The sequence below is a fragment of the Rhodococcus sp. IC4_135 genome (genome assembly GCF_011602025.1).
Classification (GTDB): Bacteria; Actinomycetota; Actinomycetes; order Mycobacteriales; family Mycobacteriaceae; genus Rhodococcus_F; species Rhodococcus_F baikonurensis.
On record NZ_JAAOLG010000004.1, the window covers coordinates 57672 to 173014 of the forward strand.

At 64.0% G+C, this 115343-nt stretch carries 93 protein-coding genes, 2 tRNA genes and 1 riboswitch (2 of these 96 cut by a window edge); of the genes, 50 read left to right on the forward strand and 45 right to left on the reverse strand.

The features are described 5' to 3' along the window. Positions 1 to 2640 carry the 3' portion of an aminomethyl-transferring glycine dehydrogenase gene (gcvP, locus tag G8767_RS10530; protein WP_166810132.1) on the forward strand. 219 nt of this gene lie to the left of the window's left edge, so 2640 of the gene's 2859 nt are visible here — the last part of the coding sequence; the start codon falls outside the window, past its left edge; it ends in the stop codon at positions 2638 to 2640. Between the two features lie 22 nt (positions 2641 to 2662). Here the strand turns inward: gcvP and G8767_RS10535 are convergent, their stop codons facing one another. The 8 genes from G8767_RS10535 to G8767_RS10570 form a co-directional block, all read right to left on the reverse strand. Beyond that, complete coding sequence (locus G8767_RS10535) at positions 2663 to 3811, reverse strand: metallophosphoesterase (RefSeq protein ID WP_166810133.1); 1149 nt, start codon at positions 3809 to 3811, stop codon at positions 2663 to 2665. Beyond that, positions 3811 to 5505, reverse strand: coding sequence for a VWA domain-containing protein (locus G8767_RS36530; RefSeq protein ID WP_166810134.1), 1695 nt, complete (start codon positions 5503 to 5505; stop codon positions 3811 to 3813). Before G8767_RS36530 ends, G8767_RS10535 begins: the two co-directional genes overlap by 1 nt. A 159-nt stretch (positions 5506 to 5664) precedes the next feature. Then, positions 5665 to 7848, reverse strand: coding sequence for a malate synthase G (locus G8767_RS10545; RefSeq protein WP_166810135.1), 2184 nt, complete (start codon positions 7846 to 7848; stop codon positions 5665 to 5667). A gap of 152 nt (positions 7849 to 8000) precedes the next feature. Then, positions 8001 to 9251 carry a saccharopine dehydrogenase NADP-binding domain-containing protein gene (locus G8767_RS10550; protein WP_166810136.1) on the reverse strand — a complete coding sequence of 417 codons (1251 nt, stop codon included), beginning with the start codon at positions 9249 to 9251 and terminating at the stop codon, positions 8001 to 8003. Between the two features lie 44 nt (positions 9252 to 9295). Beyond that, positions 9296 to 9727 (reverse strand): universal stress protein, encoded by a 432-nt coding sequence (locus G8767_RS10555; RefSeq protein ID WP_166810137.1) that lies wholly within the window; start codon positions 9725 to 9727, stop codon positions 9296 to 9298. A gap of 157 nt (positions 9728 to 9884) precedes the next feature. Next, entirely contained in the window at positions 9885 to 11426 is a 1542-nt protein-coding gene (locus G8767_RS10560) for an SDR family NAD(P)-dependent oxidoreductase (RefSeq protein WP_166810138.1), read from the reverse strand. Positions 11427 to 11534: 108 nt separating this feature from the next. Continuing rightward, positions 11535 to 11620 (reverse strand) — tRNA-Leu (locus G8767_RS10565). A 162-nt stretch (positions 11621 to 11782) separates the two neighbouring features. Continuing rightward, a tRNA-Leu gene (locus G8767_RS10570) sits at positions 11783 to 11868 on the reverse strand. A gap of 118 nt (positions 11869 to 11986) precedes the next feature. On the opposite strand from G8767_RS10570, the gene G8767_RS10575 reads away from it, so the two are divergent. Both G8767_RS10575 and G8767_RS10580 read left to right on the forward strand, forming a co-directional pair. Continuing rightward, positions 11987 to 13339, forward strand: coding sequence for a M20/M25/M40 family metallo-hydrolase (locus tag G8767_RS10575; RefSeq protein ID WP_166810139.1), 1353 nt, complete (start codon positions 11987 to 11989; stop codon positions 13337 to 13339). Positions 13340 to 13404: 65 nt separating this feature from the next. Then, positions 13405 to 13941 carry a YbhB/YbcL family Raf kinase inhibitor-like protein gene (locus G8767_RS10580; RefSeq protein ID WP_007733394.1) on the forward strand — a complete coding sequence of 179 codons (537 nt, stop codon included), beginning with the start codon at positions 13405 to 13407 and terminating at the stop codon, positions 13939 to 13941. A gap of 57 nt (positions 13942 to 13998) precedes the next feature. On the opposite strand, the gene G8767_RS10585 is transcribed toward G8767_RS10580, so the two are convergent. From G8767_RS10585 to G8767_RS10595, 3 genes are all read right to left on the reverse strand, one after another. Further along, positions 13999 to 15069, reverse strand: a complete 1071-nt coding sequence (locus G8767_RS10585; RefSeq protein WP_166810140.1) for a quinone-dependent dihydroorotate dehydrogenase — start codon at positions 15067 to 15069, stop codon at positions 13999 to 14001. 76 nt (positions 15070 to 15145) lie between these two features. Next, positions 15146 to 15394 carry a DUF5703 family protein gene (locus G8767_RS10590; protein WP_003946171.1) on the reverse strand — a complete coding sequence of 83 codons (249 nt, stop codon included), beginning with the start codon at positions 15392 to 15394 and terminating at the stop codon, positions 15146 to 15148. Then, positions 15394 to 16419 carry a hypothetical protein gene (locus G8767_RS10595; RefSeq protein ID WP_166810141.1) on the reverse strand — a complete coding sequence of 342 codons (1026 nt, stop codon included), beginning with the start codon at positions 16417 to 16419 and terminating at the stop codon, positions 15394 to 15396. Before G8767_RS10595 ends, G8767_RS10590 begins: the two co-directional genes overlap by 1 nt. A 183-nt stretch (positions 16420 to 16602) precedes the next feature. On the opposite strand from G8767_RS10595, the gene G8767_RS10600 reads away from it, so the two are divergent. After that, positions 16603 to 17025, forward strand: coding sequence for a hypothetical protein (locus G8767_RS10600; RefSeq protein ID WP_166810142.1), 423 nt, complete (start codon positions 16603 to 16605; stop codon positions 17023 to 17025). Here the strand turns inward: G8767_RS10600 and G8767_RS10605 are convergent. From G8767_RS10605 to G8767_RS10625, 5 genes are all read right to left on the reverse strand, one after another. Beyond that, on the reverse strand, positions 17006 to 17869 hold the full coding sequence (locus tag G8767_RS10605; protein ID WP_166810143.1) for a heme ABC transporter ATP-binding protein: 864 nt from the start codon (positions 17867 to 17869) through the stop codon (positions 17006 to 17008). The two genes, G8767_RS10600 and G8767_RS10605, sit on opposite strands and share 20 nt — an antisense overlap. Further along, the gene (locus G8767_RS10610; RefSeq protein ID WP_166810247.1) at positions 17866 to 18888 is read right to left on the reverse strand and encodes an iron ABC transporter permease; all 1023 of its coding nucleotides are present in this window, start codon (positions 18886 to 18888) and stop codon (positions 17866 to 17868) included. Before G8767_RS10610 ends, G8767_RS10605 begins: the two co-directional genes overlap by 4 nt. Before the next feature lie 138 nt (positions 18889 to 19026). Then, on the reverse strand, positions 19027 to 20034 hold the full coding sequence (locus G8767_RS10615; RefSeq protein WP_166810144.1) for an ABC transporter substrate-binding protein: 1008 nt from the start codon (positions 20032 to 20034) through the stop codon (positions 19027 to 19029). Next, the gene (locus tag G8767_RS10620) at positions 20031 to 20717 is read right to left on the reverse strand and encodes a biliverdin-producing heme oxygenase (RefSeq protein WP_003946162.1); all 687 of its coding nucleotides are present in this window, start codon (positions 20715 to 20717) and stop codon (positions 20031 to 20033) included. The genes G8767_RS10615 and G8767_RS10620 overlap by 4 nt, the downstream gene beginning before the upstream one ends. A gap of 92 nt (positions 20718 to 20809) precedes the next feature. Beyond that, positions 20810 to 21745 carry an aldo/keto reductase gene (locus G8767_RS10625; RefSeq protein WP_003946175.1) on the reverse strand — a complete coding sequence of 312 codons (936 nt, stop codon included), beginning with the start codon at positions 21743 to 21745 and terminating at the stop codon, positions 20810 to 20812. 228 nt (positions 21746 to 21973) lie between these two features. On the opposite strand from G8767_RS10625, the gene G8767_RS10630 reads away from it, so the two are divergent. Genes G8767_RS10630 through G8767_RS10645 form a run of 4 tightly spaced genes read left to right on the forward strand, consistent with a single transcriptional unit; the run spans position 21974 to position 25039 of the window. Then, positions 21974 to 22819, forward strand: a complete 846-nt coding sequence (locus G8767_RS10630; RefSeq protein WP_030537531.1) for an undecaprenyl-diphosphate phosphatase — start codon at positions 21974 to 21976, stop codon at positions 22817 to 22819. 58 nt (positions 22820 to 22877) lie between these two features. Then, positions 22878 to 23573 (forward strand): histidine phosphatase family protein, encoded by a 696-nt coding sequence (locus G8767_RS10635; RefSeq protein WP_003946173.1) that lies wholly within the window; start codon positions 22878 to 22880, stop codon positions 23571 to 23573. Positions 23574 to 23628: 55 nt separating this feature from the next. Then, positions 23629 to 24228, forward strand: a complete 600-nt coding sequence (locus tag G8767_RS10640) for a DUF3090 domain-containing protein (RefSeq protein WP_003946200.1) — start codon at positions 23629 to 23631, stop codon at positions 24226 to 24228. 4 nt (positions 24229 to 24232) lie between these two features. Beyond that, positions 24233 to 25039: an SCO1664 family protein gene (locus G8767_RS10645; RefSeq protein WP_095970069.1), complete on the forward strand. Its 807-nt coding sequence runs from the start codon at positions 24233 to 24235 to the stop codon at positions 25037 to 25039. A gap of 9 nt (positions 25040 to 25048) precedes the next feature. Here G8767_RS10645 and G8767_RS10650 read toward each other — a convergent pair whose 3' ends face one another. Then, a complete protein-coding gene (locus tag G8767_RS10650) occupies positions 25049 to 25510 on the reverse strand; it encodes a MarR family transcriptional regulator (protein ID WP_095970070.1) in 462 nt (153 codons plus the stop codon). 30 nt (positions 25511 to 25540) lie between these two features. On the opposite strand from G8767_RS10650, the gene G8767_RS10655 reads away from it, so the two are divergent. Continuing rightward, a complete protein-coding gene (locus tag G8767_RS10655) occupies positions 25541 to 27730 on the forward strand; it encodes an MMPL family transporter (protein WP_206029199.1) in 2190 nt (729 codons plus the stop codon). A 10-nt stretch (positions 27731 to 27740) separates the two neighbouring features. Further along, a complete protein-coding gene (gene mshC / locus G8767_RS10660; protein ID WP_166810145.1) occupies positions 27741 to 28982 on the forward strand; it encodes a cysteine--1-D-myo-inosityl 2-amino-2-deoxy-alpha-D-glucopyranoside ligase in 1242 nt (413 codons plus the stop codon). 57 nt (positions 28983 to 29039) lie between these two features. Here the strand turns inward: mshC and G8767_RS10665 are convergent, their stop codons facing one another. The 6 genes from G8767_RS10665 to G8767_RS10690 form a co-directional block, all read right to left on the reverse strand. Next, positions 29040 to 33215 (reverse strand): TIGR02680 family protein, encoded by a 4176-nt coding sequence (locus G8767_RS10665; protein WP_166810146.1) that lies wholly within the window; start codon positions 33213 to 33215, stop codon positions 29040 to 29042. After that, on the reverse strand, positions 33212 to 34654 hold the full coding sequence (locus G8767_RS10670; RefSeq protein WP_095970074.1) for a TIGR02678 family protein: 1443 nt from the start codon (positions 34652 to 34654) through the stop codon (positions 33212 to 33214). The genes G8767_RS10665 and G8767_RS10670 overlap by 4 nt, the downstream gene beginning before the upstream one ends. Next, on the reverse strand, positions 34651 to 36156 hold the full coding sequence (locus tag G8767_RS10675) for a TIGR02677 family protein (protein WP_166810147.1): 1506 nt from the start codon (positions 36154 to 36156) through the stop codon (positions 34651 to 34653). The genes G8767_RS10670 and G8767_RS10675 overlap by 4 nt, the downstream gene beginning before the upstream one ends. Before the next feature lie 33 nt (positions 36157 to 36189). Beyond that, entirely contained in the window at positions 36190 to 37275 is a 1086-nt protein-coding gene (locus tag G8767_RS10680; RefSeq protein ID WP_095970076.1) for a hypothetical protein, read from the reverse strand. Positions 37276 to 37422: 147 nt separating this feature from the next. Then, positions 37423 to 38538: an MFS transporter gene (locus G8767_RS10685; protein WP_166810249.1), complete on the reverse strand. Its 1116-nt coding sequence runs from the start codon at positions 38536 to 38538 to the stop codon at positions 37423 to 37425. 44 nt (positions 38539 to 38582) lie between these two features. Continuing rightward, a complete protein-coding gene (locus G8767_RS10690; protein ID WP_223257810.1) occupies positions 38583 to 39437 on the reverse strand; it encodes a PAC2 family protein in 855 nt (284 codons plus the stop codon). 168 nt (positions 39438 to 39605) lie between these two features. Between G8767_RS10690 and metH the strand changes: the two genes are divergently transcribed. The 6 genes from metH (at position 39606) to hisG (ending at position 46929) form a co-directional block, all read left to right on the forward strand. Next, complete coding sequence (gene metH, locus G8767_RS10695; RefSeq protein WP_124568544.1) at positions 39606 to 43175, forward strand: methionine synthase; 3570 nt, start codon at positions 39606 to 39608, stop codon at positions 43173 to 43175. Continuing rightward, positions 43168 to 43866, forward strand: a complete 699-nt coding sequence (locus G8767_RS10700) for an HAD family phosphatase (RefSeq protein ID WP_095970080.1) — start codon at positions 43168 to 43170, stop codon at positions 43864 to 43866. The genes metH and G8767_RS10700 overlap by 8 nt, the downstream gene beginning before the upstream one ends. Positions 43867 to 43878: 12 nt before the next feature. Further along, positions 43879 to 44739, forward strand: coding sequence for a rhodanese-related sulfurtransferase (locus G8767_RS10705; protein ID WP_124568545.1), 861 nt, complete (start codon positions 43879 to 43881; stop codon positions 44737 to 44739). Positions 44740 to 44742: 3 nt separating this feature from the next. After that, complete coding sequence (locus G8767_RS10710) at positions 44743 to 45657, forward strand: pseudouridine synthase (RefSeq protein ID WP_166810148.1); 915 nt, start codon at positions 44743 to 44745, stop codon at positions 45655 to 45657. A gap of 41 nt (positions 45658 to 45698) precedes the next feature. Further along, positions 45699 to 45980: a phosphoribosyl-ATP diphosphatase gene (locus tag G8767_RS10715; RefSeq protein ID WP_172436544.1), complete on the forward strand. Its 282-nt coding sequence runs from the start codon at positions 45699 to 45701 to the stop codon at positions 45978 to 45980. 97 nt (positions 45981 to 46077) lie between these two features. Beyond that, a complete protein-coding gene (gene hisG / locus G8767_RS10720; RefSeq protein ID WP_095970083.1) occupies positions 46078 to 46929 on the forward strand; it encodes an ATP phosphoribosyltransferase in 852 nt (283 codons plus the stop codon). Positions 46930 to 46975: 46 nt separating this feature from the next. On the opposite strand, the gene G8767_RS10725 is transcribed toward hisG, so the two are convergent. Both G8767_RS10725 and G8767_RS10730 read right to left on the reverse strand, forming a co-directional pair. Continuing rightward, on the reverse strand, positions 46976 to 47785 hold the full coding sequence (locus tag G8767_RS10725) for a thioesterase family protein (RefSeq protein ID WP_095970084.1): 810 nt from the start codon (positions 47783 to 47785) through the stop codon (positions 46976 to 46978). 1 nt (position 47786) lies between these two features. After that, the gene (locus tag G8767_RS10730; protein ID WP_166810149.1) at positions 47787 to 48677 is read right to left on the reverse strand and encodes a RecB family exonuclease; all 891 of its coding nucleotides are present in this window, start codon (positions 48675 to 48677) and stop codon (positions 47787 to 47789) included. Between the two features lie 189 nt (positions 48678 to 48866). Between G8767_RS10730 and G8767_RS10735 the strand changes: the two genes are divergently transcribed. Beyond that, positions 48867 to 49739: a tRNA (adenine-N1)-methyltransferase gene (locus G8767_RS10735; RefSeq protein ID WP_172436545.1), complete on the forward strand. Its 873-nt coding sequence runs from the start codon at positions 48867 to 48869 to the stop codon at positions 49737 to 49739. Positions 49740 to 49803: 64 nt separating this feature from the next. On the opposite strand, the gene G8767_RS10740 is transcribed toward G8767_RS10735, so the two are convergent. After that, positions 49804 to 50328, reverse strand: coding sequence for a hypothetical protein (locus G8767_RS10740; RefSeq protein ID WP_003944789.1), 525 nt, complete (start codon positions 50326 to 50328; stop codon positions 49804 to 49806). Between the two features lie 195 nt (positions 50329 to 50523). Here G8767_RS10740 and arc point away from each other — a divergent pair, with 195 nt between their 5' ends. After that, positions 50524 to 52299, forward strand: coding sequence for a proteasome ATPase (gene arc / locus G8767_RS10745; protein ID WP_003944870.1), 1776 nt, complete (start codon positions 50524 to 50526; stop codon positions 52297 to 52299). 118 nt (positions 52300 to 52417) lie between these two features. Continuing rightward, a complete protein-coding gene (locus tag G8767_RS10750; protein WP_003944961.1) occupies positions 52418 to 53095 on the forward strand; it encodes a TIGR00266 family protein in 678 nt (225 codons plus the stop codon). Positions 53096 to 53164: 69 nt separating this feature from the next. On the opposite strand, the gene G8767_RS10755 is transcribed toward G8767_RS10750, so the two are convergent. Next, positions 53165 to 53722, reverse strand: coding sequence for an NUDIX domain-containing protein (locus G8767_RS10755; RefSeq protein ID WP_166810150.1), 558 nt, complete (start codon positions 53720 to 53722; stop codon positions 53165 to 53167). A 58-nt stretch (positions 53723 to 53780) separates the two neighbouring features. Here G8767_RS10755 and dop point away from each other — a divergent pair, with 58 nt between their 5' ends. The 4 genes from dop (at position 53781) to prcA (ending at position 57262) form a co-directional block, all read left to right on the forward strand. Then, the gene (dop, locus tag G8767_RS10760) at positions 53781 to 55280 is read left to right on the forward strand and encodes a depupylase/deamidase Dop (protein WP_095970087.1); all 1500 of its coding nucleotides are present in this window, start codon (positions 53781 to 53783) and stop codon (positions 55278 to 55280) included. 148 nt (positions 55281 to 55428) lie between these two features. Then, positions 55429 to 55623, forward strand: a complete 195-nt coding sequence (locus G8767_RS10765) for a ubiquitin-like protein Pup (RefSeq protein WP_003944925.1) — start codon at positions 55429 to 55431, stop codon at positions 55621 to 55623. Then, positions 55620 to 56498 carry a proteasome subunit beta gene (gene prcB / locus G8767_RS10770; RefSeq protein ID WP_095970088.1) on the forward strand — a complete coding sequence of 293 codons (879 nt, stop codon included), beginning with the start codon at positions 55620 to 55622 and terminating at the stop codon, positions 56496 to 56498. The genes G8767_RS10765 and prcB overlap by 4 nt, the downstream gene beginning before the upstream one ends. Next, positions 56495 to 57262, forward strand: a complete 768-nt coding sequence (gene prcA / locus G8767_RS10775) for a proteasome subunit alpha (RefSeq protein WP_095970089.1) — start codon at positions 56495 to 56497, stop codon at positions 57260 to 57262. The genes prcB and prcA overlap by 4 nt, the downstream gene beginning before the upstream one ends. A gap of 20 nt (positions 57263 to 57282) precedes the next feature. On the opposite strand, the gene G8767_RS10780 is transcribed toward prcA, so the two are convergent. Continuing rightward, entirely contained in the window at positions 57283 to 58701 is a 1419-nt protein-coding gene (locus G8767_RS10780) for a phosphatase PAP2 family protein (protein ID WP_172436546.1), read from the reverse strand. A gap of 144 nt (positions 58702 to 58845) precedes the next feature. On the opposite strand from G8767_RS10780, the gene pafA reads away from it, so the two are divergent. From pafA to G8767_RS10815, 7 genes are all read left to right on the forward strand, one after another. After that, complete coding sequence (gene pafA, locus G8767_RS10785; protein WP_185564761.1) at positions 58846 to 60204, forward strand: Pup--protein ligase; 1359 nt, start codon at positions 58846 to 58848, stop codon at positions 60202 to 60204. Between the two features lie 110 nt (positions 60205 to 60314). After that, complete coding sequence (locus G8767_RS10790) at positions 60315 to 61325, forward strand: YafY family protein (RefSeq protein ID WP_166810151.1); 1011 nt, start codon at positions 60315 to 60317, stop codon at positions 61323 to 61325. Further along, positions 61325 to 62302 (forward strand): YafY family protein, encoded by a 978-nt coding sequence (locus tag G8767_RS10795; protein ID WP_166810152.1) that lies wholly within the window; start codon positions 61325 to 61327, stop codon positions 62300 to 62302. Before G8767_RS10790 ends, G8767_RS10795 begins: the two co-directional genes overlap by 1 nt. A gap of 134 nt (positions 62303 to 62436) precedes the next feature. Then, complete coding sequence (tatA, locus tag G8767_RS10800; RefSeq protein ID WP_003944836.1) at positions 62437 to 62712, forward strand: Sec-independent protein translocase subunit TatA; 276 nt, start codon at positions 62437 to 62439, stop codon at positions 62710 to 62712. Between the two features lie 73 nt (positions 62713 to 62785). Next, positions 62786 to 63814 carry a twin-arginine translocase subunit TatC gene (gene tatC, locus G8767_RS10805; protein WP_124568552.1) on the forward strand — a complete coding sequence of 343 codons (1029 nt, stop codon included), beginning with the start codon at positions 62786 to 62788 and terminating at the stop codon, positions 63812 to 63814. 48 nt (positions 63815 to 63862) lie between these two features. Then, the gene (locus G8767_RS10810; protein ID WP_166810153.1) at positions 63863 to 66574 is read left to right on the forward strand and encodes an RNA helicase; all 2712 of its coding nucleotides are present in this window, start codon (positions 63863 to 63865) and stop codon (positions 66572 to 66574) included. Between the two features lie 52 nt (positions 66575 to 66626). Beyond that, on the forward strand, positions 66627 to 67448 hold the full coding sequence (locus G8767_RS10815) for a DUF4333 domain-containing protein (RefSeq protein ID WP_166810154.1): 822 nt from the start codon (positions 66627 to 66629) through the stop codon (positions 67446 to 67448). Between the two features lie 4 nt (positions 67449 to 67452). Here the strand turns inward: G8767_RS10815 and G8767_RS10820 are convergent, their stop codons facing one another. Continuing rightward, positions 67453 to 68418: a 5'-3' exonuclease gene (locus G8767_RS10820; RefSeq protein ID WP_166810155.1), complete on the reverse strand. Its 966-nt coding sequence runs from the start codon at positions 68416 to 68418 to the stop codon at positions 67453 to 67455. A 37-nt stretch (positions 68419 to 68455) separates the two neighbouring features. Between G8767_RS10820 and G8767_RS10825 the strand changes: the two genes are divergently transcribed. Next, on the forward strand, positions 68456 to 69592 hold the full coding sequence (locus G8767_RS10825; RefSeq protein WP_166810156.1) for a Xaa-Pro peptidase family protein: 1137 nt from the start codon (positions 68456 to 68458) through the stop codon (positions 69590 to 69592). Here G8767_RS10825 and G8767_RS10830 read toward each other — a convergent pair whose 3' ends face one another. Next, positions 69593 to 70018, reverse strand: coding sequence for a PPOX class F420-dependent oxidoreductase (locus G8767_RS10830; RefSeq protein ID WP_166810157.1), 426 nt, complete (start codon positions 70016 to 70018; stop codon positions 69593 to 69595). Positions 70019 to 70048: 30 nt separating this feature from the next. On the opposite strand from G8767_RS10830, the gene G8767_RS10835 reads away from it, so the two are divergent. The 9 genes from G8767_RS10835 (at position 70049) to G8767_RS10875 (ending at position 77341) form a co-directional block, all read left to right on the forward strand. Continuing rightward, positions 70049 to 70810: an SDR family NAD(P)-dependent oxidoreductase gene (locus G8767_RS10835; protein ID WP_166810158.1), complete on the forward strand. Its 762-nt coding sequence runs from the start codon at positions 70049 to 70051 to the stop codon at positions 70808 to 70810. Next, the gene (gene cbiE / locus G8767_RS10840; protein WP_166810159.1) at positions 70807 to 72090 is read left to right on the forward strand and encodes a precorrin-6y C5,15-methyltransferase (decarboxylating) subunit CbiE; all 1284 of its coding nucleotides are present in this window, start codon (positions 70807 to 70809) and stop codon (positions 72088 to 72090) included. The genes G8767_RS10835 and cbiE overlap by 4 nt, the downstream gene beginning before the upstream one ends. Then, entirely contained in the window at positions 72087 to 72836 is a 750-nt protein-coding gene (cobM, locus tag G8767_RS10845; RefSeq protein WP_095970100.1) for a precorrin-4 C(11)-methyltransferase, read from the forward strand. Before cbiE ends, cobM begins: the two co-directional genes overlap by 4 nt. Next, complete coding sequence (locus G8767_RS10850; protein WP_166810250.1) at positions 72833 to 73606, forward strand: cobalt-precorrin-6A reductase; 774 nt, start codon at positions 72833 to 72835, stop codon at positions 73604 to 73606. Before cobM ends, G8767_RS10850 begins: the two co-directional genes overlap by 4 nt. 166 nt (positions 73607 to 73772) lie before the next feature. Next, positions 73773 to 74672 (forward strand): HAMP domain-containing protein, encoded by a 900-nt coding sequence (locus G8767_RS10855; protein WP_234036699.1) that lies wholly within the window; start codon positions 73773 to 73775, stop codon positions 74670 to 74672. A 159-nt stretch (positions 74673 to 74831) separates the two neighbouring features. Further along, on the forward strand, positions 74832 to 75473 hold the full coding sequence (locus G8767_RS10860) for a ScbR family autoregulator-binding transcription factor (RefSeq protein ID WP_095970103.1): 642 nt from the start codon (positions 74832 to 74834) through the stop codon (positions 75471 to 75473). A 10-nt stretch (positions 75474 to 75483) separates the two neighbouring features. Beyond that, positions 75484 to 75843, forward strand: coding sequence for a VOC family protein (locus G8767_RS10865; RefSeq protein WP_095970104.1), 360 nt, complete (start codon positions 75484 to 75486; stop codon positions 75841 to 75843). Next, positions 75843 to 76358 carry a DUF1990 domain-containing protein gene (locus tag G8767_RS10870; RefSeq protein WP_095970105.1) on the forward strand — a complete coding sequence of 172 codons (516 nt, stop codon included), beginning with the start codon at positions 75843 to 75845 and terminating at the stop codon, positions 76356 to 76358. The genes G8767_RS10865 and G8767_RS10870 overlap by 1 nt, the downstream gene beginning before the upstream one ends. A 200-nt stretch (positions 76359 to 76558) precedes the next feature. Further along, entirely contained in the window at positions 76559 to 77341 is a 783-nt protein-coding gene (locus G8767_RS10875) for an alpha/beta hydrolase (protein WP_166810160.1), read from the forward strand. A gap of 213 nt (positions 77342 to 77554) precedes the next feature. Here G8767_RS10875 and G8767_RS10880 read toward each other — a convergent pair whose 3' ends face one another. The 8 genes from G8767_RS10880 to cobG form a co-directional block, all read right to left on the reverse strand. Further along, on the reverse strand, positions 77555 to 78313 hold the full coding sequence (locus G8767_RS10880; protein WP_346842977.1) for a nucleotidyl transferase AbiEii/AbiGii toxin family protein: 759 nt from the start codon (positions 78311 to 78313) through the stop codon (positions 77555 to 77557). After that, positions 78303 to 79334 (reverse strand): helix-turn-helix domain-containing protein, encoded by a 1032-nt coding sequence (locus G8767_RS10885; RefSeq protein ID WP_166810161.1) that lies wholly within the window; start codon positions 79332 to 79334, stop codon positions 78303 to 78305. The genes G8767_RS10880 and G8767_RS10885 overlap by 11 nt, the downstream gene beginning before the upstream one ends. 81 nt (positions 79335 to 79415) lie before the next feature. After that, positions 79416 to 79985, reverse strand: a complete 570-nt coding sequence (locus tag G8767_RS10890; RefSeq protein ID WP_166810162.1) for a dihydrofolate reductase family protein — start codon at positions 79983 to 79985, stop codon at positions 79416 to 79418. A 77-nt stretch (positions 79986 to 80062) separates the two neighbouring features. Further along, positions 80063 to 80302 carry a PLDc N-terminal domain-containing protein gene (locus tag G8767_RS10895; protein WP_095970109.1) on the reverse strand — a complete coding sequence of 80 codons (240 nt, stop codon included), beginning with the start codon at positions 80300 to 80302 and terminating at the stop codon, positions 80063 to 80065. A gap of 289 nt (positions 80303 to 80591) precedes the next feature. Next, the gene (locus tag G8767_RS10905; RefSeq protein ID WP_078377497.1) at positions 80592 to 80951 is read right to left on the reverse strand and encodes an HNH endonuclease signature motif containing protein; all 360 of its coding nucleotides are present in this window, start codon (positions 80949 to 80951) and stop codon (positions 80592 to 80594) included. 26 nt (positions 80952 to 80977) lie between these two features. Continuing rightward, positions 80978 to 82465, reverse strand: coding sequence for a precorrin-3B C(17)-methyltransferase (gene cobJ / locus G8767_RS10910; protein WP_166810164.1), 1488 nt, complete (start codon positions 82463 to 82465; stop codon positions 80978 to 80980). After that, entirely contained in the window at positions 82462 to 83088 is a 627-nt protein-coding gene (locus G8767_RS10915; protein ID WP_007729839.1) for a precorrin-8X methylmutase, read from the reverse strand. Before G8767_RS10915 ends, cobJ begins: the two co-directional genes overlap by 4 nt. 19 nt (positions 83089 to 83107) lie before the next feature. Next, positions 83108 to 84250 carry a precorrin-3B synthase gene (gene cobG, locus G8767_RS10920; protein ID WP_166810165.1) on the reverse strand — a complete coding sequence of 381 codons (1143 nt, stop codon included), beginning with the start codon at positions 84248 to 84250 and terminating at the stop codon, positions 83108 to 83110. Positions 84251 to 84324: 74 nt separating this feature from the next. After that, positions 84325 to 84410: riboswitch (cobalamin riboswitch) on the forward strand. A 63-nt stretch (positions 84411 to 84473) separates the two neighbouring features. On the opposite strand from cobG, the gene cobN reads away from it, so the two are divergent. Continuing rightward, a complete protein-coding gene (gene cobN / locus G8767_RS10925) occupies positions 84474 to 88094 on the forward strand; it encodes a cobaltochelatase subunit CobN (protein WP_166810166.1) in 3621 nt (1206 codons plus the stop codon). A gap of 39 nt (positions 88095 to 88133) precedes the next feature. Here cobN and G8767_RS10930 read toward each other — a convergent pair whose 3' ends face one another. Further along, positions 88134 to 89774: a GMC oxidoreductase gene (locus G8767_RS10930; RefSeq protein ID WP_166810167.1), complete on the reverse strand. Its 1641-nt coding sequence runs from the start codon at positions 89772 to 89774 to the stop codon at positions 88134 to 88136. Between the two features lie 203 nt (positions 89775 to 89977). On the opposite strand from G8767_RS10930, the gene G8767_RS10935 reads away from it, so the two are divergent. Then, positions 89978 to 90358, forward strand: a complete 381-nt coding sequence (locus tag G8767_RS10935) for a PPOX class F420-dependent oxidoreductase (RefSeq protein ID WP_166810168.1) — start codon at positions 89978 to 89980, stop codon at positions 90356 to 90358. Positions 90359 to 90365: 7 nt separating this feature from the next. Here the strand turns inward: G8767_RS10935 and G8767_RS10940 are convergent, their stop codons facing one another. Genes G8767_RS10940 through G8767_RS10955 form a run of 4 tightly spaced genes read right to left on the reverse strand, consistent with a single transcriptional unit; the run spans position 90366 to position 94947 of the window. Further along, on the reverse strand, positions 90366 to 91271 hold the full coding sequence (locus tag G8767_RS10940; protein WP_166810169.1) for a TIGR01777 family oxidoreductase: 906 nt from the start codon (positions 91269 to 91271) through the stop codon (positions 90366 to 90368). After that, positions 91271 to 92632, reverse strand: a complete 1362-nt coding sequence (locus G8767_RS10945; protein ID WP_166810170.1) for a metallopeptidase TldD-related protein — start codon at positions 92630 to 92632, stop codon at positions 91271 to 91273. Before G8767_RS10945 ends, G8767_RS10940 begins: the two co-directional genes overlap by 1 nt. Then, positions 92629 to 94149, reverse strand: coding sequence for a TldD/PmbA family protein (locus tag G8767_RS10950; protein ID WP_166810171.1), 1521 nt, complete (start codon positions 94147 to 94149; stop codon positions 92629 to 92631). Before G8767_RS10950 ends, G8767_RS10945 begins: the two co-directional genes overlap by 4 nt. Before the next feature lie 30 nt (positions 94150 to 94179). Next, the gene (locus G8767_RS10955; RefSeq protein ID WP_095970119.1) at positions 94180 to 94947 is read right to left on the reverse strand and encodes a TSUP family transporter; all 768 of its coding nucleotides are present in this window, start codon (positions 94945 to 94947) and stop codon (positions 94180 to 94182) included. Between the two features lie 38 nt (positions 94948 to 94985). Between G8767_RS10955 and G8767_RS10960 the strand changes: the two genes are divergently transcribed. Then, on the forward strand, positions 94986 to 96149 hold the full coding sequence (locus G8767_RS10960; protein WP_166810172.1) for a sensor histidine kinase: 1164 nt from the start codon (positions 94986 to 94988) through the stop codon (positions 96147 to 96149). Positions 96150 to 96206: 57 nt separating this feature from the next. Beyond that, the gene (locus G8767_RS10965; protein WP_003945024.1) at positions 96207 to 96866 is read left to right on the forward strand and encodes a response regulator transcription factor; all 660 of its coding nucleotides are present in this window, start codon (positions 96207 to 96209) and stop codon (positions 96864 to 96866) included. 37 nt (positions 96867 to 96903) lie between these two features. Here G8767_RS10965 and G8767_RS10970 read toward each other — a convergent pair whose 3' ends face one another. Beyond that, positions 96904 to 97563, reverse strand: a complete 660-nt coding sequence (locus tag G8767_RS10970; protein ID WP_095970261.1) for a hypothetical protein — start codon at positions 97561 to 97563, stop codon at positions 96904 to 96906. A gap of 251 nt (positions 97564 to 97814) precedes the next feature. Here G8767_RS10970 and G8767_RS10975 point away from each other — a divergent pair, with 251 nt between their 5' ends. From G8767_RS10975 to G8767_RS10990, 4 genes are all read left to right on the forward strand, one after another. Then, positions 97815 to 98375, forward strand: a complete 561-nt coding sequence (locus G8767_RS10975) for an FxsA family protein (protein WP_095970121.1) — start codon at positions 97815 to 97817, stop codon at positions 98373 to 98375. A gap of 12 nt (positions 98376 to 98387) precedes the next feature. Continuing rightward, positions 98388 to 100022 (forward strand): amidohydrolase, encoded by a 1635-nt coding sequence (locus tag G8767_RS10980; RefSeq protein ID WP_166810173.1) that lies wholly within the window; start codon positions 98388 to 98390, stop codon positions 100020 to 100022. Between the two features lie 37 nt (positions 100023 to 100059). Continuing rightward, on the forward strand, positions 100060 to 101628 hold the full coding sequence (lnt, locus tag G8767_RS10985; protein WP_166810252.1) for an apolipoprotein N-acyltransferase: 1569 nt from the start codon (positions 100060 to 100062) through the stop codon (positions 101626 to 101628). A gap of 92 nt (positions 101629 to 101720) precedes the next feature. Then, positions 101721 to 102566: a hypothetical protein gene (locus tag G8767_RS10990; protein ID WP_166810174.1), complete on the forward strand. Its 846-nt coding sequence runs from the start codon at positions 101721 to 101723 to the stop codon at positions 102564 to 102566. Positions 102567 to 102897: 331 nt separating this feature from the next. Here the strand turns inward: G8767_RS10990 and G8767_RS10995 are convergent, their stop codons facing one another. Then, positions 102898 to 103236 (reverse strand): RNA polymerase-binding protein RbpA, encoded by a 339-nt coding sequence (locus G8767_RS10995; protein ID WP_003944971.1) that lies wholly within the window; start codon positions 103234 to 103236, stop codon positions 102898 to 102900. Between the two features lie 189 nt (positions 103237 to 103425). Between G8767_RS10995 and G8767_RS11000 the strand changes: the two genes are divergently transcribed. Both G8767_RS11000 and G8767_RS11005 read left to right on the forward strand, forming a co-directional pair. Continuing rightward, positions 103426 to 103782, forward strand: coding sequence for a hypothetical protein (locus G8767_RS11000; RefSeq protein WP_166810175.1), 357 nt, complete (start codon positions 103426 to 103428; stop codon positions 103780 to 103782). A 279-nt stretch (positions 103783 to 104061) separates the two neighbouring features. Beyond that, positions 104062 to 115343, forward strand: partial view of a non-ribosomal peptide synthase/polyketide synthase gene (locus G8767_RS11005; protein WP_166810176.1) — the 5' portion only. 15295 nt of this gene lie beyond the right edge of the window; only the first 11282 of its 26577 coding nucleotides appear in the window; its start codon is at positions 104062 to 104064; its stop codon lies off the right edge, out of view.

Below are 115343 nucleotides of genomic sequence, written 5' to 3' on the forward strand. Positions count from 1 at the left end.
ACTGCGCTCGCAGCCCAGAACACCGTCGCGACGTCGATGATCGGCCTCGGCTACTTCGACACGTTGACGCCGCCGGTCTTGTTGCGCAACATCATCGAAAACCCGGCCTGGTACACCGCGTACACCCCGTACCAGCCCGAGATCAGCCAGGGCCGCCTCGAAGCCCTCCTCAACTTCCAGACCATGGTCGCCGATCTCTCCGGCATGGAACTGGCCAACTCGTCGATGCTCGACGAGGCCACCGCCGCTGCCGAAGCCATGACACTTCTGCGTCGCGCGAACCGCAGCAAGTCTCCGCGATTTGTCGTCGACGCGGATCTGTACCCGCAGACACTCGCCGTCATCGAGACACGCGCCGAGCCGCTCGGCATCGAGATCGTCTCCGCAGACCTCACTGCCGGTCTTCCGGAAGGCGACTTCTTCGGCGTCATCGCCCAGATCCCCGGAGCCTCGGGACGAGTCGTCGACTACACCGCGATCATCGCGGAAGCTCACGAGCGCGGCGCACTGGTTGCCGTCGGCGCCGACCTTCTTGCGATGACGCTCATCACCTCACCGGGCGAACTCGGCGCGGACGCGTGCTTCGGCACCACCCAGCGTTTCGGTGTTCCCATGGGTTACGGCGGGCCGCACGCCGGTTACCTGGCGGTGCACTCGAAGCACGCGCGTCAGCTGCCCGGCCGCTTGGTCGGCGTCTCCATCGACGCCGACGGAGACAAGGCATACCGCCTGGCGCTGCAGACACGAGAGCAGCACATTCGCCGTGAAAAGGCGACGTCCAACATCTGTACCGCGCAGGTACTCCTCGCCATCCTCGCAGCGATGTACGCGAGCTACCACGGCGCCGGGGGACTCAAGGCAATTGCGTTGCGCGTCGCTGCCCGCGCACACGCATTGGCAAACGGACTGCGCGAGGGTGGCGTGACCGTAGTCCACGATTCGTTCTTCGACACCGTGCTGGCTCAGGTTCCGGGCAAGGCGGCCGACGTCGTCGCTGCGGCGAAGGAATCCGGGATCAACCTGCGCCTGGTCGACGCGGATCATGTCGGCATCTCGTGCGACGAGGCCACCACAGCCGATCACGTCCTCGCCGTGCTCGACGCGTTCGGCATCGAAGACGCTGTTGTCGCTATCGAAGCAGAGGGCAACTCGGTTCCCGCTGCTCAGGAGCGCACCTCCGACTACCTGCAGCACGAAGCCTTCACCCGTTACCGTACGGAAACAGCAATGCTCCGCTACCTGCGCGCGCTCTCCGACAAGGACATCGCGCTCGATCGCAGCATGATTCCGCTGGGTTCGTGCACCATGAAGCTCAACGCCACCGCCGAGATGGAATCCATCACCTGGCCTGCGTTCAACGCGATCCATCCGTTCGCGCCGACGTCGGATGCGCCCGGTCTGCTGAAGATCATCAAGGATCTCGAAGACTGGTTGGTTGCGGTCACCGGCTACGACAACGTGAGCCTCCAGCCCAACGCCGGCAGCCAGGGGGAGTACGCGGGCCTGCTCGCGATTCGTAATTACCACCTCAGCCGGGGTGACGACCACCGCGACACCTGCCTCATCCCGTCGAGTGCTCACGGCACCAACGCGGCGTCCGCCGTCATGGCCGGGATGCGCGTCGAGGTTGTCGCCTGCCGCCCCAACGGTGACGTCGACGTCGACGATCTGCGTGCGAAGATCGCCGATCACGCCGAGCGTCTCGCCGCGATCATGATCACCTACCCGTCCACCCACGGTGTCTACGAGCACGAGATCTCCGACATCTGCGCGGCGGTACACGACGCCGGCGGCCAGGTGTACGTCGACGGCGCCAACCTCAACGCGCTTGTCGGCCTTGCCCGTCCGGGACGATTCGGCGGCGACGTCAGCCACCTGAACCTGCACAAGACGTTCTGCATCCCGCACGGCGGCGGCGGACCCGGCGTCGGGCCGATCGGTGTGCGCTCACACCTCGCGCCGTTCCTTCCCGGTCACCCGATGGCCCCCGAACTCGGTGGTAGAGGCACGATCTCGGCAGCGCCGTACGGCAGTGCGTCCATCCTGCCCATCACCTGGACCTACATTCGGATGATGGGTGCGCAGGGTCTTCGCCGTGCCAGCCTGACCGCTATCGCGTCGGCAAACTACATCGCGCGTCGACTCGACGAGTACTTCCCGGTTCTCTACACCGGTGAGAACGGCATGGTCGCGCACGAGTGCATCCTCGACCTCCGCGGGTTGACCAAGGACACCGGAGTTACCGTCGACGACGTCGCAAAGCGTTTGGCGGACTACGGGTTCCACGCTCCGACCATGAGCTTCCCCGTGGTCGGGACACTGATGGTCGAGCCCACCGAGAGCGAGAACCTCGAAGAGATCGACGAGTTCTGCGAGGCGATGATTGCCATTCGCGGCGAAATCGATCGCGTCGGCGCCGGCGAGTGGACGGTGGAGGACAACCCGCTTCGGGGTGCGCCCCACACCGCCGGAAGCATTGCAGCGCAGTGGGATCACCCGTACTCGCGTGAGATCGCTGTCTTCCCGCGCGGCAAGGCTCGCCCGAAGGTGTGGCCGTCCGTGCGTCGTATCGACGGTGCACACGGCGACCGCAACCTGGTCTGCTCCTGCCCGCCGATCGAAGCGTTCGCAGGCAACTAGAGCGTGTGCCCTCCGGAGATCATCACCTCTCGCGTACGAGTTCGAGAACGGTGATCTCCGGCGGGGCGCCGACGCGTACGGGCGGGCCCCACGCCCCGGCGCCACGCGTCGTGTACAGCACGGTGTTTCCGATCTTGTCCAAGCCCTGCACCGAAGGCTGCTGCAGCGGAACGAGGTAGCGCAGCGGCCACATCTGTCCGCCGTGAGTGTGCCCGGACAGTTGCAGATCGATACCCATCTCGGACGCCTCGATCGCTTGGCGCGGTTCGTGTGCGAGAAGCAAGGCGAAAGTATTCGGATCGCGGCCTGCGAGCGCAGCTGTCAGGTTCGGCTCGTACGGGGCCGGTGACGTGTAGTCGTGGATGCCCACGATGTCGATGGTGTCGCCGTCATGCTGTATCGAGGCGCGACTGTTGCGAAGTGTGGTGATCCCCAATGTTTCCCAGACGTCGAGCCATTTGCCGCCATCGTCGGCATAGAACTCGTGGTTTCCGCTGACTCCGAAGATTCCGTCGGGCGCCCGAAGATCGGCGAGCGGAGCAAGATCGGGAGCAACTTTCGCGACGGTTCCGTCCACGAGGTCGCCGCCGATCGCGATCAGATCGACATTCTGCGAGTTCACGATTTCGACCACCTTGCGGGTGAAGTCGACCCCGCGGGCCGGACCTACGTGCAGGTCGGTGATCAAGGCGATCCGGTATCCGTTGAAGCCCTCAGGTAGGCGAGCGAGCGGCACGCGGACGCGGGAAATCTTCGGGCCCGACGCCTCGTAGACGCCGTAGCCGGCGGTGCCGATCGCCGCGAGAGTGACTGCTGCTGTAGCCAACTGCAACGTACGACGCTTGGACGGGTCGACTTCGGTCGTGGTGTCCGTGTGGCGTGCACGTAGTCGACTGATCCCGGCGAACAGGCCGATCACGAGCAGTCCGGGAATCAGATACAGCCACGAAGCCAGCCAGACCCATCCGACGAATCCGATCGGTCGCGCCCACGACGTCGGAAAGACTTCGCCACTGCCGACCCCGATGAGCGTCGAGACCGCCAAGACGACAAGCACAGTATCGGCAAGACGAGCCCATCGCCTCGGGATGCCGGTGGCGCGAACGAGTCTGCGGTGCAGGAACCAGGTCAGAAGGGCGAGAAGGACTGCAAAAACCGCGACGCGCCCCATCAGGACAGCATCTTGGTCACTGCGGCCGCGAGAGCGGGGTCGGATGTCGAATCGACGCGAACCAAAGTTCCACCCGTCCGATCCGAGACGTCTTGGAGAGTGGAGACGTCGTCACCCGTACCGACGACGATCACGTCGACCTGCACCGGACGCGACGGATTGCCCGCTGCCGCGATCGCGCTGAGCAGTTCGGCTCGCGTCGTGGTGGATTCGTCAGGTGTACTCGAAGTGATCAGCAGCACCGAGTTGACTCGTCCCGCGTCGAAACCGTCCACCGCAGCTTTGTACGAGCTGGCAAGCGCCGGGTACTTGGACGTCTTTCCGCCGGCTCGGAGTCCGTTGAGGAAATCGGTGATGGTGGCACGCCGATTCGGTTCGGACAGTGAACCACCCGGAACCAGGATGCGCTCGGACGGTTTTCCGTCGGTGCCCGTGCTGAACTCGCGGAGGCCGATGTCGGAAGCGTCAGGGCTGCGACCCAATTGAGTGTTCACTGCCGCAGCAACGTTCGCCAAGCGAGTAGTGCCACCGTCGTCGGTACCCATCGACGCCGACGTGTCCATCAGGATGGTGGCACTGCGAGGAGAGACCGGATTGGCGACGATGTCACCGAGCGCAGCTGCGGTTTCGGCCGACGCGGGAATCAACGTGGACGAGACCTTGGCCGGGGACACCGCACCGAGATCGGGAAGGTCTTGGCCCTCGGCCCGGAAACCGGCGCCGACGAACAACTGTGACTGATTCGGCTCACGCATGAAATCGGCAAACTGTGCCGCTGCGCGCGAAGCGGTTTCGTCGATCCCGCTGCCCGAGATGATGACCGCCGGATAATCAGCAACTGGCGTTGCGCCGGCGGGGGAGTACGTCGTCATCGCAGCGTTCGCGCTCTGCGCTATCGACTGTTCCGTGGCCGGAACGGCTTTCACCGAATCCGGTGTTCCGGCGCTCAGTGCCCCGAGGGCTTCGGCAGTGGACGTGGGGGGAGCCGGCAAGGATTGGAACTGCAACGCCCGCGCACCGAGCGCAGCGTTGACCTGCGCGGACTTCGCCTGATCCGTCGTGACCGGACCGGCACCCGCATCGGCGACGTCGGCAGCGATTGCCTGTGCCGCCATGGAAGTTTCGGTACTTCCGACTGGCAGGGCAACCGTCAGATCCGAAGGCAACGACTTCCAACTCGATGCTGCGCCGCCTAATGCTGCCGCGGTCTCGGGGCCGACTGCCAGAACGATCGGGGAACTCGCGAGCGAGCGAGGATCACCGTTGATCACGGCCTTGCCCGCCAGCGGCGCGAGTTCGAAAGAACTCGTCGGGATCCACAGGGAGGGGCGCGGTCCCAATGCTGCGTCGTCCCACGGCGCCGCCGGACCGGCTTCGAGTGCCGTCGACACTGCCGCGGACGGTGCACCGTGCACCGCGACGGCGATGCAGTGATCACGCACCACCGGCGAGGTCTGGGTGTACCGCTTGGCCAGTTCCTCGACCTGTGGGGCGATGGACGGATCCGCGGTGACGTCGAGCGTCTTGTTGCCTTCGACGCACGTGCCTGCCGCTTGTTGCCCCTGATCATCGATGCGACTGCTGAGGGCCTTCCACCCGAAGAAGCCTGCCACGATCAAGGCGATCAGCACGACGACGAGAATCGGCCCCTTGCTGATACCTCTGGCGCCTGACCCGCCGCGATGTTCGCCCACGTACCTTGCCCTACCTCGGTCACTCGAAGAATGTCTGTTGAACGGACTGTGTCCTCGGCCAGTCTAGTGACGAATCTTCGGGGCCTACGCGAACAGCCTCGGCACCGGGAGCGGCGCCGAGGCTGTTCGGGTTCAGCTTCGAGTTCGAAGAAGGTGAAATCAGGCGTTGGCAGCCTTGTACTCGCGGCGGCGGCGATGCAGGATCGGCTCCGTGTACCCGCTGGGCTGCTTCGCGCCTTCGAGGATGAGTTCCTTGGCAGCCTGGAACGCGATGTTGGAATCGAAATCAGGTGCCATGTTGCGGTACTCGGCGTCGCCCTCGTTCTGACGGTCGACAACCGGGGCCATCCGCTCGAGCGCGCTCACGACGTCACTCTCGCTGACGATGCCGTGACGCAGCCAGTTGGCGAGCAACTGGCTCGAGATGCGGAGCGTGGCGCGGTCCTCCATGAGCGCGACATCGTGGATGTCGGGAACCTTGGAGCAGCCGACGCCTGCGTCGATCCAGCGGACGACGTAACCGAGGATGGACTGGCAGTTGTTGTCGAGCTCTTCCTTCTTCTCCGCGTCCGTCCAGTCTGTGCTGGGCGCGAGCGGGATGGTCAGGATGTCGTCGACGCTCGCGCGAGGCTTGCCCTTCAGACCATCCTGAACTGCGAACACGTCGACGCGATGGTAGTGCGTCGCGTGCAGCGTTGCGCCGGTCGGCGACGGAACCCACGCGGTGTTGGCGCCGGCCTTGGGGTGGCCGATCTTCTGCTCGAGCATGTCCGCCATCAGCTCGGTCATGGCCCACATGCCCTTGCCGATCTGCGCCTTGCCCTGCAGACCGCAGGCCAGTCCCGTGTCGACGTTCCAGTCTTCGTAGGCACCGATCCACTTCTGCTTCTTCATCTCGGCCTTGCGCACCATCGCGCCGGCCTCCATGGAGGTGTGGATTTCGTCGCCGGTGCGGTCGAGGAAGCCGGTGTTGATGAACACGACGCGGTCGACTGCTTCCTTGATGCAGGCAGCGAGGTTGACTGTCGTGCGACGCTCCTCGTCCATGATGCCGACCTTGAGCGTGTTCTCGGGAAGCCCGAGGACCTGCTCGACGCGGCCGAACAGTTCGGTGGTGAAGGCAACTTCCTCGGGGCCGTGCTGCTTGGGCTTGACGATGTAGATCGAGCCGGTGCGGCTGTTGTCGAGCGGGCCGTTCGCGTCACTGATCGAGAGGCCGTGCACAGCGCAGGCGCTGGTGATCAAGGCGTCGAGAATGCCCTCGGGGACCTCGTTGCCGTCGGCATCGAGGATCGCGGGGTTGGTCATGAGGTGACCGACGTTGCGGACGAACAGGAGCGAACGACCGTGCAGGCTGAGTTCGCTGCCGTCGACGGCGGTGTACTTACGGTCGCCGTTGAGCGTGCGGGTGAAGGACTTGGCGCCCTTCTTGATCTCCTCGGACAGATCACCGCGGTTGAGACCCAACCAGTTTCGGTAACCGACAACCTTGTCGTCGGCGTCGACAGCGGCGACCGAGTCCTCGAAGTCCATGATCGTGGTGACGGCGGATTCGAGAACGACGTCCTTGACGCCGGCGGCGTCGGTGCTCCCGATCGGGGACGAGGCGTCGATCTGGATCTCGGCATGCAGGCCGTTGTTGAGCAGCAGGATGCTCGTCGGTGCGTCCTTCTCCCCGAGGTAGCCGACGAACTTCTCCGGCTGGGCGAGCGTGGTGACCGTACCGTCTGCCAACGTGATCTTCAGTTCACTGCCGTCGACAACGTACTTGGTTGAATCGGCATGCGATCCCGACGCGAGAGGTGCTGCCGCATCGAGGAATTCACGCGCCCAGGCGATGACTTTGTCGCCGCGGACCTTGTTGTAGCCGGAACCCTTCTCGGCCCCGTTCTCCTCCGAGATGGCGTTGGTGCCGTACAGCGCGTCATACAACGAACCCCAGCGGGCGTTGGACGCGTTGAGTGCGAAGCGCGCGTTGAGGATCGGCACGACCAACTGCGGGCCGGCCGTCGCGGTGATCTCCGTGTCGACGTTCGCGGTGGTGACCGAGAATTCGGCAGGCGTCGGCAGGAGGTAGCCGATTTCCTGCAGGAATGCCTTGTACGCAGCGGCGTCGATGGGAGCGCCGGCGTGATCGCGATGCCACTGATCGATCTGAGCCTGCAGATCGTCACGCTTGGCAAGCAAGTCGCGGTTCTTCGGTGCGAGCTCGGTGATGACCTTGTCGGCGCCGGCCCAGAACGTCTCGCCATCTACACCGGTGCCGGGAAGAGCCTCCTCGACCACGAAGTCGTAGAGAACCTTGGCAACCTGAAGACTGCCGACCTGAACGCGCTCAGTCATGAATAGCCTCACTTTTCCGAAAGCGGAGCACCACATATGGATGCCATGAACCAACACCAATGTTACCTGGGAGTATTCCCACCGCTGTCCGCGCCCTGAGCTGCGATAATCGGGCGCGAAGAGCTGAAACGATCAAGTGAAATTCGTTCTGTCTAGAGTTTTCGCGCGGAAATCTCGAAACCAGCCGCGCGTAGGCGCTCGACCAGGACGTCGCCGAGCGCTGTCGCCGGGGTCAAAACGCCGGTGGCCGGGGGGAGATCCTTGGGGTCCTTCGCCAATGACAACGCAGATTCGCCGAGCATTACCGCCGTTGCGCTGTATCCAGGGTCGCCCTTCGCCTTCACTCGTGATGTGTATCGAGCGCCGGTCGTGGTCGTGGTGAACACGTCGAGCGTGAAATGACCCTTCTTCTGGGTGCTCTCGCTCGGACCTTCGCCGGGAGCCGGCAATACCTTGTCGAGAAGGAAGCGCGTCGGGGGAAGGGCGAGTCCGGCGACCAGCGCACCGAGGCCGACCGCCACGCCGCCCGCGATCACCGGTGATACCACCGAAGAACCGACACTCATCACCTCGCTGTACTTGAACTTCTTGCCGTACGCCCACTCTCGGAGCGCATTGCTGCGACGAACGACTCGTGTGTTGTACGACGCCATCACGAACGGTGCCTTCCACCCCTTCAACGAAGGATCGATCTTCTTGCCGTCGACCACGCTCACGTCGCTCTGACGTCCGAGGTCGGGCTCCCTGTCACGATCGGGGCTCAGCGAATACGGCGAGGCAGCGAGTTTCCGCAGGCGCGCATCGTCTTTCGACACGTCGATCTGGTTGCGAAGCGAATCGATGGTGCCACCGCTCACGCCGCCGCGCAGCGCCGTGACCACCAGCGTTGTGTCGGTGAGCTCACCGGCGCCGTCGGCAGTGACCTTCTCGTGGAGGACGTGAACTCCGAGATCGGAAGGGATGGAATCGAATCCGCAGGAATGGACGATCTTTGCGCCGGTCGAGACCGCCAGCTCATGGTTGGCGTCGATGCTCTCGCGGTGGAACAGCACCTCACCGGTCAGGTCGACGTAATGAGTTCCGGCGGAGGCGCATTCGTGAACAAGGGTGTGACCGTACTTGGCGTACGGGCCGACCGTGGTGGCGACGACCCGGGTTCGTTGCGCGAGCGCCTTCAACGCCGTGGCGTCGTCGGCGTCGGCGATGATCAGGGGGAGATCGGCGGCGGCGGTACCCAGATCGGCGCGAGTGGCTGCCAACTTCTCGAGGGAACGGCCACCGAGGCCGATCTTCGTACCTTCGGGAGCATGTTTGACGAGGTAGTCGGCGAGTAGCTTTCCGACGAAGCCGCTCGCTCCGTAGACGATGATGTCGAGTTCTCGGGCGGGCGAGGTTCCAGTCATGGAGCCAGCCTACAAACGAGTACCCGAAAGTGATGTGACCGAGGTCACTCGGCGGGGAGGGGCTCCTTGACGACGAGGATCGGAGCCTCCACTTCAAGCAGAAGGCGCTGCAGCGGGCGTTCGAGGAGGAACTTGCCGATGGGGGACATCCGGCGTGTTCCGACGACCAGGAGATCGACACCCGCGCCGTGGACCAGGTTGACTAGGGCGGTCACCGGATCGCCGTCGTGCTCGGTGGTGCGCAGATCCCACTTCGTCTCCGAGAATCCACCGGCATCGAGAGCTGACTGAATCTCGCCGCGAAGAGCGGCCCGATCGTCCTCGGTGTCTCCGGTGTTGACCGTGTCCCCGATGTTGACGTCGTCCAGGACGTGCAGAACCAGCAGTTCATCGCTTCGACCCACGGATTCCCGTGCGGCGGCCACGATTGCGGCGCGGCCTTCCGGGCTGTCCTTGTGTACGACGGCGATCGTCATGGTTCCTCCGAGTCGGTGAGCAGGTTCGCAGTCCATTATCGCCTGCAATGCTGTGCCCTACCTGAAATGAGCTACTCGACACGGGGGTTTGGCGGTGACGAGATCGCCACATTGGGGCGCCTAGGTGCTGCCTGTCACCACTGCGGGGTGCCGCCCATCACCACGGTGACGGTTTGTAGTCCTTGAGGAAGCAGCCATGTAGGTCGACGCCCAGCTCGCCCTGAACGATGGGGTCGTAGACGCGGGCGGCGCCGTCGACGAGGTCGAGTGGTGCGTGGAAACCTTCGTCGGCCAGGCGCATCTTCGTGAAGTGCGGGCGTTCGTCGGTGATCCAGCCGGTGTCGACGGCGGTCATGAGAATGCCGTCGTCGAGCATTTCCTTGGAGCTGGTGCGGGTCAGCATGTTCAGTGCTGCCTTGGCCATGTTGGTGTGCGGGTGGCCGGGGCCCTTGTACGCGCGGCTGAACTGACCTTCCATGGCCGAGACGTTCACGACGTACTTGCGTCGCGCAGCTGATGCGGCCATGGACGGGCGCAGGCGCGAAACGAGGATGAAGGGCGCGACCGAGTTACAGAGCTGAACTTCGAGAAGCTCGATCGGATCGACCTCTTCGACGGTCTGGACCCAACTGTTGGTGTGCGCGAGGTCGGGGAGCAGTCCGCCGGCGTCGATGGCGATGCCTTGCTCGATGCGATCGGGTGAAGCGGACTTGGCGACGAGTGCGAGTGAACTGACCGCGTCGGCGGAGAGATTTCCGGAGGTGATGCTTGCGACGTCCGACAGCGATCCGGCCAGAGCCGCGGGGTGAGCGTCACTCGTCTTGCCGAAGGTCAGCACATCGGGCAGCTCGCCTGCGGGCAGTGCTCCGGACTCGGCGTCCACCAGAGCGCCGTAGGCACCGGGGGAGCGTCGGACGGTTTGCGCGGCGTTGTTGATGAGGATGTCGAGTGGACCCTGTGCGGCAACGGAATCCGCAAGTGCAACAACCTGGGCGGGGTCGCGGAGGTCGATGCCGACGATGCGCAGACGGTGTATCCAGTCGTTGCTGTCTTCCATCGCCTTGAATCGGCGGATCGCGTCGTTGGGGAATCGTGTCGTGATGGTCAGGTGCGCGCCGTCACGCAGCAGGCGCAGCGCAATGTACATGCCGATCTTCGCGCGGCCGCCGGTCAGGAGTGCGCGTCGGCCGGTGAGATCGGTGCTCGCATCACGTTTGCTGCGGCTGGTTGCAGCGCAATCGGGGCACAGTTGGTGGTAGAAGGCGTCGACTGCGGTGTAGCGCTGCTTGCAGATGTAGCACGGCCGCGCCTTGATGAGTGTGCCGGCGGAGGCGCCGGCGGTGTTCGACTTGATCGGAATGCCTGCGGTCTCGTCGTCGATGCGATCGGGTGAACCGGTGGCAGTCGCGGCGACCACTTGGCGGTCGGCTTCGTTGACCGCTGCGCGCGAGGCGAGGCGACGCTTCTTCTTGAGCCGCTTGAACAGATGGCCGACAGCGCGCTGCATGGTGATCGAGTCGGGATGCTCGTCGTCGAGTTCAGCGGCTTCGGAAAGGACCTTCAGGCAGATTTCGAGTTCTGCGGGGTCGAGTCCGGTGAGTTCGGCTCGAGCAGATTCTGAATCGGCTGTTTCCAGCGAATCTGCCTGCAGTGCATCCGACTTCTTGGTGTCTGTATCCACTTCGAACTTCTGTTCCATCTCGATCGCCGCTCGCGCGGACTGTTCCCTGGTGCGGGAACTTCGCCAATTACGAGAAAAGCTCCGGTTCGATGAACCGGAGCTTTTCCTGTCTGTCTCAACACAGAGTGTCCGAGGGGGGACTTGAACCCCCACGTCCGTTAATAGGACACTAGCACCTCAAGCTAGCGCGTCTGCCATTCCGCCACTCGGACTCGGCCCCGATTTCTCGGTGCTGGGAAAGAGTATCCGATGGCATCGTCAGGTCCCAAATCGCCCCACTACTGTGCGCCTTTATTAACCGCCGGGGGTTAATAAAGGCGCACAGCAAAAAGACCCCAACCTGATCAGGCTGGGGTCTTTCTGCTGTATTCGAGTGTCCGAGGGGGGACTTGAACCCCCACGTCCGTTAATAGGACACTAGCACCTCAAGCTAGCGCGTCTGCCATTCCGCCACTCGGACTCGGCCCCGATTTCTCGGTGCTGGGAAAGAGTATCCGATTCGGTGAGCTGCCCCAAATCGCCAGGTTGCGGGGCATTCCGGTCGCCCGCGTCGTTTGATTCGATGGTAGGAAAGTGGAATGACCACAACCCCGAATAATCCGAATCCGAGCAGAGCCGAAGCAGAAGTAGTCGAACTGGTCAGTTCTCTCATCCGCTTCGACACCTCGAACACGGGAGAACTCGAAACCACCAAGGGTGAGCGTGCGTGCGCGGAGTGGGTTGCCGCGCAGCTTCAAGAAGTCGGCTACGAGACGGAATACGTCGAGTCCGGTGCACCCGGCCGCGGGAATGTCTTTGCCCGATTGAAGGGAGCTGAGTCGGGTCGAGGTGCGTTGATGCTTCACGGTCACCTCGACGTCGTCCCGGCCGAGCCCGCCGACTGGAGCGTTCATCCCTTTGCCGGCACCGTCCAGGACGGCTACGTGTGGGGGCGCGGCGCCGTGGACATGAAGGACATGGTCGGGATGATCCTGGCTCTTGCCAGGCAGTTCAAGGCGGAAGGCGTCGTGCCGCCGCGCGATCTGGTGTTCGCCTTCGTGGCAGACGAGGAAGCGGGCGGAAAGTACGGATGCCAATGGTTGGTCGAACATCGCCCGGATTTGTTCGAGGGAGTGACCGAGGCCGTCGGTGAGGTAGGCGGTTTCTCGCTGACGGTTCCGCGGCCCGACGGAACCGACCGCAGGCTCTACCTCGTGGAGACTGCGGAAAAGGGTCTCGGTTGGATGCGTCTGACTGCCAAGGGACGCGCCGGGCACGGCTCCTTCCTCCACGACGACAACGCGGTCGCGACACTCGCCGGCGCGGTCTCGCGGCTCGCTGCGCATCGATTCCCGATCGTGATCTCGGATTCGGTCGCCGAGTTCCTCACCGCCGTCGGCGAAGAGACCGGATTGGATTTCGATCCGGGATCACCGGACATCGACGGGACTCTCGCGAAGCTGGGGACGATCGCCAACATCATCGGGGCGACGTTCCGTGACACCGCGAACCCGACGATGCTCAAGGCCGGATACAAGGCGAACGTCATTCCGCAGACTGCCGAGGCGGTCTTCGACTGCCGTGTGCTGCCGGGACGGCAGGCCGAATTCGAGCGCACGGTGGACCAACTGATCGGTCCCGACGTGACCCGCGAGTGGATCACCAAGCTGGACTCGTACGAGACGACGTTCGACGGCCATCTCGTCGATGCCATGAACGAGGCGATCCTTGCGCACGATCCGGAAGCTCGCACCGTGCCGTACATGCTCTCCGGCGGAACCGACGCGAAGGCATTCGCGAAACTGGGCATTCGCTGCTTCGGCTTCGCGCCGTTGCAGTTGCCGCCCGAGCTTGATTTCAGTGCGCTGTTCCACGGTGTCGACGAGCGAGTTCCGGTGGACGCACTACTGTTCGGGACACGTGTTCTGGAACATTTCCTGCTCAATTCCTGACGAGCACGTGGATAGATCCGTGAGCTCGACGCACATCGAGCTCTCTTGTCACAGAAAGGATTCGCATGGCGCACGATCCGTACGAACCATTGCCGAAGTTGCCGAGTTTCGAGCTGACCAGTGACGACATCACTGCCGGCCAGCCGCTGAAGCTCGCTCAGGCCAGTGGAGCCTTCGGTGTCCCCGGTGGCGAAGACATCTCACCGCAGCTCTCGTGGTCTGGCTTTCCGGCCGAGACGAAGAGCTTCGTCGTGACGGTGTTCGATCCGGACGCACCGACGGCGTCGGGATTCTGGCACTGGGCCGTGGCGAACATCCCCGCTTCCGTCACGGAGCTTCCCGCCGGTGCCGGCGCGGCGGACAGCGATGTCCTGCCCGCCGGAACCGTCACTCTCCGCCACGACGGTGGCGGGTTCGGTTTCATCGGTGCGGGCCCGCCTCCCGGGCACGGTCCGCATCGCTACATCGTCGCGGTGCATGCCCTCGACGTGGAGACTCTCGACGGAGTCACCCCTGACTCGTCGCCGGCGTTCCTCGGCTTCAACGTGTTCCATCACGCGATTGCGCGTGCAACCCTGACCGGGACGTTCGAGGTCGAATAATCACTGTGCTGTGCGCCTTTATTAACCGCCCGCGGTTAATAAAGGCGCACAGCAGTTTTAGCGAGGGTTCTCGGCTCCAACTGCCTGGGCGATCGACGAGAAGCCGGCTGCGCGCACGCGCTTGGCTATGCCTTTGTGGATGCTGCGGGCCCAGAACGGTCCGCCGTAGATGAAGCCCGTGTATCCCTGCACCAGCGTCGCACCGGCGAGGATGCGCTCCCACGCCTGATCGGCTGTCTCGATACCGCCGACCGAGATGATGGTCATCTTGTCGCCGACCCGGGCGTACAGGCGCCGAAGTACTTCGAGGGAGCGCTCGGCAACCGGTGCACCGGACAGGCCACCCGCCCCGAGTTCAGCCACCTCGGCGTCCGGGGTCTTCAAACCGTCGCGGCGGATCGTGGTGTTTGTCGCGACGATTCCGGCAAGTCCGAGTTCGATTGCCAGATCGGCGACAGCGTCGACGTCCTCGTCCGAGAGGTCGGGCGCGATCTTCACCAGTACCGGCACGCTGACGGTGTCGAGCACGGCCTGCAGGATCGGGCGCAGTGATTCGACGGCCTGCAGATCACGGAGTCCGGGTGTGTTCGGCGAGCTGACATTCACGACCATGAAGTCGGCCAGCGGACCCAGAAGCTGCGCGCTGGCGGTGTAGTCGGCAGCGGCGTCGGCGGCTTCGACGATCTTGGTCTTGCCGATGTTGGCACCGATCGGGACCGTGACGCGGCGCTGTCGCAGGAAGTTCGCCGCGTGACCAGCGCCGTGGTTGTTGAAGCCCATCCGGTTGATCAGAGCGCGGTCGGCCGGAAGACGGAACAAACGCGGCGCGGGGTTACCGGGCTGAGCCTGGGCCGTCACTGTTCCGACCTCAGCGAAACCGAATCCCAACGGGCCCCAGGCGTCGACTCCGGTGGCGTCCTTGTCGAAGCCTGCGGCGAGGCCGAGAGGTGCCGGGAACGTCAGACCGAAAGCCTGACTTCGCAGTACCGGGTCGTCGACGACTAGGACTTTTGCGACCAGCCAGCGAAGGGGAGCGAACCTTGTCACCAGTTTCATCGCGGTGAAGGCAATGTGGTGGATGCGTTCCGGCGGGATCCGGAACATCAGGCTCAGCAGCAGTTGGTACACGATTCTCCAGCTCTTCGATGGTGTGATTTCGTCAGCGGTTTCGATAGCGGCGGGCTCTGGGTCGTCTGTTGAACGATCAGTGCTGAATGCCGTCCGGATCGGTCACGTGCAGCGGCGTCTTCTTTCGCTTGAGAAGCACACGACGACTGCCGTCGGGGTACAGACGGACCCGGGAGAGTTCCCATCCGCCGAACTCGGCGGAGATCGCCAGACGCATCGACGCGGTGACCCGCGAAACGTTCGGCGGTAGCCGGAGCGGCACATAGTCGAACTTGTCGTCCGACGTTTCCCACTGCGCGGGGATCCCGCGCGTACGCTTTTCCATCAGTTCTCCCGTGACGGGATGACCTGCAGCCCGTCACCGGTTGCCGATCCGACGATCAGATTGCCGTTGGAAGAGTCTACGGCCAACGAATTCGGCTGTCGCACCGTCTTGAACCGTCCGGTCTCCACGGGGATGCCGGACGACAGATCGAAGCCGACCACTTCGTTGGTCGCGGTCAGCGTGACCCACACCCGATCAGCGGTCTCGTCGTAGGCAACGGCGTACGGCGACTCGCCGACGGGGTAGCGCTGGTGCATCAGGAGCGGATCGGCAGTGAAGACGAGCAGTTCGTTGCCGGTGGTGTCGGTGACCAGAATGCGTCCGAAGCGATCGGTGGCCAGATGTGTTGCGCCCTCACCGGCGCGGAGAGCGACGCCGAGTTTGCCGTCTTCGAGATTGATCGCCGTCAGCGAGGTCTGACGGTGATCGAGGGCGCTCAGGTTGTCGCCGGTGACTGCGAGTTCGTCGACGGATGCGAATCCCGAAAGCGTCTGTGACTGATCGGTCTTCGGGTCGACGATGTGAACTGAACCATTGTCCGTGCCGATCGCGATACGGCCGTCGTCGAGCTCGACCGCGGAATTCGCCTGGCCGTCGACAGGGGTGGACGTCTGTTCGCCCGAAGTCAGATTCAGCTTCACTACCTGGCGATCCATCGACAGAAGAGCGCTACCGTCAGAGCCGATCGACACGTCGCGTACGTCGGAATCCAAGGCTGTCGGACGACCTGCCGAGGCGGGGTCGGCGCCGGCCAAACCGTCCGAAGGAACGACCAGCACCGACCGGGGGTCGTTGGCAACCACGACAGCGCTGCGCGTGACCGGGTCGAATGTGATGGAATCGATCGGACCTGAATACGGATGAACCACGCCGTCCGGGGTGCTGGTGGTGGCCGGTGAGACCGCTGCCGTAGCGGGATCGATCGTGATGAGGTCGTCTCCGCCATCTCCGGAAGAACATCCTGTGACCAGCAGAACCGCCGCCCCCATTGCTGCTGCAGTGGTGCGGATCCCTAGGCGAGCCATGTGTAGTTCCTCTTTTTCTTGTCATCTGTTCTTCACGCAGTGCGACTGTCATCGATCATCCCTGATCGCAGTCGGGCGCCGTTCATCGCGTCGAGGAACTACCGACCATTCCGCTCACACCCTTGACGCGATACCGTACGAACAGCGATTGCGGTTGACGCTGCAATCACCGAGGAGATCATTGTGATTCCCACAGAACCCACCGATTCCGGCGCACAGCCGCCCGAACCGGCGCGGCCGGGCTTCGAGATCGAGGACCTCACCGTCGGCGCTCATGCACACGGTTTCGGCAGGTCCGACGGTCGAACTTTCGCGTTCCGCGTACGCAAGAGCATGCTGTTCGTCGAGGTATACGGCGAATACTGCGAGCACAGTGTGCCGACCCCGTCGGACGTTGTCGCCACGGCGGAGCGATCGGTGACCGACATCGATCTGACCGACGAGCGAAGCATCGCCGGTGTGGTCCGTGACGCAGTTCTCTCGACCGAGACTGATTGGTCACATCCCGATATCGGTGACGGCGATCGGGAGGGCGACGGACGCAGCTTGCCGACGGTGAGAGCCGTCCTCAACAGACTGGGATCGATCATCGATTCTGTTCGGTGAACTCTCGGCGCGGGATGACCAGCGTCGCTCCGGTTGTCGGATGCGGGAACACCTCGACCGGATAACCGTAGACGCGGGTCAGAAGCTCTTCGTGCAACACCGATTCCGGGGGACCGTCGGCGGCGATGCGACCGTTCTCGAGTACGACGATTCGGTCGGCATACGCCGCTGCCAGCGCGAGATCGTGCAACACCACGACGACGGCATCGCCGTCGGCAGCGCGGGCGCGCGCCACGGACATCACCGCTTCCTGGTGTCCGAGATCGAGTGCTGCAGTCGGCTCGTCCAGCAGGATGGTCGACGTCTCCTGTGCCAGTACCCGGGCAAGAGCGACCCGCGCCTGCTCGCCGCCGGACAGGACGGCGAACGGCCGATTGGCGAATCCCTCGACATCGCAGGTCTTCATCGCCGCAGCGATAGCAGCGCCGTCGCGGTCTTCTCGGCCAGTTCCCGCCCAGGGCGAACGTCCCATGCGAACGACCTGGCGAGCGCTGAACGAAAATCCGATGGTGTGTTTCTGGGGGAGCACCGCGCGTCGGCGCGCCATGTCGATCGGCGACCACTGAGTGAGGTCAGTACCTTCGACGTCCACCCGCCCGGCGATGACGGGCTGATCACCGGCCAACGCCGCAAGAAGAGTCGACTTGCCGGCGCCGTTCGGACCGACGAGGACGACCACTTCTCCCGCCCGGACTTCGATGGACACGCCTTCGAGAATGTGTCGACCACCGCGTTCGACGGTGATGTCGCGCGCCTCGAGCGTGACATCACCGACGGCCGGGCTCTCCGGTTCGGGAGTGACGCGGCCGAACAGTTCGCGCCAGTTTCGTACGAGGCTGCTCATGCCCACCCGCCCTGTTGCGCGCGGGTGCGTCGGAGAAGCCAGAAGAAGAAGGGTCCGCCGACCAGCGCGGTCAACATTCCGAGCGGCAGGTCTGCGTTGTCGATCAGCGAACGCGAGCCGAGATCAGCGACCAGCAGAACCAGTGCTCCGGCCAAGGCGCTGGCGGGAATCAACGCGCGATGGCCAGGCCCGACGAGAATGCGCATCAGGTGCGGAACGACCAGCCCGACGAAAAGAATGATGCCGGTGAAGGCAACGCTCGCGGAGACGAGAAGGGCGACGATCAGTACCGCGAACTGGCGCAGTCGTTCGACGTTGACGCCCAGATGACGAGCGGCGTGTTCGCCGAGAGCCAGCAGGTCCAGACGTGGGGCGATCATCATCGTCGCGGCAATCCCGACGACGGCCATCGGAGCCACGATCAGGACGGCGTTCCAGGAAGCGCCGTTGAGTGAGCCGAGTTGCCAGAACACGATCTGATCGCGAGCAGACGGGCTGGCCACGAACGTGAAGAACGCAATGAGGCCGCCCGCGAACGCATTGATCGCAACGCCGGTCAGAACGAGCGTCACCACTTCGGTTCGGCCTTCGTGCCGAGCGAGCAGGTAGACCGCCGCGGTGGTGACGAGCCCGGCGACGAACGCAGCGGCAGCCACGGCCCAGCCGGCCACGAACGTGCCGCCGACGACGATGACAGCACTCGCGCCGACCGCCGCACCCGCGGACACTCCGATCACTCCGGGCTCGGCGAGCGGATTGGAGAACACACCTTGCAGTAGCGCTCCGGAACATCCCAGCGCCGCGCCGACACAGATGGCGAGCACGACGCGGGGGAAGCGAACCTCCCACAAGGTCACTTCACCACTGGGATGGGCGGGCATCGGACCGAGATCGAGGCCGATGCGGTGCAGGATGCTGCCCAAAACCTCGAGCGGCGACGTCGGAACCTGACCGATGCACGCCGACAGCACTGCCACGATCACCAGAGCGAGGGTCAAACTGATCAGAACCGCACTCACCCGCGACCTCGATGCGGGGCCGGATGCCGACTTGTCGGCACCCTTGACGTCGTGTGAATCCTCGGCTCCGGGCCCAGACTTACCTGTCTCTGTCTTGCCTGTTTCTGTACTCACGAATCAGCACTCACGAATCTCTGCTCACGATCCACCAGGCGCGTAGATCGCTTCGGCGAGGGCCGCCATGACACGTCCGGTGTTCGGCCCGAAGCTGAGTAGCACCCCGTCCTCCATGTCGACTACGTTCTTGTTCTTTCCAGCCGGTGTCTGAGCGATGCCGGGGACCTTTTCGAGGCCGTCGATACCGCCGATCGACGCCAACCCATCCGTCATCATGAGGAGAGCGTCCGGCGCGGCGGCGATCAGCGCCTCGCTGGTGATGGGCACGAACTGTTGGGTGATGCCCGAGGCCGTGCCTGCATCGGTGGCACCGAGCGCCTCGATCAACGAATCGGCGCCGGAACCCTCACCGCCGATCATGGTGATGGCCGATCCTCGCATGTAGAGGAACGCGATCTTCAGTGGATCACCCTCGTCGGGAACCAGGTCGCGAGCTGCAGCGATCTCCGATTCGGTTCGGTCGACAAGCGCGGCGCCCTGCGCGGGAACGCCGAGGGCGTCGGCGACGGCCTGGAGCTGACTCGGCACACCTTCGAGTGTTCGGGTGGGATCGAAGAAGACGACGGGAACACCCGCAGCGCGCAACTGATCCTGGACGCTCTTGGGCCCGATACTCGTGTCGGTGAGTACCACGGTGGGATTCAAATCGAGGATCGCTTCGGTATTGAGCGATTGGCCGCCGACCGTGACAACCGGCACGTCCGCGACTGAAGGGAACTTGGCGGCGGTGTCGCGGCCCACAAGATTGTCACCGAGTCCGAGAGCTACCGTCGTCGTTGCGAGCGTCCCGTAGCGGTCGGCCGCCACGATCCGGCTGTTGTCGGTGATGGTCACGTCGACGCCGTCGAAGCTCTTGACCGTCACGGGCAGAGTCGCGGTCGGGTTGTCGGCCACGGGAACCGGGCTGGAATCTTCGAGTACCGCGGTCCGGGCACCCTGCGAGGTCGTGGAATTGTCGCTGGAGCCGCAAGCGACCAAACCGATACCCGCTGCTGCGACCAGTGCCGCCGCGGCCAAGCGCTTCATCATTTGACGAGGTAGCTCTCGATGTCGCCTTCGAGATCGGCGAACAGGTCACCGTTGAGGCGGTACGCCAGATTCACCTCGTCGATGAAACGCTGCTGCTCTTCGGCAGGAATCTGCAGTGCATCCAGATTCGAGCGGTAGTCGTCCTTGAAAGGCTTCGGCTTGGGGATGCCTTCGAAGATGTAGAAGCGAAGTCCGTCGGTCTCGAATCCGTAGGCGCGCTCGAGCATCCGGCGGATGATCTGTCCGCCCGAGAGGTCACCCATGTATCGCAGGTAGTGATGTGCGACGAAGCCGGCAGGCCAGTCGAACGCCACCTCCTTCAGGCGGGCGATGTAACGCTCGGTTGCCGGCAAGGCCACGAGTTCGTCGCGCCAGTTCGGTCCGCCGAGGAACTCGAGATCGGCTTCGAGCGAAGCCACCCGCAACAGATCCTCGGACAGGAACGGAGCGACCAACTCGTTGTCGGCGTGTGTGCGGCCGGCCTCTTCGAGGCTCGTGTAGACGAGGTACGTCTGTCCCAGAAGAGCGGCGTAGCCAGCCGTGGTCAGCTCACCGCCGAGAAGCGCGCCTACGAATCGCGACTGCTCCGTCTCGCGGTGTGCTGCGTCCGTCTCGGTCTTGATTCGTTCGGAGAAGGCGGGGCCTGCGTCTGCGGAAAGGCTGTCTACGTCGAGCGTGGTCATTGATTCTCCTGAGGCTGTAGTCAAGCGTTGCCTACTAGGTTAGCCTGCCCTCGCCAAGACGATACCTCCGGTATTTCGATCAGCGGGACGAACTAAGCGCTCACGTCGTCGAGAGCCGCGGCAATCGCTTTCGGCAGTTCCAATTCTTCGGTTGCCAGTACTCCTGTCAACTGGGCGAGATCACGCGTACCGACGACGGCGCTGGCCACCCCGGCACGATCGCGTGCCCAGGCCAGTGCCACCGCCAGTGGAGAAGTACCCAGACCGTCGGCGGCGGTAACGACTGCGTCGACCACCCGGATCGAGGAATCGGTCAGATAGCTCTGCACGTCCTGTGAATGTGCCTCGTCGGCGCCGCGGGAATCGACGGGAATGCCGTCGCGGTACTTGCCGGTCAGAACGCCGCCCGCGAGGGGTACTGCGGCGAACACTCCGACGCCGTGATGGGCCGCCGCTGCGAACAATTCTTCCTCGACGCCGCGCGCCAGCAACGAGTACTCGGCCTGCGTCGCGGCGAGCGTTGTTGCGCCACCGGCTCCGACGGCCGTTGCGAGCTGCCAGCCGAGGTAGCCGCGCACTCCGACATACCGCACCTTGCCGCTCGAGACCGCGTAGTCGAGGGTTGCTGCAACCTCGTCGACAGGCGTGAGCGGATCCCAGGTTGCGACCTGCCACATGTCGAGGAAGTCGGTTCCGAGTTCACGAAGAGTCGCGTCGAGCTGGCGGAGCAATCCTCGCCGCGAGCAGTCGACGCGGTCGGTGCCGATCGGAGTGGGATCGATGCCGGCGCTCGAGCTGATGATGAGTTCGTCACGTGGAACGACGTCGTCGAGCAACTCGGCGAGGATCCGTTGCGCCGCACCGGCGCCGTACGCGGGCGAGGTGTCGACCAGGGTTCCGCCGGCCTCGGCGAACGCGAGTAGCTGCGCAGCGGCCTCGTCGCCGTCCGTGTCGCGTCCCCATGTCAGTGTGCCGAGCCCAAGTCGCGAGACCCGAAGTCCGCTCGTTCCGACAGATCTGTGCTTCATAACCGCCTGCATCTCGCGCCCGACTCGTGTGCGCAAGTGCGGCACCCGAGAGATCTCACCACGTGCAGACTAGTGGGCGCTCGCCTCGAGTCGGGGTATTCGGACACGGACGTGCCGGGCGCGGCGCGGCACGGTGGGCCCCGGTAGCGTGGCGCCGGTGAAACGTGAACCCGACACACGAAACCTGTGTGCAGTAACCCCATTCGAATCAGCCGGGATCGGTGAGTGATGGGCGAAGCGATGACCTGGCTCCAGGCCGTGATCCTGGGCCTCGTGCAGGGATTGACCGAGTTCCTGCCCATCTCGTCTTCCGGACATTTGCGAATCGTGTCGGAGATATTCTTCGGCAGTGACGCCGGTGCGTCGTTCACCGCGGTGACGCAGCTCGGCACCGAGTTGGCGGTCCTGATCTACTTCGCGCGCGACATCGTGAGGATCATCACTGCCTGGTTCCGGGGTGTGTTCAACGCCGAGCACCGGGGAGATCTCGATTACCGGATGGGCTGGTACGTCATCATCGGCACCATCCCGGTCGGCATCCTCGGGTTCTTCTTCAAAGACCAGATCCGTACCGGCGCACGCAATTTGTGGCTGATTGCCACGATGCTGATCGTGTTCGCACTCGTCATCGCCGCTGCCGAGTACTACGGACGCAAGACGCGTCCGATCGAATCGCTCACGGCGCGCGACGGCATCATCATGGGTTCGGCTCAGGCGCTCGCGCTCATCCCTGGTGTCTCACGTTCGGGTGGCACGATCAGTGCCGGTCTCTTCCTCGGGCTCACCCGCGAGGCTGCGGCACGCTACTCCTTCCTGCTGGCGATTCCCGCGGTTCTCGCTTCCGGTTTGTTCAGCCTCCCGGATGCCTTCGAGCCGGCCGGTGAGGGTCTGAACGCGAGCGGTCCGCAGTTGCTGGTGGCAACGGTCATCGCCTTCGCGGTCGGTTACGCAGCGATCGCCTGGCTGCTTCGATTTGTTGTCGATCACTCCATGTACTGGTTCGTCGGATACAGAATCGCTCTCGGCGTAGTCGTCCTTGCGCTGCTGGCCACAGGGGTCGTGTCCGCGACATAGAGCCCGTTTCGACGTCGACCACCCGTCCGTCAGGCCACCGCCCCATTAGGGTTGTGGAATGACAGTTGTCCTACTGCGGCACGGGCGGTCGACGTCCAACACTGCCCATACCCTGGCCGGTCGAACGCCGGGTGTGGAACTCGACGACCACGGCCGGAAACAAGCCGAAGGCGTCGTCGATCGGCTGGTCGGTCTGGACATCGCGGAGATCGTCCGCTCGCCGCTGTTGCGATGCGAGCAGACGGTCGGCCCCATTGCCGTCGACCGTGGTCTGACACCGGTCGTCGAGGATCGCCTCATCGAGGTCGATTACGGCGACTGGACGGGTCGCCCGCTCAAGGAGTTGTTGGAAGAACCGCTCTGGAAAGTGGTGCAGCGCCACGCTTCCGGTGCAGTGTTTCCCGGGGGTGAAGGGCTCGCTCAGGTACAGGCGCGAGCCGTCGCCGCGATCCGAGAGCACGACGCACGGCTGGCCGAAGAACACGGCAAGGACGTCGTCTGGATCGCGTGCACGCACGGTGACGTCATCAAATCGGTTCTCGCCGACGCGTTTGCGATGCACCTCGATTCGTTCCAGCGCATCGTCGCCGAGCCCGCCTCGGTCAGCGTGATTCGCTACACGGCCACACTGCCGTTCGTTCTGCGAGTCAACGACACCGGAGACGTGCTCGCCGCGATCGGTGCAGCGAAGGCCGCGACCAACGGTTCGGCTCCCGCACAGGAGTCAGTCCCCGGCGGAGAGGTCGGTGCGTGAGCTGTGACGGATAATGGGTATTCAGTGATGTTCTGCTCGAACTCGAGGAGGTGCAATGTCGCGCGCGATTCACGTATTTCGCACTCCTGACCGATTTGTCGCAGGAACGGTGGGCGAACCCGGTGACAGGTCTTTCTATCTCCAGGCCGTGCACGAATCACGGGTGGTGAGCGTGCTGCTCGAGAAGCAGCAGGTTCAGGTCCTCGCCGATCGCATGGGCCTTCTCCTCGAAGAGGTGCATCGACGCTTCGGTACCGAGGTTCCGCCGCAGGCCGACGACGTCTCCGATCTCAGCCCACTGGTCACTCCGCTGGACGCGGAGTTCCGGGTCGGCACGATGGGGCTCGGTTGGGACGCCGATGCCGGTGCGGTCGTCGTGGAGCTGCTTGCCGTCAGTGAGACGGAGTTCGACGAATCGGTTGTCCTCGACGACGCCGACGACGGTCCGGACGCTGTCCGTGTGTTCCTGACCCCGGAGCAAGCGCGTGAATTCTCGCTGCGGTCCGAGCGCGTCATCGCGGCGGGACGCGCTCCGTGCCCGCTGTGTGGTGAACCGTTGGCGCCCGAGGGACACGTGTGCATCCGCACCAACGGATACCGTCGCGGCGAGTCCTTCGGTTTTGCGATCGACGACGCAGACGACGACGAGGTCTGACGTCGTGTCCGAACCTGGTGTGCCGGACGTTCTGCTCGAGGGTGATCTGACGCTCATCGGTCAGATCACGACAGCGAGCAACGCCACGCTGGTGTGCGAGTCGACTCTGGGGGAGCAGTCCACCCGTGTGGTCTACAAGCCGGTGCGTGGGGAGCGTCCCCTGTGGGACTTCCCGGACGGCACTCTGGCGGGGCGTGAGGTCGCGTCGTACCGGGTGTCCGAGGCGCTGGGCTGGGGTGTGATTCCGCGAACAGTGTTGCGGGACGGGCCTTTCGGGCCGGGAATGGTGCAGCGATGGATCGACACCGTCGATCGCCGTGCGGACGGATCTGGCGGACTCGAGATGGTCGACCTGTGCAGTCCCGGCAATGTTCCGCCCGGGTGGTTCGAGGTCCTGCAGGCCTTCGACTCGGAGGGCGAACCCGTCTCGCTGATCCATGCGGACGATCCACGGCTGCAGCGAATGGCCGTTCTGGACGTCCTCATCAACAATGCCGACCGCAAAGGTGGTCACGCGCTCGAAGGCGTCGACGGCTCGGTGTACGGAGTTGATCACGGAATTTGTCTTCACTCGGAGAACAAGTTGCGGACCGTGTTGTGGGGCTGGGCCGGCCAGCCCGTACCCGGTGCCTTGATCGCCGACGTCGCCGAATTCGCGACAACCCTCGACGGGGATCTCGGGGACGAGTTGTCCGAACTGATCACCGAAGAAGAAGTCGTGGCCTTGGCCGTGCGGGCGATGCAGTTCGCCGAGTCCGCGGTGATGCCCGAACCGAACGGCCATCGAACGATTCCCTGGCCGGCTTTCTAGCCGCGCTTTCTACTCGCGCGCAGGTTCTTGCTGTTCGCGAGTTGCCGTCTTCAATCCGGGCGAGCGAACCAACCGCAGTAGTTGTTCGCGCAGCGCGGCGACGTCCCCGACACCGACGGTCAATGCGGCGTCTTCCTTCTCGAGCGTGAGCAGTCGCTCGTAGGTGAGTCGTCCGGCGTCGGTTATCGCGATCACGCGCCGACGTTCGTCGCGCGGATCGGTGTCTCGGGTGACGTAACCCGCTCGTTCGAGGCGATCGATGGTGCGGCTCATCGTTTGATCGGTTACTCGGGCATTCTTTGCGATGTCGCGTTGCGACGCGGGTCCACCGGCGATGGAGTGGAGCACGATCAGTCCGGCGTGCGTCATGTCCTGAGACCGCAGAACCTTCTCCCACGAGTGCTCTACCAGGCGCGCAGCGGTGGACAACAGTCGGCCGGTTGGCCAGTCGTCCAGGCCGTCGCTACTCATGTTCGTGCCTTCCGTTTGCAATTACTCAGCATGCTGAACAAAATAGTCGGCAAGCCCTCTCTGCTGCCGATCCCTGGAGACCCAGTGAGCACACCAGTACAAAATCGTCCTGTTCGTCGCCTTCGATGGATTGTGCCAGCTCTCCTCGTGATCGGCTGGCTGGCCATCGGAGGATTCGGCGGGCCGTTCGCCGGAAAGCTCAGCACGGTGCAGCAGAACGACAACACGTCGTTCCTGCCGGCCTCGGCCGAAGCCACCGAGGTGGCGAAGCTTCAAGAGAGCTTCACGGACACACGTTTCGTGCCGGCCATCGTCGTGGCGGAACGATCCGGAGGACTCGAGCCCACCGACTCCACCTTCCTGTCCGAGGCCGTCGATTCGTTTGTCGGTACCGAGGGATTCGGAGACGCCGCATCGCCGCCGATCCCGTCGGCCGACGGGCAGGCGCTCCAGATGTTCCTGCCCGTCGACAGCACCCTCGAGGTCAAGGACAGCGTGAAAGCGCTGCGCGCGGCGCTGGAGTCGAGCCCCGACGGACTGACAGTCAAGGTCACCGGTCCCGCCGGGCAGGTTGCGGATCTGTCGGCGGCATTCGCCGGTATCGACGGACTGCTGTTGTTAGTTGCCGGATCCGTCGTGATCCTGATCCTGATCGTCGTCTACCGGAGCCCGATCCTGCCGTTCGTGGTGATCTTCTCGGCGATCTTCGCGCTCGGATTGTCGAGCTTGCTCGTGTATCTGCTCGCCGACGCGGACGTCATCGCACTGAACGGTCAGAGCCAGGGCATCCTGTTCATCCTCGTGTTCGGTGCCGCCACCGACTACGCGCTACTTCTGGTCTCTCGCTACCGGGAGGAACTGCGGATCGAGAAGGACAAGTACGCAGCAATGCGCACTGCGTGGCGCGCGACGCTCGAACCAGTTGCAGCATCTGCCGGAACGGTCATCGCGGGCGTTCTGTGCCTGTTGCTCTCCGACCTGAACTCGAACCGCGGACTCGGTCCGGTGGCCGCCATCGGCATCGCCGCGTCCTTCCTCGCATCGATGACGTTCCTACCTGCTGTCCTCGTTCTGTTCGGGAGGACGGCGTACTGGCCGACCACACCGAAGTTCGACGCCGACCGCGAGCACCACGACGAGGCGAGCGATCACCGGTTCTGGGCCGGGCTCGCTGCTCGAATCGGTCGGCATCCGCGCCGCTTCTGGGTGGCGTCGACGCTGGTGCTTGTGATCTTCGCGCTGATGATGCCGCAGTTCAAAGCCAGCGGTGTCTCTTCGTCCGACATCTTCTTGCTCGACGTCGATTCGGTTGCAGGCCAGGAGATTCTCGGTGAGCACTTCGACGCGGGTTCCGGGTCGCCCGCGGTGGTGATCGCCAATGCCGGCCACGCCGATGCCGTCGTCGAAGCGAGTCGCGTCGAAGGTGTCAGCGATGTGAGTGTTGTCCAGAACGGGGGAGCACCTCTGGTGGTCGACGGACGAGTCTCCCTGCAGGCGACGCTGACTGACGCTGCCGATTCGCTCGCGGCCGAAGACACGATTGTTCGGCTACGTGATGCAGTTCACGCCGTCGACGGTGCCGATGCGTTGGTGGGCGGTGTGACCGCGACCGACCTCGACACCAAGACCACCTCGACGCGGGACCGGACACTGATCATTCCCGTGGTGATCATCGTGGTGTTCGTGATTCTCTCGCTCCTGCTGCGCTCGCTGCTCGCACCGCTGCTCCTCATGGGCACCGTTGTGCTCTCGTTTGCTGCGACACTGGGCATTTCGTCGCTGGTGTTCGACCATATCTTCGGCTTCCCGGGCGCGGATCCGGTGGTCCCGCTGTTTGCGTTCGTGTTCCTCGTGGCGCTGGGAATCGACTACAACATCTTCCTCATGACGAGGGTGCGTGAGGAAGCGCTGAAGATCGGCACTCGGGCGGGTGCGCTGAGGGGACTCACCGTGACCGGTGGAGTGATCACCTCTGCCGGAGTTGTTCTGGCAGCAACCTTCTCGGCGTTGGCGGTGATCCCGCTGTTGTTCCTCGCACAGATCGCGTTCATCGTGGCGTTCGGTGTCCTACTCGACGCCCTGATCGTCCGATCCTTGCTGGTCCCGGCCTTGACCTACGACATCGGTCAGAAGATCTGGTGGCCGAGCAAGCTCGCGTCGACGCCCGAACCGGAGCAGGATCAGCCAGCACCTTCCCAGCCCCAGAGCAGTCTCCACTAGGCTCGGCAGCATGCAGTCTTGGTCCGATACCGCACTCCCGTCCGTTCCCGGTCAGGGGCCGCCGTTGCGGCTGTACGACACAGCCGACCGTCAGGTTCGCCCCGTCACGCCGGGCAAGAAGGCGACGATGTACGTCTGCGGCATCACCCCGTACGACGCCACCCACCTCGGCCACGCGGCCACGTACCTCACGTTCGACCTCGTGAACCGCATGTGGCGCGACGCCGGACACGACGTTCACTACGTCCAGAACGTGACTGACGTGGACGACCCGCTGTTCGAGCGCGCCAACCGCGACGGCGAGGACTGGATCGTCCTCGGCATGCGTGAGACGGCCCTCTTCCGCGAGGACATGGAAGCGCTGCGCGTGCTTCCGCCTAAGGACTACATCGGCGCCGTCGAATCGGTGAACGAAGTAGTCGAGTTGGTGGAGAAGTTCGTGGCCTCCGGCGCCGCATACATCGTCGACGACGCCGAGTTCCCCGACGTCTACTTCCGCGCCGACGCGACCGAGCAGTTCGGTTACGAGTCGGGGTACGACCGCGCGACGATGGAGAAGTTCTTCGCCGAACGCGGCGGAGATCCCGATCGCGTCGGAAAGCGCAATCCGCTCGATGCACTCGTCTGGCGTGCCGAGCGTCCGGGCGAGCCCTCGTGGCCCTCACCCTTCGGGCCGGGACGCCCCGGTTGGCACATCGAATGCGCTGCCATTGCGCTCAATCGCATCGGCTCCGGATTCGACGTCCAGGGCGGCGGCAGCGACCTGATCTTCCCGCACCACGAGTTCTCGGCTGCACATGCGGAATCGGCAACGGGTGATCGCCGTTTCGCGCGGCACTACGTACATACCGGCATGATCGGCCTCGACGGCGAGAAGATGTCGAAGAGCCGCGGGAACCTGGTCTTCGTCTCCAAGCTGCGCGGCGAAGGGGTGGACCCCGCAGCGATCCGCCTCGGACTGCTCTCCGGTCACTACCGCCAGGATCGCGCCTGGACCGAACAGGTCCTCGAGGAGGCGCAGTCACGTCTGAAGCTGTGGCGGGAGGCGGCCGCCCTCGGTTCCGCGCCGTCCGCCACCGACACCGTCGCACGGTTGCGTCAGCACCTGGCCGACGACCTCGACACCCCGAAGGCGCTCGACGCGCTCGACGGCTGGGCACGCCGAGCAATCGAGGGCGGCGGATCCGACGCGCAGGCACCCGGCGAGTTCGCCGATGCCGTCGACGCTTTGCTGGGTATTTCGCTTCGCTGAACCCCTGCTGTGCGCCTTTGTTAACCGCCCGCGGTTAATAAAGGCGCACAGCAGTCTCTAGGCGTAGTCCAGCGCACCTTCGGCTGGTGTGGGCACCCGGCGCCGCAGCGGCGAGCCCAACGCCCTCGCCAGATCGGTTCCGTCGTGCTCGGCGAGCAGCTCACCGTTCGACCACACCAGCAGCGCCGCGCTGACTGCCTGCTCGGCCGTGGAGTGCGCGAGATCGTAGTGAGCACACCCCGGGACGTCCGCGTACGTGATCCACAGGTCGTAGCCGGTCATGAAGAGATCCAGGTCGAACTGAACGCTCAAACCGAGCAGTTCGCTGCGACCGTTGTCGTCGACACCGGCGAAAGCCTCGTCCAGTGCCAGCAGACGCGGGGCGTGCGGGTCAGCCGAGTCCAGCATGACGTGCGCCGCGGCGAAGAGCGGAAGGTGCAGTGAAACCGACTGCTCGCCACCGGACAGTGCGCTGTGTCGCGCAACGGTCAGCCGGTCCTCCTTGCCCTCACCGCTGATGAGGGTGAACGAGAACACGCGCCACTGGCGGTAGTCGAGCGCCGACGACAGGATCTCCGGGTACGAACGCTCGGGATGCGCGGCGCGGGCGGTGCGGATCTGGGTCGCGAAATGTGCTCGCAGAGTGGCCAGTTCGTCGACGCCGAGGGCCGACGCATCTCGATCCAGCAGCTTGGAGATCGCCCGCGAGCTGTCGTCGAGATTGTCGGCGAGCACCCAGTGAACGCCGATGGTGTTGCCCGAGGACATACGACGCTCACGCATCTCGGTGCCCATTTGAGCGATCAACTCGCGCGCGTCGACTGTGCGCTCGTGAATCTGCTGAGCCAAACCGGTCAGCAGAGCATCTTCGAGAATGCGACGTTCGGATTCGGTGAGCAACTGCTCCTGATCGCCGCGAGCATCGTGGATCCGCGTTGCGAATTCACCGATCGACGAATAGCCCTGATCATCCTGCACTCGTACGACGGTCAGTCCGTCCGGTGCATCCCACTGCAGACGGTAGTCCTGTCCGGCCGCTGCGAGTTGGGCGTCGAAGTCCTGCAACGCCGAGGTCAGTGCCGTGCGGGTTGCCTTGCGGGCGCCGTCGGTGACGCGTACCGCCGAGGTCGCAGCCTCGAGCGCTCGGTACAACTTGTCGACGTCTTCGGGCAGGACCGGCGGGTGGGCCGCGTCCTCACTGCGATCTTCGTTCTGGATGCGGTAGACCAACTGATCGGGGCTCATCCACGCCGCCGAACTTGCCGGCCAGCTCAGATGTTCCTTGACGCCCAACAACTCGAGTAGATCCGGACGAGCATAGGGTGCGAGTCGCTCTGCATCACTGCGGGTTTCGGTCAGGGTGTGTCGAAGCGTCTCGACAGCGGTGTTGTACGCACCCTCGGCTGTGCCGATCTGGAGCACCGCGGCGTCGTACGCCTTTCGCGCTGCACGCTGCTCGACCTTGCATTCCTCGATCTTCGCGCGGGCTTTTGCCAGGTCCAGATCGATCTGCTCGGCGCTCGCACCGAGGGTGTCGCGCAGTGTCTCGAGACGCTGCACCTGCTGGAGCAGACTCTCCTCGGCGATGGCGGCTTCCTCGGCGAATTCCTCGGCATTGGCACGTGATTCGTCGAGTCGGTCGCGGGACTCGCGTTCGAGTTCGACTTCCTTGGCATGCTCGCGTCGGCAGCGCAGTGCCAGTTCGCCCTGCTTCTCGAAATGACGGATGGCGGCGGCGAGGGAGTCGAGTTCACGGCCGACGTGCGGGGTCCGGTGCTGCGACGCCGTCGCTCGGAGTTGCTTTTCCTTCGCCGCGAGATCGGCGATCGCCGCATCGAGTTCGCGTTGTGCCGTTTCCGTGGCCTCCGAGCGAGTGCGGAGTGCTCCGGCGGATTCGGTGACGGTCTTGAGTGCGCGCAGGATCGAACCTGTCTTCGGCAATTCCTTTGCCGCAGAGTTGATCCGACTCAGCTGCTCGGTGGTCTGCGCTACCAGTGCCTTGGCCGTATCGACTGCCGCGGCAAGTACTTCCAGAGCCGCATCGATCTCGGTGATCCGAGCTTCGCGTCGACGCGCCCGCGCTGTCGTGCCGATGTACTCGGCGTCGGCCTTGACGTGCCGGCCGCGCGAGACGCCTTGCCAGAAGCTGCCGTCGACGCCGATCGCGACGCTTGCGTCCGTGTCGCCCGGTGCCTCGACGAGACTGATCGACGCGAGAATGTCCTGTACCCGAGCGTCGGGTACGTCGGCATTGCCTTCGACCTCGAGGACGTCGGCCAGCGTGCGTCCCTTCGGGCGCTGCTTGACCGGAAGAGCCGTCAGGAACTGCTCACTGACGTGCTCGGGAATCGTCTCATCCGGGCAGACCCAGCCGTCCAGCAGATTTGCCGCCTGGAGTGCGGATTCGATTCCCGTGGCCACGTCCGGTTCGACGGAGTCGGCGAAGCGCACCAGCTGCCACAGCGGTGCACCACCCAGGTCACTGCGGTTGTCGGTACGTGCGTGGAAGGCAGGCGGAGCGTCGTCGTGTTCCGCCGAGACGGCCTTGCGCTCGGATTTCAGAGCCGCGATCGAGGCGTGTGATGCAGATATTTCAGCTTCGGCCTCACGACGTCGCTCGCGCAGCGTCTCGGTGCCGGCCTCGGTGTGCTCGGCGAGCACTGCGGACAACGCCGGAGCGTCCTCGTCGCCGACTTCGGCGAGCGCCGCGTCGAGAGCCTCGAACAGCGACGTGTCTGCGCCGACAGCTGAGAACAACGAAGAGTGATCGGTCCACCACGCGCGCAGCCCGCTGGCGCACTGACTGCGCGCGAGTTCCACGGCAGCTTCGCCCTCGAGCACAGCGGCCTTGGACGCTTCGAGCAGCTCTTGTCCACGGCGCGAGCTGTTTTCGGCCCGGGAGCGTTCGGTCGCAGCCTTCTCGACGGTCGCCAGAGCGGCGCGGACGACGCGTACGTCCCCGTCACGCTCTTCGGCATGTCCACGGACGGCTGCCGTGATCTGGTCGCTGCGTGAGCCGTCGGGTAGGGGAGTCCAGACGATGCCGGCGTCCTCGGCGGCTGCCTGCAGTTCGTCCTCGGCGCGTGAGAGTGCTTCGGCCGCACGCTTGACCGACGATGCGGCCTTGTCGGCTTCGTCGCCGCGCTGTGCGAGTGCGGCCTGCGCTTTCCGCGACTTGTCTGCCTGCTGCTCGGTCGAGAGCTTGAGCGTCGCGACCGCCTGGGCGAGATCGTCGAGTTGCTGTTTGCCTTCGTAGGCGCTCGAGCGTTGCAACGCTTCGACATTGGCGCGCGCATTCTCGAGTGCCTGTTCGGCCTGGTTGAAGCGCTCCTCGGCTGCTGCGCGTGCCTCACGGCTGCGGGTCTGGGCGAGTGACGACTCGTCCATGGCGGCAACACCTCTGGTGACCGCTGCGAGGCGGGTGCTGACCTGTTCGATCTCTCCGCGCGACTGCTGACGCAGGTACTTGGTGTAGACCCCGATGAAACTCTGTGCTGCCTGATCGGCGGCCGCGAGTCCCTCGAGCGCGCGGCCGACCTCCTCCATGTCGCTGAACGAACGTGCAGCTTCGAGGACGAGTTGGTCGTCGAGTGGACGGAGGCCGTCGGTGAGCGCTTGCGAAAGTCCCTTCGGATCTAGGTTCTTCGCGAGCTGGGGACGGCGAAGCGTGAGAATGAGATTGATCAGCTGGTCGTAGCGCTGCACTCCGAGACCGAACATTCGCGCGTCGATCGCGGTGCGGTAGTCGAGGGGACGGTCGGTGATGGAATCGCTGCCGAGTTGTTCGGCCAACTGCTTCTTGGTGAGAGGGCGATCGTCGTTGCCGATCAGCGAGAAGTCGACTCCGACGCGGCCGTCGGCGACGAAGTACCAGCGAGTGACTTTGTCGTTGGTGCGGGTTGCACGCATGCCGATGCCCACGGTCACCGACTCGGGATCTTCGAGGGAGCCGCGGCAGAACTCCATCCACACGTACGAGTGCGCGCTGTCCTGGCCCCGGTAGAGCAGGTTGGACTTCATCGTGCGCTCTTCACCGGCGAACGGGTTGAGGCGCCGCGGTTCGATGCGACCGTCGAAGACGAACGGGAACAAGACCTCGAGGGCCTTGGTCTTACCGGATCCGTTGGGCCCTCGTAGAACCAGTCGACCGTCGGCGAACGAGAACTCTTGGTCGCGGTAGTCCCAGAGGTTGATGATTCCAGCCCGAGTAGGTCGGAAGCGGGCGTTGCTCATACGTTCTCTACCTCTGATAGTTCGCCGTTGGGGGAAGATCCGGGGCCGAACTCGTCGACCGGATCCGGTGCGGAGTTGTCCACCGCGAAATCGATGTGAGGGTCTCTTTCACGCACGGAGACCACGACGTCTCGGTACCGGGCCAGCACGGGCAACACCAGTACTCCGCCGTCGACCGCGTGCGTCAGGCGTAGGCGCTGCAACAATCCGAGGGCCTGCTTGCGCAGTCCGTTGTGATCGGCCTGCCACTGCGCCGCGAAAGTTCGTCCGAACTGATCCACCAACTCGGTGACCTTGTCGGCGAGCCAGTCGTCGTCGATTTTCGGGTACGTGACGGGTTCCGGTGGCTCGGCCGGTTCGCCGGCAGGCAGCGCGAATTCGTCGTCCTCGTCTGCGAGGTCTTCGAAGATCCCGGCCTCGGGGATGGCGGCATCGAGTTGTTCGATGAGGTGATCGTCCGACACGTGCGGTATCGGGAGTTTCGGCAGTTCGGGAGCGTCGACGTCGAGTACACGGTCGGCAATCTCGCCGGCGAGGAGTAGCGCCACCTGAGCGATCGTTCCGGTACTCGGGAAGCGGACGTCGGAGAGGCGACCGGTGGGATCGATCATCGCGATCCCCTCGGCACGGCGCTCGGCCACCAACCCCGTCAGGAGTTCGACCTCCGACGCGGTCTTGGGCTGCGCCAACGCGATCAACTCGTGCTGATCGAGTTCGCCGGCCAGTACGACCGGCCGCTCGACGAGAGCCCGGCGGACCCGGCGGCCGATCTCCTTCGCGTCCACGGGAATTCCGTCGTCCTCAGAGGCACTCGAGGTCTCGGCGGCCAACAGTCCTCGAATGGAGTGCAGGTGCTGCAGGGCACGCGGCGGACGGAAGAGGGCGACGACGACGGAACGATCGATGTCGTAAAGCGCTTCGCCCGCTTCGGGATTGGACGCCCAGCCGTTAGCGTCACCGTCGGCCAGGGCGATGGCGCCCCTGACGCCGAGCCAACCGACGGCGTCGACGAACGCGTCGCGGTCCGACGCACGATCGGTGGACAGTTCGACGCCGTCCACCTGCGCGGCGTCGGCCGCGACGTGATCGGCCAACTCCGACAACGTGATCTGGTTTCCGGCGCGGCCCAACGCGGCCAGGCACAACGCCAGGTACGCGTAGCGCGTGCGATCGAAGGTTCGCTCGGAGGCAGTCCGGGCCGGTGCCGACGGGTTGAGTCGATCCGACACCGTGAACAGGCGCGCGGTGGTCTCTGTCACCTCGAGGCGGTAGCCGAACAGTTCCAGTAGGTCGTCTCGCAGCTCGGTGGCCCAACGGCGCAAGAGCGGCAACGCAATTCGATCCGGATACGTCGAGGTGATCAGGTGGTTGGACAGAATGACGCGCGCCGCGCGTTGGTACGAATCGAGGGCAAGGGGCGTGATCTCGCGAGCTCTCATCGAACACTGACCTCGATACCGTCGAGATGCATACGCCCGCGGGCGGTCTTGATGGTGGTCGAACCGTCCGAGGGACTCAGTGTCAGCTTCACCCCGTTCTCGCTACCGGTGGAGCTCTTGACGCGTCCCACCACCGGAACACGCGCGGTCAATGCTGCATTGAGCAGACTCAGCAAAACTTCGGTCTCCTGCTCGTTGAGTTCACGCTGATAGACACCGTTCAACGCGAGAGATTGCGCGGCGGCGCTGCGGGTACGTTGCGCCGCCAACTGCTCTTCGCGCAGTCGGCGGATGCTGCCGTCGTTGCGGGCGACCTTGCTCGGCAATCCGGGTGAGGGCGGACGGCCGGTTTCGGCGAGGGTTCGTGCGATCTCCACCGGCGGCGCCTCCCACCACGAACGCGAGTGAGAAATGATGTCGGCGTCCGGATGCACCATCGAGAGATGGCGTGGACGGCCGAGGTCGAACACTGCCTGGAACAGAGCATGAGCTGCGTCTTCGGACGGCGTGGCGGCAAACCAGCCGGCGAGGTGCCGGAGCTGGCTCTCGCGGCTGACGCCGCCGCGACGGGTCTCCGTGACGCGGCGAAGGAGGGCCAGAACCGCGGCGATCGCACTCATCGTGCCCTCACGGAGGCGTTCGGACTCGCTGATCCCCGATTCCGCGGAGACGAACCAGGCGGTCAATCCTCGCCACCGCGCCGCCCAGTCGTCTTCACGTTCGGTGATCGGGACGAACACCCGCTCGTCACTGGCCGCGGCGAGGAGGATCATGCGATCGACACCGGTGGATTCGACGTGCTCGATCGCTTCCTTGAGCTTGGGGGCGTAGCGCGCCAGGTCGGAACTGAACTCGCGCATGTGAGTCAGCAGAGCGTCCTTGTGCGTGAGGAAAGCCTGCGGAGTGATCTCCGTGGTACGTACCAGGTCGCCCAGTGTCAGATAGAAGTGCGCGGCTCGATCAGCCATGTCGGAGAGCGTCGAGTCCAGGCGCTTGAGCTTGCGGAAGATCAGGTCGCCGTCGGAACTGCGGTTGGCTTCGGCAAGTTCGGACATGTCTGCGAGCAGATCCGCCAAGGCGAGACGCGAAAGCGACGCCGAGTCCAGGCGGGCGGCAAGAACGTCCTCGACCGATCGATAGACCTGATATCCGGCCTGACCGAACTGGTAGACGAAGTGGCGATTACGGTACTCGGCCAGCGTGGCCGCGCGAGTGCCGTCGTAGCTGCGCTCGAGGATCTCCCAGACGTGAAGCTGATCCAACAGGGGAGTGACCTCCGCCGCCGACAGATCGGCCGCCGGATCCGAGCCACCGATCTTCTCGAGGATTTGCGCGACGGTTCCGGCATGCAGCAGCACTGTGTAGTTGGCGCGAGCATGGTCGAAGGCGCGGAGCACCCAGAGGTACTCGGCCCGTTTTTCCGCGATCGTGAACGAAAACAGCTTCAGTCGATTGGTGTCGGCGTACGCGGCGTAATCGGGCGCACTCGTTTCTTCCACCATGACAGGGTAGGCGAGAGACGGCCCCTCTTTTTCCTACGGGCGATCCGTAGCAGGGGATGCGGCGCGTCGCCACTGCGATTCGTTCTCGATCATCCATGTGAGCAGGTGCTCGGCTGCCGCCTCGTCGGAGTCCGGACCGACCAGCAGATCGGCGAACGCCTGGCTGGGTGCGACGATGCGAATGCCGTCGCGAGTGAGCAATCGGTCGAACGCGGACGGTGAGAGGGGAGCGGTGATCCACACGTCACCGCCGGATTCCACTCGCCGCAGGCCGAGAGCGTCGGCGAACTGATCGACGTTGTCGGCATGGAAGTGAGCACGTCGGGTGGGCGCATACCGAGCAAAGGGCGCAGCGGCCACCGAAGCGGTACCGGCATAGATGTGACCGCTGAGTTGACGCAGTTGATCGAAGAGAGCCTCCAGACCGTCCGGTGCGTGAAAGCCGTGAGGCGTCGGCGCTTTGGCGCCGGCTTCAGCTGCCCATTCCCGAAGCATCTTCGGCCATCGGACGTCGCCGATCCCACCGCGGGGGAGCCTGGTCACCAGTTCACGATCCGACAGTGTCTGAACCACCCGATAGGTTGCTCCCGTCGACGCACCGGCCAGGCGCACCAAGGCAGTGATCGCCAGCGGCGCCGCGAAATCGGCAAGCGCTCGCACGACGCGAGCTGACGGATCGCCCGTCAGCTGTCCGGAAGGACGTCCGGGCCCCCGCCACGGGTCGGCGTCGGCTCCGCGTCCACGCACCCAGACTGCGGGTCGATCAGCGGTCAACGACACGTTGCCCGTGGCATCTGCGTACGAGATCGCGTGGGAATCGAGCTGCCGGCGCACGGGCTCGGACAGATATTTTGCGCACACGAAGCCCGATTGACCGGTGGGGAAGCGATCGGCGATACCGGGAACGTCGCTGCTCAGGACACCGTGCGCGGCGTAGACGCCGAATTTGGCCACCGCGCCGTCAGGGGAGCGGAGGTCGAGTCGGAGCGGGGCCTCGGACAGGTCGGGGGAGCGCTGCGTCGACAAAGACCAGGTAGGAGGCAAATTTTCTTCGATGACGGCAACCGATCGCCGAAAAATGTCGATCGGCCGTTCCGGTTCCGACTCAGATTCGCTCATGTTCCAATGGTATCAATATCTGTCGTTGACGGAAACACATGATTTTCCGAATATTGATCGGTCGCGCCATCACATACAACGGTGGTCACTTTCACCGGCGAACTTCACCGTCCGCACAACTCGAATTCCGAAAATGGCAAAGACCGATCAGCGTTGCTTCGGCATGACCAGGGGAGCGACGACGGCGAGCAGTAGTGCAGGGATCAGGAAGCTCGCGACAGGCGAGGAGTCGTAGATCGGGGTCAACGCCAGGGGAGCGAGGGCAGCGCCGCCGAAGCGCATCGCTTGCACGACCGACACGGCGCCGCCGCGGTTGGGCCCCTCGGAGCCGAGTACCGCCGCATTGACGCCGACCAGCACGAACTGGCTCGCGACGCCTGCGACAAACCATGCGATCGCGATCACAGGCACTAGGCCGGCGAGGCCGACGATGGAGACCAGGACAGCACCGCCCAGGGCGCCGATCATCACCGATGAACGTGCGCCGATGCGATCGATGAGGATTCCGATGCGCCGGGCCGAGAGGATGCCGGCCACACCGAAGACGGTGAGCAGTAGGCCGCGGACAGTGGGGGACAGTCCGAACTCGTCTTCGAAGCGGAAGGCGAGCAGGAAGCTCAGCCCACCGAGAGCGCCCCAGCCGAGCAGTGCAGCGATGCCGATGCGGAGCACTTCCGGGCGAAGTGCATCACGCAGGCGTGCGGGAGCAGTCGCTGTCGGTGTTTCCGACTTCGGGAGTCCGACGGCACCCAGGATGCCTGCGACCACTGCAATGACGAGAAAGGCAAGACGCCAGTCGAATTCAGCCGCCAGACCGCCGATCAGTGGAGCCGACGACTGCCCTGCGGCCTGGAAGGCACCGAAGGCGCCGAGGGCCCGACCCAGTCGGGCCTGCGGTGTTGCGGCCGCCAGAGAGGCAAGCAGTAGCGGTGTGGTGAATGCGTTCGCGGAGCCCTGTAGTACCCGGGCGGCCAGAAAGATTTCGAGAGTCGGGGCCAGGAAGCATGCCAACGACGCGAAAACGTAGACCCCGTATGCGATCCGTACCGTCCGGACTTTGCCCCAGCGTGTTCCGAGCGTCCCCGACACCAACATCAGAGCGGCGAAGGGGAGCAGGTACGCGGTGAGCGAAGAGGCTGCCGCCGATGGTCCGACCCCGAGATCGTCACCGATCTCGGGGAGGATGGAAGCAACCACACCGCCGCCGAACGGGCCGAGGAACCCGCCGGCGTACAGCGCGATCAGTTGCAGCCGGAGGCGCAGTGGACGCTGTGGACTCCCGCCGTCGCCTCCTGGGGTGTTCTTGCTCACAGTCCGAAGCTGCCGGGGCCTCGCCGTCTGAGGTAGCGCTCGAATTCCGCGGCGATGGCGTCGCCGTCGATCTTGGAGATCGCTTCACTGATGTCGGTCTCGGCGTCCCCCCGTTCCTCGAGAGTGCGCACGTACTCGCCGATTTCCTCGTCGTCCGCGGTCATTTCGTTGACCGCTTCCTCCCAATCCTCCGATTGAGCCGGGAGTTCCCCGAGGGGGACCTCGATGTCGAGCACATCCTCGACCCGTTGAAGGAGGGCCACGGTGGCCTTCGGGTTGGGTGGCTGCGACACGTAGTGCGGAACCGCCGCCCAGAACGAAATGGCGGGTACACCAGCACGAACACACTCGTCCTGAAGGACTCCGGTGATGCCCGTCGGCCCTTCGTAGCGGGTCTGTTCGAGGTTGAATCGTGCAGCGGATTCGCTGCTGTACGCCGTGCCCGTGACCGGTACCGGGCGGGTGTGCGGAGTGTCGGCGAGCAGGGCGCCGAGGATGACCACGGTCTTGACGTTCAGTTGGTCGATCAGCTCGAGCAGATCCTCGCAGAAACTGCGCCACCGCATGTTGGGTTCGATCCCGCGAAGCAGGACGATGTCGCTCTCACTACCCGGAGGTGAACAGACCGACAAACGTGTTGCCGGCCAGACGATTTCGCGGGTCACTCCGTCGACCTGACGGACCGTGGGACGGTTGACCTGATAGTCGTAGTAGTCCTCGGAATCGAGTTCGGCGAGCGGCTGGGCGTCCCAGATCAGCTCGAGATGTTCGACCGCACCACTGGCCGCGTCACCGGCGTCGTTCCAGCCCTCGAAAGCTGCAACGAGGATGGGATCACGAAGGACAGGGATGTCGCCTTCAAGGCGGTCGCTGCTGTCGACGGCAAAGCCGTCAGGACTCTCGAAGGCCGCGGAATCGTCGAAATCGACCGGGCCGTCGGGAGTGACGGGGAACTCACTTGGACTCACCCACCCAGCCTACGGCCAGAGCTTGTCGGTGCGCCCACTACTCTGGACGGCATGTCTGCCCCATTTAACTCTGCCCTGCTTGATGCGCTGAAACAGCGCGTTGTCATCGGCGACGGAGCGATGGGCACCATGTTGCAGGCCGCGGACCTCACCCTGGACGACTTCCTCGGCCTCGAGGGGTGCAATGAGATCCTCAACGACACCCGTCCCGACGTGCTCAAAGACATCCACCGTGCGTACTTCGCCGCTGGTGCCGATGCCGTCGAGACCAACACCTTCGGTTGCAACCTGCCCAACCTCGCCGACTACGACATCTCTCACCGGATCCGCGAGCTCGCGGAAAAAGGCACTGCTCTCGCCCGCGAAGTAGCGGACGAGATGGGACCCGGCCGCGACGGCATGGCCCGTTTCGTACTCGGCTCGATGGGACCGGGAACCAAGCTCCCCAGTCTCGGACACGCACCGTATGCAGTCCTTCGTGATGCGTACACCGAAGCTGCGCTCGGCATGATCGACGGTGGCGCCGATGCCATCCTCGTCGAAACCTGCCAGGACCTGCTTCAGGTGAAGGCCGCGATCCTCGGCAGTCAGCGTGCGATGGAGCAACTCGGACTGCGGCTGCCGATCATCACGCACGTGACGGTCGAGACAACCGGAACGATGCTCCTGGGTAGTGAGATCGGTGCAGCATTGACGGCACTCGAGCCTCTCGGGATCGACATGATCGGCCTGAATTGCGCCACGGGGCCGGCCGAGATGAGCGAACATCTCCGACATCTCTCCAAGTACTCGACGCTGCCGGTGTCGGTCATGCCCAACGCCGGTCTGCCGCAGCTCGGCCCCAAGGGGGCCGAGTACCCGCTGACCGCCGACGAATTGGCCGAAGCGCTCAGTGGTTTCGTCTCCGAGTTCGGACTCGGTCTCGTCGGTGGATGCTGTGGTACGACACCCGAGCACATCAGCGCCGTCGCCGACGCGGTTCGTCAGGTCGAGAAGGCCCAGCGCACTCCGATCCACGAGCCGAGCACCTCTTCGCTGTACTCGGCGGTGCCGTTCGAGCAGGACGCCAGCATCCTGATGATCGGTGAACGCACGAACTCCAACGGCTCCAAGGCTTTCCGCGAGGCAATGCTCTCCGCGGACTACCAGAAGTGCCTGGACATCGCCAAGGACCAGACTCGCGACGGCGCACACATGCTCGACCTCAACGTCGACTACGTGGGCCGCGACGGTGCCGCCGACATGTCGGAACTGGCCAGTCGTCTGGCGACTTCATCGACGCTGCCGATCATGCTCGACTCCACCGAGCCTGCCGTGCTGCAGGCCGGTCTCGAACACCTCGGTGGCCGCTGCGCCGTCAACTCCGTCAATTACGAAGACGGCGCCGGCCCTGAATCGCGTTTTCACAAGATCATGACGTTGGTCAAGGAGCACGGCGCGGCGGTCGTCGCCCTGACCATCGACGAAGAAGGCCAGGCACGCACGGCCGAGACCAAGGTGGCCATCGCCAAGCGTCTGATCGAGGACATCAAGGGAAACTGGGGACTCGCCGAGTCCGACATCATCGTCGACGCCTTGACCTTCCCCATCTCCACCGGTCAGGAAGAGGTGCGACGCGACGGCATCGAGACCATCGAAGCGATCCGTCAGCTCAAGGCTGCGTACCCGGAACTGCACTTCACGCTGGGTATCTCGAACATTTCGTTCGGTTTGAACCCGGCCGCTCGCCAGGTCCTCAACTCGGTGTTCCTGCACGAGTGCACCGAGGCCGGACTCGACACGGCGATCGTTCACGCGTCCAAGATTCTGCCGATGGCCCGTATTCCGGACGAGCAGCGCGAAACCGCACTCGACCTGGTCTACGACCGTCGCAGCGAGGGCTACGACCCGCTGCAGAAGCTGATGGCTCTCTTCGAGGGCGTATCGGCTGCGTCGGCACGTGAGTCCCGTGCACAGGAACTCGCCGGACTTCCGTTGTTCGAACGCCTCGAACGTCGCATCGTCGACGGTGAGCGCAACGGCCTCGACGACGACCTCACCGAGGCGATGACGATCAAGCCGCCGCTGGCCATCATCAACGAGACCTTGCTGTCGGGCATGAAGACCGTCGGTGAGCTGTTCGGCTCCGGTCAGATGCAGTTGCCGTTCGTGTTGCAGTCGGCCGAGGTCATGAAGGCTGCCGTGGCCTTCCTCGAACCGCACATGGAAGCGAGCGACGAGGACGGGAAGGGTCGCATCGTGATCGCGACCGTCAAGGGCGACGTTCACGACATCGGCAAGAACCTGGTCGACATCATCTTGAGCAACAACGGCTACGAGGTCGTCAACATCGGCATCAAGCAGCCGATCGCGACCATTCTCGACGTCGCGTTGGACAAGAAGGCCGACGTGATCGGCATGTCCGGCCTGCTCGTGAAGTCCACCGTCGTGATGAAGGAGAACCTCCAGGAACTCAACGCACGCGGAGTGGCCGAGAAGTTCCCGGTTCTGCTCGGTGGTGCGGCGCTCACGCGCTCCTACGTCGAGAACGATCTGCAGGAGGTGTACGAGGGCGACGTCAGCTATGCCCGCGACGCCTTCGAGGGTCTGAACTTGATGGACCAGATCATGACGACCAAGCGTGGCGGTGGCCCCGCGCCGGACAGCCCGGAGGCCATCGCTGCTCGCGAGAAGGCTGCCGAGCGTAAGGCCCGCCACGAGCGTTCCAAGCGCATTGCCGAAAAGCGTAAAGCTGCAGCGGTTCCCGTCGTCCTGCCGGAGCGTTCCGATGTCGCAACCGACATCGCGGTACCGACACCGCCGTTCTGGGGCTCACGCATCGTCAAGGGAATCTCGCTGTCCGAGTACTCGGGGCTGCTCGACGAGCGCGCTCTCTTCCTCGGCCAGTGGGGCCTGCGCGGTCAGCGCAAGGGCGACGGTCCGACATATGAGGAACTGGTCGAGTCGGAAGGCCGTCCGAGGCTTCGGTACTGGCTCGATCGGCTGACGTCCGAGGGCATCCTCGCGCACGCCGCCGTTGTGTACGGGTACTTCCCGGCGATCTCGGAGGGCGACGACGTCATCGTGCTCACCGAGCCCAAACCGGATGCACCCGAACGGTTCAGGTTCACCTATCCGCGTCAGCACCGCGATCGATTCCTGTGCATTGCGGACTTCGTCCGCTCGCGCAAGGACGCCGAGGCAACCGGTCAGGTCGACGTTCTTCCGTTCCAGCTGGTGACGATGGGTCAGCCGATCGCGGACTTCGCCAACGAATTGTTCGCGTCGAACTCGTACCGCGACTACCTCGAAGTTCACGGAATCGGCGTCCAGCTCACGGAATCTCTGGCCGAGTACTGGCATCGGCGCGTTCGTGAAGAGCTTGTGCTTCCCGAGGGTCACACCGTCGCGGAACAGGATCCCACCGAGGTCGCCGGTTACTTCGACCTCGAGTACCGCGGCGCTCGTTACTCGTTCGGATACGGCGCGTGCCCGGATCTCGAGGATCGTGCCAAGTTGGTTGCGCTACTCGAACCCGAGCGAATCGGCGTCGAACTGTCCGAGGAACTGCAGCTGCATCCCGAGCAGTCCACGGACGCTTTTGTCCTGCACCACCCGGAAGCAAAGTATTTCAATGTCTGAGTTGTTGACCGAAGTATCCGAATCGACCCTCGGGGGTGTGCTGTGGGACATGGACGGCACCCTGCTCGATTCGGAGAAGCTGTGGGACATCGCGCTTCGTGAGCTGTCCCTACGCCTGGGCGGACCGATGACGGAAGCGACACGCGTCGCCGTCATCGGCGCGTCGAGCCCCTTCGCTTTGGCGACGGTGTTCGACGCGCTCGGCTTGGAGAAGCATCCCGATGCCATCGCCGAGGCGAAGGACTGGATGTACACCCGCGTCGGCGATCTGTTCGAGGACGGCGTGACCTGGCGGCCGGGTGCTCGCGATGCACTGTCGACCGTGCGTGACGGTGGTCTGCGTTCCGCACTGGTCACCAACACCGAGCGAGTTCTGGTCGATCGGGCACTCGGGATGCTCGGCCGTGAGTTCTTCGACCACTCGGTGTGCGGCGACGAGGTCCCCAACGGGAAACCGGCGGCGGATCCGTACCTGCGCGGCGCGCACCTACTCGGGCTCGAGCCGGCGCAGTGCCTCGCGATCGAGGACTCGCCGACCGGCACGGCGTCGGCCGACGCTGCGGGTTGCGCGGTGCTCGTCGTTCCGTGTGAGGTCGATGTCCCGGCCGGCCCTGGACGCGTGTTTCGAGAGTCTCTGGTGGACTTGTCCATTCACGATCTTCACGACGTTCACTCGAGCGCGGCACGTTAGGCTGGATTTGCTGTGGCTATTCCGAAAATTGTTCTCTTCTACCAGTTCACGCCGTTGGCGGACCCGGAAGCGATCAAGCTGTGGCAGCACAGCCTGGCCGAGTCCAACAACCTCACCGGCCGAATCATCGTCTCGCCTCACGGGATCAATGCGACGGTCGGTGGAGACATCGAAGACGTCAAGCGATATGTCCGCGGTACGCGTGGCTACGAGCCCTTCCGTACCGCGGACATCAAGTGGTCGGACGGACTCGGGAACGACTTCCCCCGTCTCAGCGTCAAGGCCCGCTCGGAGATAGTGACGTTCGGAGCCCCCGACGAGCTGAAAGTCGACGAGAACGGTGTTGTCGGCGGCGGAGTTCACCTGGCACCCAAGGAACTACACGAACTCGTCGACAGTCGCGGTGACGACGTCGTGTTCTTCGACGGGCGCAATGCCTTCGAAGCCGAGATCGGTCGTTTCCGAGATGCGATAGTTCCGGACGTCGCCACCACTCGCGATTTCGTCGACGAACTCGACAGCGGCAAATACGACCATCTCAAGGGCAAAGCCGTAGTCACGTACTGCACCGGCGGCGTGCGCTGCGAGGTGTTGTCTTCGCTGATGCGCTCACGTGGCTTCGACGAGGTCTACCAGTTGGACGGCGGAATCGTCCGTTACGGCGAAACTTTCGGCGACCGCGGTCTCTGGGACGGTTCCCTGTACGTGTTCGACAAGCGGATGAACATCGAGTTCTCATCCGAAGCCAAGACACTCGGCGTGTGCGTCGATTGTGGTACTCCGACACCGCGGTACCGCAACCGGATCGACGGCGACGGCCGAACGCTCGAATTGCTCTGCGAGAGTTGTTCACCAGACCTCGAGCAGGACTGAGCAGTGCCCAAGGCTCCGTTGCCGATCCGAAACGGTCTCGGACCTGACCGGCTACGGATGCCGGCGGAGTCGTCGGCGCGTACCGTCCTCGAGCATCTGATCGGCGAGCACCCGGGGGAGCGGGACCTGTGGACGGGCCTCGTCGACGCCGGGGACGTCGTCGACGAGCACGGGCGGAAGATCACGAGCCGAACGCCCTATCAGCCGACCCGTTTCGTGTACTTCTACCGCGAGCCGGCGCCCGAGATTCCGGTACCGCACGAGATCGAGATCTTGTACCGCGACGACTCGATTCTCGTGATCGACAAGCCGCACTTCCTGGCGACCATTCCGCGGGGAGCGCACATCGTCGAAAGCGCCGTCGTGCGGCTGCGTCGTGACTTGGATCTTCCCGATCTGGCGCCCGTTCACCGCCTCGACCGAATGACGGCGGGTGTCATCGTCTTCACGGTGACACCGGACCTACGACGGCCGTACCAGGAACTTTTTGCCGAGCAGCGGATCGTCAAGGAATACGAGGCGATCGCAGGCTTCGATCAGGAGCTGACTTTCCCACGCACGGTGCTTAGCCGCATCAATAAAGTTCACGGCGAGATGACGGCTACCGAGATCGACGGCGAGCCGAACAGTGAGACCTCGATCGACCTGATCGAGGTGATCACCGACTCGGCCGGCCGGACTCTCGGGCGATACAGGTTGCTCCCACGGACCGGCCGGACCCATCAGCTTCGCCTGCACCTCAACTCGCTTGGCGTCCCGATCGTCGGTGACAATTACTACCCCGAGTATCTGCCTGCGGTGCCCGGCGACTTCTCCACGCCATTGCGGTTGTTGGCGAGGGCACTCGAGTACCCGGATCCGATCACCGGGCAGACCCGCAGATTCGTGAGTTCGCGCACCCTCGACGCGGGCCTGTGAACACCGCTGTTCGTGGGGGTGTGAAAACCGCTTCCGTCCTCGTGAAAGAATGTCTACCCGTGAAGACCTTCGAATCCTTGTTCGCCGAATTGACCGAGCGTGCTGCTACTCGCCCCGAGGGGTCCGGCACTGTCGCCGCCCTCGACGCCGGTGTGCATGCTCAGGGCAAAAAGGTCATCGAGGAAGCCGGTGAAGTGTGGATCGCTGCGGAATACCAGAGCGATGAGCAGCTAGCCGAGGAAATTTCCCAGCTGCTGTACTGGACGCAGGTGTTGATGGTCGGTCGCGGACTGACCCTCGAGGACGTGTACCGACATCTGTGATCGGAGCTGACCAGCGAGATGTTCGCTATCTCGCTCGTCCAGGGCTTCCGATTCACGTCGTCTCACGTCACCCACACCTTCCGAAAGGACATCCACCATGCTGCGCGTAGCAGTTCCCAACAAAGGCTCACTGTCCGAGTCCGCCGCCGAGATTCTCAGCGAGGCCGGCTACCGTCGACGCACCGATTCCCGTGATCTGACGGTCCTGGATCCTGCCAACCAGGTCGAGTTCTTTTTCTTGCGCCCCAAGGACATTGCGATCTACGTCGGCTCCGGTGAGCTCGATCTCGGCATCACCGGTCGCGACCTCGCCGGCGACTCGGGAGCTCCCGTGTCCGAGCGTCTGTCGCTGGGGTTCGGCCGTTCGTCGTTCCGCTACGCAGCACCGGCCGGCAAGGATTGGACGGTCGAGGATCTGTCCGGCCTGCGCATTGCGACGTCGTACCCGAACCTCGTCCGCAAGGACCTCACCGATCGTGGACTCGACGCCACCGTCATCCGTCTCGACGGCGCCGTGGAGATCTCGATTCAGCTCGGTGTCGCCGACGCAATCGCCGACGTGGTCGGGTCGGGTCGCACTCTCCGTCAACACAACCTCGTTGCTTTCGGTGAATCGCTCTGCGATTCCGAAGGTGTCCTGATCGAGCGCACCGGCGCTCCGCAGGACGATCCCGCACGCAACCAGCTCATCGAACGCGTACGCGGAATCGTCTTCGCTCAGCAGAATCTGATGATCGACTACGACTGCCCGCGCACCATCCTCGACGACGCCATCAAGATGACCCCGGGTATGGAGTCGCCGACCCTCTCGCCGTTGGCCGATCCCGACTGGGTCGCGGTTCGCGCAATGGTCCCGATCAAGGGGCACAACCAGGTGATGGATGCCTTGGCGGAACTCGGCGCCAAGGCCATCCTCGCGTCGAACATCCGCTCGGTACGCGCTTTCTGATCACTGCCCGAATAGATTTACGCGCATTCGCGCCCGTTCCCGGAAATCAGGAACGGGCGCGAATCTGCAGAGTCTGGGCGATGCGGCCGACGGCACCCTGCTCGTCGTAGAGCACTCCCGCACACATACCGACGCCGTCCGGACCGGTGGTGGTTTCGGCGGCGACACCGACCCACTCGCCCTCGGGCACACGGAAGACATGCACCGTGAGATCGGTGTTGAGGAACGTCCAGTGCTCCGGGTCGAGCTTGGCGCCGACGCCGTTGGAGATGTCCGCCACCGCGAACAAACGCTCGAGAGCAGACATCTTCTCGCCCTCGACCAGCTCGGGCTTGGGGCGCGCCCATACCTTCCCGGTTCCGACACACCCGATCGGAGCAATCCAGGACCAGTCGAGAGTCTTGAGATAGCCGACGCTCCAGAGGCCCTCGAGAACGCCCGGGGTGCCGCTGTCGCGGGGTTCGAGTGGAGGATCGACAACGTGGACGACGTCGCCGGTATCGACTGTCTCCATCCGCCAGGCCGTTCCGCGCGCGACGGCGCGTGCAGATCCGTCGGCAGTCGTCGCCCACAGCTCGGCAACGATCAATTCGATTCGGCGACCGGGTCGTTCGATCCAGGACCGTACTTCGAGGTCGGCAATCGGAATCGGTCCGAGAATCTCGACGACAACGCGCGTGAGACGGGTTTCGTCGCGCGCACCGCACCGCTCGAGGGCTCGAACCAACAGCGCCGACGGGGGAGCGCCGTGCTGCAGCGTCGGGCCCCAGATGCTGACAGTTGCCTGCGTGCTCGCGAACCGCTCGTGCCCTTCCTCCGTCGTTCCGAGGTAGCGGTAGTACGAACTGTCCGTCATGTTATGAATTCTCCTTTGCGGCAACAGGTTCGGTGCTCAACAGATCAGGCCATCCTGGATACGGCGGAGGTGTTCCGCCGAACGAGGGGCACAGTGACTTGTGATCGCACCAGTCGCACAGTTTGCCAGGCTTGGGTCTGAAGTCTCCGGTCGCACCTGCTGCGAGGATCGCTTTCCAAATGGCAGAGAGGGTCCGTTCGAATCTGATCAGCTCGTCGTGGTCCGGGGCGTACGTGAGAATCGAGCCGGAGGCCAGATAGATCAGCCGCAGTTGCGCGGGAACGATTCCGCGAGTGCGCAACAGTACGAGCGCGTAGAACTTCATCTGGAAGAGCGCCTTGGATTCGGTGAACTCGCGGGGCGCCTTCCCGGTCTTGTAGTCGACCACCCGCACCTCACCCGTCGGCGCTACGTCGATCCGGTCGACGAAGCCGCGGAGTCGAACGCCGTTGTCCAATTCGGTCTCGACGTACACCTCGCACGCCTCGGCATCGAATCGAGTGGGATCTTCGAGTGTGTAGTACGTCGCGACCAGCTTGGCGACTTCGCCGAGAAACGTGTCCAGTTCGTCCTCCGGAATCAGATCAGCAGCCTCGGGGCTCTCGGCACTGACACGTTCCCACGCGGGACGGACGAGCTCGGCCGCGCGGTCCGGCACCCGATGGCCGGTCGGAAGTGCAAACAGAGCTTCCAGCGCAGCGTGCACGACGGTGCCTCTGACCTGGGCCCTGGTAGGTGTTTCCGGAATTCTGTCGACCGCTCGAAACCGGTAGAGCAGGGGACACTGCTTGTAGTCACCTGCTCGGGACGGAGAGAGCGCCGGCCGACTACGCGGGCGCTCCTGTGATGTTGCACCCGTTGGAGTGGGGGCTGGCAATTCGACAGAGCTCACACCTGGCAGGCTATGCGGTTGGTCCGACAACTCCGTCGGAGCCGGTGGCGAGGACACCGGAAACAAACGAACAGGGATCATCTGCGCATGGCGAACGAGCTACAACCAGAAGAAGGCACGACCGAAGTGGATGAGGTTGTGCAGTCCGCTGTCGCCGAGATTCCCGAACAAGAGCTTCCAGAAGCTGACATCACTGCGCCGGGAAAGCGTCCTTCCGGGCCCTTCCGAGTCGGTGACCGAGTCCAGCTGACCGACGGCAAGGGACGCCACTACACGATCGTCCTCGAGGCGAACCGTGAGTACCACACCCACAAGGGCGGAATCGTTCACAACGATCTGATCGGCGCCGACGAGGGCAGCGTCGTCAAGTCCGTCAACGGCACGCCCTACCTCGCCCTGCGTCCGCTACTGGTGGACTACGTGCTCTCCATGCCGCGCGGTGCCCAGGTCATCTACCCGAAGGACGCGGCTCAGATCGTCCACGAGGGCGACGTCTTCCCCGGAGCGCGCGTGCTCGAAGCCGGAGCCGGCTCCGGCGCATTGACGTGTTCACTACTGCGTGCCGTCGGACCCGAAGGCAAGGTCATCTCCTACGAGGTCCGCGACGATCATGCCGAACATGCGGTTCGCAACGTCGAGACCTTCTTCGGTGAACGTCCGCCGAACTGGGAACTGACCATCGCCGATCTCGCGGAGTTCGATCCGGAAGCGCACGGCGGCAAGGTCGATCGCGTCGTACTCGACATGTTGGCTCCGTGGGACGTTCTACCCGCCGTTTCGAAGGCCCTCGTCCCGGGCGGCGTTCTGATCGTCTACGTCGCGACCGTTACTCAGCTCTCGAAGGTCGTCGAAGCGATGCGCGAGCAGGAATGCTGGACCGAGCCCCGCTCGTGGGAATCGATCGTTCGCGGCTGGCACGTCGTCGGTTTGGCGGTGCGCCCCGAGCATCGGATGCAAGGCCACACCGCGTTCCTCGTGAGCGCTCGTCGTCTGGCCGAAGGAACGGTCACACCGAAGCCTCAGCGGCGTGCGGGCAAGGGCTCGAACACCGCGGCCAAGTAACCAGACGAAAACAACAAGAGCGGCGATCCGGATACCGGATCGCCGCTCTTGTTGTAGCTGGAAGTTATGCGGTGCAGGAAGCGCGGCCCATTTCCAGGAGCACGCAAGCCGAGGTGTCGGACAGCTTCCAGGAGCCGTCTTCGAGCTCCCAGGTCCACGGGGTGGCCGGTGCGGCGCCGTGCGGGCTGACGACCGCGACGTCTGCGGTTGCAGTCTGACCGTCAACCTTGACGTTGTCCACGTTGAACGTGATCGCGTAGGCCGGGTTACCGCCCAGCGCAGCACTCATCGTCTCGATGTTGGCCTGACGCTTGGTTCCGTCGACCACCAGAGCGGTCTTCTCCTCGATCGGCTTGGCCGGATCGATCAGAGCGACGAGCGAAGCGTTGAGCTCCTCGGCCGTCGGAGCCGCAGCGGCAGCGGCAGCTGACGTCGTGGCGGAAGCCGAGGCCTTGGCCGTGGTGCTCGAGGCGGCGGCGGAAGTCGAGCTGGCAGCCGTCGAGTCCTTGTTGTCGTCCGAGCTGCATGCACCCATGGTCAGGACGGCAGCGACGGCACAAGCGCTGATGAGAGTCTTGCGGATGATCACAGCGTTACCTTTCGTTGTAAAGAGAGACAGGCGCTGTCTCCATCTTGTAGGCAAGGCTAACATGACCAAATTCTGGCTCGAGACCAGTCGGCACGGTCCGCGCGCAGGTGTGAATTCGCACTCGCGCACCGTGTCTGGCGACAGTTGGGCCCTTATGCCGGTAGCGTTGATGGATCGCACTGGGAGGAGACGCACATGAGCTCGACAGAGAACCCGGATTCGGTTGCGGCAGCAGAAGAACTCCACGCGCTACGAGTGGAAGCACAAGTTCTGCGCCGACAACTTGCACAATCGCCGGAGCAGGTGCGTGAGCTGGAGTCGAAGGTGGACTCGTTGTCCATCCGAAACAGCAAGCTGATGGACACCCTCAAGGAGGCCCGTCAGCAGCTCATCGCACTTCGTGAAGAAGTCGACAGACTCGGTCAACCGCCGAGCGGTTACGGAGTCCTCCTCTCGGTACACGAGGACAAGACCGTCGACGTGTTCACGTCAGGTCGCAAGATGCGATTGACGTGCTCACCGAATATCGACACGGACACCCTCGCGCTCGGGCAGACGGTTCGTCTCAACGAGGCACTCACCATCGTCGAAGCCGGGACTTACGAGCAGGTCGGCGAGATCAGTACGCTCCGTGAGGTACTCGACGACGGCCTGCGCGCACTGGTTGTCGGTCATGCCGACGAAGAGCGCATCGTCTGGCTCGCAGCGCCGTTGGCAGCCGTCTTCGCCGACCCCGAGGCCGACATCATCGCGTACGACGCCGATTCTCCGACCAGGAAACTGCGTCCGGGCGACTCGTTGCTCGTCGACACCAAGGCCGGATACGCCTTCGAGCGCATCCCGAAGGCCGAGGTCGAGGATCTGGTTCTGGAGGAAGTTCCGGACGTTCACTACGACGACATCGGTGGTCTCGGTCGTCAGATCGAGCAGATCCGTGACGCCGTCGAGCTTCCGTTCCTGCACAAGGATCTGTTCCACGAGTATTCGCTTCGACCGCCGAAGGGCGTACTGCTCTACGGCCCGCCCGGTTGCGGTAAGACGCTCATCGCCAAGGCCGTCGCCAATTCGTTGGCCAAGAAGATCGCCGAAGCCCGCGGCCAGGACAGCAAGGACGCCAAGTCCTACTTCCTGAACATCAAAGGCCCGGAACTCCTGAACAAGTTCGTCGGCGAAACCGAGCGTCACATTCGGATGATCTTCCAGCGTGCTCGTGAGAAGGCGTCCGAGGGCACGCCCGTGATCGTCTTCTTCGACGAGATGGACTCGATCTTCCGTACCCGTGGTTCGGGAGTTTCCTCCGATGTGGAGACAACGGTCGTTCCGCAGCTGCTCAGCGAGATCGACGGCGTGGAAGGGCTCGAGAACGTCATCGTGATCGGTGCTTCCAACCGTGAGGACATGATCGACCCTGCCATCCTGCGTCCGGGCCGACTGGACGTGAAGATCAAGATCGAGCGTCCCGACGCGGAATCCGCGCAGGACATCTTCTCGAAGTACCTGGTGGACGGTCTGCCGATCAACGCGGACGACCTCGCCGAGTTCGGCGGAGATCGCACTGCATGCTTGAAGGCGATGATCGTTCGCGTCGTCGATCGCATGTACGCGGAGAGCGAAGAGAATCGTTTCCTCGAGGTCACCTACGCCAACGGTGACAAGGAAGTCCTGTTCTTCAAGGACTTCAACTCGGGTGCGATGATCCAGAACATCGTCGACCGCGCCAAGAAGTACGCGATCAAGTCGGTACTCGACACCGGTGCTCCGGGCTTGCGTGTGCAGCACCTCTTCGATTCCATCGTCGACGAGTTCGCCGAGAACGAGGATCTGCCCAACACCACCAATCCTGATGACTGGGCACGTATTTCGGGCAAGAAGGGAGAGCGGATCGTCTACATCCGCACTCTCGTCACGGGCAAGAACGCCAGTGCCAGCCGCGCGATCGACACGGAGTCGAACACGGGCCAGTATCTGTAGAAATACGAACATCGATCGGGCCGGCTACTCCTCGAGAGTTGCCGGCCCGATCGATGCGTCGCTGCTGTTCCCTCCGCTGCGATTGGACCGGTCGGTCGCGCTGGTTTAGAGTCCCGCCGTGCAGATACATCTTCGACACAATCCGTCGTCCACTGTGGCTCGCTGCTACCTCGCGCCCGGCGAACCGCTGCGCGTGGAGAGCGGAGCAATGCTCGCGCATTCCGCCGGGGTGGTTCTCGAAGCGAAGGCGCAGGGCGGCGTCCTGCAGGGACTCAAGCGGTCGATGCTGAGCGGCGAATCATTTTTCGTCACGACGTATACCGCTCCGCCGCAAGGTGGTTGGGTCGACGTGACCGGTGTGCTTCCCGGTGATCTGATCCCGCTGACCATCACGTCCGATCGCCCGTTCTTCCTCAACCGTGGAACCTGGTTGGCCAACTCCTACGGTGTGACGGTCGAGTCCAAGTGGGGAGGCATGTCCAACCTCTTCGGCGGTGAGGGCGGCTTCGGCCTGCGGGCAAGTGGTGACGGTGAAGTAGTGCTGGCCGTCTACGGCGCGATCGACGTCATCGACTTGCAGCCAGGTGAGACGGTCACGATCGATACCGGTCACGTGGTCGCCTACGACCTCGGGATGAACTTCAACATGCGGCGCGCCGTTCAGGGACGCACCATTCAGTCGATGAAGTCCGGCGAAGGATTTGTCTTCGACTTCACCGGACCCGGTCGCGTGCTCGCGCAGACCCGCAACCCCAGCGCGTTCGCCGCGTGGCTCTCGGCGATCACCCCGGGCTGATCGCAGTCCCGGTGGTATTCAAGCCCCAGTGGTGTTCAAGCTCCAGTGGTGTTCAAGCTCCAGTGGTGTTCAGCTCCAGCAATAGTCGGCCAGCAGCGCGCGTGAGTCCGGAACGAACGGCCACGACGGATCCTGCAGGTGGGCGCCGAGTTCCTTCGGCGTCCACCACCAACCTTCGGCGATCTCGCTGGGTTGATGTGCCATCGGCCCGTCGTATCTGAGTTCGAACGCGAACAGGTGACAGCGCAACGGAGAGTTCTCCCACTCACCGTCCCAGGATTTTCGAGCGATTTCGGTCAGTTGGAGTGGCTGATCTGCTGTTCCGAAGATTCCGAGTTCTTCGCCGACTTCACGGATCGCAGTTTCCTGCGGCGTCTCACCTGGATCCACGACACCTCCGGCAAGACAGTCGTGATAGCCCCCGAACACCGCTTTCGTGTCGGTTCGGCGATGAACGTAGATGCGAGAGCCGTCCCCGTTGCGAACCAGGACGCCCGCGCTCGCGTGCCAGAGCCCACCCGAGTAGACGACGGAACGCGTTGCTCGGCCGATCGGATTACCCGTCCGGTCGTACACGGCGACTACCTCGTCCGCGGGATTCAGGTCTGCGGTGAGAGGTTGGTGCATTCCTCCAACTGTGCCACGCCTGTAGGCGCCGCGCCGCAATCACATAGGCTCTTGTGTCATGCAGCGGATCATCGGTGTCGAGGTCGAATACGGAATATCTTCACCCAGTGAGCCGTCGGCGAATCCGATTCTCACTTCAACGCAGGCGGTGCTTGCCTACGCCGCCGCAGCGGGCGTGCCACGGGCCAAGCGCACACGCTGGGATTACGAAGTGGAATCTCCGCTGCGAGATGCCCGAGGCTTCGATCTGGGGCGAATGAGCGGTCCCGCACCGGTGATCGACGCGGACGAGATCGGCGCCGCGAACATGATTCTCACCAACGGGGCACGGTTGTACGTCGACCACGCCCATCCGGAGTACTCGGCCCCCGAGGTCGCCGACCCGCTCGATGCCGTGATCTGGGACAAGGCCGGCGAACGAGTGATGGAAGCGGCTGCACGGCACGCCTCCAGCGTGCCGGGTGCCCCACGGTTGCAGTTGTACAAGAACAACGTCGACGGCAAGGGTGCGTCGTACGGCACGCACGAGAACTATCTCTGCTCGCGTGACACCCCGTTCGCCTCGATTGTCACCGGCTTGACGCCGTTCTTCGCGTCTCGGCAGGTGATCTGCGGTTCCGGTCGTGTGGGTCTCGGTCAGTCCGGCGACGACGCCGGATTCCAGCTTTCGCAGCGATCCGACTACATCGAGGTCGAAGTAGGCCTCGAGACCACGCTCAAGCGCGGAATCATCAACACCCGCGACGAACCGCACGCGGATGCGGACAAGTACCGCCGTCTGCACGTCATCATCGGTGATGCGAACCTCGCGGAGATGTCGACGTATCTCAAGGTGGGAACAACCGCGCTGGTACTCGACCTGATCGAGGCGGGTGTCGACCTCACCGATCTGCAACTGGCACGTCCGGTCACCGCCGTCCACCACATCAGCCACGACCCCACGCTGCGCAAGACCGTTGCACTGGCCGACGGTCGCGAACTGACTGGGCTTGCGCTGCAACGTATTTACCTCGAACGAGTCTCGAAGTTCCTCGATCGCGAGGCCGATCGTGACCCGCGAGCGGACGATATCGTCGCCAAGTGGGCGATGGTCCTCGATCTCCTCGAGCGCGATCCCATGGAGTGCGCGAACATCCTCGACTGGCCGGCCAAACTGCGTCTGCTCGAAGGCTTCCGCAATCGTGAGGGACTCGCGTGGTCGGCGCCGCGATTGCATCTGGTGGATCTGCAGTACTCAGACGTGCGACTCGACAAGGGCCTGTACAACCGCCTGGTTGCTCGCGGCTCCATGGAGCGGCTTGTAACCGAACAGCAGGTTCTCGACGCGGTCACGAACCCTCCCACCGACACTCGCGCATACTTCCGCGGCGAGTGCTTACGCCGATTCGGTGCCGATATCGCGGCCGCGAGCTGGGATTCGGTCATCTTCGATCTCGGCGGCGAATCGTTGATCCGCATCCCTACCCTCGAGCCGCTTCGAGGTACCAAAGCGCACGTCGGAGCATTGCTCGACTCCGTGGACAGCGCCGCGGAATTGGTCGATCAGCTCACTCACTGAAATCAGCCGATGCGGCTCGCCGTCGCGTCTCTCCACACCTGACGGTGCCGCTCGGTAGGGTGAAGGTCCGAGCGGGATCAGTTACCGACTCTGCTGGGCCGAACAGGATGCTCGCGAGAGCTCCCTTCACACAAGGAGGTCGACGGCGATGGCTCAAGAACAGACGCAGCGTGCCGGTGGCGGCGAAGACGACGAAACCACTGGTGGCGACGGCAGTGCCGGCCAGGAACGTCGCGAGAAGCTCGCTGCAGAAACCGACGACCTGCTCGACGAGATCGACGACGTGTTGGAAGAGAACGCCGAGGACTTCGTCCGTGCCTACGTCCAGAAGGGCGGCCAGTGACGGTGGATCGCGCGCCCCGGATCACAGACGGGGACACACGGTTGAGCTTCGGCTCGAATCTGTCGTCATTCTCGGAATACCTTCGGGTGCACGCACCGGAACATCTTCCGCAGAACCGCTTCGCCGACACAGGAGGTGTTGTCATGGGCGGGGGAGACGTAGCTCCGCACGGCACCACCATCGTCGCGATCAGCTACGCGGGTGGAGTTCTGCTCGCTGGTGATCGCCGGGCGACGATGGGCAACCTCATCGCCAGCCGTGACGTGCAGAAGGTATACGTCACCGACGACTACTCGGCTGCGGGTATCGCCGGAACGGCCGGGATCGCAATCGAACTGGTCCGACTCTTCGCGGTCGAGCTCGAACATTACGAGAAGATCGAAGGCGTCCCCCTCACGTTCGACGGCAAGGCCAATCGACTCTCGTCGATGGTTCGAGGAAATCTCGGAGCAGCGATGCAGGGTTTGGCGGTCGTGCCACTGCTCGTGGGTTACGACCTCGACGCGGTCGATCCGTCGACCGCCGGTCGCATCGTCTCCTACGACGTCGTCGGTGGACGATACGAGGAGCGCGCTGGCTATCACGCAGTCGGATCAGGTTCCCTGTTCGCGAAATCGGCGCTCAAGAAGCTGTATTCACCGGGAATCGACGAGGACACTGCGCTTCGGTTCGCTGTCGAGGCGCTGTACGACGCGGCAGACGACGATTCGGCTACCGGTGGTCCTGACCTGACACGCGGGATCTATCCGACAGCGGTCACCATCACCTCGGCCGGCGCCGTGGAGTTGTCGCCCACCAAGGCTGCCGAGATCGCCAGGGAGATCGTCGCGGCTCGCACGGCGACCGCGAGTCCGGAAGGGGAGTCTGCGCTATGACGATGCCGTATTACGCATCAGCCGAACAGATCATGCGCGATCGTTCGGAATTGGCGCGCAAGGGAATTGCCCGCGGACGCAGCGTCGTCGTTCTCACCTATCGCGACGGAGTGCTCTTTGTCGCGGAGAATCCGTCGCGTGCTCTGCACAAGGTCAGCGAACTGTACGACCGTCTCGGATTTGCGGCGGTGGGCAAGTACAACGAGTTCGAGAATCTGCGTCGTGCGGGCATCGTCCACGCGGACATGCGCGGGTACTCGTACGACCGTCGGGATGTCACGGGGCGTTCGCTCGCCAACGCGTACGCACAGACATTGGGAACGATCTTCACCGAGCAGCCCAAGCCGTACGAGGTCGAGATCTGCGTTGCCGAGATCGGCCGTTTCGGGAGTAGTACGCCGGCCCAGCTCTACCGGATCACGTACGACGGTTCCATCGCGGACGAGCAGGAATTCGTGGTCATGGGCGGCACGACCGAACCGATCGTGACGGCGATGCGCGAGTCCTATCAGCGAGACCTCGACCTCGAATCCGCGGTGCGGCTCGCGGTCGGGGCGCTCCAAAAGGGCGGCCCGGCGCCGGCCGGAACCGCCGAGGCGGAACCGCGAACTCTCGACGTGAGTGCACTCGAGGTTGCTGTCCTCGACAGCAACCGTCCACGCCGTGCGTTCAAACGGATCGCGGGGACGGCGTTGGAAGAGATGCTTCCAGCGCCGGCAGCAACCGAGGATGCGCCGCCGGCAAACGGCGACGCACCCTCGTAGTCACTGTGCAGGTCTGGGAATCACTGCGTGATTCTGTAGACGGCCACCGCGCCCGGTTCGGTGTCGAAATCGAACCGGCGCGCGTCTGCCACCACTTCACCGTCGGTGGCGATGGCTACCGGTGAATCGGCCACTCGAACCGACATCGACGAGACGAGTTCGCGAACGTAGACCCGCGAGCTGCCCAATGTGCCTGTGGCAGCCGCAAACAGCAGACGTGAGCGCGAGAATTTCTTGTCCGCGCGCAGATAGCGGACGTCGAGTAGTCCACGGTTCATCTCCGGACGCGACATCGGCACCTGATCAGCGGGGGAGTACCTCCCGTTTCCGACGAACAGCATCCAGATGGTGGTCCGCTTCCCGTCGATGGTGACCGTCATCGGCTCTGCCGCTGCGAGAACACGCATCATCGCGGCTCCCGCGGCCGGCCACTTACCGAATCGCGGTTCCCACTTTTCCCTCAGACGCACAGCGTCGGGGTATCCGCCGAGGCTTGCGGTGTTGAGAAACCGTGCAGTCACTCCGGAATCCGTGCGCACCACCGCATGGTCGACAAATGCTGCCTGCCCCGACTCGACTGCCTGTGCGGTCTCCTCGACATTCACCGCCCCGACGTCGCGGGCGAAGTGGTTAAGCGTTCCGCCGGGAAAAACCGCAAGTGGTAGCTCGTGCTTTGTCGCCGCGGTCGCGACCGTCACCACTGTTCCGTCGCCCCCGCATACTCCCAACGCCTTCGGTGAGAGTTCGGGGATCTTGGCATCGATCTGCATGTCGAAGTCGATGTCCGCGTCGAACTCGTAGACGATCGCCTCCGGAAGAAGTTCTCGAATCGATTCCACGATCCCGTCGTCCTCGGAGCCTGAACCAGGATTGGTGAAGACCAACAAGCCTTCTCCGCGCGGGAGCGCGGGGACGACGCACTCGGGTCCGAGTTCGGCGGGTTCTTCGTCGCGCACCGCCCACCAACGGCGGGTGCCGGCAGCGATTGCGCCGCCGACCGCGAGGCCCGCGAAGACGTCGGACGGCCAGTGGACTCCGTTGTGAACGCGTGAATACGCCACTGCTGCAGCGAGTGGTGCCAGCGCAGCTCCCGCAACCGGGGATTCCATGGCCACTGCGGCAGTGAATGCCGCTGCTGATGAGGAATGGCCGGAGGGGAACGAGGACGAGGTCGGGATGTCGACTCCTCGCTTGGGGCTCAGCCAGACGCGTGCCGGTGGGCGTCGGCGGGGAAAGAGGGGCTTGAGAATGCCGTTGGCCAGCGCGCTCGAACCGGCCAGTGCGAGCAGCCCGCGTGCTGCTGCCCTACGGGGCCGCCCGCCGATCATCGCGAGCAAGGCGGCGACAACCATCCACAAAACGCCGTGATCGGCGGCTCTGGAGAGAAACCGCATGGTCGGGTCGAGCACGGAAGGGCGCAGTGCTCCAGTACTTTCCATGACTTTGACGTCGCTTCGGACAACTTTTCGGCGAATAAGGCTCACACCGTCACACTATGCCGCTGCCCGACGTTGTCGAGTCGTGACTTACGACGCGATCGAAGTACACGGGTGAACCTCCCATTCTGGTTGTAGTGTCGAAGTGTGCAGAGACGAATCATGGGTATCGAGACGGAATTCGGCGTTACCTGCACCTTTCACGGGCACAGGCGACTGAGCCCCGACGAGGTTGCTCGTTACCTCTTCCGTCGTGTCGTGTCGTGGGGCCGCAGCTCCAACGTCTTCCTCCGCAACGGGGCCCGCTTGTACCTGGACGTGGGTTCGCACCCGGAGTACGCGACGGCCGAGTGCGACAGTCTCATCCAGTTGGTCAATCACGACCGCGCCGGTGAGCGTGTGCTCGAAGAACTGCTGATCGACGCCGAGGCGAGACTTGCCGAGGAGGGGATCGGTGGCGACATCTACCTCTTCAAGAACAACACCGACTCGGCCGGAAACTCGTACGGCTGCCATGAGAACTTTCTCGTCGCGCGTGCCGGTGAGTTCTCCCGCATTTCGGACGTCTTGCTGCCGTTCCTCGTCACGCGCCAGTTGATCTGCGGTGCCGGCAAGGTACTGCAGACACCGAAGGCCGCGACGTTCTGCCTCTCGCAGCGCGCGGAACACATCTGGGAGGGCGTCTCGTCGGCCACCACTCGTTCGCGTCCGATCATCAACACCCGCGACGAACCGCACGCGGACGCCGAGAAGTACCGCCGACTGCACGTGATCGTCGGCGATTCGAACATGGCCGAAACGACGACGATGCTCAAGGTCGGTTCTGCAGCACTGGTGCTCGAGATGATCGAAGCCGGGGTTTCGTTCCGCGATTTCGCCCTGGACAATCCGATTCGTGCCATCCGCGAGGTCAGTCACGACGTGACCGGCAAGAAGCCTGTCCGCCTCGCTGGTGGTCGTCAGGCCAGTGCCCTCGACATTCAACGCGAGTATCACGCCAAGGCAGTCGAACATCTGCGAAACCGCGAACCGGACGCGCAGGTGGAGCAGGTTGTCGACCTGTGGGGTCGCACCCTCGACGCCGTTGAAGCTCAGGATTTCGCGAAGGTCGATACGGAGATCGACTGGGTCATCAAGCGCAAGCTGTTCCAGCGATACCAGGACCGTCACGGTTTCGACCTGTCCGATCCCAAGATCGCGCAGCTCGACTTGGCTTACCACGACATCAAACGCGGCCGGGGCGTCTTCGACGTGCTGCAGCGCAAGGGCTTGGTCAAGCGGGTCACCGAGGACGAGACGATCGACGACGCCGTCGAGAATCCGCCGCAGACCACGCGCGCGAAATTGCGAGGCGACTTCATCACCGCAGCCCAGGCAGCAGGCCGGGACTTCACGGTCGACTGGGTTCACCTCAAGCTCAACGATCAGGCACAGAGAACGGTGCTCTGCAAGGACCCGTTCCGTTCCGTCGACGAGCGTGTCGAGCGTTTGATCGCTTCGATGTAGGTCACCCAATTTCGCGATTTACAACACGGCAGGTCTGTTTTGCGGCGACGCGCCGGGCACGAAAGTGTCCGGCGCGCGTTCGGTTATCGGATAGCCACTAGGATTTCGGCGTGGCGACATCAAAAATCGAGCGGTTGATGAACCTGGTGATCGCATTGCTGTCCACCAGACAGTTCCTCACGGCGGAGAAAATCCGTGACAGTGTGGCCGGGTACAACGAATCCGCGAACTACGAAGCGTTCAGTCGCATGTTCGAGCGCGACAAGAACGAACTTCGTGACCTGGGTGTCCCGTTGGAAACCGGTCTGGCAGGACGGTTCTCGACGGTCGAGGGGTACCGGATCAATCGCAATGCCTACGAGCTTCCGGACGTGGACCTCACCAGCGAGGAATCTGCTGCGGTCGCCGTCGCGGTGCAGTTGTGGGAATCGCCGGAACTGATTTCGGCAGCCCAGAGTGCACTACTCAAACTCCGAGCGGCCGGCGTCCAGGTCGACTCAGAAGTCAGTGCCGCGCCGGTCACCGCGATTCCGGCACGAACCCGGGGTTCGGAGCCCGCGCTCGGCAAGCTGCTTGCAGCGGTCGACGCCGGCCGAGCAGTTCATTTTCAGCACCGCGGGGCATTGAACGAACCGTTCACCGAGCGCACCGTCGAACCGTGGGGCGTCGTCACGCACAACGGCAAGTGGTATCTGGTCGGGCACGACGTCGACCGGGATGCGGTGAGGACCTTCCGGCTCTCCCGAATCGGTGACGACGTCAGGGAGTTCGGCCCGGCCGGTTCGGTTCACAAACCCGAAGGTGTCGATCTTCGCGAGGTCGTCGATCGCGTGACCGGTTCGGGCGTCGTGACCGGGACCGCCACCGTGTGGGTCGCAGACGGCCGCGCGCATGAGCTTCGCCGGCTTGCGACGTCGTCTTCCGATCGGCGGTTGACCGATCGTGACGGCAGCGTGCTGGCCATTCCCGTCCGATCCTGGGAATGGACCGCTCGGTTGATCGCCGGCCACGGGTTGGATGCGCTGGTGTTGGACCCACCGGATTTGCGTGCGGAGGTCGTCGCGAAGCTCCGCGCCGCCGCAGCGAGCCCGATCACCAGCAATGGACAGAGGGACAACTGATGAGCAATCGACTGTCGTCGCGGTTGGCGCGGCTTCTCAACCTCGTGCCGTACTTCATCGCGAATCCTGGTATTAGTCCCGCCGAGGCCGCCGAGGAACTCGGCGTCAGCACCACCCAACTGATGACCGACCTCAATCAACTATGGGTCTGCGGACTGCCCGGTTACGGCCCCGGTGATCTCATCGACCTGTCCTTCTCCGAGGAAAGTATCGAGGTCACGTTCTCGGCCGGGATCGATCGCCCGTTGCGCCTCACCTCCACGGAAGCGACGGCATTGCTGATCGCCCTTCGGTCGTTGGTGGAAATGCCGGGGATGGTCGATCCGTCTTCGGCTCAGCGCGCTATCGCGAAGATCGAGGACGCCGCCGGATCGGCCGCGGCACGAGCCATCGGTCAAGATCGAGATACGTCGCCGACGCCGGACATCGCCGAAGACCCGATCGCCGCGACGGTCAGAGCCGCGCTCGCGGACAAGACCGCCCTCAGATTGACGTATTACTCGGCCTCGCGTGACGCGGTCTCCGAGCGCATCGTCGACCCCGTTCGCATCGTGTTGGTCGACAACTACAGCTACCTCCAGGCGTGGTGCCGTCAAGCCGAGGGCGTGCGCTTGTTCCGATTCGATCGGATCGACGCTGCCGTCCAACTCGACGAGCCGGCCGACCCGCCGCCGCAGGCCCTCGAGGAGGATTCGAATCTCGAGTTGTTCAGCGGCGACGGTTCCCTTCCGGAAGCACGGTTGTCCATCACCAAAGAGTGGGTGTGGATGCTCGACTACTACCCGATGGACGTCGAGCACGTGAACGACGACGGGTCGGTCGAGGCGACGATGAGTTTCGGAACACTGGAATGGATGGCGAGGCTGGTGTTGGGATTCGGTGAGGGAGTTCGGGTCCTTCATCCACCGGAACTGGTCTCCGAAGTACATGATCGGGCCGTTGCGGCGCTCGACGCCTATGACGTAATCGGTTCGTAAAACTTCGGGAAACGTCACGTTCAGTGAGTTCGCAGGAAACAAACAGGTAAAAGGTAGCTGAAGTAAGTGCTTTGGCACCTCCGAGCGCCGGTTGTGTCCGGTAGCATCGAGGAATCTGATCATGGGAGGTCGTTATGGGTGCAATGCAGCCGATGCATTGGCTGATTGTCGCTGTTGTCGTCGTAATTCTGTTCGGGTCGAAGAAGCTTCCCGATGCAGCACGCGGTCTGGGTCGTTCCCTCCGCATCTTCAAGAGCGAAGTCAAGGAAATGCAGAACGACGATGCGGCGCCCGCAAGCGCGCCGGTCGCACAGCCTGCTCCGGCACAGTTGCCGACGGCCAACACCGCGGTGGTCGCAAACGGTGCAGCAGCACCTGTTGCGCAGCCGACCGAAGTCAAGCCGCTCTAGTACACACTGCGTTCTAGCCGGGGTGAAATATTCGTTCACCCCGGTTGTCTGCTGACCAAGACCAGGATGCACAGTGCGTATTCCGTTAGACCCGCGTAACCGCAAGCGGAAGGTCAACCCAGACGGCACCATGTCGTTGGTCGACCACCTGTACGAATTGCGGACTCGTTTGTTGTTCGCATTCCTCGGCGTGATCATCACCACGGCGTTCGGCTTCTTCTGGTACTCACACTCGATACTCGGTCTCGAAAGTCTGGGCGATCTGCTTCGTGGACCGTACTGTGAGCTTCCGTCCGAGAGTCGCGCCAACCTCAGCACCGACGACGCGTGCCGATTGCTGGCGACCGGGCCGTTCGAGCAGTTCATGCTGCGATTCAAAGTGGCGCTCACCGCCGGCATCGTTCTTGCCTGCCCGGTGTGGCTTTACCAACTGTGGGCATTCATCACCCCGGGCCTCTACGCAAAGGAACGTCGATACGCGGTCGGATTCGTCACCGCCGGTGCCGCTCTCTTCATTCTCGGCGCAATCCTGGCGTACCTCGTCGTGGCGAAGGCTTTGCACTTCCTCCTGACCATCGGCGACAACGTCCAGATCACCGCGCTCAGTGGTTCGGAGTACTTCGGCTTCATCATCAATCTGCTGCTCATCTTCGGTGTCAGCTTCGAAATTCCACTGCTCGTGGTCGTGCTGAACTTTGCGGGCATTCTGACGTACGAGCGTCTGAAGGCCTGGCGTCGAGGATTGATCTTCGGGCTCTTCGTATTCGCTGCAGTTGCCACGCCGGGTTCGGATCCGTTCTCGATGCTGGCGCTCGCTCTGGCTCTCACGCTTCTCTTCGAGGTCGCGGTCCAGATCGCTCGTCTCAACGACAAGCGCAAGGCCAAGCGAGCCGGCGAAGACTGGGGCGCACTGTCCGACGAGGAAGCTTCCTCCATCTCGGCTCCGTCCGATCTGAACGAGGCTTTCGACAATCCGACCAAACCCAAGGCCGAATCCAGTGGATTGTTCGGACGTAAGTCCAAGTCCAAGGCTTCGGTCGCGGAGAAATCCGACACTGCCGGCGACAACGCGCCCGGCCAGGATTTCACCGACACTCTCTGAGCGCCGTGCCACCACGTCGGCGGCGTGTGAAACCCTGACGAGGTGGTTATGAACAAGAGTGAACTGAGCACGTTCGCGTCCAGCCTGAAGTTCGAACTCGATCCTTTCCAGGTGAAGGCATGCGTTGCGCTCGAAGCGGGCCACGGAGTCCTTGTCTGCGCACCGACCGGCGCAGGCAAGACCGTGGTCGGCGAGTTCGCTGTCCACCTGGCTCTGGCAGCGGGACGCAAGTGTTTCTACACGACGCCGATCAAGGCGTTGAGCAATCAGAAGTACGCCGAACTCGTCGAGCGCTACGGCGCCAGCGAAGTCGGCCTGCTGACGGGTGATTCGAGTATCAACTCCGACGCACCGGTGGTCGTCATGACCACCGAAGTCCTGCGGAACATGCTTTACGCCAACTCCGAGGCGCTGCGCGGGCTTTCGCACGTCGTCATGGACGAGGTGCACTACCTGGCCGACCGATTCCGCGGGGCGGTGTGGGAGGAAGTGATCCTGCACCTGTCCGAGGATGTTCGCCTGGTGAGCTTGTCGGCCACCGTGAGCAATGCCGAGGAGTTCGGCGCCTGGATGGAGACCGTTCGGGGAGATACCACTGTGGTCGTGGACGAAACGCGGCCGATTCCGCTGTGGCAGCACATCATGGTCGGTCGACGAATTTTCGATCTCTTCGACAGCCGCAGTCACCCTGCCGCTGGGCCGAAGACCGTGCTCGTCGACCAGGATCTGGTTCGCCACGTCAAACAGCGTCAGGCTCTCGAACGCGTCGAGAGCTGGCAGCCGCGTGGCCGCGGACGCCGTGGCAGCTACCAGAGTTCCAATGATTTCCGGCCCCTGCCGCGACCTGACGTCATCGCTCAGCTCGATCAGTCCGGACTGCTACCGGCCATCACCTTCATCTTCAGCCGTGCCGGTTGTGATGCGGCTCTTGCACAGTGCCTACGATCCCGGCTGGACCTGACTTCCCCGGAGCAGGTTCGCGAGATAGACACCATCATCGAAAAGCACACCGGCGAACTCCCCGAGGAAGATCTCGAAGTTCTCGGATATCGGGACTGGTGCAAGGCGTTGCGTCGCGGACTGGCCTCTCACCATGCCGGCATGCTGCCGGCATTCCGCCAGACAGTCGAGGAACTGTTCGTCAAAGGTCTCGTGCGGGCGGTTTTCGCGACCGAGACGTTGGCCCTCGGGATCAACATGCCGGCCCGAACGGTGGTGCTCGAACGGCTGGTCAAGTACAACGGCGAATCGCATGCCGAACTGACGCCGGGGGAATACACGCAGCTGACTGGTCGAGCCGGCCGACGCGGTATCGACGTCGAAGGGCACGCTGTGGTCCTGTGGCAGCCCGGTGTCGAGCCGACGGACGTCGCCGGATTGGCGTCGACTCGGACGTTCCCGCTCCGCAGTTCGTTCCGCCCCTCGTACAACATGTCGATCAATCTGGTCGAGCGCATGGGTGCGGCCGATTCACGCAAGCTGCTCGAGCGTTCCTTCGCACAGTTCCAAGCGGATCGCTCGGTGGTCGGCCTGGTGCGTGGCATCGAGCGGAACGAAGAAGCACTGAAGGGTTTGCAGGAGAAACTCGGCGGTGCAGACGGCGAGTACTTCGAATACGCGTCGTTGCGTGAGCGGCTCAGTGCGCGCGAGCGTGCGCTCGAACGTAAGGGCCGCGAGGACCGCCGCGGAGATGCGGTGGAGTCCCTCCGCGCACTCGCCCGCGGCGACGTCATCGCAATTCCCATCGGTCGTCATTCCGGAGTGGCTGTGGTCCTCGTCCCGGACAACGATCCGAAGGACCCACGACCGCTCGTTCTGACTGCCGATCAGTGGGCCGGCCGTCTTTCGTCCGGAGATTTCCCCGAAGCCGCCGAGGTCCTGGGAAAGATGCGCCTGCCCAAGCACGTCGATCACCACACCGCCCGGATCCGGCGCGATCTGGCTTCGGCGTTGCGAAGTACCGGGATCAGTGCGCCCAGGCGGAAGAAGCGCCACAAGGCGGGCGCGTCCGAGGACGCCGAGGTCGCTACTTTGCGTCGCGCTATTCGGTCGCATCCGTGCCACAGCTGGCCCGATCGCGAACATCTGAGCCGGATCGGTGAGCGCTACAACCGCCTGGCCCGCGAAACACAGGCGATGCGGGAAAAGGCTGCGGCCACCACCAACTCGCTGGCGCGGACGTTCGACCGAATCATCGCGCTGCTCAAAGAGCGTGAGTACATGACTGCCGAAGCAGCCCCCGAAGTCACCGAATCCGGACGACGACTCAGCCGCATCTACTCGGAAAGCGACCTTCTGGTCGCCGAGTGCCTGCGAACCGGCGCGTGGACGGGTCTCAGCCCGGCCGAACTTGCGGCCGTCGTGTCCTCGGTGGTCTACGAATCGCGTCGGGACGGCGACACCGTTGACCGGGTGCCGACGGCGGCACTTCGTCACGCGCTCAACGACACTCAACGACTCTGGAGCGAACTGCGGTCGGACGAGATTCGCCACAAGCTACCGCCGACGCGGGAACCGGATCTCGGATTCGTCACTGCCGTTTATCACTGGGCAAGTGAGAACTCGCTTGTCGACGCGCTGATCGCGGCCGGAGTGCAGGGCCGTGCACTGTCTGCGGGTGATTTTGTTCGCTGGTGTCGTCAGGTGATCGACCTCCTCGATCAGGTCCGCCTGACTTCGACGGATGCCGACGTAGCGAAGACTGCGGCGCGGGCGGTAGCTGCAATTCGTCGCGGGGTAGTTGCTGTCGACGCAGCATGACCTCAACTATGTGGTTTGATTCGCAGACTGGTATTTCGAGTGGGAGGCGAACATGAGCGGGCCTTACGGACCGAACGATCCGAATCGGCAATGGGGTCCTGGTGATCAGCAGCAGCCGAACGAGCAGCAGTGGGGGCAGAATCCTCAGCAGCCGGGCGGTCAACAGCAGCCTGGTCAGCAACAGCCGTGGGGTCAGCCTGGTCAGACACCGCAGCCCGGTCAACAACCCGGCCAGCAACAGCCGTGGGGACAGCCTGCATACGGGCAGCCCGGGCAACCGGGTGGTCAGCCTGCGTACGGTCAGCCGCAGCAGCCTGGACAAGGACAACCCGGCCAGCCACAGCCGTGGGGACAGCCCCAGCAGCAGCCTCCCGGTCAGCCGTGGGGACAGCCCGGGCAACAGCAGGCACCTGACGCAACCCAGGCGTGGGGTCAGCCTCCTGCCGCCGCACCGCAGCAGGCGTGGGGCGCCGCGACTCCCGGCCAAACTCCGGGGCAGCAGAACCAGTGGAACCAGGCTCAGCCGTTCCCGAGTCCCGGTGCGCCCGGAAACCAGTCGGGTAAGTCGAAGAAGCCCCTGATCTTCGGTGCGATCGGTGTTCTCGTCGTTCTGGCGGCTGTCGTGGTAGCTCTGGTGTTCGGTGTCTTCGGCAAGAACACGCTCGATCAAAGCGCGGCTCAGGCCGGCGTCGAGAAGATCGTCACCGAGTCCTACGGGGCAAAGAACGTGAGCAACGTTCAGTGCCCCGCGGATCAGGAAGTCAAGTCAGGCAACAAGTTCACCTGCACGCTCTCGATCGCGGGCGTGAAGTCGAACGTGACCGTGACGTTTGTCGACGACAACGGCACATACGAGGTAAGCCGCCCGAGCTGACGCTCTACTGATCGGAACGGCTTGCCGCCGCAGCCTTCAGCGCGGCGGCAAGCCGGCCGGCCGAGCGTTCGATGTTCAGCGAGGCCGCCACTTCCTCGAATCGTGCGGGATCGACGGGGGTCGCCGGGAGTCGGTCGTCCTTCGAGAACTGCACGTCCGCGTCGCGAACCACCCGAACGACGGGTAACGCAGCGTCGAGGTAAGCCATTGCTTCCGGTGAAGTGAGTTTTGCGCGAATTCCCTTGGCCATGTCGGATTCCGGATCAGCCGCGGCCGCCCGAAGTCCGGCCAACGAGCCGTAGCGGAGCATCAGCGTCGACGCAGTCTTCTCACCGACACCTTTGATGCCGGGTAGACCGTCGGAGGCGTCTCCTCGCAGTACCGCGAGTTCGGCGTAGGCCTCACCCGCACGGTCTCCGGGCACTCCGTACTTCTCGGCAACCTCGACCGGTCCGAACAGTTCTGCCTTGGACAGGCCACGGCCCACGTAGAGGACACGAACGGGCACGTACTCGTCGGTGACGACCTGCAGTAGGTCGCGGTCACCACTGACGACGACGGTGAGATCTTCGCGCTCGGTGGCGGCAAGCGTGCCCAGCACGTCGTCGGCTTCGAGTCCGACAGCACCCGCCGTCGCGATTCCCGCTGCTGCGAGTACGTCCATGATCATGTCGACTTGAGGTGTCAACGTGTCCGGAACTTCTTCGGAGGAACCGTCAGATCCTTCTTCGACGCGATGCGCTTTGTACGTCGGGACGGCGTCGACGCGGAACTGCGGTCGCCAATCCAAGTCGAGGCATACGGCGAGACGACTCGGCTGGTGTTTGGTGATCAGGGACGCCACCATGTCGGTGAAACCGCGCACCGCGTTGACAGGTCTTCCGTCGGGGTCGACGAATGACTCGGGCAGCGCGTAGAACGCACGAAACCACAGGCTGGCACCGTCGAGGAGAAGCAATGGCCCACTCATGGTCACCATCCTGCCAGTCGGCACTAACCTGTAAGCCATGACGTCTCCAGCCGAACAGGATTCCCGATTCTCCAGCGCCGTGTACGGCGCACGTATCGCTCGCGCCGCCGAGTTGGCTCGATCAGCAGGACTCGACGGTCTGGTGGTGACTCCCGGTCCGGATCTGCGGTACCTGACGGGTTCTCGGGCTGATTCGTTCGAGCGCTTGACCGCGTTGGTCATCGCTGCGGAGACCGCGAAGGCCTCCGTCGTACTTCCTCGGTTGGAGTTGGCGTCGTTGAAGGAATCGGCAGTGGGCGACCTCGGGTTGACCGTCCTCGACTGGGTCGACGGTGTTGATCCGTATGCCATTGTGGCGGCTCAACTCCCGGCCGGCGCCAAGGTTGCAGTGACGGACGCGATGCCCGCGCTGCATTTGATCCCCCTTGCAGACACGTTGGGTGCGTTGCCGATCCTCGCCACCGGCGTCTTGCGCGAATTGCGGATGGTCAAGGACGACGCCGAGATCGAGGCGCTGCGACGGGCCGGTGCGGCGATCGACCGTGTTCACGCCCGCATGGCCGAGTTCTTGATCGTCGGTCGTACGGAAGCCGAAGTGGGCGAAGCGATTTCGGCGGCGATTCTCGAAGAAGGGCACACCGAGGCTGCGTTTGTGATCGTCGGATCGGGCCCACACGGAGCCGACCCGCACCACGAGGTCTCGGACCGGGTGATCGAGAGCGGCGATGTCGTGGTGATCGACATCGGCGGACCGGTCGAGCCCGGATACAACTCGGACTCCACCCGCACGTACAGCATGGGACAGCCGTCGGCGGAGGTTGCAGCACAGTTCGCGGTACTCGAGGCGGCGCAACAGGCTGCTGTCGATTCGGTGCGGCCAGGTGTATCCGCAGAATCGGTGGACGTTGCCGCCCGTGAAGTTCTTGCCGCACAGGGGCTTGCGGAGGTGTTCGTTCACCGCACCGGCCACGGTATCGGGCTGTCCGTGCACGAGGAGCCGTACATCGTCGAGGGCAACACCATCGAACTCGTCGAAGGTATGGCCTTCAGTATCGAACCGGGAATCTACTTCCGCGGAAATTGGGGCGCCCGTATCGAGGACATCGTCGTCGTGACCGCGGACGGTTGCGAGTCGTTCAACAACCGACCGCACGGCCTGACTGTCCTCGACTGATCAGCTTTCCTTGAACGCCGCGGACCCAAGTATGCGTGTGACGTCGATTTCGATGACCACGCGCGCGGGGTTGACCCGTGGCTGGCGGTACCGCTCGGCATAGCGCCGGACGGCGTCGGCCACGGAGTCCGCGTCGGCGAGCACGCGTGCCGGCCCCTCGAGCGTGAGCCAGCGGCCGCCGTCGACCGAACTGACTGCGGCGTATCCACCGCGCGCTGCGTTGATCGCCTTCTGCGAACCACCGCTGGTGATCACGCGCGCCTTTCCGGCTTCCTGGTCCCAGGTGAATCCGACGGCCACGACGTGTGGGGTGCCGTTCGGACGCAACGTCGTGAGTGTCGCGAGGTGGTACTCACCGACGAACTTCAGCCCGTCTTCGGTGAGAGTCTGCTGTGACGATGGTGTGGTGGAGGGGGTGAGCGTCATGCCACGACGGTAATCCAGGACACTGGAGCGGTGACTGCGGGTGCGAACGTGAATGACGTCGAGACGGTACTGCTCCTCGGCGGACGAAGTGAGATCGGCCTCGAGATCGCGGTCAGGCTCGCGCCGGGCCGCAACATCGTTCTGGCTGCCAGGCGCAGCGGCGAGCTGTCGGAGCAGGAGCAGATGCTCAGGAACGCCGGAGCGGTCGGCGTCTCCACCGTCGAGTTCGATGCCGACGCCGTGGACACGCACGGAGACCTCCTCGACGCCGTGGTCGCCAAGCACGGTCGGATTTCGGTTGCAGTGCTGGCCTTCGGAATTCTCGGCGATCAGGCGCGTGCCGAAACCGACGCGGCGCATGCGGTCGCGGTGGTGCACACCGACTACGTGGCTCAGATCAGTATCCTCACGCACCTCACGGAGATCATGCGCCGACAGGGAACCGGCAAGATCGTGGTGTTCTCGTCAGTCGCCGGCGTTCGGGTTCGCCGCGCCAACTACGTCTACGGAAGCGCAAAGGCCGGCTTGGACGGATTTGCCAGCGGTCTGGGCGACGCACTGCATGGTTCGGGCGTCCAATTGATGCTGGTACGGCCGGGATTCGTCGTCGGCACGATGACGGAAGGGATGTCGCCCGCCCCGATGTCGAGCACCCCGTCGCAGGTCGCCGACGCCGTCGTACGGGGACTGAACTCCGGGGCGACGCGTGTGTGGGTACCGCGAATCCTGCAGCCGGTGTTCTTCGTCATGCGGCTTCTGCCTCAGACGATCTGGCGCCGGATGCCGCGATGACCGCACACCCGGTGGTGATCGTCGGCATCGGTGCCGACGGCTGGGACGGGCTGTCCGAAAGTGCAAAGGGCGCAATCCTCGGCGCGGAGGTCCTGATGGGGTCGTCGCGACAGTTGGACTTGGTCCCGGCGACACACCTCGGGGCGCGACGTGCGCCCACCCGGCTGACCTGGCCGTCTCCGATGATCCCGGCATTGCCGTCGATGTTCGCCGAGAGCGCCGATCGGCGAGTATGTGTACTCGCGAGCGGTGACCCGATGTTCCACGGCCTCGGCGTCACGTTGGTTCGGCTGCTCGGCGTGGACAACGTGCGAGTGATCTCCCACCCGTCGTCGGTGGCATTGGCGAGCGCGCGAATGGGATGGGCGTCGGCCGACATCGAAGTCGTGAGCCTGGTGAACCGAGACTCGGCGACCGTGTTGGCGGCAGTGGCCGACGGTGCGCGCCTGCTGGTTTTGAGCAACGGCCGCGCGACACCGGGGGAGGTGGCTCGTCTCTTGTCCGGCGCGGGATTCGGTCGATCGATCCTGACTGTGCTGGCCCAGCTGGGTGGGGCCGAGGAATCGCGGACCGTCACGGTTGCGGACGAGTGGGATCACGCGGACGAGGACGTGGACGCGTTGAACGTTCTGGCCGTCGAGTGCATCGCGGCCGATGATCCGTTGAGGCTGACTCGAATCCCGGGACTACCCGATGCAGCGTTTGTCGGAGACGGTCAGATGACCAAACAGGAGATTCGTGCGCTGACGTTGTGCGCACTCGCGCCGGCGCCGGGAGAACACCTCTGGGACGTCGGCGGCGGGTCGGGAACTGTGGCCATCGAGTGGATGAGAACCCACCCGCGTTGCACCGCAACAGCATTCGAAAAGGTTGCGAGCCGTGTTTCACAGATCGGCACCAACGCGCGCAATCTCGGCGTGCCTGCGTTGGCGGTGAAAGGAACCGCACCCGAGGCGTTCGCGAACGAGGCTCGTCGTCCTGACGCGGTGTTCGTCGGCGGCGGCGTCACGCAACCGGGAATGCTCGATGCGTGCTGGGAGCAGCTGAGCGTGGGTGGACGTCTTGTCGCCAACGCCGTGACCGCCGAATCCGAATCGTTGCTGCTCGGCTGGATGGGCCGCCATGGTGGGACGCTGCGACGCTTCCAGGTTCAGCGCGCCGAGCCACTGGGCACGTTCAATGTTTGGCGCCCGCAACTTCCGGTGGTCCAATGGTCCGTCACAAAAAGTCAGCCGTCTGCAGACGCGGGCACCGATACGCCGGAGGAATCCTCACAATGACCGTTCATTTCATCGGTGCGGGTCCCGGTGCGGCCGATCTGATCACTGTCCGCGCGCAGCGCATCATCGCCGCGAGCCCCGTGTGCCTGTACGCCGGCAGCCTTGTTCCGGCGGAATTGCTCGAGTGGTGCCCGGTCGGCGCACAGGTCGTGGATACCGCTCGCCTGAGCCTGGACGAGATCACCGCGATCCTTGTCGAAGCGCACTCGGCCGGGCTGGACGTCGCGCGCCTGCATTCCGGTGATCCGTCGATCTTCAGCGCTGTGGCCGAGCAGGCCCGCCGTCTGGACGCCGCGGGCGTCGATTTCGACATGGTTCCCGGAGTTCCTGCATTTACCGCGGCAGCAGCCGCGCTGGGGCGCGAGCTGACCGTTCCAGGTGTCTCCCAGACCATTGTTCTCACCCGTGTCTCCACCTTGTCGACGGCAATGCCGGAGGGTGAGGATCTGCGGTCCCTGGGCCGCAGCGGCGCCACGATGGTGGTTCACCTCGGCGCTCATCGCATCGAACAGATCGCATCAGAGTTGGCCGAAAATTACGGCGAAGACTGCCCCGTGGCGGTGGTCGCCTTTGCCTCCCGACCCGAGGAGATCGTTGTTCGAGGCACTTTGAACACGATCGTCGAACTTGTCCATGCAGCCGGCATCACGAAGACGGCCGTTGTGATCGTCGGCCGAGTGTTGACTGCGGAAGGATTTCCGGACAGCTACCTCTACTCGGCAGCGCGTGAGAGAAGCACACACTGACCTCGTCAGGTGTCCGTCGTCGCGTACTCCTACTCGGAGGCACGGGCGAAGGCCGAGTGATCGCGTCTCGGTTGGCAGGTTCAGCAGACCTCGAAGTTGCCACCTCACTGGCCGGCCGGGTTCGCGATCCTCGGTGGCCCGAGGGGGAAGTGCGCATCGGCGGGTTCGGGGGAGCGGAAGGGCTCTCGGAGTGGTTGTCGGACAACGACATTCGTGCAGTGCTCGACGCCACGCATCCGTTCGCCGCTCGCATCACCAAGAATGCATTCGAGGCGTGCGTCGCGAATTCCGTGCCGTATGCCATGTACCGACGCCCGCCGTGGCGTGAGCAACCCGGCGACACCTGGCTTCCGGTACGCGATCTCGATCACGCCGCAGACTTGGTGCCGAGGGTCGGCTCCCACGCATTCTTGACGATCGGGAGGCAAGGAGTTGCGACGTTCGACCGTGTGAAGGACGTCTCGTTTCTCGTGCGCTCGATCGATCCGCCGTCCGGGACGTTGCCGCCTCACTCGCAATTGCTACTCGCACGTGGCCCATTCGACGTCGAAGCAGAAGTCGATCTGATGCGGGCTCACGGCATCGACGTCGTGATCACCAAGAACAGTGGCGGCGAACAGACGTACGCAAAGATCGCTGCGGCCAGGCAGCTGTCGATCCCGGCGATCGTCGTCGAGCGACCACCGGCCCCCGAGGCGGTCGAGGCATTCGACACCGAAGCCGGGGCCGTGGACTGGCTCACGGCTTTCGGTCGTGGAACGGCGCCGTGAGGCCGACAGGGCGTTCGCTTCAGGTTCGTCTAAGGTTCCGTGACCATACTGGAGGGATGTTGGGATCTTTCGACGCCGCACTGCGGGACCGCGCATGAGAGTGTCGGTTCCCGGAATGAGCCGTCGAAAACCAACGGGAATTCACGTTCGGACGCTCCATGCACGCGTGAAGTTGCTGACCGCAGGCCTGGTGGCTATCGCAGTGATCGTGTCGGCGTCGGCGGTGTACATCGTGTTCAACGCCTATTTGCAAGGCAACGTCGATCGGCAACTCGAGCGCACGAGTGACGCGATCACCGACACCGTCAATTTCGGCGGTGTCACACCGGTTCTGGGATTGACGGCCGGCGCGGATACCGCGGTCATCCAGGCGGTGGGGCTTCTCACTGCCGACGGCGCCTTGGTGACGGCGACCCCCGGTCTGCCGCCGTTCAGCACCAGTGCAGACGCCATCAGGTCGATCGCAGACGGCAATTCGTCGCAGACGATCGCAACCGTCGATGCGTATCGAATTCTTGTCGAACCCTCGGTTGCGGGCCAAACTTTGGTTGTCGCCCAGTCCCTGGGGCCGACGCGTTCGGTCCTCAAGCGACTCGCAGTGGTGTTGGCGGCTCTCGGGGCGGCCGGTATCGCCCTTGCCTACGCGGCCGGAGATGCTGTGGCACGCACAGGATTACGGCCGATTTCGCGACTCACTGCGGCGACGCGGCGAGTTGCCGAAACGGATGATCTCGCGCCGATCCCTGTGACCGGTGACGACGAGTTGGCGTCGTTGACAGTCAGTTTCAATCGGATGCTCGGGACGTTGTCGGAATCGCGAGCGCGCCAGCGAAGTCTCATCACCGAAGCGGGCCAGGACCTTCTGGCTCCGCTCACTGCACTGCGCACCAATATCGAGTTGTTGATGTCCTTCGATACCAAGTCCGGGGCGATTTCCGAGGCAGATGCCGCGCAGTTGCGTGAGGAAATCACGGACCAGATGATGGAATTGACGCTCCTCGTCGGAGAGTTGGTAGATCGTGCGCGGGTTGACGAAAGCACGTTGGGGAGAGGAGATTCCCTCTAAATCGGACGTCTGACCAGCGACTTTGTTGCGTTCGTAATTGAAGCAATGGAAGGAGCGCTGGTAATGTGGGGCAATTGTGAAGTTTTTGGGTATAGCTGGAGTGTGGCGCGAACCGTGGGGTTTGCAGGGCGGGGGCCTTGGGAGGACGAGAGGGATTCAGTGGTCAAGCAAGCACGCGCCGAGCTGACTCGGCAGCAAATCGTTGCCGGCGCGGCCGCGCAGTTCGAGAAGACTGGTTACGGCAGCACCAGCATGGCCGACATAGTCTCGGGGGCCGGTACTACCAAGGGCGCGTTGTACTTCCACTTCGCGTCGAAGGACGAGCTCGCCCAATTCATCATTGCCGAACAGCATCGGCTCTCGATCGAATCGGTGCAGGCGATTTCCGCGACCGGTAAGGACCCGTTGGAACAGATGATCATGCTCACGCACGAAATGGCACGCCAGATTGTCGACGAGCCGATCGTTCGCGCGGGCATTCGCCTCACGTTGGAATTGAGCACGTACGAGGGGCCGGTGGAACCGTACGCCGAATGGATCTCGGCAATCACCGATCTCACCGCCAGAGCTCAGGCGAAAGGTGAAATCCGAAAATCGGTCAGCGCAGAATCGTTCGGCAGGTTCATGCCCTCGGCATTCACCGGGGTACAGCTGGTTTCGAACGTTCTCACCCGACGCTCGGATCTTCCGGATCGTGTCGACGAGATGTGGCAGATCCTGCTTCCAGGAATCGTCAGCGACGAACTTTCCGGTGACATCGAACGGCTCGTCAAGTCGCGGTGGACTCCGGCGGCGGCGTAACCTGCGGGACATGGCCGTCACGCGGATAGTTTCGGATCTGTCGAGTAGTTCGCTCGAGGCCGCGCAGCGCTTCTACACCGAAGTGCTGGGCCTCGAAGTTGTCATGGATCACGGGTGGATCGTGACGTTGGCTTCGCCGACGGATCCGGCCTTGCAGATCAGCGTCATGACGCACGACGCTCATGCGCCCGTGGTTCCTGACGTCTCCGTCGAGGTGGACGATCTCGACGCAGCGTACGAGGCCGCGGTGCAGCGCGGCGACACCATCGTTTATCCCGTCACGGAGGAGCCGTGGGGTGTGCGCAGGTTCTTCGCTGCCGACCCCGACGGTCACGTGATCAACATCCTCAGCCACCGACGCGAGCCGTGATGGCGTCCGGCCCGGGCGGGCTGACGTACCTCGAGGTGGGCGCAACGTCCGGCGTTCTCCCCGCCGGCTATCACCACGTTCACGAGAGCGCGACTGTCGGATCCGGACGTGAGGATTTCGAGGTTGCCGCTCGTACCGTCCTGAATTGGGGAATGCACCGCGGAGCCGGTCTGACCGTCCGTACGGCGGCCCCGACCGCGGTGGCGGGCCACGATGCGACCTTCGGACTCGGTCCGGTGACTATCCCAGTTCGGATCGTCTACGTCGTCGACGAACCGAATCGCCAGGGCTTCGCATACGGAACCCGCGCCGGCCACCCCGAATGTGGGGAGGAGCTGTTTGTCGTCCAGTTCGACGAGACCAGCAAAGCAGTTCGCATCGAGATCATCGCGTTCTCCCAGCCGGGAACGTGGTGGGTGCGTCTCGGCGCTCCGATCGGACGTCGAGTGCAAGCGTTTGTCACGCGCCGCTACATCCGCGCCGTCCGCGAGAGCGTCGACCGATCGCGGGTATGACCACCATCGGGCGCGCTGGAAAATGATTGGACGTGCTTGGGTTCGGGTTGATAGCTTGTGCGAGACCGTGACAACACGCCAGGAGGTGAGACCCATGAACGCAGTAACCATGTGGGTGCTCCCACTCGTGTTCACGGATCGGCGATTGACGTAGGTGTCGCCGGGAGCGCCTCGACTAGGCATTCCCGAAAGGTAACACCATGCAATCTCATTCTCAGACCATCGAATTCACTTCCGAGACAACGTCGAACGGTGTCGTCGAACGGCATTTCGTTGTAGACGACATCACCGGTGTCCTCTGGTCACCCGCATCCGGATCCGTCGGATCACCACTTCTGCTGTCCGGGCACTCCGGCGGCATGCACAAGAAGGCACCAGGTCTTGTTGCCAGTGCGCTCCACAGCGTGAGCTCCCACGGGTTCACGGTCGCCGCAATCGATGCGCCCGGACATGGCGACCGGCCGCGGAACGCCCAGGACGAACAGTGGGTCGAGGCGATCTATCAGGCCCGGGCGGCCCGCGAGCCGATCGCCCCGATCGTCGTCGAGTACAACCGGTCGCTGGCGGAGCGTGCAGTGCCGGAGTGGCAGGCGACCCTCGACGCCCTGCAAGCGCTGCCGGAGGTCGACGCCGACGCTCCGATCGGCTTCGGCGGCGTGTCGCTAGGAGTCGTGACCGGGCTGATGTTGGCCCCGGTCGAGTCCAGGATCGCTGCCGTGAGCTTCGGGGGAGTCTTTGTGGACGACTCCCTCGTCGAGGCGGCACGAAAGCTCGCCGTCCCGGTCGAGTACCGGATCCCTTGGGACGACAAGGATTACGACCGCACGGCAGGAGTGGCGTTGTTCGATGCCTTCGGCTCGAAGGAGAAGACGCTGCACGCTTATTCAGGCAGGCACTATCCAGTGCCCGACTACGAGCGCGACAGTTCGGCTCGGTTCTTCGCTCGCCACCTCGGCGGGAGCGGTGGCGCTCCTGTGAGCTGACGTGAAACACGTATCGGCGTCCGGCGCCGCCGGGCGCCGATACGAAGTCGACCAATATGGCGTGCCCGCCCGGACTCCGCGACGCGCTCACAACGGGGAGGACACAGGCCCAGGCGGTGAGCAGATCGTCGAACACGTCGACACCCTACTTACGGGAGTTTTTCGCTAATGTCACCCGGGCCGGTTCCCGCGTCCAACATAGCCCGTTTGTGGTCAGCGTTGATGATCTGTTGCGTCAGTGAGTAATTCGGCGACCAGATCGAAGTCGTCGGCGGCGATATCTCGGTCGCCCGCTGCTCGGATCCGCTGGAGAGACTGCTCTCGTCTCTCCTTGAACCACAGATTGACGTGAAGGGCGATGTCGCGGGCAACGGCAACATCGACGGAGCTGATTTGCGCCATCGCCACGGGGCGGGTGGCTGCGTCGAGCGCGAGGTGCACGATGTCGAGAAGGTCAGTGCCTTGTTTGTCTCCGGAACGATTCATCACCGCCTGAAGTTTCATCGCGATAAGTGGGCCCGGCTCGGCAACTGGGGTTGTGGCCTCGACAAGATTGCCGTGGGCCCGGATCACCGTGATGGTCATGTCGCTGGCGGTGTCGTTGGCCCACGCGTGCGCTGAAGCGTGGAGACGATCGCCAGGATCGTCGCTGGGGTGGTCGATCTCGATCTGACGGACTTCGAGCACGTCGACCTTCACTGATCCGTACGGCGTGGGGAGTAAGACGGCTGCCGGCTCGACAGGCTCAGCGCCGTTGGCAGAACGCAGGACTTCGAGTTGGGGGATATCGCCGAGAAGTCGATCCACAAGATCGAGGTCGACCGTGGCTCGGTGGGGATTCGACAACCGCGACAATACGGCGAGTCCGCCTACGATGACAGGCGGCCCCCCGAGCAGTGACCGGACCTCGATAACACCCTGAACTACGGCGGCCATCGCATCACCGGCAAAGGTGACTCGGCTACCAGACACGGGTCCACCGGACGTCGGGTGTCCATGCGTCCAAGATCTCCCGGCCGCGTCCGGCGTCTTGGGCGAGATCGAGTGCGACGAACAACGGATGTGTGAGTGGCCATTCGAGCGCGTTGGAGTCGAAATTGACGCGGTGATTCACGGCTGCGGGTACAGGCGCGACCCGCAACGTGGCCTTCGCCTGCATCGCAGAGGCTGAAGTTCCCAGCAGGGTAGTAGCGCGCCGGAGGGTCGACGGGTCGGGGACAAAGAAGTCGAGGGTTTGGTCTGAGCGGAATGCCAAGGGCGCACCGTACATAGCGGCCGCCGCAGAGTCGGTCAAAGCCCAACCCGGTTCCTTCTCGATTGTGTCGAGATTGAGCCGCAGTGGTCGCATCAAAGTTGCATCGCCCCGAGACGGGAGCGCAGCTAAGTGAACGCGGGGTTTCGGCCAGCGCTCGGCGACCTGCCAGAACAGGTCGGTGCTCGTCGGCATATTCCTCGCATCGACGAAACCGTCGCGGCGGAGGGCAGCCAGTATCTCCGAGACCGTGCTGGGGGAACGACCCAACTCCCTCGCGAGCTCACGCACCGCGAAAGTTCGCTCGGGATGCATGAGCACTGAAACTGCGACCTCGAGGCCGGCCTTGCCGCCGAGTGCTTCCGACCGTTCAAGGCGTTTCTGGAGCGTCTTTACTTCGGCGTCTATGACCATGCTGCCTGTACGTATGGCAAGTCGTCCGCGGAGATCGAGGTAGCCGCAGCGTCGCTGGACGAGGATCGCGCGCGCGGTTTCGGTGAGGCGGTCCGAGACGACAAACAATGTCGTGTCCGTGGACTGGTTTTCGGTGAGTAGTCGTTCGGCAACCTGGTCGGTGACCAGAGAGCGGTACTTCATCTGGATTGGGACGGCAAGACCGTCTGGGTCCAGCACAAGGTCGATGCCGGTGCCGGGTTCGCGGATTGGTGGTTGGGCGTCGATGCCCAATTCTGCGAAGGCGTCGATCACGAAATCCTCAATGGCGGAAGCCTGGTTGTTCACGTGTGTATCGTTTCAGCATGTTCGGCGTTCGGTCAATACCGAACACCGAACATGGTTGATGCAGCTCTTCGCGCATTCACATCATGTCGGTACCCGAGCGGGCCGATATCGCACGGCGACTGCGCCCGACTGGAACTCGTGGCGATCGACGAGCTCGAGTTGGATGCGCTCGCGCAGGCCGGCGAGCAACGTCGGTCCGTGGCCGGCGAGGACCGGTTGCACAAGGAACTCGTACTCGTCGATCAGTCCCAGGTCTGCCAATGCCAGGGGGAGTGTCACGCCGCCAACCCACAGGCCTTCGCCGGGCTGCTCCTTGAGTCGCTGAACTGCTGGCCCCAAGTCGCCCGGCACCAGCTCGGCATTCCAATCGACCCCGCTCAGCGTGCTCGACACGACGTACTTCTTGGCCTCGTCGATGGTCTCGGCGAACGGGATCTCCCACTCGTCCATCCAGTCAGGCCACGCGCCGGTTGCGGGACGCCGCCACGCCGACTCCATCATCTCGTAGGTCACCCGGCCGAACAGCAAAGCATCGGCTCGTTCCATCTGAGCGGTCCAGTAGCGCATCGAATCCTCGTCGGGTGGTAGCCCCGCCTCGTGATGACAGCAGCCGTCGAGGGTGACGTTGATCGAGTATCGAAGTAGTCTCATCTCGTTGTTCTCCCCTGATACGAGCAGAGTGACAGCACCGGACCGTACTCAGACTACTGCCGGGCCGTCGGTGTAGATCAGGTTCGGGACCTGGAGTCACGCGGGGGTCGTCCGAACAACAACCAGACGAGCGCACCGAGTACAGGCACCGCGATCACCAGTGCCGACCACCAGAACTTGCCGCCCGAGCGATCGAAGTCGGTGCGCATGATCGCCACGAGCGCGCTAATCGTGATGAAGATCCAGGCAAGAACGAAGACGGTGAAAGTGATGTCCATCCAAAGCGGAATGGTGGGGTTGTGGGTCGATTCGTTCACGCCTCGAGACCACTTTCCACGACTGTTCCTTGATGAAACAGCACACTCCATCGATTCTCCGTGAACCGCCAGAGAGATGATCGCTCGGTAACCCGATGCGCCTGGGCCAGCCGATACGTCACCAAGTAAGAGTCAGGCGCGATCCTGTTCAGCGTGGGTCCGATTTCGCGGAACCCCGGGTCGACGACCGCATCGAACTCGTCTCGCGACAGCGCTACTCGAGTTCGGTGAAACAGAGGTTCGAACTCCATCAACTCGTCGAGTATCGGGCGTAACTCGTCCGAGGTCGTCACGACTGCTCCGAGAACTGAGCCCTCATCTCGATGCCGATCTCCGCGTGGCGCAGGAGGAAGGCCTTCTCGTCATACCCCTTGCGCCGCAACCAGAGAGTGACCTCGCTGTTGCATTTGCTTGCATTGCACGAGCGGCACGCCGGTGCGATGTTGTCGAGCGTGTAGCGCCCACCGCGGGAGATCGCCAGCACACAGTCACGTTGCGGCGACTCGTCCGGCTCGCCGCAGTACGCGCAGCCACCCCAGGCCGCTTTGAGCGCGGACCATTGCTCGACGGACAGGTCGTGCTCCACCAGATCCATTCGGCGTTTGCGTTTGCGCGCGTATCTGGCTTTCCGGGTCCGGTTGACGGGCATGACGCCATGCTATCGCCGAGTGGTGGTCACTCCGGGTAGCGCCGCGGGGTGAACACCTGACGGCCCGAACCGGTTTCGACGACGGTTGTCATCGAGGAGCCGACGATCAGCAGAGTCCGCATGTCGATCTCGGAAGGCTCGAGCTCACCGAGGGTCACGACGCGAACGGATTCCTCGGCGCCGGCAACATCGCGCCCGATGACAACAGGAGTCTCGGGGGAGCGGTGCTCGAGCACGAGGTCCTTCATGGCCTGGACCTGCCACGTCCGGGACTTGGACGCCGGGTTGTAGACCGCAAACGCCATGTCCGCGGCTGCAACTGCCGAGATACGGCGAGCGACGACATCCCACGGCTTGAGGCGATCGGAGAGGGAGAGCACCGCATAGTCGTGCCCGAGGGGAGCGCCGACGCGACTGGCGACAGCGTTTGCCGCCGTCATACCGGGAAGGATGCGGACCGGGACGCCGCGCCACTGGTCTTCGGCGGCAACTTCGAGAACTGCTGCAGCCATGGCGAATACGCCGGGATCTCCCGACGAGACGACAGCTACACGGGCGCCGTTCTTCGCCAGGTCCAACGCCATCGCGGCGCGTTCGGCTTCGACGCGGTTGTCGCTGGAATGGCGCCGCTGGCCCGGACGCGTCGGCACGCGATCGACGTACGGGCCGTAGCCGACGAGGTCGGTGGCCAACGAAAGCTCATACGCCACTTCGGGTGTGGTCCAGGCGGTGTCGCCCGGCCCGAGTCCGACCACGACCACCTCGCCGCGCGACTCGGCTGCGGGTCGAGGGTTGTTCGACGGGCTCGGAACGATGGCGATCGAGAAGTACGGAACTCCGTCCGGGTCGACCTCGGCAGCGGATTCGACGCGTTGACGTGTGGTGCTCGCGCGTTCGACGTAGTGCGCTTCGCCCAGGCGGCCGGAATCCTCGAGCGATTGCAGGACAGGCGGGAACGTACGTCCGAGCTTGAGAATGGCTGCGGCGTCGGTTTCCTTGAGCCGCCTGGTCAGCTCGGCCTGCGGCAATGTTCCGGGCAGGATCGTGAGGATTTCTTCACCCTCGACCAGCGGTTTTCCGAGGGCAGCAGAGGCCGCGCTGACGGAGGTGACGCCGGGAATCACTTCGGCGTCGAAGCGATCGGCCAGCCTCTTGTGCATGTGCATGTAGGAGCTGTAGAAGAGCGGATCGCCGGCGGCGAGCAACGCGACGGTTCGACCGGCCGCGAGGTGAACTGCCAGCCGTTCGGCAGCTGCTTCGTAGAATTCGTCCATCGCGCCCTGGTATCCGCCGGGATGATCGACGGTCTCGGTGGTGACGGGGTAGACGAGGTGTTCTTCGATCTGGCCGTCGCGCATGTACGGCGCTGCAACTGCTCGGGAGATGCTCTTGCCGTGCCGCGCGGAGTGGAATGCGATCACATCGGCCTCGCCGATGACGCGGGCGGCCTTGACGGTCACCAATTCGGGATCGCCGGGGCCGATACCGACACCCCAGAGCTTGCCTGCGCTCATTCGACTTCGCTCGCAATCGCGTTGACGACGGCCGCAGTGATCGCGCTGCCACCGCGTCGGCCGCGGAGCACGAGATGATCGATCCCGCTGGCGTGTTCGATGAGGGCTTCCTTCGACTCGGCAGCGCCGATGAAGCCGACCGGGCCTCCGACGATGGCGGCCGGACGGGGCGCGCCGGCTTCGATGAGGTTCAGGAGATGGAACAGTGCGGTGGGTGCGTTTCCGATTGCGACAACAGCGCCCTCGAGCTTGGCTCCCCACAGTTCGAGAGCAGCCGCCGAGCGAGTGTTGTCGATGGTCGACGCCAGCACGGGAACCCGCGGATCGCCGAGGGTGCAGATGACGTCGTTACCGGCGGGCAGACGCTTGCGCGTGATCCCGGCAGCCACCATCTGGGCGTCGCAGAAAATCGGCGCGCCGTCGCGCAGAGCGGCACGCGCAGCCGAGACGACACCGGGAGTGAAGGCGACGTCGTCGACGAGATCGACCTGGCCACTTGCATGAATCATGCGCACTACAGCTTGCGAGACATCCGCCGGGAAACGGCTCAGGTCGGCTTCGGCCCGAATGGTGGCAAAGGACTGGCGATAGATTTCCGCGCCGTCACGGATGTACTCGATCATGTGCCACACGATAGAGGCATCACCGATCGGCCGGATTCACCCGGTAACCGTCACCCGTCGCAATCACATCCGCTACGTCCCCGCGGGGACGTCCGCAGCTGCGGTCGCACCCGGCCCAGTGCTGGCGCCCGACGACGGGCAGTTCTGCCTGCTCTACGGCGGTGATCGCGTCGGTGCGCACGTCGGCGAGCGACTTCTCGCATCCCGGGCTTCCGGTGCAGGCGGTGACGTCGAGCCACGGTGAGTTCTCGTCGAAGATCAACCCCATCGGCGCCAACACCCGGACTACCTGCTCGGCAGCCCATTCGTCGAGGTCGAAGATATGCACCGATCGCCACGGCGTCACGACAACGGGCTTGTCGACGGCGGCGAGGAACTCGGCCAGCCGAGCGTCGAGCAGCCCGAATCGCAGGCCGCCGCCCAGGGCGACCGTTCCGTCTCGCTGCTCGAGCCAACCGATGGTGGGCCGTGCATCCGCCGTGAGATCTGCCGCACCGGTGGACTCGGCGCTCAGACCCAACTGCTCGAGGGTGCGCTCGATTCCGTCCGGAACTTCAGCCAGGCGCCAATGCTTGTCGCGGACGTCGAGGAACGATCGAGCCGCCTCGAGGAGCAATTCGACGGCGTCGTCCGCCTGTACGAGGTGAGTGGTGTGGTGACCCGCGAGCACCAGTGAATGTTCGGTGGCACTGCGCGCGTGGAGTCCGAAATCGCCCCGTAGCCCGGTGATGTCTCCGCGCCCGTCGTCAAGGGTGAACAGGGTTCGCCCGGGCAGGCCCGCCAATGCCTGATCCGCTTGGATGGCGGAATCGAGCCGGTGGACCAGTTCACGAATATCGGCGACGCCCCCGATACGGCCGGACAGTGGGGACGCGAGAATGTTGCGCACTCGCTCGTGCGTCGCGGACGGCAGCAGACCGGCCGACGCGATTCGCGCTGCGAAGGCCTCGGGGTCCGAGACCGAGCGCAGTTGGACGTTGCCCCTCGAGGTGAGTTCCATCTGGCCGTTGCCCAGATCGCGCGCTGCGTCGGCGAGCGTCTGCAATTGGGCGGGGGTGAGGAGTCCGCCGGGTAGGCGCACGCGTGCCAGTGCGCCGTCGGCGGCGTGGTGAACTTGCAGTGCACCCGGGCACGCGTCTGGCTGTGAACGGTCCGTGGGCATGGCTCCAGGGTACGACCTGTCATGAGTGCCTTCTGCGGACCGGTAGCATCACCACCACCAGTGACGGCAGTTGAGGAAACCGGTGAAAGTCCGGTGCGGTCGCGCCACTGTGAGTGTTGCTCGAGCGGGACGCGTTTCCGCTCGGAAACACGAGTCAGACCCTCAACCGCCGTCGATGACAGATCTGTGCCACGGGGCGCGAAACCCCAGGAAGGCTTCACCCGTGATTCTTCTGCTCTCCACATCCGACACCGATCTGCTGAGCGCCCGCGCCAGCCAGGAAGCCGGCGACGGAGTTTCCTACCGCTGGGCCAACCCCTCACGCTTGCTGGTCTCGGAAGACTTGCCGCCTTTGCTTGACGGCGTCGACCTCGTGATCGTTCGTATCCTCGGCAGCCGTCGCAGCTGGGAAGACGGCTTGAACATGGTCCTCGCCTCCGGACTCCCCGTAGTCGTTCTCGGCGGCGAGCACGCGCCGGACGCCGACCTCATGGAGTGCTCGACGGTCTCCGCCGGCGTCGCTGCCGAAGCCCACAATTACCTGGCCGAGGGTGGCGCGCAGAATCTGGCACAGCTGCACCACTTCCTCTCCGACACCGTTCTGCTCACCGGCCACGGTTTCGAGCCGCCGGCTCACCTGCCTTCCTGGGGAATCGCTGATTTCGCGCCCGACCTCGACTCGGCGACCGGTCCCGTCATCGCAGTTCTGTACTACCGCGCCCAGCATCTGGCCGGAAACACCCGGTACATCCAGGCGTTGTGTGACGCCGTCGCCGAGGCCGGAGGCACCGCGCTCCCGATCTACTGCGCATCTCTGCGAACCGCAGAAGCCGAACTTCTGAGCACACTCCGCCGCGCTGACGCCATGGTCGTCACAGTTCTTGCTGCCGGCGGCACCAAGCCCGCGACCGCCTCCGCCGGTGGCGACGACGAAGCCTGGGACGTCGCTGCACTCGCTGCACTCGACGTCCCGATCCTGCAGGGCCTGTGCCTGACCAGTAGCCGCTCCACCTGGGACGAGAACGACGACGGACTGTCGCCTCTCGACGTCGCGACGCAGGTCGCGGTGCCGGAGTTCGACGGTCGCATCATCACCGTCCCGTTCTCCTTCAAGGAAATCGACTCCGACGGGCTGTCCACGTACGTCCCCGACGTCGAGCGCGCTGCCCGTGTCGCCGGTATCGCGGTCCGCCATGGCAAGCTGCGCCACATTCCCACCACCGAGCGTCGCGTTGCACTCATGCTCTCGGCCTACCCGACCAAGCACGCTCGTATCGGCAACGCCGTCGGCCTCGATACTCCGGCGAGCGCAATCGACCTTCTCACTGAAATGCGTTCTGCCGGTTACGACCTCGGTCCCGTCGACGGTCCTGACGCAGTACCCGGCCTGGCGGCGAAGGACGGCGACGCGCTGATCCACGCCCTGATCGCGGCCGGTGGCCAGGATCCCGACTGGCTCACCGCCGAGCAGCTCGAGGGCAATCCGATCCGAATCTCGGCCGCAAAATATCGCGAATGGTTCGCCACGTTGCCCGAGGAACTGCGCAGTGGGGTCGAGGAACACTGGGGCGCAGCGCCCGGCGAGCTGTACGTCGACCGATCGCAGGATCCGGACGGCGAAATCGTCATCGCGGCACTGCGATTCAACAACATCGTCCTCATGGTCCAGCCGCCCCGCGGATTCGGTGAGAAGCCCGTCGCGATCTACCACGACCCGGATCTGCCGCCGAGCCATCATTACCTCGCGGCTTACCGCTGGATCGCCGCGACACCGGACAACGGCGGATTCGGCGCCGACGCCGTCGTTCACCTCGGTAAGCACGGCAACCTCGAGTGGTTGCCGGGCAAGACGCTCGGCATGTCCAGCAACTGCGGCACCGACGCAGCGCTCGGCGACCTGCCGCTGATCTACCCGTTCCTGGTCAACGACCCGGGCGAGGGAACACAGGCCAAGCGTCGTGCTCACGCGACGCTCGTCGATCACCTGATCCCGCCGATGGCCCGTGCCGAAAGCTACGGCGACATCTCCCGCCTCGAGCAACTGCTCGACGAGCACTCCAACATTTCCGCACTCGATCCGTCCAAGCTCCCGGCTATTCGCCAGCAGATCTGGACACTGATGCGTGCCGCCAAGATGGACCACGACCTCGGCCTCGCCGAGCGGCCCGAAGAAGACGTGTTCGACGACATGCTCTTGCACGTCGACGGTTGGCTGTGCGAGATCAAGGACGTTCAGATCCGCGACGGTCTGCACATTCTCGGCCGTGCCCCCCAGGGCGACGCCGAAATCGAACTGGTCCTCGCCATGCTGCGTGCCCGTCAGATGTGGGGCGGCGAACAGAGCGTCCCTGGTCTGCGTGAGGCTCTCGGGCTCAGCGAAGACGGCGACGAGTCCCGCAGCCGTGTCGACGACGTCGAGGAAAAGGCGCACGCTCTGGTTCGCGGCATGTACGAGGCCGACTGGAACCCCGCTGCCGCCGAAGACCTCAGCGACGACGAGACCGTCGTGAAGATCCTGCAGTTCGCCGCCACCGAAGTGGTTCCGCGTCTGCGGCAGACGGACAACGAGATCAAGCAGGTCCTGCACGCGCTCGACGGCGGATTCATCGCCGCCGGCCCGAGCGGGTCACCGCTGCGCGGCCTGATCAACGTTCTTCCCACCGGTCGTAACTTCTACTCCGTCGACCCCAAGGCAGTTCCTTCACGCCTGGCGTGGGAGACCGGTCAGGCGATGGCCGAGTCGCTCGCCGCTCGCTATCTCGCCGATCACGGCGAGTACCCGCGCTCGGTGGGTCTGTCGGTGTGGGGAACCGCCGCCATGCGTACCTCCGGCGACGACATCGCCGAAGTGTTCGCGCTCCTCGGTGTTCGCCCCGTCTGGGACGAGGCAAGCCGACGCGTCGTCAACCTCGAAGTCATCGCTCTCGAAGAACTCGGCCGCCCGCGCATCGACGTCACCGTCCGCATCTCCGGATTCTTCCGTGACGCATTCCCGCATGTGCTCGCACTGCTCGACGACGCCGTTCAGCTGGTCGCGGCACTGGACGAGACGGACGAGCAGAACTACGTGCGCGCCCACGCACAGGCCGACCTGGCCGAGCACGGCGACGCCAGGCGTGCGACCACCCGTATCTTCGGTTCGAAACCTGGAACCTACGGCGCCGGACTGCTGCAACTCATCGACTCCAAGACCTGGCGCGGTGACGACGACCTCGCCGAGGTCTACACCAACTGGGGCGGCTTCGCGTACGGCCGTGGGCTCGACGGAATCCCGGCAGCCGACGACATGCGCAGTGCATACCGTCGAATCAACGTGGCGGCCAAGAACACCGACACGCGTGAGCACGACATCGCCGATTCGGACGACTACTTCCAGTACCACGGCGGCATGGTTGCCACCGTGCGCGCGCTGACCGGAAAGTCGCCCGAGGCATATATCGGCGACAGCACTCGGCCGGAATCGGTTCGCACACGCACACTTTCGGAAGAGACCGCGCGTGTTTTCCGCGCGCGCGTGGTCAATCCCCGCTGGCTCGACGCCATGCGCCGTCACGGGTACAAGGGTGCCTTCGAGATGGCGGCCACCGTCGACTACCTCTTCGGGTACGACGCCACCACCAACGTGGTCGCGGACTGGATGTACGAAAAGCTCGCCGAGACCTACGTTCTGGACGAGCAGAACCAGAAGTTCATGACGCAATCCAACCCGTGGGCCTTGCACGGAATCGCCGAGCGTCTCCTCGAAGCCGCCGAGCGCAACATGTGGGAGCACCCCGAGCAGAAGACACTCGACGGCTTGCGTCAGGTGTACCTCGAAACCGAAGGCGAACTCGAGGGGGAGTAGACCTCGAGCATTACCGGCAGGCCCGGGCGCTGACGTGTTTCAGCGTCCGGACTTGATAATCTGAGCGATGTTCCGCTCCGCCAGAGCAGTGATGGTCAGTGACGGATTGACGGTGCCGGTGCTGCCCGGAATGGCGGCGCCGTCCATCACGTACAGGCCGTCGTAGCCCTTGACTCGCCCGTAGCCGTCAGTGGCCTTGCCCAGAACCGCACCGCCGAGGGGATGTGCGGTGAACGAGGAATTGACGTCCTTCGCGAACGGCAACGCCGACGGCAGCGTGGTTCCGGCGAACGCCATCTTGTTCTGGACGGCGCGCAGGGCCTCGACGGTGGCGTCGTTGCCGTTCTTCGGCCAGTTCAGCACAACCCGATCGGAGCCGCCGTCATAGGCGAAGTCGGCGCGTTGCGAGTCGAGAGTCATACCCAGGGTTCCGAGCATGCCGATGTTGACGGGTAGCCCGGGGACGTACCAGTTTTCCAGGGAGAGTGGCATTCCCGACTCGTCGACGATGCGTGATGCCGACGGTGCGGCTTGCGCAGTGCCGTCACTGAAGCCGAACGAGCGCACCATCCCGGCGTCGCCGTTCGTTCCCCAGCCCTTACCGACGTGTTCGTTGAGGTTCGGCAGCGCGCCGGTCGCCTGGGCACGTACCAGCAGCTCGGACGTGCCGATCGAGCCTGCGCCGAGGAACAGACGGTCACAGGTGAGTGTCTTCCGGGCCAGAACGGCACCCGTCGGATCCGTCGATTCGACGTCGACGACGTAGCGTCCATCACGTTCGCGACTGATCGCGAGCACCTGATGCCCGTAACAGACGGTGGCTCGTCCGGTGGCTTCGGCGGCCGGAATGTAGTTCTGCGTGAGGTCGAACTTCGCGCCGTTGGAGTTACCCATGTTGCTGTCCCCGACGGTGGCCGAGGCTCGGGTTCGGCCGTCGAGTTCTGAGCGCACCACGTCCCAGTTCCAGATCCCGTCGATGCGTTGCGGATCGAAGCCGGCACGACGAGCGTCCTGATCCCAACGACGGGAGTGGCCGAAGTTCGGGGTTTGGTAGATGTCTTCGGGCAACGGGCTCAGACGCAACATCTGGCGCACCTTGGGGTACCAGGTGGACGCCATCTCGTCGTAGTCGAGGGAATTGCCGAAGACTGCATCGAAGAATCGGCGCTCGGGCGCAATCATCACGCCGGTGAAGATGATGGAACCACCGCCGACGGCAGCGCCGCGCCAGACCGAGATGTGTTCGTAGTCGGTGGCATCGAGGACGCCGCTGAAGTAGTCGCACACCACGGGAAGCCCAGTGAGGTTGGTGAACGATGTTCGCCGGAACACTCCGCGGCCGTCGGCCAGCATGTCGGAGGTGTGAATCTCCCGCTGCGGATCGTGCGGCCAGCGAAGCCCGCGCTCGAGGATCGTGACCTGCGTGCTGCTCTGCGCCAACCGGAGAGCGGTGGCGCTGGCGCCGAAACCTGAACCGACGACTATGGCCTCGGAATGCTCCGGGGGAGTAGGCGAGGGTGCGAACAACTCGGGGACGAGTGCGCGGTAGTGATCGGCACCCATCGGTAGCTCACGCAGAGGTGCGGGGGCGGCGTGGCTGATCGAGGTCGACATGAGCGGTGTCGCGGCTGCAACGGCTGCGCCCATCCCGGCCGCTTTGAAAAAGTCACGACGCTGCATGTGTTTGTTCGACTCCCCAGTTCGACGATTTGCCTCAGAATAACTCGAGGTGGAGTTTGTGGACGAAACGGCGTCTTCAATGCCTCAGGAAACCGGATAAATCGTGCATAAGTGGCATGTTTCATCCGAGGTTGAGCGGTCGCCAGATAGTCGCGGAAGTTGGTCTGTGTTCAGCGGGAGGCACTCACACCTATCCTCGAGGAGTGAACCCCGACTTCAAGCGTGTCTCCGAGGCCAAATACGTCCTACTCACGACCTTCCGCAAGGACGGAACGCCGGTGGCGACTCCGCTCTGGGCCGCACCGGACGGCGACAAGCTCCTGATGTGGACCGTCACAGATTCCTACAAGGTCAAGCGCATCAGGCGAAACCCGTCAGTCACCGTGGCTGCGTGTGACGCTCGGGGAAATCCGAAGGGTGAACCGGTTGCCGCCGTCGCCGAGATCCTCGACGGACCGGGCACCGATCATGCTCGCGACGCGATCGCGCGTCGCTACGGAATCCTGGGCTGGATCACCGTGAAAGGCAGTCTCCTGCGCCGCGGCAAGACCGGAACGATCGGACTTGCCATCACTGCAGCCTGACCGCGCATCAGTTGCCGAGCAGATCGTCCAACGCTGAATCGAACCGCGGATAGGTGAACGAGAAGCCGTTGTCCGCCAACACTTTCGACACGGCATGACGACCCGTCAGGCCCAGGGCAGCGTCACTGCGCAAAAGGAACGCGCCGATTCTGACCATGAATGCGGGCGTCGGCGGCGCAGGTGGGCGATGAAGGTGCTTGCGCAGCCCGGCCATCAGTTCTGAGTTCCGGACGGGATCCGGAGCAGTCGCGATGACCACGCCCGAGGCAGCTGAATCGGGTTCCAGGGCCCACCGCACGATCGACAGCCAGTCGTCGATGTGAATCCAACTGGTCCATTGACTACCCGAGGCAACGCGTCCACCCAGCCCGAGACGCACGAGCAACAGGAGTCGTTCGAGTGCCGGCGTGCCTTTTTCCAGGACGACGCTGGTCCGCAGGATCACTACTCGTGACGTGTTGGCGCCCTCGACCGATGCCTCCCAGTCCTTTGCGACGTCGGTCATCTGAGGCGGCCCGTCAGCGAGAGGAGAATCCTCGTCCAATCGGCTCTCACCCGCATCGCCGTAGATCGCGAGCGTGCTCGCCTGGATCCACACCGGAACAGGGCTCGCCAGTAGTTTCGACGCTTCGACCAGCGCGCGGGTCGGATCGACTCGGGAACTGGTGAGCAATGCGATGTTTGCCGGGGTGGGTCGGCGATCGACCAACTCGCCGGCAAGGTTGATCACCGCGGCGCCGTCGAGTTCTCCTGCCCAGTCGCCGACCGTGACACCGTCCCACTGAACCTGCCTGTGCCGACCGGGTTTCGGTGATCGAGTCAGGACCACGACGTCATACCCACGGTCGGCGAGATCGTCGCTGATCCGGCGGCCGAGAGCACCGGTGCCACCGGCGATCACGACCTTCGCCATCACTGCGCCTGACTGACCGAGGACATGTGGAAATCGGGAATGCGCATTGGCGGCATCGCTGTCCGAGTGAACCAGTCTTTCCACTCGCGGGGAAGCGTGATCTCGGTGCGTCCAGCCTCGGTGACCCGCCGCAGCAGATCGAGCGGGCTCTCGTTGAAACGGAAGTTGTTGACGGCGCCGACGATCTTGCCGTCCTCGATCAAATACACCCCGTCACGGGTGAGTCCGGTCAACAGCAGCGTCGTCGGATCCACCTCACGGATGTACCAGAGGGTTGTGAGCAGTAGACCCTTCTCGGTACCTGCGATCATGTCCTCGATCGAGGTGTCGTCACCACCGGTCAGGATGAGATTGTCGCCGGGAACTGCGACAGGTCGACCGAATTCTCGTGCAGCGTGGCGCGGGTACGCCAGCGCATTGACAACCCCGTCTCGGACCCAGTCGACGGGTTCGATCTCCATACCGTTGTCGAACAGTGAGACGGATTCGCTCGACGACGTCGTGATCACGAACGGCGCGGACTGCAAGCCCTCGGCGCCGGGGTCGGAGGTCAGCGTGAGTGGCAAGGCACCCAGTTTCTCACCGATCCGCGTGCCGCCTGTGGAGGAAAGTGCGGTGTGCCCCTCTTCGGCGCCGCGGCCCTCCATGGTCCACATCAGATAGATCATCAGGTCCGCCACAGCCGACGGCGGAAGAATCGTCTCGTAGCGGCCGGCAGGCAGGCTGACGATATTGCCCGCCCAGTCGAGTCGAGTGGTCAATTGCGACAACAGGTTCGGTATCGAGATATCGCTGAAATCGACGGTCCCCGATCCGACCCAAGCGCTGGCGTCACCGCGCTTACCGTTGATCTCCACGGAGCCGGTCGCTTGAGCAGTTCTGCGTCGCACGCCCGTCGAAGATCCGAGCCAGGTGGTGTGCATCTGGTGGTGGGCGAACCCGAACAGCTGGTCACCGCCGTCGAAGGCCGTGGACAGGTCGGCAGCCAACTGCGCGAAGACACCGATGTCGGTCAGGGCGGGCGGCAGGCCCCAGTCGGTCTCGGCCGCCGACTGGGTGATCAGGTCGGACGCGTCGTCGGCGGGAGTGGCTGTGCGCGCAGCTTGTTCGCTTGCTTTCACGAGTGCAGAAATCTGCTCCGGATCGACACTGCTGGAACTGACAGTGCCCACCTTCGCGATGTCTCCCTCGCGCACGATCGAGATCACCGTCCACGTCCGGGACAGCGACACTCCGTTGGTGGTCATCGAATTGTTGGCCCACCGCAGCGACGCCTCACTCGCATCGGTCACGATCACCAACGATTCGTCTACCGTCCTCGCGGCCAATGCACGCTCGACGACTTGCTGCGGATCGATCACTGCTGAGCCTCCGAACGAGTGTTGAGGATGTTGACTCCGCGGAACAGAGCGGACGGGCAGCCGTGGCTGACCGCCGCAACCTGGCCGGGTTGCGCCTTGCCGCAGTTGAATGCGCCTTGCAGGCGCCACGTCGACTCACCGCCGACGGCTTCCATCGAGCCCCAGAAGTCCGTAGTCGTCGCCTGATATGCCACGTCACGCACCTGGCCGTCGAGCTTTCCGTCGCGGATCTTGAAGAACCGCTGACCGGTGAACTGGAAGTTGTAGCGCTGCATGTCGATCGACCAGGACTTGTCTCCGACGACGTAGATGCCATTCTCGACGCGCGAGATCAGGTCTGCGGTCGAGGTGTCCGTATGGGGATCGGGGGAGAGCGAGACGTTGGCCATACGCTGGATGGGAACGTGATGTGCGGAGTCGGCATACGAGCAGCCGTTGGAACGCGTCAGTCCCAGTCTCGGCGCGAACACTCGATCGAGTTGATATCCGACCAGTGTTCCGTCGGCGACCAGATCCCACCGTTGTGAGGCGACTCCGTCGTCGTCGAATCCGACGCTGGCCAGGCCGTGCGCTTCGTTACGATCGGCGGTCACGTGCATGAGTGGCGTTCCGTATTTCAGCGTTCCCAGCTTGTCCGGCGTCGCGAACGATGTACCGGCGTAGGCCGCTTCGTAGCCGATTGCGCGGTCGTATTCGGTGGCGTGCCCGACGGATTCGTGGATCGTGAGCCACAGATTGGTCGGATCGATCACGAGATCGGTCGGACCTGCATCGACAGTGGGCGCCTTGGTCTTCTCGGCCAGCCACTCCGGGATCTGCGCGAGCTCATCGCCCCAGTTCCACGTGCTCTGCTCCCCGAGGTACTCCCATCCGCGCCCTACCGGCGGCGCCAAGGTACGCATCGATTCGAAGCTGCCGGCAGACTTGTCGACGGCAGTCGCCTCGAGTTCGGGGTGCAGACGCACCCGTTGCTGGGTGATCGACGAACCGGCCAGATCCGCGTAGTAAGTCTGCTCCTTGACCTGGAGGACACTCGCCGTGACGTGGTCCACGCCGTCAGCGGCTTGAAGCCGTCCGGAGTAGTCGACCAGCAGGGCTACCTTGTCGGCCGTCGGCACCGCGAAGGGATCTTCGAGATACGGGGACACCCACGTCGCGTCGGCGTAGACGGGCTCGTCGGCGAGGGTGACCGGATCCCGATTGAGCGAGCGCAATGCCTTCGCGACCTCGACCGCTTGGCGTGCCAGCGCAGCCGCGACGTCAGGGGACACCTCGGCGTGAGAGGCGAATCCCCACGTGCCGTCGACGATCACGCGGACGGCGACCCCGATCTCGTCTCCGTCCGACACAGCCTGAACTACGCCGTCGCGCAACCGGATCGACTGTGTGAGCACGCGGTGGACACGAACATCGGCGTGCTGGGCACCGGCTGTTTTCGCCGCCGACAGCGCCGCATCAGCGACAGCTCGCAACGGGAGGGCGAGGAAATCTGCATCGACATCTCGGGTGACGGTCACGCACACGACGCTAGTCGACGACCGCTGATCTCAGCCGAACTGCTGCCATCCGAGACGAATCACCATGGCGATCACGACAACCAACAGCGTGATCCGGACGAACCCGGATCCCTTGCTCAACGCCATCCGCGAACCGATGACCGCGCCGAGAACGTTGCACACCGCCATCGCCAAACCCAAACTCCACCAGACATGCCCGGTGACGGCGAAGTACGCGAGCGCGCCGAAATTGGAGCCGAGATTGATCACCTTCGCCATCGCTGCGCTCCGAACGAATTCGGTTCCGAGGAAGGTGGCGAAGCTGATGATGAGGAACGTGCCCGTACCGGGTCCGAGCAGACCGTCGTAGAGGCCGATGAGCCCGGCGGAGAGCAGCAGGACGAGGACAGTCTTGCGCTGCGTCGGACGATGAGTGGCGATCGTGGTCCCCAGCGTCGGACGCAGTGTCACGAAGACGGCGACAGCGACGAGGACCACCATCACGATCGGAATGAAGTACTTCTTGTCGATCAGTGAAACGGCAGCCGCTCCGCACGCGGCCGTCACCGCAGCCAACGCGGCTGCCGGCGCCATCTGCCGCCACTCCATCGGGATTCGACGCGAGAACGTGTACACCGCGGCACTTGTCCCGGTGAACGCCGTGAGTTTGTTGGTGGCCAGCGCCGCTTGCGGGGTCAATTGCGGGGCGACCAGAAAGAGTGCGGGCAACAGAATCAATCCGCCTCCGCCGACGACGGCGTCCACCCAACCCGCCGCCGTCGCTGCCGTCATCAGCAGTCCCCAATCAGCAATATCCACGGCGGTGACTCTTTCACAGCTGTGACACTCTTGAGCACATGCGGAGGTTCAGCCTGTGGCTGCGAGGAAAGCCGATGATCGCGGACAGCGCTCTGGCGCTCGTGTTCTTCGCGCTCGAAGTTGTCACGTTCGTCAGCTCGCCTCGCGAGGAGAGATGGCCTCAGCTCGTCGTCGGGTTTCTGATCTGTCTGCCGGTCGTGTGGCGCCGCAAGTTTCCGCGCACCTCGGCAGCGTCCATCTTGTCCATGTCGTACTTCGCAACCCTGGTGATGTGGGCATCGGGGGATCCGGCTGCGGAACATCCAGGCCTGCTGGCTCTCGGGGTCTCGCTCTATACCCTCGTTGCCTATGTCGATCGACGTACCGGGGCGATCTTCGCCTGCTTCCTGGCCCTGGACATGACTCTCTCGTTGCTCGTGATCCGCGAAGACGTGATCCTCACGATCATCATTGCGACACTGCTGTATGCACTCGCCTGGATCACCGCCGAGTTCTTGAGCGCGCGCCGCGCCTACGACGAGGAAGTGGCCGCCAGACTCGAAGTGGCCGAGTACGAACGGGATCGACGCGCCGAGGACGCGGTGGCCACGGAAAGAACCCGAATCGCCCGCGAACTCCACGACGTCGTCGCCCACGCGGTCAGTGTGATGATCGTGCAAGCAGATGGCGCCTCGTACGCGGTCGATTCCAATCCGGCGTTGACCAAGAAGGCGCTCGGCAACATCTCCAGCACCGGACGCGACGCCCTTGCCGAGCTTCGTCGTACCGTCTCCCTTCTGCGCACCGAGGTCAGCAGCGACGCGATGCCGCAACACGGAACTGCCGGTATCGCCAAGGTCGTCGAGATGATGCGTGCCGCGGGGCTCGGCGTGCGCCTCGAGCTGACCGGTGAACTCGACGACGTCAGCCCGTCGGTCAGCCTGGGCATTCACCGCCTCGTCCAGGAATCGCTGACCAATGTTCTCCGGCACGCCGGCGCAAACCCGAAGGCCCGAGTCACTGTGCGCCGCACCGAGACCGCGGTACTGCTCGAGGTCGTAGACAACGGAACGTCGAGTTCGACCTTCGCGCACGGCTCGGGCAACGGACTGGTGGGCATGCGTGAGCGGGTGGCGGTACTGCACGGAACGCTCGAGACCGGACGACGCCCCGACGGCAGTTGGCGTGTGTATGCAGAGCTGCCTCTCGAGATCCACGATTGATACCGGCCGGGATCAATCGCGTTGGCACCGACGTCTCTGGCCCGATAGGTTTACGCCGTGCCCATCACCGTGCTGCTAGTCGACGACCAGGAACTCATGCGGATGGGCCTGAACATGGTGCTCGAAGCACATGAGGACATCTCGGTCATCGGCGAGGCCGGTGACGGAGCCGCGGCGGTCGCCGCGGCGGTGGCGCTGAAGCCTGACGTCGTGTTGATGGACGTGCGGATGCCGATTGTCGACGGAGTGAAAGCGACGGAGCAGATTCTCGCGTCCGGGATCGAATCCAGGGTCCTGGTGATGACGACGTTCGACCTGGACGAACACGCGCTCGGCGCCCTGCGCGCCGGAGCCAGCGGGTTTCTTCTCAAGGACACCCCGCCCGAGGATCTGGTGTCGGCCATCCGCAGCGTGGCGGCCGGTGACGCGGTTGTTTCCCCGAAGGTGACTCGTCGGCTGCTGTCGAGATTCATCGTCGACGGGCCGGCACCGCGACGCGATCCGGTGGTCCTCGACGTCCTCACCGAACGCGAACGCGAAGTCCTCGGACACGTCGCCACGGGACTGTCCAACATCGAGATCGCACAGCAGCTGTACCTGTCCGAATCGACGATCAAATCGCACGTCGGACGGATTCTCACCAAACTCGACCTGCGTGATCGTGTGCAGGCGGTGGTTCTGGCCTACGAGACCGGACTGGTGACTCCGGGCGCGTAGGCCGGCCGCCGGTCAGGCCGCGAGCGCTTGGCTCTGCTCAGGCATCGAATGCGCCCACTGTGGGCAGCACGATGCAGGTCTTACCGTCCGCGTAGTCGACGTTGCCGAACAGGGCGGCAAACACCTTGCCGTCACCGGTGTCGACAACCTTCGAGAGCAACGGCGTATCGAGTACCGGCAACTTCTCGTCCAACGGAACGATGCCACCCTTGAACGTGCCGATGTTGATCCAGGCGACACTCAACCCTGAGGTCTTGGGAATGCCCACGTAACCCGGGATTGCCTGGAACCGAAGGTGGTCGGCCTCGACCCACGGCGGCAACGGGAAGTTCGGACCGGCCTGTGCGGAGCTGAGGGTGACGGTGACGGGTTCACCGGCCACGCCACACCCGACCGTCGGCGCGGGGTACATGAACGACTGCGGCTTCGTGACGCCGATGTCCGGCAGATCGAGGGCGGCCGTGATCTGATCAGCGCCTGCCGTGCCGATCAACTGCTGAACAGCAGCAGAGGCTTCGGGCGAGATGGCTGCGGCCTGCGCGATCAGTGCGGCAATCCCTTCGGGTACTACCGGTTCTGCGGCCGCGGTTCCCGCGCTGATCATCGCGCTGCCGGCGGTGAGTGCCACGACGGCGGCAGTGCCGGCGATGGCAGCGGGAATGCGTCGGGCGAGTGTCTTGCCGGGGAGTCGGCTCATGTCGGGCTCCTTCACTTCATGAGGCCGGGAAATGCGGCCCGAAGTGACTTGACCATGCGCAGAGTCTCAACGTCAACTTGAGGTTTAGAATCGTTAGCGGAGCGTTAGTTAACGCCAGGCAAGTCGCACGTGAGCGACGGGAGGCCCGTGTGACTCACGGCACCCCACTGTTTTTGCCCCTCTGCGTCGTTGTCGGGAGAAAAACCGGCCCCCCGAGCGTTGAACGAATAGACCGTCTGAAAGGGGACGTCATGATCGCCGCCGTATTCCTCCTCTACGTGATCGTCGAGATCGCAGCCTTGGTCATCGTGGGCAACGCCATCGGTGTCGCCTGGACAGTGCTGCTGTTTCTCGCCGGTTCGCTTGTCGGATTGATCCTCATGCGTTCGCAGTGGCGACGAGTCATGGACGGCTTCCGCAAGGCCACGCGAGGTGAGGGGTCGCCGTCACTGGCGGTCGCCGACGGCGCCTTGGTGGCTGCGGGTTCCGCCTTGATGTTCGTGCCCGGACTCGTGACTTCCGTTCTGGGACTTCTCCTTCTGATTCCACCGACCCGCTGGGCGCTCCGCCCACTGGCGGTCCTCTTGGCAGGCAAGCGTGCAGCAGCATTTGCCGCCGGCGGTGACGCCTTCGCCGGAACCGTCGGCTATGCGTCACGCATGCGCGGAAACGGCGAGGTGATCGACGGAGAGATCATCGTCGAGACACCCGAAACCACCGAGTACGTCGCCAGCAACGGCAAGGAACTGGTCCTCGAGGGTGAGATTCTGGACACGGATACACCCACCCGTTCGCGGGGGCCGCAGTACTAACAGGCAGACTGGGTGCTCGTGACTACTCGTCTGCTGGTCAACGGCCGGATCTACAGTTCATTTGCACCTGATGCGACCTCGATCGCCATCACCGACGGCACCGTCGTGTGGGTCGGCGACGAGCGCGCCGGACGGGCGTTGCATCCCGCCGCGGAGGTCGAAGACCTGGGCGGTGCGTTTGTCACTCCGGGATTCGTCGACACCCACGTCCACATCACTGCACTGGGCCTCAATCTCGTCGGTCTGGATCTCGTGGGCGCGAACTCACTGGACGAATGCCTCTCTCGAGTACGAACATTCGCAGCGGCAAACCCCGAAACCGCCCATCCCGACGCAGTCATCTGGGGACACGGTTGGGACGACACCGAGTGGGCCGATCAGACGCCGCCGTCGACCGAAGATCTCGACGCGGCCGCCCCTGGCCGCAAGGTGTATCTCTCGCGGATCGATGTTCACTCGGCCGCTTGCTCGAGCGCATTGCGCGACGGGATCTCCGGCCTCGCCGAGACTGCCGGATACTCGGCCGACGGCCCGTTGACCTTCGACGCACACCACCTCGCGCGCAATGCCGCTCGGAACCTGCTGACCGAAGATCAGCGCGCGTCTGCCCGCACCGCGGCGCTCGATCTGTGCGCCTCCCGCGGGATCGTTGCCGTGCACGAGTGCGGAGGACCGGACATCTCGGGATTGACCGACTTCCAGGAACTGCTGGCCCACGACCACGGCGTGGAGGTTCGGGGCTATTGGGGTGAGCGCGTAGACAGCGAGTCGGATGCTCGGGCACTCCTCGACAAAACCGGAGCGCACGGACTCGGCGGGGATCTCTTCATCGACGGCTCGCTCGGTTCGCATACCGCATGGTTGCTCGAACCCTATGCAGACCAACCAGATTCGACGGGTAATGCTTATCTCGACGTCGACGCGATCGCCGCACACATCCGGGCCTGCACGCTTGCAGGAGTCCAGGCCGGGTTCCACGCCATCGGTGACGGCGCCGTCTCGTCGGCAGCTGCCGCGTTCCGCAAGGTCGCCGACGAACTGGGTGGCCCCAAGGTCGCTGCGCTGGGTCACCGTCTCGAGCACGCGGAAATGATGTCGATGGCCGACGCGGAGACCTTCGCGGCGTTGGGCGTCATTGCGAGCGTCCAACCGGTGTTCGACGCACTGTGGGGTGGCACCGACGGTCTGTACGCCACACGCCTGGGAGTCGACCGCGCAGCAGCGTTGAATCCGTTTGCACCCGCTGCCGGTAAGGGTGTCTCGCTCGCATTCAGCTCTGATGCCCCGGTCACCCCCATCGAGCCGTGGGCGATGCTGCGCGCCGCTGTCCAGCACCGCACCGACGGAAGTGGGATCTCGCCGCGTGCGGCCTTCTCCGCGGCAACACGCGGAGCCTGGCGCGCGGGCGGAGTGCGGGACGGCGCAGCGGGAACCCTCAATCCGGGCGCACCGGCCTCCTATGTGTTGTGGGAGGCAGGCGAACTCGAAGTGAGCGCACCGGCCGATTCGGTTCAGCGATGGTCTACCGATCCGCGCTCGCGAGTACCCGCTCTGCCGAGGTTGGCGGAAGATGCGCCGATTCCGGTCTGCATCAAGTCGGTTCATCGTGGACGCGTTGTCTATCAGCGCGGCTCGACGAGTGAGTGAGGCCGGCGCCCAGGCGCCCGTCGGTGACCGCTCACGCGTGAATGCGGTGCTCACCGGTTCCGCCTGGCTACGTTCGCTGTACGCAGCCGCAGGCGGATTCCTGATCTTCGCCGGATTCCCACCCCGCCCCCTGTGGTTTCTGGCGCCAGTCGGGATCGCTCTTCTGACATGCGTGTTGACGAACTTCGGTCGTGGCGGACTGCGCCTTCGTGCCGGATTCGGTTACGGGTATCTGGCCGGTCTCGGTTTCCTGGTGCCGCTGCTTCCGTGGATCGGTGTGTTCGTGGGCGCGGTCCCGTGGATCGCGTTGGCTGCCGTGGAGTCGTTGTTCATCGGACTGTTCGGGTTGCTTGCGGTCCTGGTGGCGAGATTGCCGTGGGCGCCGTTGTGGATTGCCGCGACCTGGACGCTGACCGAGTGGCTTCGTTCCAGCGTTCCTTTCGGTGGATTTCCCTGGGGCAGGCTCGCATTCGGCCAATCCGAAGGGTGGCTCCTCCCACTCGCGAGTGTCGGCGGTGCGCCGCTGCTCAGCTTCGCGGTGGCCCTGACCGGTACCGGCTTGGCAGCAGTTGCCGTCGCTGTCGCGGCCAAACGATGGGACCGCGGATTCTTCGGAGCTGTTGCCGCCGTACTCGTGCCCGTGATCGTTGCTCTTGTGATGTCGCCGTTCCTGTCCACCATGGATTCCGGAGACCGAACGATCACCGTCGCCGCCATTCAGGGAAGCGTTCCGCGGTTGGGCTTGGATTTCAATTCGCAACGCAAGCAGGTCCTCGACAACCACGTCACCGAAACCGTGAAACTTGCTGCCGAGGTCGACGCAGGCCGCGTCGATCAGCCTGACGTCGTGATCTGGCCGGAGAACGCCTCGGACATCGACCCCCTGCGGAACGCCGATGCCGCGGCCGACATCACCCGAGCCTCCGAAGCCATCGGAGCGCCGATTCTTGTCGGCACCGTACTCGTGAATGCCGATCGTACGACCACCAATTCGGCGATTGTGTGGGACGGCGCCAACGGTCCTCAGGAACAGCACGACAAGAAGATCATTCAGCCGTTCGGCGAATACCTGCCCTACCGAAGCTTCTTCCGGAACTTCTCCTCGTACGCCGATCGTGCGGGTAATTTCGTACCCGGAGAGGGCAACGGCGTCGTCCACGCAGCGGGTGTGCCGATCGGCGTCGCGACCTGCTACGAGGTGGCGTTCGACCGAGCGTTCCAGGAATCGGTGCGCAACGGTGCGCAACTGCTGGCGGTACCGACCAACAACGCCACCTTCGGGGACACCGAGATGACGTATCAACAGCTGGCAATGTCTCGTGTGCGGGCAGTCGAGCACGGCCGCGCCGTCGTTGTCGCCGCAACCAGTGGTGTCAGTGCCATCATCGGTCCCGATGGTGCAGTGACTTCGCAGACCGACCTGTTCGTGCCGGCGGCACTGGTGGCGAAGGTGCCACTCTCGACCAGCTCCACTCTCGCCACTCGAGTAGGGCCGGCGCCGGAGATCGTGCTCGGCATCATCGCGGTCGGCGCGATTGCCATGGCCGTGGTAGCCCGGCGCCGAGATCAGGCTGAGCAATCACCCGAGGAGACTGCGCCAGTCTGAGCCGAGCAACGGATATCGGGCACTCGATGTTCCGAGGGGCACCTACGCGGGTACTCGCTGTGCCACCCGTTCCTGCGTAAAGGCGGCCTCCCTTGACCGAGCCAGACAAGACCGAGCCTGAGAAGACCGAGCCTGAGAAGACCGAGCCCCAGACTGCAGTTCGCAAGACCAGTGTCGTCGACGCGGTTCTGCAGTCACCTCTCGCCGGCCTGTCACCGTGGATCTTGCTGTCTTTGCTCTCCGGGCCGGGAAGGTTCGAGGAATCCGCGGCCGCTGCGCTCGGGTTGTCGCTGCTGATCTTGGCGGCCAGTCACCGGCGCGGCGGTACCGTGAAGCTGTTGGAGGTCTTCGACGTCGTGTTCTTCGGCGTTCTGGCATCCATCGGGCTCCTCGCGTCGGCGAACACGATTCGGTGGTTCGAACTCTGGGGCGGGGAACTGACCAACATCGCACTGGTGGTCTTTGCCTTCGGGTCGATCCTGCTTCGTAATCCGTTCACGTTGCAGTACGCGAAAGAGTCGACGCCCGAAGAGTATTGGACGACGCCACTGTTCTTGCGCATCAACTACGTCATCACGGCAGTGTGGGCTCTCGCCTTCACCTGGTCGGCTGCGGTGGGCCTGTTCGGAGATGCACGGCTGCACGACGGTGACAACTTCTGGACCGGATGGATTCTGCAGTTGCTCGGAACGTTCTTCGCGATCTCGTTCACCGAGTGGTATCCCGAGTACGCGCCGAACAAGGCCGCTCAGGCGCAGGGTCGCGAAACCGAACCCCCGCAGTCGATTTTCAGGCTGTTCGACTTTCTGCCGGTGTTCGTAGCCGTGACCGGTATTGCGGGGCTGGTAACCGACTCGGTGTCCGTGACCGCGGGCGTCACGTTGATTCTGGTCGGCGTATTCGGGCATCTGGCGATGCGAAGGTTCACCGTCGACTAGTCCGCGAACATTCGGGGCAGTCGAATTCGGACGCCGCTCGACAGCTGGAAGTTTGGTGTGTCGCAGGGTGGGGGATACAGCTCACACTGGTGCACGAAGCAGTGCCGATGGTTCTCCAGCGCGAATCCAGGATTTGCGCACTGTCGGCCCGTGAGTGCGCCTGGATGCTGAATGACGCTGTGCTGAAACATTTTTCACTACGGCGAGGCATCCCGGAGTTGCCACGTCGAAGAAGGGCCGAAGTATGACGTCGACTTGTGAACGATCACTCCCCGAAGAACGAGAAAGACCGCCCGGTGTAGAACCGGACGGTCTTGATCGAAGTGCTAGTTCATGCGCCGCGACGCTTGGCCTTCAGCAAATCGAGACGCTCTTTGAGGAGCTCTTCGAGTTCCTCGACCGAGCGACGCTCGAGCAGCATGTCCCAGTGGGTGCGGGGAGGCTTGACCTTCTTGGCTTCGGGAGCAGTTCCCTCCATGAGGGTGCCTTCGAGTCCGTTACGGCACAACCAGGTGCCGGGGATCTCGGCTTCGTCCGCGAACGGGATGTCGAAGATCTCGCCGTTCTCGCACTTGTACTTGGCCATACGACGGGGCGCGAGGTCATGGTCACGGTCGGTCTCGTAGCTCACAGCTCCGAGACGGCTACCTCGAAGTACGCGATCTGCCATGGTGGTGTCCTCTCTTCGTTCGTCACCGCTGGTGGGCGCCCTGACTTGGGGAGTAGACGCTCACACTCATCTACAACGCCACGAGCACCCGATTGGTTCCCGTGTGGCGAGAAGACGCAACCTCTCCATCTTACCGGGTGCCGTGCGCGTTCATCGAAGGCGTCCGAATCTCGAGTACAGTGTCGACTCATGGCTGAAAGCACACGCGTCGGATCACCGCAGACTGCGCGTTCCGGAAATCCGTGTGCGTGGTGTGGCCGCGAGGTTGCGGTCACGGGAGTGGGTCGACGACGCCGGTACTGCAGCCAGTCCTGTCGCCAGCGCGCATACGAGCAGCGCAACGCCGTCAAGGGCACGTCCATCCCGGCTGATGCCGTCATCTTGACCGCAATCGAGGCTGTCGAACTGGTGGATCGGATGTTCGAGGTTCGCTGCGCCGCCGAAGATGTAGCGACAGCTGTCGCCGAGGGCGCCCAGAGTTCCGAGCTCACGCAGTTATGTGAACGGTTGACCGAACTTGCCCGTGAAGCCGAACGTTTCCGGTGAAGCAGGTGTGGGCAACCGGTTTCTAGCCTTGCGTCGAGCACTGCAGCACTGCGGTGCTCCTGACGCCTGACGACGACAAATTTTGATCCTGAGTTCGGACCTTCGGGGAGGTTCGGACTTCGAAGCGACCCTTCGTCGAGGTCGACGACCTTCGGCTGCGCTCTCGCAGGATCGCCACATGGTTTCCACTCGATATCGAGGCGGTGCGATGTTTCTCTTCAATCCCCGAGCCACAGTTCCCGGCGCTGACCGTCACAACGCTGTGTGGGGGTGGTCGTGATGGATACCGACAAGAGGATCGATCCGCTGACCGGATCGCGAAGCCTGCCGGCGGGAGCGTTCCCACTGTCAGCGGTGCAGCGCAGTATGTGGTTCGCGCAGCAACTTCACCCGACTGTCCCGTACTTCATCGCGCAGTACATCGAGTTCCACGGCGATCTGGACATGCAACTGCTCAGTCGCGCCGCAGTGGAGGCTGCCCACGAGTTCGAATCGCCGTTTCTACGGTTGATGTACCCGGACGGGGAGCCGTGCCAGATCGTGGACTTCACGATCGACCCGGGCATCGACTACTTCGACTTCCGCGAGCGTGAGAACCCTCGGCAGGCTGCGTCGGAGTGGATGGACAACGATTACGCGACGACGCTCGATCTGACTCGCGATCGTCTCGTCGAGATGACAATTCTTCAAACTGGTGATCGGGATTACCTGTGGTACACCAGAATTCATCACGTCGCTCTCGACGGATACAGCGGAATGACGATCGTCAATAGGATTGCGGCGATCTACACCGCAGCCGTCGAAGGTCGAGAGCCTGCGGTGAACAAGGCACTCGACGTCATGACGCTGTCCGAACTCGATCAGAAGTACCGAGAATCGAGTCGGTTCGAAGCCGACCGCGAGTACTGGGCCCAGCGAGTGGCGGGCGTCGAACACGGTTCGACGTTGGCTACCCGCGAGGGACCCCCGACCGCTCGGAGTGAGCTCGTCAGCGCCTCGATGTCGACGGAAAGCCTTGCCGCGTTGGACGAATGGAACTCGCGTTCCGGGGCGACTCCGGCGGCGGTACTGATTTCAGCACTGGCGTGCTACCTGTCTCGCAACACCGGCTACGGCGACGTTCTGATCAACTTGCCGGTTTCCGCGAGGACGACGGCCCCGCTGCAACGGTCCGGCGGCATGCTGGTCAACGTCGCGCCACTTCACATCCACGTCGACCCCGACGAAAGCGTCGACGATCTGGTCGGGCGGGTCCAACTCGAACTTCTCGGTGCGCTTCGTCATCAGCGATGCAGCCTCGAGGACATTCGACGTGATGCCGGTCTGACCGTCGGCGACGCGCGTCTGTCCGGTCCGATGATGAATGTGATGCTCTTCCGGCAAGAGATAACTCTGGGGCCGCTGACCGGTGAATATCACATCGTCACGTCGGGTCCGGTCGAGGATCTGCTGGTCAACGTGTACCAGAGCGGCGATCCGGCGCAGACGTTGATCGACTTCCGCGGAAACCCCAATCGCTACGATCACGACGAACTGGCCGAACATCACCGGGCGTTCACCGAGTTGGTCGCAGAACTGTCAGCAGCACCGGCCGGCACGCCGATGAGCCGAATTCATCCGGCAAGCGCCGAGGCCGGGGCACGCAGCGCGCGGCGGAGGGAAAACGAAAGGTTCTGGGCTGGATATCTGGGGGACGCCGACGAGGGCTCCATCCTGGGGCTCGAGCGAATCGACGCAGAATCGGAGCCCACCGGCGCGACTCGGCTGAGCGTCCCGCTCGATCCCGCGGTCGCCACATTCGCGCGTACGGAAGGTGTTTCACTCTTTGCCGTTGTCCACGCGGCATTTGCGGCGTTGTTGTCGAGATCGACCGAGCGCCGTGACGTGTTGATCGGAACGAGGACCGAGTGGGGGACTTTGCCTCTGCGCTGCGAGGTCGATCCGGAAGCGTTTTTCGACGAGTTCGTGAGTTCTCTCGCTCGAGAACGCGAAACGTTGGGTCTTCGATCGGCAGCAGGTGTCCCCGAGTTGCCCGAGTTGCACGTCCATCTCGACGACGGCTCGCAGGAGACAGCGATTACCGGTATCGATGTGGCGATCGGGGTCCACGCGGATACCGGCGCCCTCGAGGTTGCATACTCCACGCAGCATTACGCCGAATCCACGGTCCGAGCCTTCCTCTCGCGACTGGTGCGCATCCTTGCCGGCGCAGCAGCAGCCCCGCGAACGCCGGTCGGAGACCTCGATCTTCTCGACGAGTTCGAGCGTGAGTCCTTGGTACCGGCACGGGGAGCGACCGCGTCCGCCCCGTTGACCCTTCCCGACATCCTCCGCCGGGCCGCGGCTGTGAACCCCGATACCCCAGCGCTCGTTTTCGGTGATCGTGAGGTGAGCTACCGGGAACTCGACGCCGAGTCGAACAAACTCGCCCGCGAACTGATCGACAGGGGAGTCGGCCCCGGCACCTATGTCGCCCTTGCGCTGTCGAGGTCGATCGAATCCGTGACCGCGACGTGGGCGGTGGCGAAGACCGGCGGTGCCTTCCTTCCGATAGATCCGCACTACCCCGAAGATCGTATTCGGCACATGCTCACCGATTCGGGAGCTGTTGTCGGAATCAGCGTGGGGGAGCACCATGCAGGGCTCGCCGATTCGGTGGACTGGCTGCTTCTGGACGAATTCAACACCGACGAACCGAACACATACCGCTCGGATGCACCGGTCGACGACTCCGAACGTCGCTCCCGCGTGCGCTACGACGACCCGGCGTACCTGATCTACACCTCGGGATCTACCGGCGTGCCCAAAGGCGTCGTGGTCAGTCACCGTGGGCTGAGCAGCTTCGCCGACGAAGAACGAGTCAGGTTCGGAGTCGAACCAGGCGACCGCACCCTGCATTTCTCTTCGCCGAGTTTCGACGCCTCGGTACTCGAACTTCTCCTTGCCTTCGGCGGCGCGGCGACGATGGTGATAGCGCCGCCCACCGTGTACGGCGGCGACGAACTGGCCCAGGTGATGCGCGTCGGCCGGGTCACCCACGCCTTCGTCACCCCGGCCGCGCTGGCTACAGTCGATCCCGCCGGCCTACCGGATCTACGAGTGGTCGTGACCGGCGGCGACGCCTGCTCACCCGCGCTGGTAGATCAATGGTCACACGGACGCTCGATGTTCAACGCGTACGGACCGACCGAAACCACCGTCGTCGCCACCCTGACCGGACCATTGAGCAGCGATGTTCCCGTCACCATCGGAAAGCCGATGCGCGGCGCCGCAGCCGTACTCCTGGACTCGCGGCTTCAGCCGGTGCCGATCGGTGTCGCCGGAGAGCTCTACGTGAGCGGTGTCGGCTTGGCGCGCGGATACCACGCACGTGCCACGATCACGGCCGAACGATTCGTGGCCGACCCCAACGGCGCTGCAGGAGAGCGCATGTACCGCACGGGTGACCTCGCGCGGTGGAACGGCGACGGTGAGCTGGAGTACCTCGGCCGGAGCGACTTCCAGATCAAGATCCGCGGTTTCCGCGTCGAGCTCGGCGAGATCGACGACGTACTGCGCCGCCACCCGAGCGTCGCGCAGGCCGTCACCGCCGGAGTTGCGGGCCCGAGTGGGGAAACACTGTTGGCCGCGTACGTCACAGCGGTTGCGGGCACACACATCGACAACTCCGAGTTGATCGCCCACGCGAGATCCTCGTTGGCTCCCCACATGGTTCCGTCGAGGATCGTCGTCCTCGATTCCATTCCGCTGACTCCGGCAGGAAAGATCGACAGGAAAGCGTTACCGGACATCGACTCGGCGGGCGGCTCGGCCGAATACCGTGCCCCCGAAACCTCGACCGAGAAGCGCATTTCGGCGGTGTTCTGCGATCTGCTCGGCATCACCCGCGCAGGAGCAGACGACAGTTTCTTCGACCTCGGCGGTGACTCGTTGATCGCGACCCGCGTCGTGTCGCGGGTGAACGGAGCGCTCGGAACGACGCTGAGCGTTCTCGACCTCTTCGAGGCGCCGACCGTCTCCGCTCTCGCTGCACGTGCCGACCTCGCGGACTCGCGGAACACACGTGCCCCCGCATTGACGCGTATCGATCGCCCTGACCGGATACCGGTATCTCTGGCGCAGCAACGAATGTGGCTGACCAATCAACTCGATCCGAGTTCGCCGGCGTACAACATTCCGATCGCGGTTTCGATGACCGGCGACCTCGACGTCGACGCACTGTTCACCGCACTGCGGGACGTGATCGTTCGGCACGAGGTCTTGCGGACCGTTTTCCCCGAGAGCGCTCGTGGACCGGTACAGCACGTTCTCGGTGTGGACGAGATGTTCGATCATCTCGAGGTCGAAACGGTGCCGGCCGCAGCGGCCGCAGCGCGGGCGAGTGAACTTGCGCGAGAGGGATTCGACGTCAGTGAATCGGTGCCGATCCGCGCCACTCTGCTCGAAGTGAACGAACGTGAGCACACCCTGGTCCTCGTCGTGCACCACATTGCAGCGGACGGCCTGTCGATGGCGCCGCTGGCTCGTGACGTCATGGTCGCGTACGCCTCGAGGGCGAGCGGACGCGTTCCGGCGTGGCTGCCACTCGAAGTGCAGTACGGCGATTTCAGCGAGTGGCAACGCGGAGCGCTCGGCGAAGCGTCCGACCCGGATTCGATTCTGGCCGAGCAGTTGCGGTTCTGGTCGCACGCCCTCACCGACCGCGGGGAGCTCGCGGAACTTCCGATGGATCATCCGCGGCCGGCGGGAGTCTCACTGCGCGGGGGCAATCTCGATTTCCGGATCGACTCCGCGACGTACCGCCGCGTCGCCCAGATCGCGGCGCGCAGCGATGTCAGCACGTTCATGGTGATCCACGCCGCACTGGCCGTCCTGCTCAGCCGAGAATGCGGAGCGAACGACATCACGATCGGCACTCCGGTGGCCGGGCGGAGTGAGCGCGCCCTCGACGACGTCGTCGGAATGTTCGTCAACACCGTGGTGCTCAGGACCGTTCTCGACGGCGGGCTCACCTTCGGTGAAGTTCTCACCCGTGTCCGCGACGTCGACGTGGCGGCCTTGCAGCACACCGAAGTCCCGTACGACGTACTCGTCGAATCCCTCGCAGAGCGCCAGACGCCGCTGTTCCAGGTGATGCTGGTGATGCAGGGCGCCGCTCCCACCGAGGTCACTTTGCCCGAGCTCGAGGTCACGGTCGACGAACTGTCCACGGGCGCGGCAAAGTTCGATCTTCAGGTCATCCTCACCGATCGCGGCGACCATCTCGACGGCCAGATGAACTACGCCAGTCAACTTTTCGACTCGGACACCATGTCGGGCCTAGCCGATCGTTTCACGATGCTGCTCGACGCGGTAGCGGCCCATCCGGACTCCGTCGTCGGCGACGTCGACCTCACAGCTCCGGGCGAGGCAGAACTGGTCCTCGAGCGGTGGAATGCCACCGAGCACGCGTTACCGATCACTACCCTGGCCGACCTGTCGGCAGAGCAGGCAGCCCGGACACCCGAGAAGGCCGCGCTGATCTTCGGTGAGCGAACGCTGACGTATGCGGAGTTCGACGCGAGGGTGAGCGATCTCGCCAGAACCCTCATCGGCCGAGGCATCGGCCCGGACATGCGCGTCGCGGTGTCGATTCGCCGGTCTCCGGAACTACTCGTCGCGGTCCACGCCGTGATCCGTGCCGGTGCGGCATACGTCCCGGTGGACCCCGATCATCCCGCCGAACGCATCGCGTACGTCTTCGACATCGCGGAACCCGTCTGCGTGCTGAGCAGGCCCCAGGACCACGGAGCTCTTCCCTCGCGAGTCCCGATCGTCGACGTCGATCTCGATCGTCAGGTGTCCACGACGGCGCCGATCACCGACGCTGATCGGGTCGGACCCCTCCACCCGGACAATGCTGCTTACGTGATCTTCACGTCCGGATCGACGGGTCGGCCGAAAGGTGTTGCAGTATCGCACCGTTCGATCGTCAATCGCCTGCTGTGGATGCAGGACACCTACCCACTTCACACGTCGGACGTGGTGCTGCACAAGACTCCGGTGACCTTCGACGTCTCGGTGTGGGAACTGTTCTGGCCCCTGCAGACCGGCGCGCAGTTGGTGATCGCGGAACCGGAGGGGCACCGAGATCCCGGATACCTGTCGGCGTTGATCGCGGAAAAGGGTGTCACGACGGCGCACTTCGTTCCGTCGATGCTCGCGGAATTCGTCGCAGTCGCGACTGCCGGGCAGTGCGCGAGCCTGCGTCAGGTGTTCTGCAGCGGTGAAGCTCTTGCGCCGACCACTGCGGAGGCGTTCACCCGTCTGAGTTCGGCAGGATTGTTCAACCTGTACGGCCCCACGGAGGCTGCCGTCGACGTCAGCGCCGCCGAATTCACCCCAGACATGACCGTCACCGTTCCCATCGGTGCGCCCGTGTGGAACACCCAGCTCTATGTCCTCGACGGGCGGCTGCATCCCGTTCCGGTCGGCGTTCACGGCGAGCTGTACCTGGCGGGAGTACAACTGGCGCGCGGATACCTCGGGCGCAGCGATCTGACCGCAGACAGATTCGTGGCCGATCCGTACGGCCCGTCGGGCACCCGGATGTACCGCACCGGTGATGTCGTCCGGTGGCGCGCCGACGGGCTGCTCGACTACGTCGGTCGACGCGATTTCCAGGTCAAGATCCGCGGCCAGCGCATCGAACTCGCCGAGGTCGAAGCAGCGTTGCTCAGGCTGCCCGGTGTCGCGCAAGCTGCTGCTCTCGTCCATCACGACGACGTCGTCGGTGACAGCTTGGTCGGCTACGTCATCGCCACGACCGGCACTTCGATCGACACGGACGGCCTACGCACCGAGTTGAGAGGTCTCCTTCCGGCCTACATGGTCCCTGCAGTGGTCATCGCCCTCGACGTATTCCCGCTCGGCCCGACCGGCAAGCTCGATCGGAAGGCTCTGCCCGCGCCCAGCTTCGACAGCTCGCAGACGTATCTGGCGCCGCGAACACCGCTCGAAGCGCAATTGGCGGCGATCTTCGAAGAGCTTCTGGAATCCGGGGCAGTCGGTGTTCACGACAACTTCTTCGAGATCGGCGGAAACAGTCTCGTCGCTGCCCGCGCGGTGGCGCGCGTGAACGATTCGCTGTCGTTGAACCTGTCGATCAGAGAGTTGTTCGACGCGCCGACCGTTGCACAGTTGGCGGTCGAGTGCGCCACGGCGCGAGGGGGACCGGTAGTCCTTCCGCTCGAGGCCTTGCCGCGGCCACAGACGATCCCGCTGTCGCTGGCACAAAAGCGCATGTGGTTCGTCAATCAATTCGACGTCACGTCCGCGGCGTACAACGTCGCCATTGCGATCAGGCTGAGAGGCCGGTTGGACGTTGTCGCGCTGGAGGGCGCGATCACCGACGTGCTTGCTCGCCACGAATCGCTGCGCACGCTGTTTCCCATGATCGAGGGAGTGCCGGCGCAGGTGATCGTGGAACCCGGTGAAGCGTTGGGTGTGCTGCCGGTGGTGGCCGCGAACACCGAAGCGGTGCTCGGGGAGATCGAACGTGTCGCCTCGAGGGGCTTCGACGTGACGCAGGCTCCGCCGATCAGGGCGGAACTGGTCAAGGTCGACCCAGAAGATCACGTCCTGACTGTGGTCGTCCATCACATCTGCGCCGACGGATTCTCGATGGCACCGTTGGCGTTCGACGTGATGACCGCGTACTCGGCACGGCATCGAGGTGAGGCGCCCGACTGGTCTCCTCTTCCAGTCCAGTACGCGGACTTCGCTATCTGGCAGGAGAGGGCTCTCGGTCGGATCGACGAAGCGGACAGCACTCTTGCCGGTCAGCTCGAGTACTGGACACGTCAACTGGCGAGTGTTCCCGAACTTCTTGCGCTCCCCGTAGATCGACCGCGGCCGCGTGTACAGGATCTCTCGGGCGGCGTCGTTCGATTCGACATCGATGCCGGCATCCACCGTCGTCTGAGCGAAACCGCGATCGAACACCGAAGCAGTATGTTCATGGCGATACACGCCGCATACGCAGTGCTCGTGGCGAGGTTGTCCGGCATGGAAGACATCACGATCGGCTCACCGATCGCCGGGCGCGGAAATGCCCTCCTCGATCCGATGGTCGGTATGTTCGTCGGCACATTGGTGCTTCGCGCCGACGTCGACCCCGCAGCCTCGTTCACCGATCTGTTGGCCAGAGTTCGCAGCACCGACCTCGACGCCTTCGCTCATGCAGACGTCCCCTTCGAGCGCGTCGTCGATGCGCTGGCTCCGGAGCGGTCGACTTCGCATTCACCGTTGTTCCAGGTGATGCTGGAGTTCAAGAACACCAGTCGACCAGCGGTTCGTCTGACGGACCTCGACGTCGAGGTCCTCGAACTCGAATCCGCCGTCTCGAATTTCGATCTGCAACTCACGCTTGCCGAGAAGTTCGACGAGGCAGGCACGCCCGCGGGAATCGAGGCCGGGTTCACCTATGCGAGCGCCCTGTTCGACGAGTCGACCGTCGAAGGTTTCGCTCGATATCTGATTCGGATCCTCGGTGCGGTGACCGAATCACCGCACACGCCGGTCGGCGACATCGATCTCGTGGTCGACACCGACACGATCAGCGTCGTGTCTGCACCGGAACTTCCCGACCAGGTTCACTTCGCGACGTTGCTCGAGCGGAAGTACGTCGACGAACCGCAGAGAACTGCACTGATTTTCGGCGACCGACATCTGACGTACTCCGATCTGGACCGCCGCGCCAATCGGCTTGCACGACTGTTGATCGGCCGCGGGGCAGGTCCGGAAACCGTTGTCGCCCTGGCATTGCCACGCTCACTGGACTCCGTGGTCGCGATCTGGGCGGTTGCTCGGACCGGCGCCGCATTCGTACCCGTCGACCCGGCGTACCCCGTCGACCGCGTACATCACATGATCAACGACTCGGGAGCGGGCGTCGTCCTCACCACCGCCGAGCATGTGGGTGTCGTCCCCGACGAGGCAGACGCAGTTCTGCTCGATCAGGCCGAGACACTGGCAACCCTCGAACAGTTCGGAGATCAGCGGCTGGAGGCCTCGGAACTGTCGGGGACGGTCTCTCTCGACAATCCTGCCTATGTCATCTACACCTCCGGTTCCACCGGCGTCCCCAAAGGTGTCATGGTCACCCACCGTGGGCTTTCGGCACTCGCCGAACAGGAACGTACTCGATTCGGAGTGGAATCGACCTCGCGCACGCTGCATTTCAGCTCACCGAGCTTCGACGCCTCGATTCTCGAACTCCTGATGGCCGTTGGTGCCGGGGCCACGATGGTCATCGCTCCACCGAGCATCATCGGCGGAACCGAACTGACGAGCCTGATCGCCGACCAGCACATCACTCACGCCTTCATCACCCCAGCTGCTCTCGCCACAGTCGATCCGAGCGAACTGAACGAGCTGGTCTGCATCGGAACCGGTGGCGACGTCTGCCCGCCCGATCTCGTCGCCGCCTGGGTCAGTGATCACCGGATCATGATCAATGCCTACGGACCGACCGAATCGACGGTCGTCGCCAGCATCACCGAGCCGATGTCCCCGGCCGATCGAGTGACGATCGGTCGCCCGTCGACAGGCATCACGGCGTGGGTCCTCGACAATCGCCTACACCGCGTCCCGGTCGGAGTGACGGGGGAGCTGTACGTCAGCGGCGACGGACTCGCCCGCGGTTACCGCAACCGCGCCGGCACCACCGCCGAACGATTCGTGCCCAATCCCGCGGGCAGTGCGGGCACACGGATGTACCGCACCGGCGACCTCGCCAGGTGGAACAAGAACGGCGAACTCGAGTACCAGGGCCGAGGCGATTTCCAGGTCAAGATTCGTGGATTCCGCATCGAACTCGGCGAGATCGAAGCAGTTCTGGCTCGTTACCCCGGGGTCGCGCATTCCGTGGTGACCACGCTCGAACGTGACGGAGGCGCCGCGCGAATCGTCGGATACGTCGTGCCCGCCAACGATGCTCAGACTGTGGATCCCGAGGCCGTCATCGCGTTTGCAGGCTCGGCTCTGGCCCCGTACATGGTTCCTGCGGCGGTGGTCGTGCTCGACGAACTGCCGATGACGGCCAACGGAAAGCTCGACCGCCGAGCCCTGCCGGTTCCCGACTTGCGAGCAACCCAGGCACGCTCGCGGGCTGCCGAATCCGATACCGAGCGCACGCTGGCCGCTTTGTTCGTCGATGTCCTCGGTGTCGAATCGGTGGGCGTCGACGACTCGTTCTTCTCGATGGGCGGCGATTCGATCATGTCGATTCAGCTCGTCGCCCGTGCCCGCGACGCCGGGCTCGTGTTCACCCCGCGTGACGTCTTCGAGGTGAAATCGGTGGCCGGTCTTGCGGTTTTGCTGGCATCGACCAAGGACGACGAACCCGAGGTGCTCGAGGAACTTCCCGGAGGCGGGGTTGGCCACGTGCCGTTGTTGCCGGTGGCTCAGTGGTGGCTCGACCGGCTCGGCTCCGATCTCCAGGGGCTCGATTCGTTCTCCCAAGCGACTCTTCTCAATGCGCCGCACGGGCTTCGCAGTGCGGAGCAGTTGACCGCAGCGCTTCAAGTCGTTCTCGATCGTCACGACATCCTTCGCGCGCGCCTCGAACTCGACGGCGAGCGCGGGCTCGTCGTCGGCGATCCGGGATCGGTTGCAGCCGAGGACATCTGCCGGGTGATCGAGGTAGAGGCCGAGCCGGGCACCACAGTGTTCGACGCGGCGATCGTCGCTGCCCTGGGTGATGCACGTCGAGAACTAGACCCCGTCCGGGGCGAGATGGTGCGGGTCGTCTGGTTGTCCGGCGTACGCAACACCGGCCGGTTGCTCCTGGTGATCCACCACCTCGCGGTGGACGGCGTGTCCTGGCGCGTGCTCGTACCGGAACTTGCGTCGGCATTCCACCGCATCGATGCCGGTGAGGAGCCTGAGCCGTCGTACCCGGGTACGTCGGTCCGTCGTTGGTCGTATGCGCTCCGTGACATCGCGCCAGCCCGAAGAGTCGAATTGCCCCGGTGGCGTTCGATCCTCGACGGTGACGATCCACTGATCGGAATCCGCCCACTCGACCCGCGGCTCGACACCTTCCACTCGGTCGGCAGAGTCGTCGCCGACGTGCCCGCCGAACTGTCCGACACAGTCCTGACAACCCTTCCAGCGCTCTTCGGTGGATCGGTCAACGACGGTCTCGTTGCTGCGCTCGCACTGGCACTGACGCAGTGGCGACAGGCAAGGGGCACACGAACCGACAACGTGCTCGTCTCGATGGAGGGTCACGGACGCGAAGCTCACGTGGTGCCCGGCGCGGACGTCCTGCACACGGTCGGCTGGTTCACGAGTGTCTTCCCGATGCGGATCGACCTCGCCGACATCGACATCGCGAACGTGATGCGCAGCGGCCCCGAGGCAGCGGTGGTGCTCAAGCGTGTCAAGGAAGAACTGTTGGGAGTTCCGGACAGCGGCATCGGGTACGGAGTACTGCGTTACCTCGACGAGGTGGGTCGAGCGGATCTCGAACACCTCCGCCAACCGCAGATCTCGTTCAACTATCTCGGTCGTTTTTC

Bases quoted from the DNA above. Each gene is read 5' to 3' on its own strand.
- G8767_RS10535 (WP_166810133.1), bottom strand. From the start codon at position 3,811: ATGGGGCGCGTCGCGGTTTTTGCAGTCCTTCTCGCCCTTCTGACCTGG.
- G8767_RS10545 (WP_166810135.1), bottom strand. From the start codon at position 7,848: ATGACTGAGCGCGTTCAGGTCGGCAGTCTTCAGGTTGCCAAGGTTCTC.
- G8767_RS10550 (WP_166810136.1), bottom strand. From the start codon at position 9,251: ATGACTGGAACCTCGCCCGCCCGAGAACTCGACATCATCGTCTACGGA.
- G8767_RS10555 (WP_166810137.1), bottom strand. From the start codon at position 9,727: ATGACGATCGCCGTCGTACACAAGGACAGCCCGGAAGGCCGCGCCGCA.
- G8767_RS10560 (WP_166810138.1), bottom strand. From the start codon at position 11,426: ATGGAACAGAAGTTCGAAGTGGATACAGACACCAAGAAGTCGGATGCA.
- G8767_RS10575 (WP_166810139.1), top strand. From the start codon at position 11,987: ATGACCACAACCCCGAATAATCCGAATCCGAGCAGAGCCGAAGCAGAA.
- G8767_RS10580 (WP_007733394.1), top strand. From the start codon at position 13,405: ATGGCGCACGATCCGTACGAACCATTGCCGAAGTTGCCGAGTTTCGAG.
- G8767_RS10590 (WP_003946171.1), bottom strand. From the start codon at position 15,394: ATGGAAAAGCGTACGCGCGGGATCCCCGCGCAGTGGGAAACGTCGGAC.
- G8767_RS10595 (WP_166810141.1), bottom strand. From the start codon at position 16,419: ATGGCTCGCCTAGGGATCCGCACCACTGCAGCAGCAATGGGGGCGGCG.
- G8767_RS10605 (WP_166810143.1), bottom strand. From the start codon at position 17,869: ATGAGCAGCCTCGTACGAAACTGGCGCGAACTGTTCGGCCGCGTCACT.
- G8767_RS10615 (WP_166810144.1), bottom strand. From the start codon at position 20,034: ATGATGAAGCGCTTGGCCGCGGCGGCACTGGTCGCAGCAGCGGGTATC.
- G8767_RS10620 (WP_003946162.1), bottom strand. From the start codon at position 20,717: ATGACCACGCTCGACGTAGACAGCCTTTCCGCAGACGCAGGCCCCGCC.
- G8767_RS10625 (WP_003946175.1), bottom strand. From the start codon at position 21,745: ATGAAGCACAGATCTGTCGGAACGAGCGGACTTCGGGTCTCGCGACTT.
- G8767_RS10630 (WP_030537531.1), top strand. From the start codon at position 21,974: ATGGGCGAAGCGATGACCTGGCTCCAGGCCGTGATCCTGGGCCTCGTG.
- G8767_RS10635 (WP_003946173.1), top strand. From the start codon at position 22,878: ATGACAGTTGTCCTACTGCGGCACGGGCGGTCGACGTCCAACACTGCC.
- G8767_RS10640 (WP_003946200.1), top strand. From the start codon at position 23,629: ATGTCGCGCGCGATTCACGTATTTCGCACTCCTGACCGATTTGTCGCA.
- G8767_RS10650 (WP_095970070.1), bottom strand. From the start codon at position 25,510: ATGAGTAGCGACGGCCTGGACGACTGGCCAACCGGCCGACTGTTGTCC.
- G8767_RS10655 (WP_206029199.1), top strand. From the start codon at position 25,541: ATGCTGAACAAAATAGTCGGCAAGCCCTCTCTGCTGCCGATCCCTGGA.
- mshC (WP_166810145.1), top strand. From the start codon at position 27,741: ATGCAGTCTTGGTCCGATACCGCACTCCCGTCCGTTCCCGGTCAGGGG.
- G8767_RS10665 (WP_166810146.1), bottom strand. From the start codon at position 33,215: ATGAGCAACGCCCGCTTCCGACCTACTCGGGCTGGAATCATCAACCTC.
- G8767_RS10670 (WP_095970074.1), bottom strand. From the start codon at position 34,654: ATGAGAGCTCGCGAGATCACGCCCCTTGCCCTCGATTCGTACCAACGC.
- G8767_RS10675 (WP_166810147.1), bottom strand. From the start codon at position 36,156: ATGGTGGAAGAAACGAGTGCGCCCGATTACGCCGCGTACGCCGACACC.
- G8767_RS10680 (WP_095970076.1), bottom strand. From the start codon at position 37,275: ATGAGCGAATCTGAGTCGGAACCGGAACGGCCGATCGACATTTTTCGG.
- metH (WP_124568544.1), top strand. From the start codon at position 39,606: ATGTCTGCCCCATTTAACTCTGCCCTGCTTGATGCGCTGAAACAGCGC.
- G8767_RS10700 (WP_095970080.1), top strand. From the start codon at position 43,168: ATGTCTGAGTTGTTGACCGAAGTATCCGAATCGACCCTCGGGGGTGTG.
- hisG (WP_095970083.1), top strand. From the start codon at position 46,078: ATGCTGCGCGTAGCAGTTCCCAACAAAGGCTCACTGTCCGAGTCCGCC.
- G8767_RS10725 (WP_095970084.1), bottom strand. From the start codon at position 47,785: ATGACGGACAGTTCGTACTACCGCTACCTCGGAACGACGGAGGAAGGG.
- arc (WP_003944870.1), top strand. From the start codon at position 50,524: ATGAGCTCGACAGAGAACCCGGATTCGGTTGCGGCAGCAGAAGAACTC.
- G8767_RS10755 (WP_166810150.1), bottom strand. From the start codon at position 53,722: ATGCACCAACCTCTCACCGCAGACCTGAATCCCGCGGACGAGGTAGTC.
- dop (WP_095970087.1), top strand. From the start codon at position 53,781: ATGCAGCGGATCATCGGTGTCGAGGTCGAATACGGAATATCTTCACCC.
- G8767_RS10765 (WP_003944925.1), top strand. From the start codon at position 55,429: ATGGCTCAAGAACAGACGCAGCGTGCCGGTGGCGGCGAAGACGACGAA.
- prcA (WP_095970089.1), top strand. From the start codon at position 56,495: ATGACGATGCCGTATTACGCATCAGCCGAACAGATCATGCGCGATCGT.
- G8767_RS10780 (WP_172436546.1), bottom strand. From the start codon at position 58,701: ATGGAAAGTACTGGAGCACTGCGCCCTTCCGTGCTCGACCCGACCATG.
- G8767_RS10795 (WP_166810152.1), top strand. From the start codon at position 61,325: ATGAGCAATCGACTGTCGTCGCGGTTGGCGCGGCTTCTCAACCTCGTG.
- tatA (WP_003944836.1), top strand. From the start codon at position 62,437: ATGGGTGCAATGCAGCCGATGCATTGGCTGATTGTCGCTGTTGTCGTC.
- G8767_RS10810 (WP_166810153.1), top strand. From the start codon at position 63,863: ATGAACAAGAGTGAACTGAGCACGTTCGCGTCCAGCCTGAAGTTCGAA.
- G8767_RS10815 (WP_166810154.1), top strand. From the start codon at position 66,627: ATGAGCGGGCCTTACGGACCGAACGATCCGAATCGGCAATGGGGTCCT.
- G8767_RS10820 (WP_166810155.1), bottom strand. From the start codon at position 68,418: ATGAGTGGGCCATTGCTTCTCCTCGACGGTGCCAGCCTGTGGTTTCGT.
- G8767_RS10825 (WP_166810156.1), top strand. From the start codon at position 68,456: ATGACGTCTCCAGCCGAACAGGATTCCCGATTCTCCAGCGCCGTGTAC.
- G8767_RS10830 (WP_166810157.1), bottom strand. From the start codon at position 70,018: ATGACGCTCACCCCCTCCACCACACCATCGTCACAGCAGACTCTCACC.
- cbiE (WP_166810159.1), top strand. From the start codon at position 70,807: ATGACCGCACACCCGGTGGTGATCGTCGGCATCGGTGCCGACGGCTGG.
- cobM (WP_095970100.1), top strand. From the start codon at position 72,087: ATGACCGTTCATTTCATCGGTGCGGGTCCCGGTGCGGCCGATCTGATC.
- G8767_RS10865 (WP_095970104.1), top strand. From the start codon at position 75,484: ATGGCCGTCACGCGGATAGTTTCGGATCTGTCGAGTAGTTCGCTCGAG.
- G8767_RS10870 (WP_095970105.1), top strand. From the start codon at position 75,843: ATGGCGTCCGGCCCGGGCGGGCTGACGTACCTCGAGGTGGGCGCAACG.
- G8767_RS10875 (WP_166810160.1), top strand. From the start codon at position 76,559: ATGCAATCTCATTCTCAGACCATCGAATTCACTTCCGAGACAACGTCG.
- G8767_RS10890 (WP_166810162.1), bottom strand. From the start codon at position 79,985: ATGAGACTACTTCGATACTCGATCAACGTCACCCTCGACGGCTGCTGT.
- G8767_RS10905 (WP_078377497.1), bottom strand. From the start codon at position 80,951: ATGCCCGTCAACCGGACCCGGAAAGCCAGATACGCGCGCAAACGCAAA.
- cobJ (WP_166810164.1), bottom strand. From the start codon at position 82,465: ATGAGCGCAGGCAAGCTCTGGGGTGTCGGTATCGGCCCCGGCGATCCC.
- G8767_RS10915 (WP_007729839.1), bottom strand. From the start codon at position 83,088: ATGATCGAGTACATCCGTGACGGCGCGGAAATCTATCGCCAGTCCTTT.
- cobG (WP_166810165.1), bottom strand. From the start codon at position 84,250: ATGCCCACGGACCGTTCACAGCCAGACGCGTGCCCGGGTGCACTGCAA.
- G8767_RS10930 (WP_166810167.1), bottom strand. From the start codon at position 89,774: ATGCAGCGTCGTGACTTTTTCAAAGCGGCCGGGATGGGCGCAGCCGTT.
- G8767_RS10940 (WP_166810169.1), bottom strand. From the start codon at position 91,271: ATGGCGAAGGTCGTGATCGCCGGTGGCACCGGTGCTCTCGGCCGCCGG.
- G8767_RS10960 (WP_166810172.1), top strand. From the start codon at position 94,986: ATGCGGAGGTTCAGCCTGTGGCTGCGAGGAAAGCCGATGATCGCGGAC.
- G8767_RS10970 (WP_095970261.1), bottom strand. From the start codon at position 97,563: ATGAGCCGACTCCCCGGCAAGACACTCGCCCGACGCATTCCCGCTGCC.
- G8767_RS10975 (WP_095970121.1), top strand. From the start codon at position 97,815: ATGATCGCCGCCGTATTCCTCCTCTACGTGATCGTCGAGATCGCAGCC.
- G8767_RS10995 (WP_003944971.1), bottom strand. From the start codon at position 103,236: ATGGCAGATCGCGTACTTCGAGGTAGCCGTCTCGGAGCTGTGAGCTAC.
- G8767_RS11000 (WP_166810175.1), top strand. From the start codon at position 103,426: ATGGCTGAAAGCACACGCGTCGGATCACCGCAGACTGCGCGTTCCGGA.